The organism is Oceanococcus sp. HetDA_MAG_MS8 (assembly GCA_019192445.1).
GTDB lineage: Bacteria > Pseudomonadota > Gammaproteobacteria > Nevskiales > Oceanococcaceae > MS8.
Window position 1 is genome coordinate 575,741 of the sequence record JAHCMK010000002.1, and the last position, 88,532, is coordinate 664,272.

Annotated in this window: 77 protein-coding genes and 1 pseudogene (1 of these 78 cut by a window edge); 46 read left to right on the forward strand and 32 right to left on the reverse strand. The window is 58.3% G+C overall.

What is annotated here, in order from left to right; translation table 11 throughout:
- On the forward strand, positions 1-610 hold the 3' portion of the coding sequence (locus KI787_05395; GenBank protein ID MBV6629375.1) for an MATE family efflux transporter. It extends 713 nt beyond the left edge of the window; only the last 610 of its 1,323 coding nucleotides appear in the window; the start codon falls outside the window, past its left edge; the stop codon is at positions 608-610.
- A 26-nt stretch (positions 611-636) separates the two neighbouring features.
- On the opposite strand, the gene KI787_05400 is transcribed toward KI787_05395, so the two are convergent.
- A complete protein-coding gene (locus KI787_05400; protein MBV6629376.1) occupies positions 637-945 on the reverse strand; it encodes a putative addiction module antidote protein in 309 nt (102 codons plus the stop codon).
- Between the two features lie 3 nt (positions 946-948).
- Positions 949-1,245, reverse strand: a complete 297-nt coding sequence (locus tag KI787_05405; protein ID MBV6629377.1) for a type II toxin-antitoxin system RelE/ParE family toxin — start codon at positions 1,243-1,245, stop codon at positions 949-951.
- Between the two features lie 270 nt (positions 1,246-1,515).
- Between KI787_05405 and KI787_05410 the strand changes: the two genes are divergently transcribed.
- A complete protein-coding gene (locus KI787_05410; protein MBV6629378.1) occupies positions 1,516-2,688 on the forward strand; it encodes an acyl-CoA desaturase in 1,173 nt (390 codons plus the stop codon).
- Here KI787_05410 and KI787_05415 read toward each other — a convergent pair.
- Entirely contained in the window at positions 2,676-3,545 is an 870-nt protein-coding gene (locus KI787_05415) for a pirin family protein (protein MBV6629379.1), read from the reverse strand. The genes KI787_05410 and KI787_05415 overlap by 13 nt on opposite strands.
- Complete coding sequence (locus tag KI787_05420) at positions 3,538-4,128, reverse strand: nitroreductase family protein (protein ID MBV6629380.1); 591 nt, start codon at positions 4,126-4,128, stop codon at positions 3,538-3,540. The genes KI787_05415 and KI787_05420 overlap by 8 nt, the downstream gene beginning before the upstream one ends.
- 97 nt (positions 4,129-4,225) lie before the next feature.
- Between KI787_05420 and KI787_05425 the strand changes: the two genes are divergently transcribed.
- Entirely contained in the window at positions 4,226-5,113 is an 888-nt protein-coding gene (locus tag KI787_05425; GenBank protein MBV6629381.1) for a LysR family transcriptional regulator, read from the forward strand.
- A 410-nt stretch (positions 5,114-5,523) separates the two neighbouring features.
- Here KI787_05425 and KI787_05430 read toward each other — a convergent pair whose 3' ends face one another.
- Both KI787_05430 and KI787_05435 read right to left on the reverse strand, forming a co-directional pair.
- Positions 5,524-7,098: a peptide chain release factor 3 gene (locus KI787_05430; protein MBV6629382.1), complete on the reverse strand. Its 1,575-nt coding sequence runs from the start codon at positions 7,096-7,098 to the stop codon at positions 5,524-5,526.
- Between the two features lie 96 nt (positions 7,099-7,194).
- Positions 7,195-7,833, reverse strand: a complete 639-nt coding sequence (locus KI787_05435; GenBank protein MBV6629383.1) for a hypothetical protein — start codon at positions 7,831-7,833, stop codon at positions 7,195-7,197.
- Positions 7,834-8,027: 194 nt separating this feature from the next.
- Between KI787_05435 and KI787_05440 the strand changes: the two genes are divergently transcribed.
- Positions 8,028-8,495 (forward strand): pilin, encoded by a 468-nt coding sequence (locus tag KI787_05440; GenBank protein MBV6629384.1) that lies wholly within the window; start codon positions 8,028-8,030, stop codon positions 8,493-8,495.
- An 18-nt stretch (positions 8,496-8,513) separates the two neighbouring features.
- Here the strand turns inward: KI787_05440 and ttcA are convergent, their stop codons facing one another.
- The 8 genes and pseudogenes from ttcA to KI787_05480 form a co-directional block, all read right to left on the reverse strand.
- Complete coding sequence (gene ttcA, locus KI787_05445; protein ID MBV6629385.1) at positions 8,514-9,416, reverse strand: tRNA 2-thiocytidine(32) synthetase TtcA; 903 nt, start codon at positions 9,414-9,416, stop codon at positions 8,514-8,516.
- A gap of 263 nt (positions 9,417-9,679) precedes the next feature.
- Positions 9,680-10,005: pseudogene (locus KI787_05450) on the reverse strand (type II toxin-antitoxin system PemK/MazF family toxin).
- The gene (locus KI787_05455) at positions 10,002-10,232 is read right to left on the reverse strand and encodes an antitoxin MazE family protein (GenBank protein ID MBV6629386.1); all 231 of its coding nucleotides are present in this window, start codon (positions 10,230-10,232) and stop codon (positions 10,002-10,004) included. Before KI787_05455 ends, KI787_05450 begins: the two are co-directional and overlap by 4 nt.
- A 161-nt stretch (positions 10,233-10,393) precedes the next feature.
- Positions 10,394-11,104, reverse strand: a complete 711-nt coding sequence (locus tag KI787_05460; GenBank protein MBV6629387.1) for a hypothetical protein — start codon at positions 11,102-11,104, stop codon at positions 10,394-10,396.
- 86 nt (positions 11,105-11,190) lie between these two features.
- Positions 11,191-12,039, reverse strand: a complete 849-nt coding sequence (locus KI787_05465; protein MBV6629388.1) for a hypothetical protein — start codon at positions 12,037-12,039, stop codon at positions 11,191-11,193.
- A gap of 155 nt (positions 12,040-12,194) precedes the next feature.
- Complete coding sequence (locus tag KI787_05470; GenBank protein MBV6629389.1) at positions 12,195-12,893, reverse strand: hypothetical protein; 699 nt, start codon at positions 12,891-12,893, stop codon at positions 12,195-12,197.
- Positions 12,894-13,397: 504 nt separating this feature from the next.
- On the reverse strand, positions 13,398-15,866 hold the full coding sequence (locus tag KI787_05475; GenBank protein ID MBV6629390.1) for an acyl-CoA dehydrogenase: 2,469 nt from the start codon (positions 15,864-15,866) through the stop codon (positions 13,398-13,400).
- A 39-nt stretch (positions 15,867-15,905) separates the two neighbouring features.
- Positions 15,906-16,499, reverse strand: coding sequence for a TetR/AcrR family transcriptional regulator (locus KI787_05480; protein MBV6629391.1), 594 nt, complete (start codon positions 16,497-16,499; stop codon positions 15,906-15,908).
- Between the two features lie 226 nt (positions 16,500-16,725).
- Here KI787_05480 and KI787_05485 point away from each other — a divergent pair, with 226 nt between their 5' ends.
- The 4 genes from KI787_05485 (at position 16,726) to KI787_05500 (ending at position 19,087) form a co-directional block, all read left to right on the forward strand.
- Positions 16,726-17,421 (forward strand): outer membrane beta-barrel protein, encoded by a 696-nt coding sequence (locus KI787_05485; GenBank protein MBV6629392.1) that lies wholly within the window; start codon positions 16,726-16,728, stop codon positions 17,419-17,421.
- A gap of 130 nt (positions 17,422-17,551) precedes the next feature.
- On the forward strand, positions 17,552-18,172 hold the full coding sequence (locus tag KI787_05490) for a LysE family translocator (protein MBV6629393.1): 621 nt from the start codon (positions 17,552-17,554) through the stop codon (positions 18,170-18,172).
- A gap of 118 nt (positions 18,173-18,290) precedes the next feature.
- A complete protein-coding gene (locus tag KI787_05495) occupies positions 18,291-18,860 on the forward strand; it encodes a hypothetical protein (GenBank protein MBV6629394.1) in 570 nt (189 codons plus the stop codon).
- On the forward strand, positions 18,860-19,087 hold the full coding sequence (locus KI787_05500; GenBank protein ID MBV6629395.1) for a hypothetical protein: 228 nt from the start codon (positions 18,860-18,862) through the stop codon (positions 19,085-19,087). The genes KI787_05495 and KI787_05500 overlap by 1 nt, the downstream gene beginning before the upstream one ends.
- Before the next feature lie 15 nt (positions 19,088-19,102).
- Here KI787_05500 and KI787_05505 read toward each other — a convergent pair whose 3' ends face one another.
- The 4 genes from KI787_05505 to plsB form a co-directional block, all read right to left on the reverse strand.
- Entirely contained in the window at positions 19,103-19,786 is a 684-nt protein-coding gene (locus tag KI787_05505; protein MBV6629396.1) for a DUF3429 domain-containing protein, read from the reverse strand.
- A 14-nt stretch (positions 19,787-19,800) separates the two neighbouring features.
- Positions 19,801-20,784, reverse strand: a complete 984-nt coding sequence (locus KI787_05510; GenBank protein MBV6629397.1) for a DUF3080 family protein — start codon at positions 20,782-20,784, stop codon at positions 19,801-19,803.
- Between the two features lie 118 nt (positions 20,785-20,902).
- The gene (locus tag KI787_05515) at positions 20,903-21,631 is read right to left on the reverse strand and encodes an FKBP-type peptidyl-prolyl cis-trans isomerase (GenBank protein MBV6629398.1); all 729 of its coding nucleotides are present in this window, start codon (positions 21,629-21,631) and stop codon (positions 20,903-20,905) included.
- 165 nt (positions 21,632-21,796) lie between these two features.
- The gene (plsB, locus tag KI787_05520) at positions 21,797-24,262 is read right to left on the reverse strand and encodes a glycerol-3-phosphate 1-O-acyltransferase PlsB (protein MBV6629399.1); all 2,466 of its coding nucleotides are present in this window, start codon (positions 24,260-24,262) and stop codon (positions 21,797-21,799) included.
- 50 nt (positions 24,263-24,312) lie between these two features.
- Between plsB and KI787_05525 the strand changes: the two genes are divergently transcribed.
- The 7 genes from KI787_05525 (at position 24,313) to KI787_05555 (ending at position 31,495) form a co-directional block, all read left to right on the forward strand.
- Positions 24,313-24,789 carry a DUF4112 domain-containing protein gene (locus KI787_05525; protein MBV6629400.1) on the forward strand — a complete coding sequence of 159 codons (477 nt, stop codon included), beginning with the start codon at positions 24,313-24,315 and terminating at the stop codon, positions 24,787-24,789.
- A 98-nt stretch (positions 24,790-24,887) separates the two neighbouring features.
- The gene (locus tag KI787_05530) at positions 24,888-25,634 is read left to right on the forward strand and encodes a hypothetical protein (GenBank protein ID MBV6629401.1); all 747 of its coding nucleotides are present in this window, start codon (positions 24,888-24,890) and stop codon (positions 25,632-25,634) included.
- The gene (gene dctP / locus KI787_05535; GenBank protein ID MBV6629402.1) at positions 25,621-26,643 is read left to right on the forward strand and encodes a TRAP transporter substrate-binding protein DctP; all 1,023 of its coding nucleotides are present in this window, start codon (positions 25,621-25,623) and stop codon (positions 26,641-26,643) included. Before KI787_05530 ends, dctP begins: the two co-directional genes overlap by 14 nt.
- 9 nt (positions 26,644-26,652) lie before the next feature.
- Positions 26,653-27,141 carry a TRAP transporter small permease gene (locus KI787_05540; GenBank protein MBV6629403.1) on the forward strand — a complete coding sequence of 163 codons (489 nt, stop codon included), beginning with the start codon at positions 26,653-26,655 and terminating at the stop codon, positions 27,139-27,141.
- The gene (locus KI787_05545; protein ID MBV6629404.1) at positions 27,138-28,406 is read left to right on the forward strand and encodes a TRAP transporter large permease subunit; all 1,269 of its coding nucleotides are present in this window, start codon (positions 27,138-27,140) and stop codon (positions 28,404-28,406) included. The genes KI787_05540 and KI787_05545 overlap by 4 nt, the downstream gene beginning before the upstream one ends.
- A 249-nt stretch (positions 28,407-28,655) precedes the next feature.
- Positions 28,656-30,638, forward strand: coding sequence for a hypothetical protein (locus KI787_05550; protein MBV6629405.1), 1,983 nt, complete (start codon positions 28,656-28,658; stop codon positions 30,636-30,638).
- The gene (locus KI787_05555; GenBank protein MBV6629406.1) at positions 30,629-31,495 is read left to right on the forward strand and encodes a hypothetical protein; all 867 of its coding nucleotides are present in this window, start codon (positions 30,629-30,631) and stop codon (positions 31,493-31,495) included. The genes KI787_05550 and KI787_05555 overlap by 10 nt, the downstream gene beginning before the upstream one ends.
- A gap of 31 nt (positions 31,496-31,526) precedes the next feature.
- Here the strand turns inward: KI787_05555 and KI787_05560 are convergent, their stop codons facing one another.
- Positions 31,527-31,994 (reverse strand): hypothetical protein, encoded by a 468-nt coding sequence (locus KI787_05560; GenBank protein MBV6629407.1) that lies wholly within the window; start codon positions 31,992-31,994, stop codon positions 31,527-31,529.
- 89 nt (positions 31,995-32,083) lie between these two features.
- Here KI787_05560 and KI787_05565 point away from each other — a divergent pair, with 89 nt between their 5' ends.
- On the forward strand, positions 32,084-32,293 hold the full coding sequence (locus tag KI787_05565) for a hypothetical protein (GenBank protein ID MBV6629408.1): 210 nt from the start codon (positions 32,084-32,086) through the stop codon (positions 32,291-32,293).
- Positions 32,293-33,297, forward strand: coding sequence for a hypothetical protein (locus KI787_05570; protein ID MBV6629409.1), 1,005 nt, complete (start codon positions 32,293-32,295; stop codon positions 33,295-33,297). The genes KI787_05565 and KI787_05570 overlap by 1 nt, the downstream gene beginning before the upstream one ends.
- Here the strand turns inward: KI787_05570 and KI787_05575 are convergent.
- Both KI787_05575 and KI787_05580 read right to left on the reverse strand, forming a co-directional pair.
- Positions 33,245-34,015, reverse strand: coding sequence for a mechanosensitive ion channel (locus tag KI787_05575; GenBank protein ID MBV6629410.1), 771 nt, complete (start codon positions 34,013-34,015; stop codon positions 33,245-33,247). The two genes, KI787_05570 and KI787_05575, sit on opposite strands and share 53 nt — an antisense overlap.
- A 180-nt stretch (positions 34,016-34,195) precedes the next feature.
- Complete coding sequence (locus KI787_05580) at positions 34,196-35,938, reverse strand: type II/IV secretion system protein (GenBank protein ID MBV6629411.1); 1,743 nt, start codon at positions 35,936-35,938, stop codon at positions 34,196-34,198.
- Positions 35,939-36,006: 68 nt separating this feature from the next.
- Here KI787_05580 and KI787_05585 point away from each other — a divergent pair, with 68 nt between their 5' ends.
- The 3 genes from KI787_05585 to KI787_05595 all read left to right on the forward strand — a co-directional run bounded on the left by KI787_05585 (position 36,007) and on the right by KI787_05595 (position 38,253).
- A complete protein-coding gene (locus KI787_05585; protein MBV6629412.1) occupies positions 36,007-36,537 on the forward strand; it encodes a protease complex subunit PrcB family protein in 531 nt (176 codons plus the stop codon).
- Between the two features lie 74 nt (positions 36,538-36,611).
- Positions 36,612-37,166 (forward strand): redoxin domain-containing protein, encoded by a 555-nt coding sequence (locus tag KI787_05590; GenBank protein MBV6629413.1) that lies wholly within the window; start codon positions 36,612-36,614, stop codon positions 37,164-37,166.
- 178 nt (positions 37,167-37,344) lie between these two features.
- On the forward strand, positions 37,345-38,253 hold the full coding sequence (locus KI787_05595) for an acyltransferase (GenBank protein MBV6629414.1): 909 nt from the start codon (positions 37,345-37,347) through the stop codon (positions 38,251-38,253).
- 274 nt (positions 38,254-38,527) lie between these two features.
- Here KI787_05595 and KI787_05600 read toward each other — a convergent pair whose 3' ends face one another.
- Positions 38,528-39,718, reverse strand: coding sequence for a hypothetical protein (locus KI787_05600; protein ID MBV6629415.1), 1,191 nt, complete (start codon positions 39,716-39,718; stop codon positions 38,528-38,530).
- A 365-nt stretch (positions 39,719-40,083) separates the two neighbouring features.
- Entirely contained in the window at positions 40,084-42,675 is a 2,592-nt protein-coding gene (locus KI787_05605; protein ID MBV6629416.1) for a penicillin acylase family protein, read from the reverse strand.
- Positions 42,676-42,795: 120 nt separating this feature from the next.
- Here KI787_05605 and yeiP point away from each other — a divergent pair, with 120 nt between their 5' ends.
- The gene (gene yeiP, locus KI787_05610; GenBank protein MBV6629417.1) at positions 42,796-43,362 is read left to right on the forward strand and encodes an elongation factor P-like protein YeiP; all 567 of its coding nucleotides are present in this window, start codon (positions 42,796-42,798) and stop codon (positions 43,360-43,362) included.
- Positions 43,363-43,424: 62 nt separating this feature from the next.
- On the opposite strand, the gene KI787_05615 is transcribed toward yeiP, so the two are convergent.
- Positions 43,425-44,510, reverse strand: coding sequence for an OmpA family protein (locus KI787_05615; protein MBV6629418.1), 1,086 nt, complete (start codon positions 44,508-44,510; stop codon positions 43,425-43,427).
- A gap of 110 nt (positions 44,511-44,620) precedes the next feature.
- Between KI787_05615 and KI787_05620 the strand changes: the two genes are divergently transcribed.
- Positions 44,621-46,135, forward strand: coding sequence for a YifB family Mg chelatase-like AAA ATPase (locus KI787_05620; GenBank protein MBV6629419.1), 1,515 nt, complete (start codon positions 44,621-44,623; stop codon positions 46,133-46,135).
- Positions 46,136-46,211: 76 nt separating this feature from the next.
- Here KI787_05620 and KI787_05625 read toward each other — a convergent pair whose 3' ends face one another.
- Positions 46,212-48,506, reverse strand: a complete 2,295-nt coding sequence (locus KI787_05625) for a DUF1302 family protein (protein MBV6629420.1) — start codon at positions 48,504-48,506, stop codon at positions 46,212-46,214.
- Positions 48,507-48,791: 285 nt separating this feature from the next.
- Here KI787_05625 and KI787_05630 point away from each other — a divergent pair, with 285 nt between their 5' ends.
- From KI787_05630 to KI787_05640, 3 genes are all read left to right on the forward strand, one after another.
- Complete coding sequence (locus tag KI787_05630) at positions 48,792-50,210, forward strand: DUF1329 domain-containing protein (protein MBV6629421.1); 1,419 nt, start codon at positions 48,792-48,794, stop codon at positions 50,208-50,210.
- A gap of 215 nt (positions 50,211-50,425) precedes the next feature.
- Complete coding sequence (locus tag KI787_05635) at positions 50,426-51,457, forward strand: hypothetical protein (GenBank protein ID MBV6629422.1); 1,032 nt, start codon at positions 50,426-50,428, stop codon at positions 51,455-51,457.
- Between the two features lie 23 nt (positions 51,458-51,480).
- Complete coding sequence (locus KI787_05640) at positions 51,481-54,054, forward strand: MMPL family transporter (GenBank protein MBV6629423.1); 2,574 nt, start codon at positions 51,481-51,483, stop codon at positions 54,052-54,054.
- An 871-nt stretch (positions 54,055-54,925) separates the two neighbouring features.
- Here the strand turns inward: KI787_05640 and KI787_05645 are convergent.
- The 4 genes from KI787_05645 to speE all read right to left on the reverse strand — a co-directional run bounded on the left by KI787_05645 (position 54,926) and on the right by speE (position 60,053).
- Entirely contained in the window at positions 54,926-56,290 is a 1,365-nt protein-coding gene (locus KI787_05645) for a 3-oxoacyl-ACP reductase (protein MBV6629424.1), read from the reverse strand.
- Positions 56,291-56,462: 172 nt separating this feature from the next.
- Complete coding sequence (locus KI787_05650; GenBank protein ID MBV6629425.1) at positions 56,463-57,671, reverse strand: acyl-CoA dehydrogenase family protein; 1,209 nt, start codon at positions 57,669-57,671, stop codon at positions 56,463-56,465.
- Entirely contained in the window at positions 57,668-58,981 is a 1,314-nt protein-coding gene (locus tag KI787_05655) for an acyl-CoA dehydrogenase family protein (protein MBV6629426.1), read from the reverse strand. The genes KI787_05650 and KI787_05655 overlap by 4 nt, the downstream gene beginning before the upstream one ends.
- A gap of 214 nt (positions 58,982-59,195) precedes the next feature.
- The gene (speE, locus tag KI787_05660) at positions 59,196-60,053 is read right to left on the reverse strand and encodes a polyamine aminopropyltransferase (GenBank protein MBV6629427.1); all 858 of its coding nucleotides are present in this window, start codon (positions 60,051-60,053) and stop codon (positions 59,196-59,198) included.
- 68 nt (positions 60,054-60,121) lie between these two features.
- Here speE and speA point away from each other — a divergent pair, with 68 nt between their 5' ends.
- The 5 genes from speA to KI787_05685 all read left to right on the forward strand — a co-directional run bounded on the left by speA (position 60,122) and on the right by KI787_05685 (position 68,776).
- The gene (gene speA / locus KI787_05665; GenBank protein ID MBV6629428.1) at positions 60,122-61,990 is read left to right on the forward strand and encodes a biosynthetic arginine decarboxylase; all 1,869 of its coding nucleotides are present in this window, start codon (positions 60,122-60,124) and stop codon (positions 61,988-61,990) included.
- A gap of 23 nt (positions 61,991-62,013) precedes the next feature.
- Entirely contained in the window at positions 62,014-63,084 is a 1,071-nt protein-coding gene (gene mnmH, locus KI787_05670) for a tRNA 2-selenouridine(34) synthase MnmH (GenBank protein MBV6629429.1), read from the forward strand.
- Complete coding sequence (gene selD, locus KI787_05675) at positions 63,081-65,270, forward strand: selenide, water dikinase SelD (GenBank protein MBV6629430.1); 2,190 nt, start codon at positions 63,081-63,083, stop codon at positions 65,268-65,270. Before mnmH ends, selD begins: the two co-directional genes overlap by 4 nt.
- A gap of 72 nt (positions 65,271-65,342) precedes the next feature.
- Entirely contained in the window at positions 65,343-66,407 is a 1,065-nt protein-coding gene (locus KI787_05680) for a VacJ family lipoprotein (protein MBV6629431.1), read from the forward strand.
- Positions 66,404-68,776 carry an MMPL family transporter gene (locus KI787_05685; GenBank protein ID MBV6629432.1) on the forward strand — a complete coding sequence of 791 codons (2,373 nt, stop codon included), beginning with the start codon at positions 66,404-66,406 and terminating at the stop codon, positions 68,774-68,776. Before KI787_05680 ends, KI787_05685 begins: the two co-directional genes overlap by 4 nt.
- 121 nt (positions 68,777-68,897) lie before the next feature.
- Here KI787_05685 and typA read toward each other — a convergent pair whose 3' ends face one another.
- Positions 68,898-70,742 (reverse strand): translational GTPase TypA, encoded by a 1,845-nt coding sequence (typA, locus tag KI787_05690; protein MBV6629433.1) that lies wholly within the window; start codon positions 70,740-70,742, stop codon positions 68,898-68,900.
- A gap of 332 nt (positions 70,743-71,074) precedes the next feature.
- On the opposite strand from typA, the gene traF reads away from it, so the two are divergent.
- Positions 71,075-72,427, forward strand: a complete 1,353-nt coding sequence (gene traF / locus KI787_05695; GenBank protein MBV6629434.1) for a conjugal transfer protein TraF — start codon at positions 71,075-71,077, stop codon at positions 72,425-72,427.
- 292 nt (positions 72,428-72,719) lie between these two features.
- Here the strand turns inward: traF and purT are convergent, their stop codons facing one another.
- Both purT and argH read right to left on the reverse strand, forming a co-directional pair.
- Positions 72,720-73,910, reverse strand: a complete 1,191-nt coding sequence (gene purT / locus KI787_05700; protein MBV6629435.1) for a formate-dependent phosphoribosylglycinamide formyltransferase — start codon at positions 73,908-73,910, stop codon at positions 72,720-72,722.
- A complete protein-coding gene (argH, locus tag KI787_05705; protein MBV6629436.1) occupies positions 73,907-75,304 on the reverse strand; it encodes an argininosuccinate lyase in 1,398 nt (465 codons plus the stop codon). The genes purT and argH overlap by 4 nt, the downstream gene beginning before the upstream one ends.
- A gap of 40 nt (positions 75,305-75,344) precedes the next feature.
- On the opposite strand from argH, the gene KI787_05710 reads away from it, so the two are divergent.
- The 15 genes from KI787_05710 (at position 75,345) to KI787_05780 (ending at position 88,173) form a co-directional block, all read left to right on the forward strand.
- A complete protein-coding gene (locus KI787_05710; protein MBV6629437.1) occupies positions 75,345-76,394 on the forward strand; it encodes a histidine kinase in 1,050 nt (349 codons plus the stop codon).
- Entirely contained in the window at positions 76,391-77,152 is a 762-nt protein-coding gene (locus tag KI787_05715; GenBank protein MBV6629438.1) for a response regulator transcription factor, read from the forward strand. Before KI787_05710 ends, KI787_05715 begins: the two co-directional genes overlap by 4 nt.
- Before the next feature lie 50 nt (positions 77,153-77,202).
- Positions 77,203-78,138 (forward strand): hydroxymethylbilane synthase, encoded by a 936-nt coding sequence (gene hemC, locus KI787_05720; GenBank protein ID MBV6629439.1) that lies wholly within the window; start codon positions 77,203-77,205, stop codon positions 78,136-78,138.
- 35 nt (positions 78,139-78,173) lie between these two features.
- Positions 78,174-78,896 (forward strand): uroporphyrinogen-III synthase, encoded by a 723-nt coding sequence (locus tag KI787_05725; GenBank protein ID MBV6629440.1) that lies wholly within the window; start codon positions 78,174-78,176, stop codon positions 78,894-78,896.
- The gene (locus KI787_05730) at positions 78,897-80,264 is read left to right on the forward strand and encodes a uroporphyrinogen-III C-methyltransferase (protein ID MBV6629441.1); all 1,368 of its coding nucleotides are present in this window, start codon (positions 78,897-78,899) and stop codon (positions 80,262-80,264) included.
- Positions 80,265-81,488, forward strand: a complete 1,224-nt coding sequence (locus KI787_05735) for a hypothetical protein (GenBank protein MBV6629442.1) — start codon at positions 80,265-80,267, stop codon at positions 81,486-81,488.
- A gap of 8 nt (positions 81,489-81,496) precedes the next feature.
- The gene (locus tag KI787_05740) at positions 81,497-82,345 is read left to right on the forward strand and encodes an NAD-dependent epimerase/dehydratase family protein (protein MBV6629443.1); all 849 of its coding nucleotides are present in this window, start codon (positions 81,497-81,499) and stop codon (positions 82,343-82,345) included.
- 64 nt (positions 82,346-82,409) lie between these two features.
- The gene (locus KI787_05745) at positions 82,410-82,715 is read left to right on the forward strand and encodes a DUF962 domain-containing protein (protein MBV6629444.1); all 306 of its coding nucleotides are present in this window, start codon (positions 82,410-82,412) and stop codon (positions 82,713-82,715) included.
- 103 nt (positions 82,716-82,818) lie between these two features.
- Positions 82,819-83,556, forward strand: coding sequence for a hypothetical protein (locus KI787_05750; GenBank protein ID MBV6629445.1), 738 nt, complete (start codon positions 82,819-82,821; stop codon positions 83,554-83,556).
- 94 nt (positions 83,557-83,650) lie between these two features.
- Positions 83,651-85,534: a tRNA uridine-5-carboxymethylaminomethyl(34) synthesis enzyme MnmG gene (gene mnmG, locus KI787_05755; protein ID MBV6629446.1), complete on the forward strand. Its 1,884-nt coding sequence runs from the start codon at positions 83,651-83,653 to the stop codon at positions 85,532-85,534.
- 243 nt (positions 85,535-85,777) lie between these two features.
- Complete coding sequence (locus KI787_05760; GenBank protein MBV6629447.1) at positions 85,778-86,092, forward strand: DUF2834 domain-containing protein; 315 nt, start codon at positions 85,778-85,780, stop codon at positions 86,090-86,092.
- 103 nt (positions 86,093-86,195) lie between these two features.
- Entirely contained in the window at positions 86,196-86,669 is a 474-nt protein-coding gene (locus KI787_05765; GenBank protein MBV6629448.1) for a DUF2505 domain-containing protein, read from the forward strand.
- 57 nt (positions 86,670-86,726) lie between these two features.
- On the forward strand, positions 86,727-86,981 hold the full coding sequence (locus KI787_05770; protein ID MBV6629449.1) for a hypothetical protein: 255 nt from the start codon (positions 86,727-86,729) through the stop codon (positions 86,979-86,981).
- A gap of 272 nt (positions 86,982-87,253) precedes the next feature.
- Complete coding sequence (locus KI787_05775; protein MBV6629450.1) at positions 87,254-87,868, forward strand: hypothetical protein; 615 nt, start codon at positions 87,254-87,256, stop codon at positions 87,866-87,868.
- Between the two features lie 11 nt (positions 87,869-87,879).
- Positions 87,880-88,173: a hypothetical protein gene (locus KI787_05780; protein ID MBV6629451.1), complete on the forward strand. Its 294-nt coding sequence runs from the start codon at positions 87,880-87,882 to the stop codon at positions 88,171-88,173.
- The last annotated feature ends 359 nt before the right edge of the window (positions 88,174-88,532 follow it).

An 88,532-nucleotide genomic window follows, 5' to 3' on the forward strand; every position in this document is an offset into this window, starting at 1 on the left:
ATCCTGCATCCAACAAATTTTCTTTGCCGGCGGTTTTGTCGCGCTGTTTTGGATCATTGGCCAGGTTGGCACTCGCGAGTTGGCGGTAGCGAATGTGTTGATCAACCTCAGCTTGGTCGCCATTTTGCCGGGTATGGCCTTTGGTATCGCCGCGGCTAGTTTGGTGGGCCAAGCTTTGGGGGCCCAGCAGCCGGAATCGGCGCATGCTTGGGCCTGGGATGTCATTCGCTTATCTGCGCGCATCTTTGGAGTCATGGGCATTGTGTGTGTGTTGCTGCCCCGGCCTTTGCTCTCTTTATTCCTCCACGAGCCTGCTTTGGTCGATATGGGCACTATTCCCCTGCAGCTCATCGGCCTTGGCATGGTGGTGGACGGGGGTGGTCTCATATTGATGCAAGCCTTGTTAGGCGCAGGGGCGGCTCGCACCGTGATGTTAGTCAGCGTGGGCTTTCAATGGTTGTTGTTCCTGCCGGCTGCTTATCTGGTGGGGCCTTGGTTGGGTGGGGGCCTGCTCGCCATTTGGTTAGCCATGACCGTATACAGGGGGGTTCAGGCGCTGGTGCTGTTATGGATATGGCAGCGCCGGGCTTGGCAGAGCATCCGGATTTAGGGCGCATTGGGCCTTAGGCCATGTGTTCAGGCTTGAGCATCTGAGCGTTGATCACTCAGTTGAATCGTGATCCGCAAACCCAGAGCCTTTGCAACCTTGGAAACTGTAGCGAAGCTAGGGTTGCCATTGGGAGACAAGGCCTTATACAAACCTGCGCGCGTCATTCCTGCGTCTTTGGCTAAGTGAGTCATGTTTCGGGCTTTTGCGATGTTACCTAAGGCAGCCGCAATCAAAGAGGGGTCACCATCTTCCTGGCACGCTTCCAGGTAAAGGCGAATGTCCTCTTCGGTTTCGAGGTAATCAGCCGTCTCGTACCGGCTAAACTTTTCAGCCATTGGTTAGTCCATCCATTCGTCAGCGATGGTCTTAGCTCTTTCAATGTCTTTCCGCTGGGTGCGCTTGTCGCCACCACAAAGCAGGACAATCAATAGTTCACCACGCCGCATGTAGTAGACCCGGTAACCGGGGCCATAGTCGATTCTTAACTCACTTAGGCCTTCCCCAATAGGTTGAACGTCACCAGGATTGCCCAGAGCGAGTCGGTCAATACGCATCTGAATACGCGCCTTCGCGCGACCATCTTTCAGCTTGCGAAGCCAGCGGTCAAAAGTAGCGCTTTTGACAATCTCGACCATGCTGAAACTGTAGTAAACAGCAAGCCATGCGTCAACCACAGTAAACACATTGCGAGTGAACGCTTCGCTACCAAGACCCTTTTTACACCTTGTCAGACCCAAGGCGGGGCCGCTGTTGCTTTCATGAAGCTAAAGTGCTGCCTATGTTGAAGCTAGTGTGTGAGAAGTCTTCACCGATTCTTCGCCAGAAATCCGTATAATGCGCTGTGAACAAATGTTTACTTAGGCCGCGTAAGGATGCGTGGCAACTGGATAGATTTGAGAGAGTCCATGACTGATTCCCCGCGTTACTCCCGCTCGCTGAGCCCAAGCAGCCTGCCCATGTTCACCTTTTTTGTGCTGCTGCACCTGGCCTGCTTGGGCTTGTTCTGGGTGGATGCCGGTGCCACTGAGTGGGCCGTGTGCTTTGGCCTATTTGTCTTGCGCATTTTTGGAGTGACTGCTGGCTACCACCGCTACTTCGCTCACCGCGCCTACAAAACCAGCCGGGTTTTTCAGTTTGTGCTGGGCGCACTGGCGCAGAGCTCGCTGCAAAGTGGCCTGATCTGGTGGGCCAGCAAGCATCGCGACCACCACAAATACGTGGACACGCCGCGCGACTCCCATAGCCCCCGCGAATACGGCTTTTGGTTCTCCCATTTGGGCTGGATCTTCAATGAACGCGCCCAGCATCCCAACCTGGACAATGTGCCCGACATCATTCGCTACCCCGAGCTGGTCTGGTTAGATCGCTACCACTGGGTGCCAGGTGCTGCGCTGGGCGTCGGGCTATGGCTATGGGGCGGTTGGTCGATGCTGGTGGTCGGCTTTTGCCTCTCCACGGTGATTACCTGGCATTCCACCTTCTTCATCAATTCCTTGGCCCATGTCTTCGGCAAGCAGCGATACCTCACCGGAGACGATTCACGGAACAATTTTTGGCTGGCTTTGCTCACCCTGGGTGAGGGCTGGCACAACAACCACCACTACTACATGTCTAGCGTGCGCCAGGGCTTTTTCTGGTGGGAGATCGACATCACTTACTACCTGCTCAAAATGTTGAGCTGGGTAGGATTGGTGTGGGATCTCAAAGAGCCACCAGCCCATGTGCGTGCCGGCGAACGCAAGATTTCGGCTGAGGTAATTGATCGCGTGGCCAAGCAGTTGGCCGATACCTTCTCGGCCGAGCACATCACCTCCAGCGTGCAAGCGCGTTGGGAATCCTCAGAGGTAGCCCGGGCGTGGGCTGAGTTTCGCCTGCAGGCCGAAGAACGTTTGGCAAAGAGCCGTCAGGCCATGGCCGACTGGCATCTACCCGAGCTGCCCAGCGTAGAAGAGTTCGAGCGGCGGGCGCGCAAAATGTTCGCCCGCTCCCCCTCTATGGATGACGTGGTCCTGCGTGCTCGCCAGATGCTGGCCGAGACGGTCACCTTAAGGCTGCCGGAGCCGGTTCAGGCCGGCTGAACCTCGCCGGTGAGCACCCCGTCGCGGTAATCCTGCATGGCTTGCTCTAGCTCGGCGTGGGTATTCATCACAAAGGGCCCGTATTGGGCGACGGGCTCTTTGAGTGGTTTTCCGGCCAAAACCAGCGCGCGTAACTCATCGCTGCCTGGGTTGTGCAGGCGAATTTCGTCGCCGTCGTTGAGCAAGGCGGCCTGCTGGGCACTCACCGCCTTGTCGCCGATATGGGCCTCGCCGGCCCAGACGTAGACCAAGGCTTGTAGTTCCTGGGCGAGGGGCAGCATCAGCTGAGCGCCAGCCGGCAGCCGCACATCGGCGAACACTGCCTGGGTGGTGCCGGATTGCACGGGGCCTTGCAGCGTATGCCCCTCGACATCGATCTGCCCGGCCACTAGTTTGAGGGTGCTTCCACCTGCGAGTTCATGCACTGGGATGTCGCTGGCTGCAATGTCCCGGTATCGTGCCGGCTGCATTTTGTCGGCCGCTGCTAGGTTCAGCCAGAGCTGAAAACCGTGCATCAAACCGTCCTCTTGCTGCGGCATTTCCGAATGAATGATGCCGCGCCCTGCGGTCATCCATTGCACATCGCCGGGACCCAAATCGCCCTGGTTGCCCATGTGGTCTTCATGCCGCATATGGCCGGCGAGCATGTAGGTCACCGTTTCGAAGCCGCGATGCGGATGGGGTGGAAACCCGCCCTGGTAGTCCGCAGGGTCAGCGGAGCCAAACTCGTCCAGCATCAAAAAGGGGTCGGCGCGGCTAATGGGGTTTTGGCCCAAGCTGCGGCGAATGCGCACGCCGGCGCCGTCTGAGGCTTCCAAGGCCGGAATAATGCGTTGAACCTGTCGGGACCTAGTCATCCCAACCACCCGCCAGAATGATTTCCGACAAGGGCTTGCGCTGACGAGGCTTTTGGTCGCGTTGAGCAATGTCTTCGGGCAAGGCACTGCCGTCGCCCGCGTAGCCAATCGCTAAACCGGTGAGGGCCTTGAATGGCTGTTCCAAGCCGAAGAGGTCAGCGGCAACATCCGGAAGAATGCCGCCCATTTGGTGCACCACCAAACCGCGCGCGGTCGCCTCCAGCGTGAGGCTGGCCGAGGCGGCGCCCAGATCATGTTCGGCGGTGCCGTTGGGCTTGTCGTTATGTTCATAGGCGCTGCGAACGATGCCCAAAGCTAATACCGGCGCATGTGCAGTCCAGGCCTGGTTGCCTTCCACCAGCACCTGATCATGGATGCGTTCCCACACTTCATCATTGCGGCCTTTCACGCCCACGATGTAACGCCAGGGTTGAGCGTTGTAGGCCGAGGCGGCCCAGCGGGCGGCTTCGAAGATGGCGGCGAGGTCCTCAGATGCAACGCTGCGGCTGGAGTCAAACGCGTAGGGGCTCCAGCGATTCTGCATCAGGCCGTGGATGGGTTGGTCTACAGGATTTTTCGCCATGGGGAACTCGCAACAATGAATTTAGAGGCAGAGTACCTATTGGCTCAATGAAGAAAAAGAGGGATTATTCGTACATTCCCTTCGACTCAGTAGATAAATGAAAGGGCTTGCACGCATTTCCTTGGAGCAGTGGCGGGCTTTGCTTGCCGTAGTCGACGCCGGAGGCTACGCCCAAGCCGCGGAGCTCATGCACAAGAGCCAGTCCAGCATTAGCTATGCCATCCACAAAATGGAAGATCTGCTGGGCCTCAAGGTGTTTGAGGTGCGTGGCCGCAAGGCAGAGCTGACACCCACCGGCCAGATGTTGGTGCGCAGGGCCAGACTGCTCTTACAAGAAGCCGTAGAGCTAGAGACGGCGGCCAAGCGTTTGAGTGATGGCTGGGAAGCCGAGGTCAAACTCGCCGTGGATCAGCTCTACCCGGTGGACATTTTGTTTCAGGTGTTGGAGAGCTTTTCCGCAGAAGCACCACTCACCCGCATAGATTTGCTGGAGACCGTTCTGGGCGGCGGCGACGAAGCCTTACTTGGGGGAGAGGTCGACCTAGCCTTGCTGCCGGTGGTGCCCCCGGGTTTCTTGGGCGAGCCGGTTTATTCCATGCGCTTTGTGGCGGTTGCTCAGCTTGAGCATCCCTTGCATCACCTAGGGCGGGCTGTGGATATTCAGGATTTACGCCAACATCGCCAACTGGTGGTTCGTGACTCGGGCTCACGGCGCTCTAAAGACGCCGGATGGCTGGGGGCAGAGCAGCGCTGGACTGTGAGTCACGTCGATACTTCCATCCGCTCGGTATGTGCGGGTTTGGGCTTTGCCTGGCTGCCTGAGCATCGAATTCGTGCCCAGCTGGACAGCGGCGAACTCAAACCCCTGCCCTTACGCGAAGGCGGCCAACGTGAGCAATGGCTGCACCTGATTTTTCGCGATCGGGATTATGCGGGCTTGGCGGTGAAGAGGCTGGCACAGCTCTTTAGAGATCAACCGCAATAGGCAGTCTCCGTTTCGGCCTGGATGGGCCTGCCTGCCGCGGATTGGTCGCTACGGCTTATCCGCCGCAAACCGGGGCCGCCAGACAGGACTCCTGTCCTGGCTGGCGGGAGCGGGCGTCCTTCCCGCTCCCCTGCGGGCCTTATCCGGTTCGCGTCGGGCCTACGCGAATATCCGCTTTAGGCAGGCCCACCCAGGCTTACGTCACGCAAGCGCCTCGGCGTCATAACTAAATGCTGGCGCCGTCGCACGTCCTATAGATCTGGCTTCGCAAGCAGAACGCGTCGTAACTCCTCATCCCACGAAGACCAAGCTTGTCGCATACAGCTGTGGTGAATCGCAGTGAATGGCCTATAAAGAATGCAACTGGGCGACGCGGGAAAAAGCCGACCGCACACGCTTAGCCGGAGCCGTTAAAACGACTGCTCCCGCGTGGCCGTAAAGCGCAGGTCTGGCCAACGCTCAATGGTCATCTCCAGATTCACCCGGGAATTGGCCAAATACACCAGCGCACCGGAATGATCGCGAGCGAGGCGCTCGGGCATTTTGTCGATGAGCTTTTGCATTTCCCGCTCGGGGCCATCGATCCAACGCACGGTATGAATGCTGGCCCCCTCGAACTTGCAGTTCACGCGGTACTCGTCCCGCAGGCGAGCCTGTACCACGTCAAACTGCAGTACGCCCACTGCGCCCAAAATCACTTCATTACCAATCAGCGGCCGGAAGACCTGCGTCGCCCCCTCTTCGCAGAGCTGGTCCAATCCCTTGTGCAGTGCCTTGGCTTTGAGCGGGTCGGCCAGAATCACGCGCCGGAACAGTTCGGGCGCAAAATTGGGAATGCCGGTGAAATGCAGCTCTTCACCTTCGGAGAAGGAGTCCCCAATGGCGATGGTGCCGTGGTTATGCAAACCAATAATGTCGCCGGGGTAAGCTTGGGCTGCGGCTTCGCGTTCGCTGGCCAGGAACGTGACGGCATCGGAAATACGCACGCCCTTGCCTAATCGCACGCTGTGCAGGGTCATGCCCTTTTTGTACTGTCCTGAACACACCCGCATGAAGGCAATACGGTCGCGGTGGTTGGGGTCCATGTTGGCCTGAATCTTAAAGACGAAGCCGCTGAGCTTGTCCTCCTCGGTGGCCACGGGGCGCTGGCGGGTGTCGCGTGGCAGGGGCGGCGGGGCCCATTCCACAAAGCCGTTGAGCAATTCGCGAATGCCAAAATTACTAATGGCCGAGCCAAAGAACACCGGCGTAAGTTCGCCGGCCCGGTAAGCCTCCAAATCGAAGGGGGTGCCGGCTTCTTGGATCAGTTCTACCTCATCCAACAAGTTTTGGTACACATCGCCAAGCTTATCCTCATGGCCATGCAGGCCTTCTAGCGTTTCAATGTCGCTGAGCTTGTCGCCTTTGCCGGTGTAGAGATAAATGCGGTCTTCGAGGAAGTGATACACCCCCTTGAAGGCCCGGCCCATGCCGATGGGCCAGGTGATCGGCGTGCAGCGGATTTTGAGCACGTCCTCCACCTCGTCTAGAAGCTCCATGGGTTCGCGGCCTTCACGATCCAGCTTATTGACGAAGGTGACGATGGGAGTGGTACGCAGACGACAAACTTCCATCAGCTTGATGGTGCGTTCCTCAACGCCCTTAGCGGCATCAATCACCATCAAGGCCGAGTCCACCGCGGTGAGCGTACGGTAGGTGTCTTCGGAGAAGTCTTCGTGCCCCGGCGTATCCAGCAGGTTCACGATGCGGTCTTTATAGGGAAACTGCATCACCGAGGTGGTCACCGAGATCCCCCGCTCCTGTTCCATAGCCATCCAGTCGGAGGTGGCATGCCGGGCCGCTTTACGCCCTTTCACCGTGCCCGCGAGCTGAATCGCGCCCCCAAACAGCAAGAGCTTCTCGGTGACCGTGGTTTTACCGGCGTCGGGGTGCGAAATGATGGCGAAGGTGCGCCGGATGGCCGCTTCTTCGGCAATGGAGGACATGGCTGAAACCGTGCAAGCAATAACCCACCATTGTAACGCGGAGCAGCAGCCAGTTAGGCGGACGTCTGATTGAAGCAGAGCTACAGGAAACGGCCACTAGAACCTGATGGTAGCGGCAATGGAAGCTTCGCGAATATCGATGCGGTATTCAAAAAATTCCGCTGTCACGTCTACGTCGAGCATGCGATAACCGACGGCGACGCCGAAAACTTCGTTGAATGGAACAAAGAAGGACGCAGAGCTATCCACGCCGTGACCATTGTCCAGTTCGATATAGCCTGACTCCAGCCGAAACTCAATCGCAGCAATGGGAATCTCGAGACCTGCGCGTGCACCGTAGCCCGAGTCTGTCCGCTTACGTGAAGTGCTCTCCTCGGCCGACCAGCGCTCATGGGCAACCCCAAGCCAAAAGTGAACTGGTGTAGGAGCTTGAGTAAGGTAATAGCCGAGTCCAAGGCGTTGATTGGTTGCCCCAAAGGAGCCAAACCCATCGTAGGAACGATCCGCATATTCGCCGAGGAAGAACACTCTGTTGAAAACACCAATACTGGTTTGAACAGATCCCCCTCGGCCATCTAAGCGGTCCCTTCCGAAGTTGAAGGTTGTTCCTTCGCTATTAAATATGTAACCAACCCGAATCTCGGAGTCATTAGCGGCAGCAGTAGACCACCAACATGCACAGAAAAAGCTGGTGAGGATGGTTTGCGCGACCCGACCTGAAAATACTGGCTTCACTGTGTGTGCCCTTTAAATTTCGGAAGAAGCATAGACCCAAAGAACACAGAAGTAACCTTGGGTGAGAAGTAATTGCTCACGACCATCATTGAAAAGACGCGCTGACCGTTGCGTTGCGCCGATGTCAGCTTATGCGCTGCATTTGCGTAGTAGGGGGAACAACCACGAGGGACCGCACCTTTAGGAGGTCATAGATGCTTCTACACCAGCCCAAACAAAAGGGTTTTACTTTGATCGAGTTGTTGATGGTGCTGGCCATAGTCGCCATTCTCTGTGCCGTATCTGTTCCAAACTACGGGCGTCTGGTGACCAGAGCCAAAGTGGCCGAAGGCCTAGCTTTGGTGGGGCCAGTGAAAGCCGCGGTTGTGGAGTATTACGCTGTCAATGGCGAGCTGCCTCAGGCCAGCAATTGGTTGTCCCTGTTGAAAGAGTTGGGCTTGCCCCTGAGCACCAATTCCGGTGCAGCGGCAGGGAGTTATGTGCAGCGCCTATGGTGGAACAAGGCCGAACAGGAAATCCGCATCCGCTATGGTGTGCCGCCCGTCGATGGGGGCGTTTTGGCGCTACAGGCCTCGCTTGAGGCGGGGCGGACAAGCTGGCGTTGCTATTCCCCCCAGCAAAGTATCCCGGCGAAATATCTGCCAACGCTGTGCCAGGGGTAGTCGGCAGCAGTGGCCGCCTTACTCCACCGTAACTGCAATGCTTTGCAGGCCGGAGGTCATGTTTGCATTCGGAGTCTCTTCGGCATCCAACCAGGGGTCGGCATCTCCGCTTTGGCCATCGACGCGTAGATTGGCGAAATCAAACAAATTCATATCGGCCAGTTGCGACGGCGCCACATGCTGCATAGCGCGAAAGATCTTGTAGACTCGGTCGGGAGCTTGCTTGTCCCATTCGGCCAACATGCGCCGAATCGTTACCCGCTGCAGATTGGGCTGGCTGCCACACAGGGTGCAGGGGATGATGGGAAAGCCCGCCGCATCGGAATAAGCCTGAATATCGTGTGCCCGGCAATAGGCCAGCGGTCGAATGACCACATTGCGCCCGTTATTGGATTTCAGCTTAGGCGGCATGGCTGCCATGCGGCCGCCGTGGAAGAGGTTCAAGAACAGGGTCTCGACCATGTCATCCATGTGGTGACCCAGGGCAATCTTGTTGTAGCCATGCTCTTCGGCAAAGCTGTACAAGGCCCCGCGGCGCAGTCGTGAACACAGCCCACATTGGGTTTTTCCTTCGGGCACCACACGCTGCACCACGCTATAGGTGTCCTGCTCCAGAATATGGAACGGTACGCCCTTGGCTTGCAGGTACTCGGGCAGGATGTGTTCGGGGAAACCGGGCTGCTTCTGATCCAGGTTTACGGCCAAAATGTCGAAATGCACCGGCGCCGCTTCCCGCAGCGCCAGCAGCATATCCAGCATGGTGTAGCTGTCCTTACCGCCCGACAGGCAGACCATCACCCGGTCGCCATCCTCAATCATGTTGTAGTCGGCAATGGCTTGCCCAACTTGCCGCCGCAAGCGCTTCACGCGCTTGTTGGCTTCCAGTTCGGCTTTGCGGGGGTCGGTGGAGGTCTGGCTCATCGTGGCATTTTACCGCGTGAGGTAAAAGCAGCGAGCGCGGTTTAGCACTCCGCTAGGGCAAGTGAATCGCCGGCGAGAGAGGAACGTGGCTGAGGGGGCAGGCTATTACCCTAGGCGCGGACACAGGGGCCTTGCTTGCTGAAAGCGCTCAAACAGATGGACAAGAGCCCCGCGAAGCTCCGCGGAACCCGATACAGTCAGCAACTACGGCATAGAGCGTTGTGTTTGGAGACCTAATTAACCCATGTGGGCCTGAAGCGCGCCTACGAAGCGATTCCAAGAAACAGAGCCAGTGACCTATAGACCGGGATCAACTCTGTGGCATCCAGGGCCCCAATGATTGAGCCGACCTTTTCGCGCTTGATTGTCATCGGTTTATCCACCATAACTTGCCAGGGCTTCCGCAGTCCGTTGCCTTCGCTTGGGGGGAGGCTGACCCGCAGCAGAGGCGCGTTCGCCAACTCCCCTGTGATCGGCAGAATAGATACAGATGTCGTTTCTGAAAAATATCCGCCTGGGTCACCAATGCTGGGCGAGGCTTGCCATGGTCGCCCTGTATGGCAACGGTGACTAAGTCGCCTCGTCTCATTCGTTCCAACCCTCAATATCGTTCAGAGCGTCTTTCGACAGATGGTCCATTTCAACCCCATCTGCCTCCGCTTGAGCAACGAGCACAGATTGCCTACGACATTCCTCAAGGAAGCCTTCGCGTCGCGTATCGGGAAGCCAAATCTGAACGGGACGGAAGCCGGCGGCCCGAAGGGCATTGCGGTGCTTCTGCACGCGTTGATTGACGTGAGTTTGAGACATGACCATCGGCGGAAAACGTTAGATGGAACACACTACAGTTCGTTACATGCAACGCCAAGCGACCGCCTCCTAAAGGAGAATGGGGGACGTACCCTGGTACCTCATTGGCAATAAATGTTGTGGCCAGAAAAGGTGGTACGTCCCCAAGTTTCCGCAAATTTCTAAACTTACTGCATACACGCCGTCGCGGATAAATTGACGCTATCACCCGAGATGCCCATTTCAGGGTGTAGGACTGACGACTCATTAGTGACGCAACCTGGGCGAGTCGCAGGAGTGGGAACGACCGTAACAGGGAGTCCCGCCAATGCTAGAAAGGACCCCTCGTCATTCTTACACGCAGTCGAAACAAGAAGTGCTGGTAAATCAGTAGAGGTGAAGCAAACACCGACGGCGACGGGCAAGGCTTCGTCTCGAACATCGACACCTGCGATCAAAGCAGTCGCGTAAGCACATGAAGAATACAACTCTGGTTCTGCAAGGTACGTAGTACAGTCCGGGTCCACGGCTGTCTCGTAGGCAAACTTAATTTGTGATCTGCCACTACTGCCCCCTGGGGCCTCATTGATTTGCGACTCAACAATGCTTCCTGCAAGAAAAGCTGCAGTAAGAAGCGTTGAGTTGATGGCGCTTCCGGTAGGAATGAGAGGTTGTATGGAGCTTGAGCCTGACATGAGTCGCGTTTGTACGCATGCGCTGATGACCTCAGCGGGCATGCCGAAATATTCAATGAGGCAGTCCTCAACAGTCTCCCGCGTTGCATCAGGAATGGTCCTTTTGACATCTTGCCAGTCCATCATCAAATCATCAGCACTAGATGCGTTATTGTAAAAAGTGAAAAAAAGACACAAAAATATCGACAAAATAGTTTTATTCATTGTGGTCCTCCGCATAAGATGGCCTTCTATGTAGGCCGGTTATATTGGTGCAATACATATGGTCTGATGACCGCCGCTGATTACTTTCAACGAAATAACGTTTGGCCTAGGAACCCTGAGCTGATATCAATCGTTGGATCGATTCCGGATATAGATAGCGTCAGTCGATCGAGGGGACCGCTCACGCGGTTGAGCTCAATACTATAGTTTCCAGAGGTGCTCTCGAAAGCCTCGAAGTCCCCTCCAAGTGGGGTTGGTATATAAGACTGCTCTCCCTCGGGTGTAACGATGTTAATCAACGCTAACTGATAAGAAGGTATTGCCTGAATAAATACTAGGCCACGAGGAGACTGGATTGATGCCGAAACTTCACCTGAAATGACTCCACCTCCAATGCCTACGAAACTGGCTCCCACAACTGTTCCGTCAACATCACTATAATCATAAATAAAAGCCTCGTTTCCACTGCCAGCCGAAACTAAATCATAGGCGGTGTCGCAAGTAAAAGACCAACCAAAGCTGATGTCAGGTTGACTTGCAAAAGGAAGTGGCTTTTGTCCTTCTGATACCAAGGTGACGATAAATAGATTGCCAGAGCCTTCGACTGCTCGTGAACCTGTTACCCAATACGAGCGCCCGCTCGGAGACGTTCGGGTAGTTTCAAAATCACCGACACTGGTATAGACGGGTTGGTCCTGACCAAATGAGGATGACCCGAAGGACCGGCCGTTTTGGAAGTAAATCATATATGACGGGCCAACCGTATTAATCTCTCCTGAAAGATAATGCGAAAAGTTACAACTTGCACTCTGTGGAAGGTCGAAGACAAATTCGTAAGCTCTCTTATTAAAAGACTCAACGGTCGCCCAATGCAACTCAGTAACCTGAGTTAAATATGCAGAGGTAGCTTGTGTTCGACCTACGGCATTAGTCATGTCTCTATGCGAAGTGTCTTCTGCACAACCAAAGAATAAAGAACACAATATGATAAAAAAGGTCCTGGTGGGGAAGAACATAGTATTGGCGCCTCTTTCCATTGGTGCTAAGTAAAGGTGGCAAGGTGTAAGTACACACTTGCCACCGTGATCTCTCAATCAAAGCAAACTTCAGCGACGACGCTAAAACTTCCACCTGATAAACCAAGCCCCGGATGTAGGGCGGAAGACTCATTGGTCAAACAATTGGGACGACCTACCACCACGGGAACAAACGTGGCCGGGTTACCGGCACCGGCAACAAACACGCCTCCGCCCGCCCTGCAAATCGTAGAAACAAGAACTACGGGCTGATCACTAGCTGAATAACATACTCCCACAGCAAGTGGAGCGGCCAATGCGCCAACATCTTGTGTGACGCCTACTGCCACCGCAAACATGCAAGAAGAGTAAAGTTCTGGTTCGGCAAGATAACTCGTACAGTCGGACTCTGCTCTAGCGTCTATGTTAAGTTTCGGTTGACCGGTGCCGGTGTCGGGCGCATTTTGGTACTGCGCATTGATGACGCTGCCTGCCAGATATATCGCCGTCGAGGTAAGCGACGTAATCGTATCGCCGGTAGGTACTAGCCTAGGCGCGGACGAGCTGCGCATGGGCATTGGGATTTGGCTCTGAGCGCACTGCATAGCCTTGTTGGGGTCATCGGCGTGCACCGCGACGCACTGATCAATGATGAAGGCTGAGGTGGGGTCGACAAGGGCCTTTGCCTCCTCCCAAGTCATGTCCACTGGGTCGGCGAGCGCGGCGGTGCTCGCGAAAATTAAGCCCAAAGTAAGGCGAGTAAAACGAAACATTAAAAATCTCCAGTCAAAAGCTGGGCTTTTCAACCACGCGAGCCCTCCACAGTCGCGCAAGCTGGAGATCGAAGACGCCAAGCATTATTGCTTGCTTTTAGGCAGGCTCCGTAGGGTGGCACTCATGCTGTTGTGAGGCCCTTATATTGTTCTCCAGCCTTAGGTTTCCCTAGGTCTGGCATCTACGCTGCTTTAACTAAAACTAGAAGTCAAGGGCGTAACAAAAGATTCACGCCTTCCCTTGCCTTCTTAATTCATTGCTCAAAGCTTTAAGCGTCGGAGTAGAAAGGTGACCTAAGCCACGCTGTAATGGGAGTTTTTTTAGCGTGTTGCTAAGAAGGCCGGGTGCCGACCAGCCTAAGCTTGAGGCGGGATGACAACGCTCGACAGCTTATTTGCATATTTGGGCTAGGGGCGTTTACTACGCGCACAAAAAAGCCCGGTAAAAACCGGGCCTTGTATCTTTTGCGGTAACCCAGAGGTCACCCTGAGATTGCGCTCGGCTTAGGCCGCTTCGCGGCTGGACTCCACGGCTTGCGGGGTCCACACCGGCATCACTTTGCTCCAATCTTTGTTGAAGGCGTCGGTGATGATGGCGTCGCGACGCAGCTTGTCGTATTCGGCCACCTTCTCGCCTTCTTCGGCGCTGATGATGCCCTTTTCGACGCAGGCTTTGATCTGCTCTTCCACGGTGAAGCACAGCGGCGCAGCACCCTTGGCCACAGCCTTGTAGAACTTCAGGTACACCGGCTCAATTTCGATGAGGGTGTTGAAGGCGTGCTCCATGCGGCCGGTGGCGTCGTTGGGATCGCTGTTGATGTAGCACTCTTGCGTCAGCCGGTCGCGCAGGGCGCTGGGCTGCAGCATGTGCGTGGCGATCTTGCCGCCGATGCGGTCGGAGACTGGCTTGTAGGACCGACCCAGCGGGAAGGCCATGAAGCGCAGGAAGCTGCCAATGGCTTTGGCCGGGAAGTTGGAGTAGAACTCGTCGAAGGCCTTGTTGATTTCGAAGAGAGCGTCATCCATGACCCACTGCACATAGGGCAGGTCTTCGGCTACGGCACCGTTGTCGTGGTAGTACTTCAGCGTGGCAGAGGCCATGTACAACTGGCTGAGTACATCGCCCAGACGCGCCGACAAACGCTCTTTACGCTTGAGTTCGCCACCGAGCACACCCATGGTGACATCGGAGGTGAAGGCCAGCGCCGAGCTCATGCGCTCCAGCTGTTTGAAGTACTTGGCCGTGGGGCCTTTGACCGGGCTGGTGCCCAGAGCGCCGCCGGTAAGGCCCAGCGTCAGTGCACGTACACCGCGGTTGACGGAGAAGCCGACGTGGCCCCAAAGCAGTTGGTCGAATTCCACCAGGTCATCGTTACGTGCGGCTTCCATTTCTGGGAACACGTAAGGATGGCAGCGGATAGCGCCCTGACCAAAGATCATCAGGTTCCGGGTCAGGATGTTGGCCCCTTCCACGGTGATGGCAATAGGGATGGAGCGGTAGCCGGCACCCAGGTAGTTGCGCGGGCCATCCATCACACCCCGGCCGCCGTGGACGTCCATGGCGTCGGTCATGATGGTGCGCATCATTTGGGTCATGTGGTACTTGGCCATGGCCGTAACCACCGAGGGGCTGCAGTTATCGACTGCAGAGGCGGTGAGACCCCGCATAGCTTCCAGCTTGTAGGTCAAGCCGGCAATCCGTGCGGTGGCTTCTTGCACACCTTCAAACTGGCCCACCGAAGTCTTGAACTGACGACGGATGCGGCCAAAGGTACCGGTGTAGCGGTAGGCCATTTTGCCCGCAGCAGCCGACAGGGCTGGCAGCGAGATACCGCGACCCGCGGAGAGGCACTCCACCAGCATGCGCCAGCCTTTACCGGCTTTCTCACGACCACCAATGATGTAGTCCAGCGGCACGAACACGTCTTTGCCGTTGATGGGGCCGTTCATGAATGGTGTTTCAGCTGGACGGTGGCGGCGGCCAATTTCGATACCCGGATGGGTGGCGGGTAGCAGCAAGCAGGTGATGCCGTATTCCACCTTGTCTTTGTCGCCCAGCAGACCATCGGGGTCGTACATTTTCACGGCCAGTCCAATCACGTCTGCGATGGGGGCCAAGGTGATCCAACGTTTGGAGAAGTTCAGCTTCAGGCCTAGCACTTCTTCACCGTTATGTTCGCCTTTGCACACCACGGCGGTGTCTGGGATGGCACCAGCGTCCGAACCCGCTTCCGGGCCGGTGAGGCCGAAGCAAGGGATGAATTCACCGCTGGCCAGCTTGGGCAGGATGTCTTTCTTCTGCTGCTCGGTGCCGTAGTGCATCAGCAGCTCGCCGGGGCCGAGAGAGTTCGGCACCATCACGGTTACCGCACCCACAATGGAGCGGGTAGCCAGTTTGGTGACAACAACGCTTTGCGCATAGGCAGAGAAGCCCAGACCGCCCCATTCCTTGGAAATGAGCATGGCGAAGAAGCGTTTCTCGCGCATGTAATCCCAGACTTCCTTGGGCAGGTCTTTGTCTTCCATGACCTTCCACTCGTCCATCATCTTGCAGAGTTCTTCGCACTCGTTATCGATGAAGGATTGTTCTTCGGCAGTGAGCTCGGTGAGCTTGAAGCTCATGAGCTTGTTCCAGTCGGGCTTGCCGCGGAACATCTCGCCTTCCCACCACACATCACCCGCTTCCAGCGCTTCGCGCTCGGTGGAGGTCATGTCGGGGAGTACGGCCTTGAAGCCCTTGAAGATGGGCTTGGTGACCACAGCACGACGCACGGCCGTGATGTTGAACAGGGCGGCCAGCGGCAGGAAAATGGCCAGGGCCACGGTCAAGCCTGTGCTGCCCATGGCTCCGACCTGGTTTAGGCCCACAAAATAGGCCAGGAAGGCCGCTGTCCAAATCCACAGCTTGGCGCCTTTGTAAGCCAAGGCCCAGAACAGGGCGAGGCCGGCGAGCAGAGAGAGTGTTGTCGTCATGGAAATGACTCCTGTGTGTTTTCTCGGGGGAGAAAGGGATCAGCCCGCTTTGCGAACCGGTTCTAAAACCGGTTGCCGCGGAACCAAAGTGTTGATGCACAGCCGCAGGTATTCCTGCATATCCGAACCCTGTGGCAATGCATCGGGGTTATCACGCGCTAGCTGCAGGCCGCCCACAAATGTGGAATAGGCGAAGGTGGCCCAGCGTCGCGCTTCTTCTGGAGCTTGCCCGAGCGCGATATAGCAATCTCGGACAAATTCCAGCCGACGTTTGGTGACACGACGGATGAATTCACCAATGACGGGGTCGTCACTGGCCGCTGCCAACGCCAACATTAAACGGCCGGTGCGTGAGGACGTCGTGGCCTCGCGGAACACGGCGTTCAGGCGCTTACGAGGATCGTCGATCGTTTGTGCTAACGCGAAGATGTCATCGGTTTCGCTTTTTTCCCAGAGCGCCAAGGCAGCCTGAATGAGGGCCTGACGGCTGCGGAAGTGCCAGTAGAAGCTGCCTTTGGTCACATTCAGCTCACGCGCCAACGACTCCACGGACACAGCAGCCAATCCTCCACGCGCAATGGCGTCGAGTGCGGCGGCGGCCCAGTCGTCAGCGGTGAGGTTGGCTTGCTTCATTCATCCATACGCTTGCGTATTGTGCGAGGCAACATACCACTGCGTATGGAGGGCCGTCAAGCCGGAATTTGTGTTGCGCAGCCGGCCAATCCCCAGCGTCAAAAAGGTCGTCAACGAATTTGCTACCAAGGTCTGACGATCTTTTGACTCAGGTCAATTTGACCTTCGCGCTTGGGCTCTAGCCTGTAGCTGCACTTGAACAACAAACACTGGGAAGGACCCAAACATGAACATGCGCAATCGCTCCACTCTGACCGCTGCTGTGCTCGGCCTCAGCAGTTTGACTGCCCCCGCATGGGCCTATGAGGCTGGTGACTGGATTGTGCGTGGCGGCTTAGCAGGAGTCTTTCCTCAGGACTCCAGCAGTGAGGTGGGCCCATTTCCCGACAGTGGCGTCAGTGTTGATAACGGCTACGGTGTTGGCATTTCCTTGAGCTACATGATGAGCTCTTCCTTCGCCGTGGAATTACTCGGCGCTCTGCCATTCAGTCACGACATTCAGGCCGAAGGCAGTTTGTCGGACTTCGGCCAAATTGGTGAAACCAAGCACCTGCCGCCAACTCTGCTCGCCAACTATTACCTGCCTAAGTTGGCAAACGGCACGATTCAGCCTTATGCCGGTGTGGGCTTTAACTACACCTTGTTCTTCGATGAAGACACTACCGATTCTTTGAACCCAGCTATTGGTGAATACGATCTGGAGTTGGAAGACTCCACCGGTATCGCCCTGCAACTCGGCGCCGACTTTGATGTGGGTAACGATATTCAGTTCAACATTGGTATGTGGTGGATCGATATTGATACCACCGGCACGGTGAGCTTCGAGGGTGATCCGGCTGATCCCAGCGACGATGGCACGGCCACCGTCGACGTGGATATCGACCCCATCGTTCTCATGATTGGCTTCGCCAAGCGCTTTTAACACCCCTTTCTCCCCAAGATGGGCTGATCTCCTCGCAGCCCTCCCCTCCAGAGCTGGCTGAGGCCAGCTCTTTTTTTGTCCGCAGATGTAGCATGCTCTGGGTACGCGGCAACAGGGAGGGGCATAAGGGATGGCGATGGAACTGGCAGACTGGGTCGGACTACTCAGTACGCTATTTATATTGGCGGTTGTGCCCGGATCTACCGATGCGGTGATAGTGGCGCGCAGTTTGCAGTCCGGCTCCAAGGCTGGGCTGGCCATGGTTTTGGGCGTAGTCGTAGCCGATTTGGTGTTCGTACTCATTGCCGTATTCAGCCTGCAGTTGTTGCTGAATACCCTCGGGCCCCTCTTCCTGCTCGTACGGCTGGGCATGGCGGTGTGGTTGGCGCACATGGGTTGGCTTATCTGGCGCAGCCGAGGCCAGCCCCCCAGTGTTCAGCTCCAGGCCAATGCGCGCAATGACTTTTTCCGCGGTTTTTTTCTCACTCTGGCTGACCCTAAGGCCATTGTGTTTTACATGGGGCTGTTGCCGGCCTTTATGTCTTTATCGCCACTGTATCTGCCCGACTTGGTGGGGTTGTTGCTGGCGGTCACCGTGGGTGTGGGCACCGTGAAGGCTCTGTATGTGCTGTTGGCGACACAGGCGCGCCATTGGTTGGGGCATGGTCAGGGGCTGAGCCTGATGCAAAGTGTGAGCGCCATCGTAGTTTGGGCCTGCGCCGTGTTGTTGCTGCTGCGTCCGGCTTTGTGAGCAGCCAGCTTTACAGATTAACGGCGAACTTCGGAGCCTCCATCGTGCGCGGCGTGGGCTGAGATGACTGCCTGAGTTGGACATGATGTCGCTGTTACAAGCTGCTACATTCCCTACCATGAATCGGCAAGTTCCCCTGCGCTGGGCTCTACTCGCAGCCCTCATAATGGTCGCGGGCGTTGTTGCGGCTGAAGACACCCCTGCTGGTGCTCCAACGCCACAGCCCCTACCTTGTAGCCAAGACGAATACCGCCAATTCGATTTTTGGCTGGGCCGCTGGGAGGTTCGTAACCCTCAAGGAAAGGTGGTGGGTTACAACCGCGTGGCTAAGGACTATGACGATTGCGTCATTCGGGAAGCGTACCGTGGCAAGAGTGGGTACAGAGGTGAAAGCCTGAATACCTATGACCTCGGTCGCAATTTATGGACTCAAACCTGGGTGGACAACCAAGGAACGCTATTGCGCTTGCAGGGGCAGTGGGAAGCGAATGCGATGCGCTTAGCGGGGCAGGTCGTGAACGAGTCTGGCGTCCAAGACCATCGCATCCGTTGGACCCCGCTGCCCGACGGTGGTGTGCGCCAGCTCTGGGAGCGGCGTCCGGCAGATCAACCCCAAGGTGAGTGGACGATCGTTTTTGACGGCTGGTACCGCAAGGTTTCCGCCATGCCCAGCGGGCAGTCCTTCTAATGCAGTTGGACACCTGGGTTCCCGTCGTTGAGGGACGCTATCTGGGGCATTGGTGCCGGGTGGAGGCTGATCCCGAGGGTGATGGGTTTTGTGTGATGGTGCGGCGCCAGCCCAACGAGACAGCAGAGCTGCGGTTTTCCGACTGGTTGCCAAGTTTCGAGGCCCTGCATACCGCTCTGCGTGACTATGACTGGGACGTTGATTGGCAGGCGGCAATCAAACCCTAAGCCGACGTCGATGGGCTAAGGCAGCAGCCATGCTCCCAGCAGCAAACTCAATGTGGCGCCGGCTGTGGCAATCAGACGAAGCTGCCAGTAACGCCGATTGATTCTCCCCATGCGCAGGCTTTGGCGGTCCAGTGCCAGCAGGCTGACTAAGGCGAAAGCGATGACCACAGCGTACTGCGCTGCGGGGAGTAGGCTGGCCGGAAGCAGAATCAACACCGGCAGCGTGGTGAGCAGCAAAACGCCGCCGGCTGCTGGGTTGCGAACCCGGTCCATCCAATGCGTACCACTCATAAACGCGAGAATGAGTCCTGCGTAGAGTAGCCACACAGGCTGTGCCCATGTTGCGGCAGGCGTCATGCTCAACGCCAGGCCCAGAAAGAACGGCGCGATACCCGCCAAGGTCCAGATGACGGCGCCCTGACCAGGCCAGGAGGGCATGGCCGCCTGCGCTGCAGGCTGTTGCTGCAGCCAGCTTTGTAACTCCTGTTCTCCACCCAAGAATGTGTCGCCTACAAAGACCATAGGCAATGTGGTCCAGCGATGCTGATCTTGCATGTCATGAAAAGCACTGCGATTGGCAGCCGAGCCCATACTCAAAGTGATGCGCTCCACGGGTAGCTCATGTTGCTTTGCCAACTCTTCAATGCCCCGAATATCGGTGAGCTTGCTGGTGTACACACGGATAGGCGATTGGCTCATCGTCGGGCTGATCCTTACTGTGTCTGGGGCGGATTCGGTCTGGCTGCTGTCGCGGCAGGCTGTGCTTGCCCTGGCAGCATGCCACATTGCCGCAGGGCGGTTTGCCATAGCTTGACATGCTCGCCAGCCACATCATCGAGGCGCTCATCCCAATCATTGCCAGGCTGCCAATACCCTCGGTAGTAGTCCATGGCCGTTACAGCTAACACTGGCTCCAGAGCTTGGAATAGGCTCTGAAACACTGTATTCATGGCAGCTTTTGTACGGCTGAGCTCGCTCCACAGCGGTTGGACCTGACCCAAATAAAATTTCCGGAAAATGGTTTGCATTACCTCGGCGCGTTTGGGCTGCAGGCCTTGGATGCATAAAGGCTGCACTTCCAAGAACGCACGCAGCGCTTGGTTGCTGCGCTGTAGTCCAAGACCTAACTGTGCTTGCTGCGCCAAAATGGCGCCGCCAGCTTGGGACTCAGACAAACTATGGAGTACCGTCTCCAGCTGGCGAGCCGGTGGCGGCTGCCCCTCAAGAGACTTTTGCACCATTTCGCTCAGTTGCTCTAGAGCCTGACGTCCGGCCTGAGGAAAACTCCGGCGTAGCTGCTGCAGGCTAAGAAAATCTCGCATTTCTTCGCTGCCCAGGCTGGCCTGGAAGACATAACGTGGCCAATTGGCTTGTTTGCGTTGGAGCAGCGTGGCGACCTCATCAGTCTCGGACTCCTCCACTTTCTGGACGCAATCTGCAAGCTCCTGAATGCCGGCCCATTCAGGCCTGAGTCGCTGCGAGGCCGCCTGCACCCGCGCCAAGGTGGAGTTGCGTTCCGCCAGCCGGTTGGTCATGCCGCAGTCCAGCAAGGTCAGGGTTTGGGCACTGCTCAAGCGGATATCTTCTGGCTGTTCACCCAGTTCGCGGGGTCGTGGCCAGGCCGGAAGTTCTAGTGAGCCGGTACGTGCTTGGGGTTGTTCCAGAGTGCGCTCTAGACGCTGAGCGTAATCGTCCAAAACCTGCGCCGGCCCTGAGGGTGTACAGCCAAGCAAAGCTACAGACCCCAGCCACACAAAAAAAAGGGCCGCGCTGTGGCGGCCCTCCCAATACTGTTGGTTTCCCCTGAACAGCATCTTATTCGCTAGCTTCGGCTTCCTCACCTTCTACTTCAAGCAATTCCACTTCGAAGATCAAGGTTTCGTTGGGGCCAATCATTGCACCAGCCCCGCGTTCACCGTAGGCCAGCTCTGGCGGAATGAATAATTTGGCTTTGCCGCCGGGCTTCATCAGCTGTAGGCCTTCCGTCCAGCCTTTGATGACGCCATTCAAGCGGAACTTGGCCGGCTGACCACGCTTATAAGAGCTGTCGAATTCAGTGCCGTCCAGCAGCATGCCTTTGTAATGCACGACCACGGTATCGGTGGGCTTAGGAGCGGTTCCTTCTCCCTCGGTGGTGATCATGTATTGCAGACCGGAGTCGGTGACCATCACGCCTTCTTTGCTTTTGTTCTCTTCCAAGAACTCAGCGCCTTCGGTCGAGGCGGCTTCGGCCTTTTGCTCACGCTCGGCATTACGTTCTTCGGCAGCGGCCTTGTACACGCGTGACTTCACTGCGTTCATGTCTTCGGCGCTTAACCGCGGCTCGGCTTCAGCCAAAGCATCTTCCAAACCGGCCATCATGGCAGCAGGTTCGACATCGATGCCGCCCATACCGTTCAGACGTTGGCCAATTTCAAAGCCCGCAGAATAGGAAAACTGGGCTGCATCGCCTTCCAGGTCAACCTCGGCAGGTTGCGCTGGCCCGCCAGGTTGGCAGGCTACTAAACCCAGAGCCAAGGGGAGGAAAAGCAAAGGTGCTTTCATAGAATTGTGTGTCCAATGTTGATGAATTAAGACGCGCCACCTTAACGAAGCGCTTGCAAGCCTGCAACGCAAGGCCGTTGACGCAGATGCGTGCAACCGGGTGGGCGCAATTGCGCCAAAGCCATCTGGACCGCAGTGCGGCGCCAGAGTTCGCTGATGGCTTGCTTAGGCTTCGGCTGCAGACTCCATATGTTGAGGATGCCTGACCAACTGCACAATCACCTGGCTGATATCTGGCCCCAATAAGGCTAAGGCGCCCCGCGCCAGGTCACCCACACCAGGCTGCACACGAATTTGGCTGGGCTCGCCATTGGCGGCATCGCTGATGTCGGCTAGGCCCACCTTAACCAAGGTGTCGAAAAACCCGGCAAGCAGGGCCTTGTCGAAGAACTCTGGAGCATCGCGTCCCGTCAGAATGGCCATTCTTTCAATCATCAGACGACTGGTTTGCTCGAAACGGCTCCGATCTAGGGCTTGGTCCGCTGGCGCTTCGGCCAATAATAATGCGGTCAGTGCGTAGCGCTCCAAAGCCTCGCGGACAATATTTGCCAGGCGAATCAGGCGTGCGTAGGCCGGCTGGTCCGCAGGTGGAGGCGTCAAAGTGCCGTTGGCGTCTTCGCTCAGCAAACCGCAGCTCATCAAAGCATCTACCTGTTTGTGCAGAACAGGCTGCAGCTGTGTTCCGAAATCTTGCAGGTGGAGTTCAGTTTGCAAAAAGGGGTAATAGTCGGCGGCAGCGGTGACCAGCTGCTGACGGTCGCGAGCACGCGGCACCCTAAAGAAGTTGGCTAACAGGGCGGGTATGGCAAATAGGTGCATGACGCTGTTGCGGGTGTAGGTCATCAGCACACCCGCGCGGCCCTGGGCCAGTAATAGATCGCCCCAGGCATGCTCGGCGCGCTCTAGCGGAGCAATGGGCTCATATTGCGCGATGACCGAATCGGCCGGGCTATCCACCATCACCATGGTGTCGCTGTAGGGGGCCGTGCGTTGCAAAGCGCGAAAAGCATCAATTTGTTCTGCGAGGTCCTGCCGGCCAATGGCGCGTTGCGGAGTGGTCAGCAAGCTCAGGGCACAAAGACCGCCACTGGTCAGCACCCCCGCATTGTTGATGTTTTGCATGATGGTGCTGGCCAGGTCCGATACCCCGGCTGCGAAATCTGGCCGTTGCCCCTCAGCCTGTCGGCGCCATTGCGGTTGCTGGCTGTCAATCCATTCACCCAGCTCTACAGGCTCGCCAAAAGACACATGCGCTTGACCATATTTGCGCGAGAGGATGCGACTGGCCTTGGCCAACTCCCATACCGACTCCTTAGCCTTGGCGCCGCCACCACGTAGCTCTTTAAAGTACGAGTTCACCTCCATGACTTTGTCATAGCCGAGGTAGACCGGGATGATGGTGAGAGGCTTATCAGGGCTGCGCAGCCAACTTTCGCTGAGCATGGCCAGCATCCCTGTTTTGGCGCTGAGCAAACGGCCGGTGCGGGAACGTCCGCCTTCGGGATAAAAGGAAATCGGATAGCCCCGGCTCACCAGAACATCTAAATAGGCTCGGAATACCGCCGAATAGAGTTTGTTGCCTTTGAAGCTGCGGCGGAGGAAGAAGGCTCCACCACGACGCAAAATGGGGCCCATAGGCCAGAAGTTGAGATTGATGCCAGCTGCAATATGCGGCGGCACTAATCCTTCTTTATAAAGCACATAGGACAGCAGCAAGTAGTCCATATGGCTACGGTGCGAAGCCATGTACAGCACCCCACCGCGGCTGGCAGCCTCGCGCGCTCTTTGAATGCGGTGTACTTCAACCCCATCGTAAACACGGTTCCACACCCAGCCCAAGATGATTTCCAATACGCGCAAAGTGGTGGTGGAATAGTCGGCGGCTAGCTCCAGCACCATTCGCCGGGCGCGCCCACGCATGTCTGCAAGAGGTTTGCCTTCGGCTTGCGCCAACTCCGCCATGGTTCGCCGCACTTCTTCGTTGGCTAAAACCGCGCGAATGGTTTGACTGCTGGTGGATAAGCTGGGGCCTAAGGTGGCGATGCGGGCGCGACGGAAGTGCACGCGGAAAATGCGCACCATCTTGCGGGCGACGCGGGTGTACTCCTCTTGTTCTGGCACCAATTCCCGGAGTCGGGCGGGCTGCCCGAAGTAGGTGACGATGTTGCGCCCATTGGCCAGGATGATCAGCCCTTTGCGCAGGTAGCCTGGGGCCTCGGCATGGCTAAACAGCAGCCTAAACAGCGAGGTTTCTGCACCCGGATCACGGCCCCAGAACACCGATACAGGTACCAGTTGTAGGTCTTGGTCTGGGTTGGCAATTAGCTCTTTGAAGAGCGCCATCAAGGTAGGGTCGCGGTCCATTACCGCCGGCAAATACAGCACCGCGGCTTCCCCCGGCGCGGGCAGGTCCTTGGCCCGCCTGACTTGGGGTAATCCCGCCAGCCGCAGAGCTTTCTGCAATACCCAATTGTCTACAAAGGACCGGCTGGGCAGCACGTAGACCACGGGTAAGGCGGGATCTAATTGCAAGGACTGCGCAGTATCCGAAGGAGCCAGATTAATCCGCACCCACCAGCTCAGGGGCGTCTTCAGCCAGAATGTCAGCAGCCAGATCAAACGTCTGAGCATTTTGCCCCTACCTCCATACGTCGTAGCCCATCAGTTTATCGTGTCTGCTTATGTCTACTGAGTCTGTACCTGCACCGGGCACTCCGGCTGCCCAACGCGCCCAGCTTCGGGCCCAACTAGACCGCCTTGCCTACGTGCTGGATGAGCTGGTTCATATTCCTGGAACACCGGTACGCGTTGGCTTAGATGCGGTCATTGGCCTGGTCCCTGTCGTGGGTGATTTATTGGGCATGGCCTTGGGTTTGTGGCTGGTCGGCCAGGCTCGCTCCGGCGGCGTTCCTAACGATATTCAGCGGAAGATGTTGCGCAATTTGGTGCTGGAGACCTTGGTCGGCTTCGTGCCCGTGGTGGGCGATGTGTTTGACGTGGCTTACCGCGCGAACAGTCGCAATCGTGATTTGGTCGCCACGTGGCTGGAGCAACAAGAGCCGATGCCCCCGCGCCGCCGTCCTTGGCGGGTTTGGGCGCTGTTAATCGTCATCCTTGCATTGGCGGCGTATTCGTTCCGTCATTTATTCGCCGGATAATGCGCACCATGCTGCAAAAAATGACACACGCCGCCATCCCTATTTGTATAGCCATGGCGGTTTCCAGCTGTTCAATTACAGGCGGCCTGGCTCGTGACATGGAGCGCTCGCTACTGTCGCAGTCGGATCCTCAGCTCGTCGCTGAGGCTATGCCGATGCTCCTGGTGACCTTGGACGCACTGGCCCAGGACAATCCGACGATGCAGCGTCGCTCGGGTGAGCTCCGAAGCACCTATGCCAGCCAGTTCATCAGCGATGCTCAGCGCCAAAAACTGCATGCAGAGCAGGCTTTTGCGGATGTACGTGCAGGTTTATGTGCCAAACAGGCCAGATTGTGCGCAGCCTTAGCGCAACCACCGGCGGAGTTTGAAGCCGTGGTGGCCGAGTCCAAACAGATTGATTGGTTATTCGCTTTAGCCTCGGTCTGGGCGACGCGGATTCAAGTGGACGCTGGGAATTGGCAACGCTTAGCGGAGTTGCCCAAGGTGCGGGCCCTAATGCAGCGGGTGATTGCATTGCAGCCGGATTATGCTGACGGCCAAGCCCTGGCCACCCTGGGAGTGATGGCCGCGCTACTACCACCGAGCCTGGGCGGACAGCCGCAGCAGGCGCGGGACTATTTTGCGCAGGCCTATGCGGCCAGCGACGAGCACAATCTGTTGTACAAGGTCTTCGACGCGGAGTACGTGGCTTGGCCACAACTGGACCAACAGAGCTTTGACGCCACCATCGACACTGTGCTGAATGCAGATGCCGCGCAATGGCCGGCACAGTGGCGATTGACTAACAGCCTGGCCCAGCAGAGGGCGCAAGAACTCAAGGACAAAGCAAATGATTGGTTTTAAGCAAGGCTTTGCCAAGGGCTTACTCGGTGTCGCATTAGCATTCGGAAGCGGGTCCGGCTTGGCGCAATCGACAACGCTGAAGATTGCGACTCTGGCACCGGATGGGACAGCCTGGATGCAGACCATGCGCAAGGCTGCGGATACGGTGGCCGAACGCACCCAGGATCGTGTCAAGGTGCGCTTCTATCCTGGCGGTGTGATGGGCAATGACCGCACGGTCTTGCGCAAAATCCGTATTGGGCAGCTCCACGGTGCCGCCTTCACCGGCGGGGAACTCGGCATGGAGGTGCTGGAGTTCAACGTGTATTCCGTGCCGTTTTTGTTCCGCGACCAAGATGAGGTCGATGCGGTCCGCGCCGAGTTCGATAGGCGTATGGAAGAGGCTGCGGCGCGCCAAGGCTGGATGACCATGGGAGTGGCAGAGGGCGGCTTTGCGTATTTAATGTCCAGCGCACCCGTGACCGGTGTGGATGACCTCAAGAACCGTAAGGTATGGATTCCGCAGGGTGACCGGGTTGCAGCCAAGGCCTTTGAAGTGGCGGGGGTTCCGACCATCGCCCTGACCATTGCAGAGGTCTATGCCGGGCTACAGACACAGTTGGTGGATACGGTGATCAACACGCCGCAGGGCGCCATTGCACTGCAATGGCATAGCCGGCTAAGCAGCGTGACAGACACTCCCATGAGCTATGTATTCGGCACGATTGCGCTCAGCGAGCGTGCTTTACGCCGGGTGGATGCGGCCGATCGGCAAATACTAGAGGCGGAGTTTCGCAAAGCTATGGCTGCCATTGATGCCGTGAGCCGGGAAGATAACGCCGGCGCGCGCGCCGCTTTGCAATCCCAGGGTATGCAGTTTTTGCCACCGCAGCCCGCTGAATTACAGCGTTGGGAAGCGATTGCCGCGCAAACTGTGGACGAGCTAGACGGGCAAAAAGCGTATGCAGAGGACTTTTTCCGCCAAGTCCAAAGCTTTTTGGACGATTACCGCAGCGCTGCTGCGCCTTAACCGGCCAACATGAAGCCTGCAAAACCCTGGTGGCAGCACCTGGAGGATGGGGTGCTCGGAGCCTTGCTTCTGGCCCTACTGAGCCTGGGGCTGGCCAAGATTGGGATGCGTTGGGCTGGGGCTGGCGGCGCGAATTGGATTGATCCTCTGGCACGAATGATATTGCTTTGGCTAGCTTTATTCGGTGCACTAAGTACCGTCGGTGGTGATCGCCACCTCAACATTCGGTTGCTGCCAGATGCTTTACCAGCGGCCGCAGCTAGAGCGCTCAAGGCCTTGTTGCGCGCAACCAGCATGGGCTTTTGCGCCTTTCTGGCTTGGGTGAGCTGGCGTTTCGTGCGCGATGAATGGGAGTACGGTGGCGATTGGATTGGCGGGCTGCCGCTGGCGGCTCCGTTGGCCGTGATGCCCGTGGTGTTTGCCCTGATGGCTGCCCGATACGCCGCTTTGCTGACGCAGAGCTGGGCCGACGAAGAATCAAGGGAGACGCCACTATGAGCCCGGTTGGCTTCCTGTTGCTGGCTGCCGCTTTGGCTGGCCTCCCCTTATTTGTGGTCATCGGGGCCAGCGCGGCGCTGGGTTATCACAGTGCCGGAATCGATAGTCAGGCCTTAATTATTGAGTTCCAGCGCCTGGCACAAATGCCAGTGCTGCAGGCCATTCCACTGTTTACGGCGGCTGGTTATATTTTGGGTGAGTCCCAAGCACCGCAGCGCCTCGTTCGCTTAACCCAAGCCTTTTTGGGCTGGCTACCGGGTGGCCTGGCCGTGGTTTGCATCGCAGCTTGTGCCTTTTTTACCGCGCTTACCGGTGCCAGTGGCGTCACCATCATCGCCTTAGGCGCACTGTTGTATCCGGCATTACGCAGCGCCGACTACCCTTCAGGCTATGGCTTGGGTTTGCTCACCAGTGCCGGCTCTCTAGGCTTGCTCTTCGCGCCTTCATTGCCTTTGATCCTGTATGGCGTGGTCGCGCAACAGCTGCAGGTGGGACCCGCCTTTTCCATCCAGGACTTGTTCTTGGCCGGAGTCATCCCCGGTCTGTTGATGGTTTTGGTCCTGGGACTACATGCCATGTGGGTGTGCCGCAATCACCCACGGCCCCAGTTTGTGCGGTCTGAGGCATGGGCGGCCTTATGGGCTAGCCGCTGGGACCTGCCATTACCCTTATTGCTTGTGGGGGGAATCTACAGCGGTGCGATTGCGGTATCCGAGGCGGCCTGTTTGGCTTTGTTCTGGGTGCTTCTGACCGAGGTCGTCATCTTGCGCGAGCTGCGCTGGCACCGACTTCCCGCAGTTTTGGCGGAGTCTATGCAACTGGTAGGCGGTATTTTGCTCATCTTGGGCATGTCTTTAGCGTCGACGAATGTGTTGATTGACGCTGGCGTGCCCGAGCAGCTGTTCCGCTGGGTTCAACAACGGGTGGACTCCCCCTGGACCTTCCTGTTGCTGCTCAACGTATTTTTGCTGCTGCTGGGCATGCTCCTCGACATTTTCTCGGCCATCGTTCTCATGGTGCCCTTGCTCTTGCCCATGGCTGTGGCTTATGACATCCACCCGGTCCATTTGGGCATCGTGTTTCTTGCGAACTTGCAGCTGGGTTACTTCACGCCGCCCGTGGGTATGAACTTGTTCATCGCCGCTTGGCGCTTCAATGAGCCGGTGCTGACGGTGGTGAGGGCGTCTTTGCCCTTTTTTGCCTTGCTCGCCTTGTGCGTACTGCTGCTGACATGGTGGCCGCAGTTGAGCCTGATTTTGCTGTAAGTCCCCCAGCTGCGAGTCCTCAGCCCAGCCTCTTGTCAGGCTCGGATTACACAGCGCGTCGGCTTTGCGGCCTTGTTGCCGAGCCGCGCACTAGGGATGATGTCATTGGCCGGTTTCAGCAACGCCTCCCGCTGTGTCGGCTCCCCGGTCGCGCCATGGATGGCGCGGCCGGTTTTGTTTGAAGGCGCCGCAAATGCTGGTGCCTGTACACTGGTGCCGCGTGATGCGCCCAGCGCTGGAGAAATACAGATGATGATTGTCCGTACAGCTGCCCTGCTCGGACTCTGCCTGCTCACGGCCTGCGGCCAGGGCGGACGGCTGCCTGCTGCCGAAGGGCGAGCGGCGAACGAAACGCAGCCGCAGCCCGCAGAGCCGGGCGCGACCAATATCATCATTGATCCCGTTGCCGCTTTGGTCCAGCCAGTGGGTTTGGCATATAAGGTGGAGACCATCCTGGGCACAGGGCCAGACGCCATCCGCCGTGTTGCCTTCGGTATTGATGGCATTCCCGTGCGCGTGGACGTGGATGGGGATAGCAGCACTGGGGGCCCGCTCGGTGGTGATATCCAGGTGCACTTTTTCACCCTGTTGCTGTATGCGCGACTGCAGGTAGATCGCGTAGATGGAGCGGCTGCTGAGCTGCCACTGCAGGTGGATGTGAGCGTTCTTGATCCGCGTAACTTACTGGGTTTGCCTGGTCTACTTGGGCTCGTCGACCCGCGCTTACGCGTCGCTCTGGGCGTGGATGCACGCGCCAGTACACTGCCTCAGCGTTTTTCCAGCGAACTGAGCATCTTCGATTCTTTACTCAGTTTCCTGCCACGCTTTACCTCGGCGCAATTGGATATTCGCAGTTCAGCGGATGTGGATGAGGTGGCCGCCCTGCTTGCCACCTTTACCGAACAAGGCGAAGGAGTGCGCGCCGATACCTTAGAGCTGCGTACCGGGTTCAGTCCTGCCGTTGCTGAGGCACTCATTGACGTGGAGCTGGCCCCAGACGCCGAAAACTCCAGTTTGGGCTTGGAGTCGAGCACTCCCACCGATCTGGACGTTGCTGTTCGAACCACAGATGGGCTGAGCGAGGACCCTACGGGTGAGCGTACGGTTGGGGTGCGCTTGCCGCAGTTGCAAGGGCGCTTGGATGTCTTGCTGGAGGGGGTTGACGGCCTGGACAGCCTGGATGATGTCGACACTGTGTATGACATTCAGACTCAAGAGCCACTGGCTTCGCTACAAGTCGATATTGGCGACCGTTCAGATGCGGACTTTGGCCGCAGCGTGGTCATCGTTAAGCCACTGCCCACACAGCTGAAAATTACCCGCACGGCTGAGGAGGCATTTGTGGTCGATACCAGTGCTCCTGTGGAGGATTTGGCCTATGCGCAGACCCGCAATACGGGTTTGGTGTGGAGCCCAGATACCGACCCGGCGCAGCCCTTTACAGAACATGTGTTGCGGCAGACTCAGCGCGCAGACGGAACCGAGCAACTATTGGCTCGCCTTGCGGGTTTGAGTAGTGTGAGCCTGCAGTTTGAACCGGATTTGCAGCTACGCGGTAGCTTGTCCACCGCGCCACTGCAGTATCGTGAAGAAACCTCCTTCGGCTTCACGGAAGCACGCATCGAGTTACTGCCCGGTGAGTTCTCCATACAGTTCCCGCAAGCAGACGGCAATTTGCTCTTCGCCTACAAGGCGGATGCCGCTGGCCCCGGACTGCGCTACCAATCCCAGGATGCGGAGCAGACCACCCAAGCCAATATTCGGCCGCTACCTGCACAGTTTTCCTTGTGCACGGCCAGTGATGATCGCTGCGCGTCCCATGGTCGCTCTACCGATGCTTCTATTGCCTTTAGCGCTAGCGAATCCATGGTGGTCAACTACCAACAACGCAGCCAGGACGGGCAGCAAGAGATCGCGGTGAACGACCTGCGTGTGGAGAACTTGGTGGTCGATGCAGGTACCCGCTCTGGCTCCAGTCGTGGCTACGTGTACTTCGACACCCAAGGGGACGCATTTGGCGGCACCGTGCTGCAACGCAATGGCGACTCCGGCATTTACCTCAGTTTTTCCGAAGGCACCTTCGCTCGCGAGCGCGTGGTGCGCTACAAGAACTTCATTGAAATTGATGAGCGCAGTGGCAAAATGCAATGCCCGGGTCGTGAGGAGCTTGAAATCCGCAGCGGCGGTTTGTGGTTTGATTTTGGATTCTTGCTGGACCAGCTATGTCAATGATTCGAGTTGCCGCGCTAGCGATCGTCGTACTCAGTGGCTGCGATGCCAGCTTCTTCGGTGAGGCCTCACCCGATTTCGATAACCCCTTTACCCTCGGTGAGGTGACGGTGCTGCAGCCGGCTGAGCTCGCTGGCATTAGTGCCTTGGCCGCAAGCCAGCGGCACCCAGGCGCGCTCTATGGCTTGGAGCAGGGCTCTGGTCAAGCCCAGATTGTGTCTTTTAATGACGATGGCGACGGTCAGGGCCGAATTCTGCTGCAGGATGAGCAGCGCGGACTGTGGCAAGACCTTGCCATGCGCGACGAGGCATTGTTGATTTTGACTAGCGATGGGGACTTAGGACGCATTTTGCGCATACCCGAGCCGCGTGATCCGCCACCTTTTGCGGCTGAACTCACCGTTGAACAGGAGCTGCAGTTTACGCTGCCGGATGCGGCGCCCAGCAGCTGTTTTGGTTTGGCGTCGGCCGCCGAGGGCGGCCCTCTGTGGTTGCTCTGCGCGAATAACAGTTTGTATCGTCTCAACGCCGAGTTCGAGGCGCCGGAGCCTCTTCAAGCTGTTGCTGAAGGTGTGTTTGCACCGCGCGTAGATATTGGTAGTCAGCGCGATTTTTCCTTGTCCCCCGGTGGCGAATTTGGCCTGCTCACAGGCAGCATTGCGGCTTTGGTGGTGCAACGCCGTAGTGAGGCAGACCCCCAGTGGGCGCGCGAGGTGAATGGCCAGCCTGAGGAGATTCGCTGGCAAGGCGCCGATTTCGCAAACCCTCGCAGCGGTCACTTTGCCTTCAACAGCGTGTTGGTTTATTTGGCCGCGCCCGATCAGCCGCAGGGCCGGCTGTTCGCTATTTTCACCCCCTAGTGTGGGTGCGCTCCTGCAGCGCAGGCTGGCTCTAAAACACCCCGGCCGCGAGTCCTGCAGCGAGGCCCGCGCCGATATCTGCCGCGGCCTTCAGGTCGTCTGCTTGCAGAGGGTTATGACAAATCAAAGCCGGAGTGACTCGTTGTAAGCGCCAGCCGGTGCAGATTCGGTCCAGGTCGCGCACTGCACCTCGCCCATCGTTGCCACAACCGGTAATGCTTGCGTAAGGGCGGCCTTGTAAAGCCTCTTCCAGTGCGTAGAAGTGCTTTTCAAACATGATCCTCAGGCCGCCGCAGAGTTGGCCGAAGTTTTCCGGAGCAATGAAGATGTAGCCTTGAGCCTGGGCGAGATCGGCCTCAGTGGTGGCTTGGGCACGGCGCTTACGCACTCGTACGCCCTCTTGGCGGCGGGCTGCCCGAGCGGCGGCTTGTGCGAGCCGGGCGTTGGTGCCCGTGGCCGAGAACCAGCTAATGAGCAGTAGGGGAAGATCTGCACGCATGCGCCCACGCTACCCCAGAGCGCGGGGCATGGCCAGTCGTGGCATGCAACTGGCAAACTATAGGGATAAGCCCGTGCGGAGACATCCTAATGCAACCCGATTGGTCACAGATCCTGAAACAGCACGCTAGTCACCTGCCCCACTTAGGAGACTTGCATCCAGAGCACCATGCGCACCTGCATGAACTTGTTGGCGACACCGTCGCGCGGGAACTGAAAGCCTTGGATGAAGCTTTGGAAGCCGCCTTGGAGTTCGTGCCACGTATGCTGCGCGGCACCGTGAAGAAGGTGTTGGGTTAATGCTGGATCTGGCCGCTTTAGAGCTAGATGCAGAACGGCGAAAACTGGCGAGGCTGCTCGCCGTGGAGGCAGAGTCGCTGCACTATGTCGACGCCCTAGCAGCGGCCGATATCCGTCAGCTGCGGCATACCGTTGAGGCCCATATATTCGACCGCGGTGCAAAACGATTCCGTGGTCTGGCCAAGTCCACCAAGTTGCTACCGAACAAAGTCAATGCGCTCATTGCCCAGCGTGCTCTGGGCCCGCGACTGGCTGCGCAGGTGGCAGGGCTGCTGGAGCCAAAGACGGCTGTTGCTTTGGCCGATCAAGTGAGCCTGGAGTTCCGGGCCGACTTGTGCGGGTATTTAGATCCACGTCGCGCCGGTGATGTACTGCGGGCAATGCCACTGGAGATTGTGCTGCAAACCTCTGCCGAGTTGGTGCGGCGTGGGGACCATATGACCATGGCCCGTTTCGTCGACGACCTCAAACCTGAGCAAATTGCAGCCGTTGCCGCTGAAATTGATGCGGTCTCTATGTTGTGGACAGGGTTTTATGTGGAGTCTGCTCAGAGCTTGGCGCAGCTCATTGGCATGCTCGACGATCAGCAAATCATCGGCACCATTCATGCCGCAGCCAACGAAGAGCTATGGCCTCAGTCCTTGGCTTTAATGCTGCGTGTCGATGAAACCACCACGGCTCGTATGGTGGCCTTGCTGGCGCAGCAACCGCCAGCGGTGAGTGCCAGCCTTCTGCGTTATGCAGATGCGGTGGATGGCTGGTCGGTGCTGGCCCAACTCCTACAACGTGCGGACCCCGCCGACCAACAGCGGCTGCGCGATATGCACGCTGAGGCATCCCCAGACTGGGTGCGGCACATCGACGAAGCTGCTTATACTCTGCAGCACTGCTATCCGCTTCGGGCTCAGGCTGATCTCGCCAACGGGGTTGACGAGATCAGCGTGCCATCACTCAAGCGGAGTCTTTATGCAGATGCACATCCATCTGTGGGAAGGGAATGGTGATTCCGGCCGCGTCATAGCGGTTTTTGATGTCTTCTAGCATGTCGCAGCGGGTCTGCCACCAGTCGGCGGTTTTGGTCCAAGGTCGCACCGTAATGATGACAGCGCTATCGGCCAAATCGGTGACCCCAATCCAAGGTTTGGGGTCTTGCAGTACACGCTCATCGCTGCTCACCATATCGGTGGCGATGTCTTTGGCGAGTTTGATATCCGAGTCGTAGCTGATACCAATTTTCAAGTCGATACGGCGGGTGTCTCGGGTCGAGAAATTGGTGATCACACGCCCCCAAATTTCGGCGTTAGGAACCGTGACTTCCTGGTTGTCCAGAGTTCGCATGACGGTGGCGATGATGCGGATTTCTTCGACGACTCCGGTGACCCCACCGGCGTCCACGAAGTCGCCGGTTTTAAAGGGCCTGAAGGTAATCAACATGACCCCGGCTGCGAAGGAAGACAGCTGGTCTTTGAGGGACAAACCAATTGCTACGCCGGCACCACCCAGTAAGGCGGCGGCTGATGTCGTCGAAATCCCCAACTGGCCGAGTGCAGTGACGACCACAACAGCCAGTAATACTCCATAGGCGACATTGGCCAAAAAGGCCGCCAACATGACGTCGACCTTGGCTTTGCCCAAGGTGGTGCGCAGGGCGCCGATCAGCAGTTTGGCGACCCAGCGGCCAATCACAAAGGTGGCCAGCGCGAGCACCAATTTCAGGCCCATGCTCTGCAGGGTCGAGAGAATGAGCGCGGTGTCCAGGCGGCTCAGTAGTGCATCCATAAATGTGTCCTTAAAACGGAATGAGTAGCCAATAGGGTGAATGGGGTGCAGAGTTCACCCTTGAGGCCATCTAACATCGCATATGTCGTTGGTGCTGTGCGCGGAAGAGCTTGGGCGCGACGCTCAAAACAGAAGATGATGGAGAATTTCGTCCAAGCTGGTCTTTCCAGCGGCCACGGCTTCGGCTCCGGCATCACGCAATGTGCGCAGCCCTTGCGCCTCCACAGCGGCGCTCAGCTCGCCCAGCTCGGTGTCGTCAGTGATGTGCTTACGAATCTGGTGGTCGGTGCGCAGAATTTCATACAAGCCCATACGCCCTCGGTAGCCTGTCTCTCGACATTCTAAGCAGCCCGGCGCTTGTGCCACGCGGGCCGGCAAGGGCTCTTTGGTTTGCAGCAGGGTCCATGCCTCACGGATGTCTTCGCCTGCTAGGTCGCGCTTGCAGTGGGTGCACAGCCGCCTGACTAAGCGCTGAGCCAGCACGCCTAATAATGTGGCGCGAAGCAGATAGGCGGGTGCGCCCAACTCCAGCAGCCGCACAATAGCACCGGCTGCGGTGTTGGTATGCAAGGTTGCCAGGACCAAGTGCCCCGTGAGCGCGGCCTGTAGCGCCACCTCTGTGGTGGCTCGGTCGCGAATCTCGCCGACCATAATCACATCGGGGTCTTGGCGGAGTAGTGCGCGCAGGCCTTGAGCAAAACCCAGATCCATTTGCGGGTTGACCTGAGTTTGATTGATGCGAGGCTCAATGAGCTCAATGGGATCCTCAACCGTGCAAATATTCCGGCGCGGGTTGGCCAGGGCCCGCAAGGTGGCATACAGGGTTGTAGTTTTTCCCGACCCCGTAGGTCCGGTGACGAGTATGAGCCCGTGTGGTGCGGTGCACATCTCGTTCCAGGTCTTGAGCTGGTCGGCGCCAAGGCCGATTTCGCCCAGGCCCTGTACCACCAGCTCCGGATCGAAGATCCGCAACACCAGCTTTTCCCCAAAAGCTGTGGGTAATGTGGATAAGCGCAGCTCCACCTCCCGCCCTTCTGGCGACACAGACTTGATCCGCCCATCCTGCGGGCGCCGGCGCTCGACGAGATTACAGCCTGCGAGGATCTTCAGACGGCTGCACACAGCCGCGAAGACATTCTCTGGTAGCTGATAGATATCGTGCAGAACCCCATCAATACGCAGCCGCAGTCGGCCGACCCCGCGACGCGGCTCCATATGAATGTCGCTGGCGCGGTTCTCAAAGGCATATTGCAGCAACCAATCAACCACGCCGACGATATGTTGGTCGTCCTCGTTCAGGCTTTCGCGGTTACCAATGCGGACCAGGTTTTCCAAAACCTGGGCCCCGCCCCGCCGTTGGTTGCTGTCCTTACTGGCGCGCAGCAAGCTATGAAACTCCAGCAAATACCTTTGGATATCCGCAGGGTTCGCCAGGACGGGCTGGATCTTTCGCTCCAGCGTACGTTCCAGTTCTTGCACCCAGCCCAGGTCAAAGGGATCGGCGCAGGCAATGGTCGCCAAGTCTTTCCCGAGCCGGATCACTAACAGCTGTGCCCGACGTGCGTAGCCATAGGCCAGTGCTTGTGCGGTGGCTTGAGGGTCTAGCTTTAAGGGGTCTATACGCAGGTAGCGCATCCCAGCCTGCTCGGCCAGCCAGGCACTGAGCTTTTCTGTGGTCCAGCTCTGCCCTGTTTGATCCGCGCGTGATAAACCGATTTGCCCTATGGCAACCAAGGGCTGCTCCTTGGAGGCAGCGAGTTGTTGGGCAGCTTGCGCGCGTTGTTTGGCGCTGATCCCCCCCTGAGAGTGCAGGGTGTCCAGCAACCACTGCGTTGTCAGCCGGGCGGGAGGGTTAGGAACAGCCATGTGCAGCGCTTCATTCGGAGCCAAGATTGGTACCATGGGACAGATACATGGTGACTGTCGAGACTTGCATGCGAGTTTTTCTGCGTAGTGGTTTATTTGGACTCATTTTGAGCTTAGCCGGTTGTGCATCCATGTCGATGCCAAACCTGAAGTTTTGGGAGCCAGACTACGAATTTTTACCCGGCCCCGTGGCGGTAGAAGAGTTACGCCGAGCGTTAGTCTGCGACACCCCCAGTGCCGACTCCCGCGTGCAAGTCTTCGACTCCGCTGAGGCTTTGCGTGCAAGTAGCGTGGGTCAGAAACTCCAAGCACCATCGCTTGATTTGGGGCCGGAGCCAGCGAGCTATGCGGTTGTGGAACAAGGCGAGCGACGTACCGGAGGCTACAGCCTAGAATTGCGACCACAGGCCAGCTTGAATGAAGAAGGGGTCGTGACCCTCCAGGCTGATTACTTAGAGCCCCTGCCAGATCGGATGCGCATCCAGATTGTGACCAGCTTGTGTGTTTTGGTGGAACTGCCAAATCAGCCCTACACCGGGGTTGTGTTGGTGGATGGAGATGGCCAAACACGGGCAACTTGGACTCGCAACCCGGAATAATGCGATCCGATTGGTGATCACCGAGGAATAGCGAAGGCCGCGAAACCTCTATGCAATGCGCCGGTCTGAGGGGCATGTTTTATCTGCGAACCACTTTGAGAAAAGCCGCGCGAGGGCTCTGGGCCGCGGTGGTAGTCGGGGTTTTTGGATTAGGCAGTGCAGCTGCGGGGCCGCCTCCGGCACCATTGGCGCCGGACTTTCCCCAAGTCGGACAAACCCATTGGCTGAATTCACCGCCACTGAGCTTGGCACAGTTGCGGGGTAAGCCCGTATTAGTGGAGTTTTGGAGTATTGGCTGTCAGAACAGCCGTAAAACCCTGCCCTGGTTGTCATCGGTGCAGCGGCAGTTTGGCGAGCAACTGCAGATTATCGGTGTGCACACGCCCGAGTTTTCCCGCGAACGGGACCCGCAGGTGGTCAAGCGCAAATTGCGTGATTTCGAAATTGATCACCCCGTGCTGCTCGATAACCAATTTCGTTACTGGAACGCTATGGGCAACCGGCATTGGCCGGCCCTGTACTTGATTGATGATCAGGGCCGCATTCAGGGAGCTTGGGCTGGGCAGGTTACCGACGGTAGCCCGCGTGCTGCCCGCATTGAGTCCGCTATCCGCGCACTGGTTCCTTAGGCAGGCCCAGGCTGCAACAGGCAGCGCCCCACCCTAGTTTGACTATGGGTAGTGGGCAGAATCGAGCCAGAGCCAGGGCTGTGCGCGAGACTCTAACGAAGCCCCAGGTGGTGTTGCCGCTGACACTTGATACCGGGATGCATACACTTCCAGTGTTTTGTTCACTGGTTTGGGGATCATGTTGGCTTTTCTTCCGGCGCCCCTGCGCGGCGTTATTGTGTCCACGGTCTTTGTGGCCAATTTGTTGTTTTGGGCGGTGCCGGTATATGCGGTGATCGTTCTGAAGTTGCTCCCAGTGCGGCCCTGGCAGAACCTGTGTACCGATGTTCTGCATGTATTGTGCAAATGCTGGCAGTCGCTGAATGTGGTGTTCGCCGAGAGCTTGGGAGATACCCGCTGGCACATCCACCAACATGTGGACCTCGGGCTCGATAAGCGCTACGTGGTGGTGAGCAATCACCAGAGCTGGAACGATATTTATGTGCTCATGAAAGTCATGGGTCACCAGGTGCCTTTTTTCAAATTTTTCCTCAAGCAGCAACTGATCTGGGTGCCCATTCTCGGTCCTGTGTGGTGGGCTTTAGATTATCCCTTCATGCGTCGCTACAGCCGGGAGCAAATCCGTCAGCGCCCAGAGCTGGCTGGAAAAGATTTGCAGACGGCCCGTGCCGCTTGCGAAAAGTACCGCCGTTTGCCGGTGACAGTATTGAACTACGTAGAGGGAACTCGCTTTACCCCAGCCAAACAAAAGGCCCAAAACAGCCCCTATCAACACTTGTTGCGGCCAAAAACTGGCGGGCTAGCCTTGGCGGTTGCGGCCCTGGGCGAACAAACCGACAAAATGCTCGATGTGACCATTGCCTATCACGGCGGAGCCACTGGCTTTTGGGGCTTCATGAAGGGCGAAATGCGCGAAGTCTCTGTGGATATTCGCGAAATCCCCATCCCGGCCGAGTGGCGAGAGGCTGACTACAGCAGCGACCGTGAGTTTCGGGCCCGCGCCCAAAGCTACATGGCGGAGCTTTGGCAAGCCAAGGATGAGCGCATCAGCTCAATGTTAAGCAGCCCCGGCAAACGCCCAGCGTAAACCTTGGGTGGCTTTGTGGTCGCGGGCCAGTCCCGCACCATTGACGCAGAGTGTTCCCGCATGGACCTCGCCTCTCACAAGAAAGAAGGCGACAGCCCTAGGGACTGCCGCCTTTGGAGAGGCTGCCATAAGACAGCCAGGTGCCTGCCCTAGAGCAGATGGAAAAGCACTTTATTCATGGTGAAGTTGCTCACTCCTTAACTAGAGAAGGCGACTCAGGCAAACCGGAGTTGGGGTTAAGCAACTCCGGCCATGTTGCCTTTGTCTGGACTGCTCAGAGAATCCCAAACAGACCCGTAAGCAAGCCGTCATCGAACAGACTGTCCAGCAGGCTGCCAAGTGTCGGATTCAGGATGTTGTTGCGAGTGACGACATCACCCAACACACCATCTAAGCCGAGGATCTGGGATTGCAGGTCACCCAGTGCTTCCAAGGGGCTATCACTGAGTGAGGCACTGCCACCAGAGACGGAGGTCAAAGCTTGCAATGGGGAACCGTCCAGCGCTGCCATGAGCGCACCCAACAGTAGGTCTGCATCGGTACCGAAGCCATCACCCGCAAAGTCGGCAAGAGGACCATCGAGAGGGTTGCCATCGGCAAGGATTTGAACGATCAACCCTTCGATCTCGTCTAGGTCAGTGCTCTTCGCCGTTGATTCCGTGACAGGAACATTCGTGAGGTAGGCAGTGAGGACATCAAGACCTTCGTTGAACAATCCGGTCACCACGGCGCCAACCGAACCACCCAATGCATCAGATGCTTCGGTCACAGCCGATGCAATAGTTGCAGCCAGTGTAGGGTCGATTTCCGCAACTGGAATGCTCTCTAGCAAAACGCCGCGAAGCACGTTGTCAATGAGAGTTTGAGCAGCGGCAGCGGTGCCATCACCATCGTAACCAGCGAACTCTTCCAGCATGGTGGAGATATCGGCCACCGCTTGCGCTGCCGTTTCTAGAACGCCACCTAATACAGGTGCAGAAGCTAGCTCGGATGGCATGCTGTCGAGGGCCGTTGCCAAGGTTGCTAAGGCGGGTACGATCGCATTCTCAATGTCTGAAAGCGTCAGCTCTTCATCATCTTCAGGCAGAACGCTGACCAGGTCGAAGAACGCTACGCCAATCGGTGCGAGCGGGGTGCCCGCAAGAGGGTTGCCGCTGGCAATGGCTGGATCCGCATTGGGATCGCAATCACCACGGTCAACAATCTCTACCAGAGTGGCCTGCATGCTGCCGATGAACCGCTCCAGCGCGCCCTCTGCGCCCGTCACTGCAGCGTTAAAGGCATCAAAGGGGTCTTGGCCTTGTGTCAGCCCTTCGGTTTCAACAAGAACAGCGTCCGCAACGTCAACAAGGTAGTTCACAGAGCCAGCAGCGCAGGCAGTGATGTTGTTGAAAGGTGCAGGGAGCTGAGCGGCGAGTTGATTGACGACAATCTCTTCAACCACATCTTCTTGGACTGGGTCCAATGGACCTTCGACCTTGGAAACGGTCGGACCAGGGGTTGGCGTAGGCGTTGGCGTCGCAGTAGGTGCGGGCGTTGGCGTTGCCGTTGGGGCAGGTGTTGGGGTAGCCGTCGGTGCCGGGGTGGCAGTCGGCTCAGGGGGGGCGCTGCGTGACGTAGAATCAGAACCGCCACAGGCGGTCAGCAGCACAGCGGAGCTAGCAAGACCTGCTAGCAGTAGCTTGTGGGTAGGCATCCGTTTACTCCAAAAAACATGAAACGTAGACGCGGTTTCGGGGGGATTTCCGAAAACCGTGGGAGCTGTTTTACGGGGGCCTATGTCAACGAACCGTCATGCCTTTGGGAAAAGTTGGCAAAGCACTGACAGCGTCAAGGTTTTGCCGGTATGTAGCCGATGACATGAATCCAGGTTCCGCGATCCTGATGCGGCATATCTAGGCTTGGGCCGATCAGTCCGGTGAGATTATTGATGGGGGAGCGAGCATGAATGCGCCGCCACTGGTCGATATCTTCGCCGTATTCGGCCACTAATTCGGTGATAGCGCTTGCTAGTACAGCAGCCAAAAACTCGCTCTGGCTGCGGCCTTGAAGCCAATCAAAACGAGGTGTGATGGAGCTGGTGTCTGGGCTGAAAATCCTCACGAACAGACGGTCAAAGGTGCCGGCGTCGTAGGGATGGGTGCCGCGGATGTTGTGCCGGCGTTGGAAATCTGGCCCCAAAATATCTTGCGTCAATTCTTTGCGGGTCGCCTGTACCAAGGCATCAAAGATGGTCTCCCCAGGCCGATCCAAGGCTGCTGGATCGTCCACATCAATGGCCGGGTTGTAATGGTCTTGGTCCCATGCCGCTAGTCGCGCCAGTGCTTGCTGGGCGAGGTCGGTCAGTTCCGCTTGGCCCTGTAGACGAAGGTAAATGGGCACCAGCGCGCGCGCGCGAGGGTCTTTGCGTCCGATCAAACGGTCGAACTCCAACAATTGATCGAAGCTGAGCTGGTCATTATTCCGAAGCAGGTCATCCCAGTTCGTAATCCTGCCTTCACTTCCGGCCGGAAGCTGAGAGGCATCACCCCCGGTGCCATCCCCCCAACCGATGGCGGGCTTGTTGTTCCAATTCGCGAGCCAGCCACGCGCAGGATTGCGTACCTGAGGCAGCTCGGAAAAGCTTAGTAGTCCGTCGTGGTCGAACTCGCCCGTACCAGGAATCGGCAGCCGTTGGTCGGTGCCTGGGTGCCGCCGCGGGTGTAGACCGGGATGATAGTAGGCAATGTTGCCGTCGGCATCGGCATACATCAGGTTTTCATTCCAGGTGGCCTTGGGCATGGTGGCGTCGAACTCTGCGAAGGTATTCGCACGCGACCACTCCAGGATGGCTTCAGCGGTTTCGACTTCGCGCATCCACATCCCATACTGCACGCTGCGCGCAAACCGGCCATCCGCGCTTCGCGCCACGACAGGGCCGTGTACGGTGCGACAGGCCTGGATTTCCACACTGGCCAATGCCGGTCCAGCCGGCAGTGGACCCAGCGATTGTCGATACCGAACGGTCTCGCTCCGGCAGTCCATCGCTTTTATCTCGCCCTGATGACGATACTCATTGGGATTATCGGCAAGTTCCTCAATGAAACTGTCGATGGTTTTGGACTCGCCAGTTGTGAGTGCCCAGGCGGTACGTTCCGTGTAGCCAATGCCAATGACCGGCAAGCCTGGAACTGTAGTGCCGCGCGCATCAAAGCCGGCGCCGTGGACTTCAAGTTCGGCTAAAAGACTTGGATAGGAGTACCCCAGCTGAGGTCCTGAGATGAGCAGCGTAGAACCGTCCACGGTACGGCTTGAATCCAATACAACCTGGTAAGAGGCGGAAATTCGCTCGGGCAACACCCTGAGGTCCGGTAAGTGTGGGATAAGAGATTTCACCGGCAGTAGAGGCTCTGGCTGGGGAAAGTCCCCTGTTCCGGGGCCTTGGGCTAGGTCCAGCGGAATGTCCAGGGCGAAGGCCGCCATATTCTCCAGGACGGCTCGGCGCTGCTCCGGTGGCGTGCTGATGTTGCTGAACTCCAGCTCCGGGGGCACCGTAACCGTGGCTTTTTTGTCGTCCTGCCACAGCACATCCGTAAAAATGTCCAGGGCGGTTGCAGCGTCAAACTCTGTGCTTAGTCGCTGTAACTCGGCCACATTGGCCATCTCATCACCACCATTGGAGGCGACCTGGCGCGTGATAAGCACTCCAATGGCCAGAACATCGGAAGGAGTTAAGGGGGCAGGTTGATATTGCAGGGCGACAAATTCGGCAGGAAGTTGGCTGAGTTGTCCTCCGGTCACTTCGGCGATGCGGGCGTTGCTGCCAGCGCAATAGGCTTCGATGGTTCTCTGAATATCCTCACCCAAGGCTGCAAACATGGCCTGGTACTCGGCCTCGGTATAGGTGAGGATGCGCGCTTGAACATCGTCCGGGACGGCGCTTGGGCCAGCCACCTCTGCCAAGGTACCGCGCGCCTGGCGACGTGCAGCATCGAGAAGAAACAATCGATCCTGGGCCAATGCATAGCCAGCGCCAAACCACACATCCTCCAGGGTGTCGCCATAAACCACCGGCACACCGAAGTCATCGCGATAAATACTGACGCCTGCCCGTGGCTGCGCACTGGGTTGGCGGTCGGTGATGTCGAGAAACTTTCCGTCTTTGAACTGTTGGAGCCAATACAGCGGCCGCTGATCATCGACATGGGGGCCGTACACACTGGGGTCGGTTCCGATCAGTGGTCCCAGGGCCTGATCCTGAACGAACTCAGTGAGGCCAAAGTCGCCCGATTGCCCTGGCGCCAAAACGTTCACCGCTCGCCATTCAAACGCATCTTGAGTTGATGGAGCTTGCTCCGAGGGCTGGTCGGCACTTGGACGGCCTCCGGAATTGCAGGCACTCAGCAGCACGCTGGCAAGGATGGCCAGAACAAAAGTTGGCATAAATGGTTGTCTCCTATGGGCTGCGAAGGTGGGCGATTCGCTAGCGTCAGTCTACCCAAGCTTTACAGGAAGCGGGGTTGCGGGCATGCTGCCCGCCGTTTTCCAACATAGACCGGATTGATGGCCAAGGCATCAGAGCTGAAAAGCGGCATGGTAGTCGAGTACAAAGGTGCACCCTACATCGTGCGCCAGGTTCAGGCGCACAACCCCACCGCGCGTGGCGCCGCAACCTTGTACAAGGCAAGACTCAATCATGCTGTGAGTGGCCAGAAGCTAGACGCTAGTTTTAAGGGCGACGATCAGCTGGTTGATGTGGACTTCCAGCGCCGTGCGGTGCAGTTTCTGTATCGGGATGCTGAGGGTTGCACCTTTATGGATAAGGAGGATTACACCCAGCATGTGCTCAGCGAAGAGCAGCTGGCCAATGTGACCCCTTATCTCAGCGAAGACCTCGATGGCATGTATGCAGTCATCATAGAAGAGGTGTGCGTGGCTGTGAGCTTGCCCGCGGCGGTGGAGCTAAGCATCACGGAAACCGCACCCGCCATGAAATCTGCTTCGGCGACCTCACGCACCAAGCCCGCCAAGCTGAGCACCGGCTTGGAAATCCAGGTACCTGAATATCTCGGCGAAGGCGAGGTTATTCGTGTGTCTACCGAAGATGGCAGCTTCCTCGGGCGAGCATAGACGCGGCAATAAAAAGGCGGCTCAGGGTCAAACCTGAGCCGCCCGCAAATGGTCTAGGTCGTCTATTTGGGGTCTAAAACTGCGTCGAGCTTGAGTTCCACGCGCCGGTTGCTTGCGCGGCCCGAACTGGTGGCGTTGCTGGCAATGGGTTGGGATTCCCCATATCCCACAACTTTCATTCGTTTGGCCGCGACGCCTCGCTGGGTCAGGTAGCGCTTGACGCTATTGGCACGGGCAAGGGACAAGACGAGGTTGTCGTTTTCCGGGCCCTGACTATCGGTATGGCCGGCCACAAGCACATCACGTCCATCTAGGTCGCGCAGTGCTTCTGCGACCTCGTCCAAAACGGCCTGTGCACTAGCAGTCAACTCGTGGGAATTGGGATAGAAGCTAACCCCACGCAGACTCAAGTCCTCTGCTTGAACCGAAACCTGACAGCCGCTGGCATCAACCAGGGCGCCATTGACGGTGCCGGGGCAGCGATCAAAGTTATCTAATACCCCATCACGATCCATATCCACGGGGCGCGGCGGGTAGTTTGGTGTCGTTGTGGGCGGGGCTTCGCTTAGGGAGGTTGCCACAGGTACGGGCACTTCTTGGATGACCACCTCGGTAGGATCTATAGGGATTTCAAATCCTAATCCGGTGCGGAAATCTGTTACTCCCCCAAGAAAGTCTTCATAACGCGCTCTCGCCTCTAAACGCAGTCGAATATTGGCACTCGTGAGACTGCGGCTCAAAAAGCCCAAGCCCACCGAACCAAAAACGCCGTTGTCGTCTGCATCATTTCCAGGAACGTCGTTAAAGCCGTAACCAAAACCTGCAATCGCATATGTTGCAAGTTCACCTCTCTGGCCTAAAAGAAAGTGCACATCTGAGCTTACGGCGGCGCGGTAGTTATCTGCAGATGATCTATTCGCGGTTCTATGAAGTTCGCCGGTACCGCGGGCCTCCCAAAATAGCCAGGGTCTGAGTTCACGGCCAAAAATTAGGTCAAAGCCAATTCCGGTTTCGTCAGTACCCCTCTCGCTATCTGGATCAACGAAAGACCCCATCACGGCGAAGTACTTTTCAGGCAGCTGTTCCTGCGCATATACCGAGAACGAGAGCCCCAGCATCATCACACACAGCGATAGACGCACACTCATACCACAACCTTTGTGTCAATAAACGCCCCAAACACGGGCAGCATACCGTAAACGTCCGATCTAGCTCAGCATTTTCGTAGCCTGAGTTGGATTTGCAGTGAAGACGGATTATGAGCCGACTGGCAACGGTGTACTGTCGGGCCCTGGCTGGACTGGACTCACCTTTGGTTCGCGTTGAGGTCCATATTGCCGGTGGCTTGCCTGGAATCACCATTGTGGGCTTGCCGGAAACAGCCGTACGTGAAGCCCGAGACCGGGTGCGCGCAGCATTGCAAAGCAGCGGCTTTCGCCTGCCACCGGCGCGTATCACCATTAATTTGGCACCTGCAGATCTGCCGAAATCTGGGTCCCGCTTCGATTTGGCCATTGCCCTGGGTATTTTGCTGGCCAGTGAAGCCGTTGACTTAGATCTTGGCGATGTAGAGTGCGTGGCCGAACTCGGGCTCAACGGCGCCTTGCATCCGGTTCCGGGAATATTGGCTACCGCATTGGCCAGTCGCAGAGCCGGTCGGCGGCTGGTAACGGCGCCTGCCTCGTCGCAGCTTCTAAATCGGGTTCCGGATCTGCGCCTGGGCCTGGCGCCTACCTTATTGCAGTGCATCGCGGCCCTACAGGGCCAGCAGGATTGGCATAAGGAGGTGGAAGCGGCCGCCGACTTCGCTCAGGAGATCGTGGGCTCACCACTCGCGGACGTGCGCGGCCAGCATCAAGCTAAGCGAGCCTTGGAAATTGCTGCCGCAGGTGGGCACAGCTTGTTGCTATTTGGCCCACCAGGCTGTGGCAAAACGATGTTGGCGGAACGATTGCCGCAGTTACGCCCGGCCCTCAATATCCAAGCGACCTTAGAGATTGCCGCTGTGGAGTCCTTGCTGAGTCCGGCCCCGCAGTGGAGTAACCGGGTGCGCATGCGTAGTCCCCACCACAGCGCGTCGGCGGCGGCCATACTGGGTGGTGGGCGTTATCCAACACCGGGAGAAATCAGTCGCGCCCACCACGGTGTTTTGTTGCTCGACGAGCTCACGGAATTCGCCCGGCCGGTGCTGGAAGGCCTGCGGGAACCACTAGAGTCTGGCTCGGTTTGCATAGCGCGGGCGGCCGAGCAATGGACCTTCCCGGCACGTTTTCAGTTGGTAGCCACTACAAACCCTTGTCCTTGTGGTTTCAGTGGTGACTCAGACCGAAGCTGCCGCTGCTCCTTGGAGCAGGTTCAGCGCTACCGCCAGCGGTTATCCGGCCCCTTACTGGACCGGTTGGATTTACAGATTCAGCTGCAAAGGCCGGATGCCAACGCGCTGTTTGCGCAGCCGTCTCAGGATGTCGATGACCCCCGTGAGCGTATTCACAAGGCGCTAGTAAGGGCTAATCAGCGTCAGGGCGAATGCAATGCGGCCTTGTCCGCCTCTGAGCTAGACACCCATGCGGCTTGGTCTGATGCCGACCGCCAGTGGTTTCAACACGCTGGAATGCAGTTGAGTTTTTCGGCAAGAGCCTTGCACCGCTGCCTGCGCGTAGCGCGCACCATTGCCGACCTGCGACAGGCGGAGACTGTTGAGCGCAGCGACCTGTTGGAGGCCTTGAGTTACCGCCAATGGGAACGCGCAGCAGCGAGTTTGGCTAGTGCATAACAAAAAATGGCAACGCAACCTTGGGGCTGCGTCGCCGCGTGATGCACCGCTGCCCCCACCGGAGCAGCCATGGTGTTTAGAAGGTGTAGCTCAGCTCTAACAGGACGTTGTCGCGATCACGGCGAATGTTGTGGCGATTGCCGTCATGACCGTTGTACTGCACCTTGGCCGACCAGTTTTGGCCATAAAACACCTCGGTACCCACCAGCCATTCCTTGCGTCCTTCCAAGAAGTTTTGCATGGGGCCTGGAGCATAGCCCTGCACATCGTGGAACCAGGACAGGAAGGGCTTGAAGTTCAAGCCAAACACAACATCGTTGTATTCCAAGAAGGTGAGGATCCGGTAACCCCAGGCAAAGTCATCCACGAAGGCTTCGGTTTGCTGGGTGGGGTTCAAGGAGCGTGGATCGGGTTCGCCGTCCACCTGGCCGGTACCGTCAGCACCTGGCGAAGCATGCGTACGGTTAGGGCTATTTCCGTCGAATTGCACCAGATCCATGGAGGGCATATCCACAATATGGGTGAAGCCCACCTCGACCAGGGTGATGATCTGCTCGGACAGGAGGAAGGAGGAGATCGGGTGGGAGTTGCCCAGAATCCGAATGCCGGTCATGGCAAATTGGCCGACTTTCTGCCGTTCAAAACCGGGGATGTAGTAGTTCTCGCCGCGTTCGGCAATAGCGGCGTCAATATCTGTGGTGCCACGTAATACGGTTTCTACGAAATCCGGCGTGGCGGCGCGTGCTCCAGGCACCACGATGGGAAGGTCAATTTGGCCATTGGTCACAGCGCCCGTGAGGGTGCCTACCAGCTGATCAATGGGGTCGAGCACACCACTCAAGGTGCCGCCCAGGCCGCCAATCAAGTCGCTGATGACCGGTACAGGAATCTCTCCACCCAGAGCGACAAAATCACCCAGCGACTGCAAGCCTACGGCGATGTCCTCCTCGGGAAGAGCGGGCTGCAGCGCAGCAAAGAACACATCGGGAACAGATACCTGAACCGGCACATTCGGACGGAAGGAGTATTCCCCGGCCACCGACCAGCTACCCACATTGGTATTGAAGCTGATGCCGTACATCTGAATATCTTCAGGGTAGTCCAGCAAAGCGGTGGCGGTATCAATGGGTAGGCAATCGTTGCCGGCCAAAGTACAGCTGGTCAGCACGTCAATGCCGGTGCCCGTGCCATCCCGCAACGGTGTTTTGTCGGCCGCCAGGAAGGACAGATACGGCAGCCGGCTGTGGTAGTTCATGTAGTAGAAGCCGAACTCGGTACCGCCATTGAAATTATCGGCGAACCAGTTCAAGCGCACCCCATACTGGCCTTCATCACGCGGTTCGAATTCGGTTTGGAGGAAGGGCGCGGAAAAGGAGGTGTCCGTGAGTAATCCCGCCAGAGGGTTCTGCAAACGGTGCTCTCCGCGCACACGGTCGCCGTCGTCGAAGTCGAGAGGGTCTTCAGGGAAGTAACCCAGGTTAATGGCGGCGTATTGGTATTCGTCTTGTCGATACAAGGCATCAATTTCACCAAAGAAACTGCCGCCTACATCTGCTGTCACCCGCTTCCATTCAAGCTGATAGAACAGCTCGCCGGTAATCCCCTGCTCGGGGAACAGGTCGCCCGAGAGCGTTGCCATCAAAACAGGCTGGAAAACTTCATTAATTTGGCCGCCAGGCATGCGCAAGAAGCGCGCGTCTGGTGGGTTGATTTCATTGATGGAGTTCAAGGCGATGAGGTTGGCTTCACCCCAGCGTAGCTTTTGATAGCCCACTCCGGCACTGACACCGCGGTCACCTAGGAAGAAGAAGCCGGACAGCACCAAATCTTGGAGCAGCGCTTCCTCCCCAACAAGGTTGGTTGCGCCTGGCCCGCGTTCCGTAAAGGCGGGCTGATAACCCCCGGCTCCCGTGGGCGCGGTGTCGACGTTATTGGGATGGAACTCATCAAAGTTCGCATTCACCTGGTCGTAGAAGAAGATTCCGCGGGCTTTGAGACTGAAATCGCGCCAGCTCACCGAGAAGTCGGAGGTAAGCTTTGCCAGGCCAGCGACGATGTCACCCTTGTCGTAGTTCAGGTTACCGTCGTCGACCTTGTCGCCAAAGAAAGCACCTGGGGCATCGACCAGACGCTGAATGGGTTCGGGATTTCCCGTAAAGGAAATACAGTCATCGCCGGCACAGAGGTCGGGGTCGAGGTTGAGCTTGGCGATCAGATTCGGGTCACGATCTTCAATCCGCCACATGGCTCCTAAAGAAACGCGGTTGTTGAAGCTAATGCCGAACTCACCTACATCGAACTCCAATGCGTGGCTCATCGGTGCGGCTAATGCAAGGGCAGCAAGTGCCCCAAAACGCACATTTGCAGTCATGCGTATGTCTCCTGCTTCAACAATCGTTAAGTACTGCGGTAAAGGCCGGCGCCATCTGCAATCCCTGCAGACTCCCTGACACCGGCCCGACAGTATACAAGCGCCACGCCCGCCGTCTGCCAGAAATGTCTGACATCAGGTCGCGTGCGCTTTATGGCACACTCTGTGCCCTAGCGACGGTCTCAGCCATCGCTGGGATGAGGGGAGACCACTAAGAGGACCGTTGTGCGTCTCGCCAAACTGTATTCCAAGGTTTTGCCTAAGCAAGATATGACGAGGTGCACTATGCGATTGAGGAGCTTCACCCTGGGTTTGCTGCTAGCTGGAACAGCTGGCACGGCATCCGCAGGCGTTTCCGCCGACGAGGCTGCAAAGCTGGGTAAGGAACTCACACCCATTGGTGCAATTCGGGCGGCCAACGCCGATGGCAGCATTCCGCAGTGGCGTGGCGAGGAGCTGTTCACTGCCGAGCAGAAAAACCTCACCCGCGACCAATTAGAAGAGTGGCGCAAGAACGACCCGGCGAAGATTCGCAACATGGTCTACTCCGAGTTGGAAAAGCGCTCGGACACCATCGGCGACGTCACCAGCCGCCAGTTCGTCATCACGGCGGACAACTACAAGGACTACGCGGACAAGCTCACCGTTGGCCATAAGGCCATGTTTGAGAAGTACCCTGACTACCAAATGCCGGTGTTCAAATCGGTGCGTACAGGTTTCTTCCCTGAAGAAATCTACGAGGCCACCAAAAAGAATGCGACCCGCGCATCACTCACCGGCACCGATGACGTCAATGGCGCTGAGCTTGGCTTTCCCTTCCCCATCCCTAAAAGCGGGGCGGAGGCCATCTGGAACCATAAGCTGAAGTTCCGCGGTAGCGCCGTTAAGCGTTACAACAACCAAGCTATCGTGAAACCGGATGGCGACTTCAAGATCTCCAAGCTGATTGAAGATGTGAAGTTCAAGTACGCCAACATTGAGGAGCCAGGTGGCACATCATTGCTCGCTTACTACCTCTCTGAAGTGATCGAGCCTGCGCGCGTCGCTGGCCAGCTCACCTTGGTACATGAAACTGCTGACGAAGGTGAGGGTGGCCGTTTGGCCTGGCTCTACAACCCTGGCCTAGGTCGGGTGAATCGGGCTCCAGATGTGGGTTATGACAACCCCTATATCGGTACCGATGGTGAACAATTTAACGACCAAGTCGACGTCTTCAACGGCTCCTTGAACCGTTACGACTGGAAGCTGGTAGGCCGCAAGGAAATGTACATTCCTTATCACTCCTATGAAATCAACTCCCCAGAGCACAAGTACACCGACCTCATTCGCGCCGGTCATTTGAACCAAGAGCTCACCCGCTACGAGCTACACCGTGTATGGGTCGTTGATGCCACCCTGCGTGATGGCACTCGGCACCAGTTCAAGCGCCGTACCTTCTACTTGGATGAGGACAGCTGGTCCATCGCCGTGGTGGATTGCTACGACAACCGTGATGAATTGTGGAAGGTGCAGGAAGCCCACCTCATTACCCTGCCCTTCGTGCCCACCGTAACCGGTGCGCCTGAAGCGATTTACGACCTGCAAACCAACCGCTACTTCTTAACGGCTCTGACCAACGAGGACGAAACCTCCGACTTCGAAGCCGAGTATCGGGATAACTACTTCACGCAGGCGAACATGAAACGCTTGGCGCGCCGCCGCTAACTCGGGCTGAGCAGCGCGCCATTCGCAGCACATGCGCTTTGGTACGGCACCCCACTGCAACCGTCAGTGGGGTGCCGATGATGGTTGCGATAGGCCTTGTTGCGCGCGCCTCGGGCTTAGGTCGTTCAGACCAACCACTATGAACCTTGCCCGTCACCCTGACAGTGTGATGGGTATCGCCAGCCCGCATTGAGGCGGGCAGACAGGGGGAACACATGATTCGCACCGCACTCAGGGCTTTGGCCATGACGGCTGTTGTTCTGCTGGGGCCAAGTTTGGCTCTGGCCGATACCTCGTTGGCACCGCGCCCGGCGCCGTTACGCGACTATGCTGTAAACGCCAACCTCATCGACATTAGCCAAACCGATGAAGCGATTTTCGCCATTGGCGACTGGGGCGTCATCCTACGCAGTCGTGATTCGGGAAAAAGCTGGCAGCAGCAGCCCTCGCCTGTGTCTGCCATGCTCAACCGGGCCTATTTTCTAGACGCCCAGAACGGGTGGATTGTGGGGCACGATGCCAACATCTTAGTCACCCGGGATGGCGGCAGTAGTTGGGATGTGCAGTACCGTGACCCGGAATGGGGTAAGCCCATGTATGGCTTGGTCATGTTGGATGCCGATCGTGGCTTTGCCGTTGGCGCCAACAGCCGCATGCTGCAGACTCAGGATGGTGGAGCAAGCTGGGAGCTCATCGAGCCAGACTTCACCTTTAATGGCGTGAACCTGTACGGCATTTTACAACTGGCCGATGGCTCCCTACTCATCCATGGCGAGAAGGGCATGCTCGCTCGCTCGTTAGATGAGGGCGCTTCCTGGGAGCAGTTGGTATCACCCTATTCCGCCAGCTTTTTCGGGGCTCAGGCCTTTGGCGACAGCGGGGCCTACTTGTTCGGCCTACGCGGCACTGTCTACGCCATTGGCGAAGTCCCTCAGGTCGAATCCCAGGACCCTTTTGAGTGGGATGAGTTCAACCTAGAAACCATCACTGAGCCCGAGCGTTTGGCGCAGATGGGCTTTCGGTATTACGACAACCCGCTGAAGGAAAGCCTTTTTGGCTCCGACAGCTTAGGTGGCAACGATATTTTGATGGTTGGGGTGAATGGCGCGGTGGTGCGCAATGAAGGTGACCGTATCCAGCCCATTGCTACGGGCTTGGAGTTGTCCCTCAGCGATGCCTTGGTGACGAACCAAGGCCTCATCACCGTAGGCCTGGGCGGCATTAGCCGCATTCCCTTCCAGCGTTAAGCAGCGGCTAAGGATAATCACCCATGAGTGAACTTCTCGATCACCCGCCAGTGCAAGGCAGCGACTGGACGGCAAAAATTCTGCGCTTTGTCGAGCCGCCAATCTTCAAGACGCGCTTCCTCACCTTAGGCATTTTGATTGCCATTACCTTGGTGCTGGGCTTCCAGGCCGCGCGGATCAACCCCGATGCTGGTTGGCTTAAGTCGATTCCCCTCGACCACCCTTACATGCAAACCTTCCAGAAGTACTACCGCGACTTCGGCGGGGCGAACTCGGTCTTATTCGCGCTCATTAAAGAGGAAGGAAGTGGCGACATCTATGAGCCTGGCTTCATGGATAAGCTGGAAAAGGCGACCAACGACATCTTCTTCATGCCTGGCGTGGACCGCGCTCGGGTGATGTCCTTGTTCACGCCCAATGTGACCTATGTAGAAAACATTGAAGGCGGGCTGGCGGGCTCTAATGTGATCCCAGCCGACTATTCGCCCACCCCTGAGATGCTGGACAAAGTACGTTCCAACGTGGGTAAGGCGCAGGTCATAGGGCGGCTGGTGACCGAAGATCAGCGCGGTGCCCTCATCGTGTCTGAGCTGCTGGAATACGACCCCGACACCGGCGAAAAGTTGGACTATTTCGCTGTCGGCGACTACTTAGAAGAACTGCGCGCCAAGTACGAAAAAGATGGTGTGAAGGTGCACATCATTGGCTTTGCCAAAATCGTGCATGACATGACCAATGCCGCCTTGCAGGTGGTGCTGTTCTTCTTGCTGGCCTTGGTCATGACCGGCGCCCTGCTGTGGCTGTACTCCGGTAACTTCAAACTGGCCATGCTGCCCTTGGTTTGTTCCATTGTGGCGGTGATCTGGGAATTTGGTCTGCTATCCAGCATCGGCTACGGCCTTGATCCATTCTCCATTCTGGTGCCCTTCCTGGTGCTGGCGGTGTCGGTCTCGCACGGGGTGCAGTACGTCAACGCCTGGGTGGCAGAGGTCGATCACGGGCACAACCGCTACCGGGCCTCCTTGGAAACTTTCCGCCGCTTGGCCATCCCCGGCACGGTGGCATTGATTACTGATGTGGCTGGCTTTGCCACGATTTATCTCATCAATATTCAGATCATTCGGGAAATGTCGGTGAATGCGGCCTTTGGTGTGGCTGCGATCATTATTACCAACAAAATCCTGATGCCGATCTGGCTGACCTTTATCGAAATTAAGGATCTGGAGGGCTTCAAGCGCGGACAGCAAATGCGCGAGCGCCTGCTGGATCCCATGTGGAACTTCCTGGCGCGTGCCACCGATCGCGGCCCGGCCATTGTGATTTTGCTGATCTCGGCCATGTGCTTGGGTTGGGGGCTGTGGAAGTACCCGGCGCTCAAGATTGGTGATGCTATCGAAGGCGTGCCGGAATTGCGCCCAGATTCGCGCTTCAACCAGGATTTCCGCGAAATCATCGGCAACTTTGAAATTGGTGTGGACCAGCTCAAGGTCATTGCCGAAACCCGGCCCAATGGCTGCGTGGATTATGAGCTGATGGCGCAGATCGACCGCTTTGAATGGCGGATGCAGGCCGAAGAGCGAGTGCACTCCACCATGAGTCTGCTCACCTACGCCAAGCTGGTCTATCAGGGCTTATCGGAAGGGCGGCTGAATGCGCTAGTGCTGCCGCGCAACCGCTATGCCTTAGCACAGGCCACAGCCTTGGTGCCCACCACCACCGGCATTCTCAACGATGATTGCGATGCCATGGCGGTGCTGATCTTCACCAAAGATCACAAGGCCGAAACCATCACCCACCTGGTGGATGTGATTAAGCAGTTCAACGCCACCAATAAAAACGAGTTCTATGCGGCCTCGGACGTATCGCCCGAGTACTGCGCCGAGAAGCGCGGGTTGTTTGCCGAGTTCCGCGAGCTCGAAGGTGAGGTCTTCGATTTGGCCAAAGGCGGAGCGGATGGAGATGCCATTGCCGCCGCCAAAGAGCGCCGCAACGAAGTGCGTGAACGCTATGACGCCATGGATCAGAACTGTCCGGTTGAGTTCGCCCTCGCTTCGGGTAACGTCGGGGTGATGGCTGCCACCAATGAGGTGGTCGAAGAACAAGAGCTCATGGTGGTGTTCTGGGTGTATGTAGTGGTGGTGACCTTTATGTGGCTGTCCTTCCGCAGCGTCGCCGGAGTGCTCTGCGTAGTGCTGCCCTTGTCCTTGGTGTCCACCATGGCTTACGGCGTGATGGCCGTGCTCGATATTGGCCTCAAAGTGGCCACGCTACCGGTGGTGGCCTTGGCAGTCGGCATCGGCGTGGACTACGGCATCTATGTGTACTCAGAGACGGCGGCCGCCCTCAACGAGGGGCGAAGTCTGAAGGACGCCTTCCGCTTCACCCTGGGACGCACCGGCAAGGCCGTGGTCTTCATCGGCATCTCACTGGGGCTTTCCGTTGCCACCTGGCTCATGAGCGAGCTGCAGTTCCAGATCGACATGGGGATCATGTTGATCTTCATGTTCACCGCCAACATGTTTGGCGCCATCATGATCCTGCCGGCACTGGCCCGCTTCCTCCTCAAGCCCAAGAACGGGCTGGAAGCGCAAAGCTAAGACGCCAAACGGAAGGAAAAAACGCCCGGCCTCGACCGGGCGTTTTTATTGGAAGTCTGAGGCGAATAGGGAGGGCGAATTTAGCCGCAGATTAGTGGAGTTTGTTTTTTCCACAGATGGGCACAGATGTCGCAGATATGGGGACGCTGCCGGGAGTAGTAGAGCAAGGCTCGAGGCTAGCTGAGGTTGCTACGTGGCGGCGGTTTAGTCCGCCAGCCTCACTCACATTTCTCCACACAATCTGTGCTCATCGGTGCCCATCTGTGGAAAGGTTTTCCCTGCTACACGCTGATCAGTGCGTTGAAGCCTCCTGTCGCACCCACCATTACCAACCCAGCAACAAAATCTACGGATAATCTGCGCCAATCTGCGGCCGGTTTTATTCCACAGATGAACACAGATGTCGCAGATGTGGGGCGCCGCCGGGAGTAGTAGAGCAAGGCTCGAGGGTAGCTGAGGTTGCTACGTGGCGGCGGTTTAGTCCGCCAGTCTCACTCACATTTCTCCACACAATCGGTGCCCATCTGTGGAAAGGTTTTCCCTGCTAGACGTTGCTCAGTGCGTTAAGGCCGGCATTCGCACCCACGTGAAACCAGTCCACCGAAAAAATCTGCGGATAATCTGCGCCAATCTGCGGCCGGTTTTTTTCCACAGATGGGCACAGATGTCGCAGATATGGGGACGCCAGCAGGAGTGGCGGAGTAAGGCTCGAGGCTATTTGTGCCTGCTGCGTTGTGGCGAATGAGTTCGATAGCGTCATGTCCATCACTTCAAGAACATCTGTGTTTATCGGTGCCCATCTGTGGAAACGATTTCTCTGCGGCCAAAAAAAAACCCCGCCGCAGCGGGGTTTCCTGTCGTCGAGTATGGCTTAAGCGCCAACCAAGCTTTGGCCGCAAACGCGGATCACTTGGCCACTGATGCCGGCAGCACCAGGAGTGGACAAGAAGGTGATCAGCTCGGCCACATCCTTGGGATCTCCGCCTTGCGATAGCGAGCACAGGCGACGGCCGGCTTCGCGGATGGCGAAAGGCATAGCAGCGGTCATGCGGGTTTCGATGAAGCCGGGGGCTACCGCGTTGATGCAGATACCCTTGCTGGCCACTTCGGTGGAGCGACCGGCGACGTACCCAATGAGGCCGGCTTTGGTCGCGCCGTAGTTGGTCTGGCCCATGTTGCCGGCGATGCCGCCGATGGAGCTCAGGCACACGATACGACCATGGGTTTTGATGGCGTCTGCAGCTAGCAGGGCTTCATCCACGGCCAAGATGGCGGCCAAGTTGATGTTCTGAACCATGTCCCAGAACTGCGGCTTCATGTTGGCAATGGTCTTGTCGCGGGTGACGCCAGCGTTGTGCACCACGATGTCTACACCGCCATGGTTGGACTTGAAGTAGTCCACCAGTTTGCCGGGGGTCGCCGGGTCGGTGATGTCCATGGCCAAAGCCGTGCCATTGATCTTCTGCGCGGTGGCGTTCAGGGTTTCGGCGTCTTGGGGAATGTCCAGAACCACAACATGAGCGCCTTCAGCGGCTAAGCGTTGGGCCGTGGCGGCGCCAATACCGCGTGCACCGCCGGTCACTAAGGCTACTTTGCCTTCAAGTACGGCGCTGGTTGGTACCTTGGTCGGGGCTTTTGCGACGGTGCTCACGCGCACAGCTTGGCCATCCACATAGGTGGAATGGTCGGACAAGAAGAAGCGTAGTGGGCCTTTGAGGCGTTTTTCGGCGCCTTTTTCTACGTACAGCAGGTTCACCGTGCTGCCTTTCTTGCCAATTTCTTTGGCTAAGGAGCGGCTAAAGCCCTCAACGGCGCGTGCGACGGTACGTCCCGCCACCGTGTCCTGCGCTTCTGGCAGCGCAGCCATCAACACGACGCGGCCATTGTTCTTCAGCCGGCGGATCACCGGATGGAAGAAGTCGTACAAGGCGCGGATGTCTGCGGCCTCGGCAAAGCCAGTCGCGTCAAATACTAAGCGGTCAAAGCTTTGGCCTTCGGTCAGGGTGGCGGGGGTGGATTGATCCACAGTGGCGCCCATCGCCTTGATTAACGGCAAGGCCGACTTGGCAGCGTAGCCCTTGGCCGCACTACCCATCAGCACGGTTTTGCCACTGAGCGGCTCGTCGGCGTAGGCGCTGTTGGCTCTAGCCAGCTTGGGCGGGGTGGGCAGGCCCACGTTCTTGAACAGCGTGCGAACCGTAGGGTTTTCAGCCAGTTTGACCAGATAATCGCTCATAAGATGCAGTGTCTCCGCAGTGGGTGACGCGCAGCATCCCCGCTGCGCTGTTTATTGAAAAATAGTCTATTGCCAGCAGCTTGGCGATGACGCCGGCAAAACTCGCCGGAGCATACTGCCCATGCTGCAGTGCGTCAAATTCGGCGCCGCACGGGCGCCCACGCGCAGGAACCTAAGTCAGCTGAGCTGAACTCAGCTCTAGGACCCGCCGAGCCACGATGAGCAGCTGAATTTGCTGGGTGCCTTCGAAAATATCCAAAATTTTCGCGTCCCGCGCCCATTTCTCTAAGAGCTCGTCTTCGGCATACCCCAGGCTGCTGGCAATCTCGGCACATTTTTGTGTGACCTCGGTGACCATCCGCCCGGCTTTGGCCTTACTCATGGAGGCCTCCAAGGAGTTGGGCTGGCTGTTATCCGCCATCCAGGCGGCGCGCAGGGTGAGTAGCCGCGCGGCATCCCACTCGGCCTCCAGCCGTTGTAACTCGGCAGTGGCCGCGGCTTGCCGCCAACGATGCTGGCGGTAATCGCAATTAAAGCCAGCGGCCTCTAGCAATTCTCGCGTGCGCTCCAGCGCGGCACGACCTAAGCCTACCGCCATGCCGGCGACCACCGGACGGGTGTTATCAAAGGTCTGCATCACGCCGCCAAAGCCTTTTTTGGTGTCGATATCGGCAGTGCCGAGCAGGTTCTCTGCGGGCACCCGGCAGTCGGTAAAGCGGAGGGTGGCCGTGTCTGATGCACGAATTCCTAGCTTGTGATCCAGACGCACCAGTTCCATCCCAGGCGTGTCTTTGGGCACTACGAAAGATTTAATGGCAGCGCGGCCTTTGCTCGGGTCTAAAGACGCCCACACCACCACATGATCACAGCGGCCACCGGCGGTGACGTAAATTTTTTCACCATTGATGACATAGTCGTCACCGTCTTTGACGGCGGTGGTGCGAATAGCGGCGGAATCAGAGCCCGCGCCTGGCTCGGTGATGGCCATCGCCGCCCAGCAGCCCGCCAAACGTTTTTTCTGCTCCGGGCTGGCCACGGCGGCAATGGCGGCGTTGCCGAGGCCTTGGCGTGGTAAGGACAAGGCGAGGCCAACATCGCCCCAGCACAGCTCAATAAGGCCCAGTACCGTGTTCATATTGGCGCCGTTGCGCACCTCGCCATCGCTGGGTGAGCTTTGGGCCAAGCCGGCAGCGCCCGCGCCGCCATCACTGGCGCTATCGTTCATGCCATCGAGCAACGCTGCCAGCATGTTCAGCTCTTTGGGGTAACTGTGTTCAGCGCGGTCGTATTTGCGCGAGATCGGTCTAAAAACCTCTTGTGCAACCTGATGGGCCTGGTTGACCAGCGCGCGAAATTTGCGCGGTTGTTCGAGTTGAATCATGCCAACAGTCCTCCTTCCATCACGCCCACGGCGCGTAGGTCGCGATACCAACGCTCTACCGGATATTCCTTCACAAAGCCATGTCCACCGAGCAGCTGCACACCATCACTACCGATCTGCATGGCTTTCTCGGCGCAGAAGCGGTGCGCCAGAGCGGCTTCGCGGGTGATCGGTAGGCCTTGGTCAAAGCGTGACAAGGCGCGCCACACCATCAAACGCATGGCATCCACTTCGATGGCAATGTTCGCCACCATGAAAGCCACGGCTTGGCGGTGCGCGATCGGACTCCCGAAGGCCTTGCGCTCCAAGGTGTAGGGCTTCACCAGGTCGAGTACCGCTTGGGCGCAGCCTACCGCTAAGCTGCACCAGGCCAAGCGCCCCAGCTGCACCACATTCAGATAGGTGTGCTCATCGCCAATCATTGCGGCTTGGTTGACGCGCACTTGCTCAAAGCGCAGGCGGCCCAAACTGGCAGCGTGCAGACCCATACCCGGATGCGCCTGGCGGCTAATGCCCGGTTGGTGGGCTTCCACCAGCAATAATCTGGGGCCTAAATCTTGGCAATGCGCCCCTACTATCAACAAGTCGGCGAATCTGCCCAAAGGCACTAAGGATTTTTCACCGTTGATGATCCAGCTATCGCCTTGCCGGGTGGCTTTGCAGCGCAGGTCTAGTGGGTCGAAGGCCGCTTGCGGCTCCAAAATCGCTATGGCTGCATCTGGCGCATCGTCTTGGGCAAAGGTATGAAGGTAGCGCCCTTGCTGTTCGGCAGTGCCCCAGCTGGCCAGCACATTGGCCACGCCAACCGGAGCCAAGAGAGCAGCCGCTTGGCCCATATCCCCCCAGCCTAATGCCTCAGCAACTAGGCCGCTGGTCACAGCGCTGCGTTCGGCGCCAGCCCCACCCAGCTCCTCGGGAACAGCCATCAGCGTCAGCCCGAGGTCGCTGGCCGCAGCCCAGACCTCGGCACTGGGTTCACAGTGCTGCTCGGCATCACTGGCTTCAGGACGTAAGCGTTCTTCTGCGAAGCGCCTGGCGGCCTCTTGCATCATGGCCTGCTCATCACTGGGTCGCAGATCGAACAAATCCCCACTGCTTTGGGGTTGCATGCGGCTGGGCGACACCAGCTTGCTCACATTTCGGAACTGACGGTTGGCCATGCTGGCCGCCTTAAATCCGGCGCGAGAGGCTTGGTAAAGAGCCTGCTCTGCGGGTTTACGCAAGCCCAGAGAGTCCATGGCCTTTGAGCCGGCGACCCGGTTCAGTACAGAAAGGCCTAGCCCCTGTATGTCTCGTTTATGGCTATCCATATCTCCTCCGCCGCAATGCGGCCGCCAATGTCACAGTATTGGCTGACAGTGTGCCTGTGATCGGCTGTACACCCAAGCCCCTCTGGGCAATTTTCCTCATACGCTTGTGCATTGCCGGGGCCAACTGCTGACCGGCGCTGCGGCCAGGTCGTCAAGCAGCACAAGCCCATTGCACGCCGGCTACCCCGTAGCGCCGGCGCACAATGAACAGCTGTTAACTCGAGGCAAGCGCTCGCTGCACAAAGTTCGGCATTGCCAGCGCGCCGGCCAGAGTTTGGGCATTGAAGTACTGGGTCTGTTGCGCCAGCGTCTCTACGCGAGCGTCCTGAATGGCAGACCAAGAGCTGGCCTTAGTCGCCAGCGTTGCACTCCACCAGCCCGAGGGATACACCGGTTGCGGGAAGTGCAATAGGCGGGTTTGAGCGAAGCCCTCAGCGCGTAAGGATTCGTGCACCGAGCGGATGAGATCCATATGCAGTAATGGGGATTCGGTCTGTTGAACCAGCATTCCCTCAGGGCCCAGAGCGCGTACGCAGTCCGCGTAAAAAGCGCGGTTGAATAAGCCCTCAGCGGGGCCGACGGGGTCGGTGGAGTCGATGATGATCAGGTCCAAGGACTCGCTGGGCGCGTTCTTCACATGCGCAATCCCATCATCAAACTTCAGCGTCGCCCGTGGGTCGTCATTGCTTTCGCATAGCACTGGGAAGTACTGCTCGGCCAGGCGCGTGACGCGCTCATCAATTTCCACCTGGGTGACTTCCGCCACATCCGTGTGCCGCAATACTTCGCGCAGAGTGCCGCAATCGCCGCCACCAATAATCAATACCCGTTTGGGGTTGGGGTGCAGGCACAGGGCCGGGTGAGTGAGCATTTCGTGATACAGAAAGTTGTCACGATCTGTCAGCATCACTGCGCCATCAATCACCATCAGCTTGCCGAAGGTGTCGGTTTGGTAGATTTCGATGGACTGAAAGTCGCTGCGCTCCGCGTGCAATTTCTCACCCAAACGCAGGCCAAATGCGGTGCCGGCGGATTCAAATTTTTCGAGGAACCATTGCGGCTCGTTTACCATCGCGTTTTCTCCAAAATATGCGGCCAGTCACTCTGGCGGCGTGGATTATAAGAAGGCTAGTCGTTGCCATGCGTGGAACACCCTACAGTGCCGAAGATACGGCCCGTCTGTACAACCTGCCAGCTTGGTCGCAGGGCTATTTTGGGGTGAACGATGCCGGTGAGCTGGCGGTAATGGCCCCGGATGGAACGCCGGTAGCGCTGCGCCGCATCGTCGAGCATGCGCGCGACGCAGGCCTGCAAACACCGGTATTACTGCGCTTTGGACATATCTTGCGCGACCGGGCCGAAGCCTTAACACAGGCATTTGATGCCGCAACGCAATCGGCAAACTATGCCGGGCGGTACACGCCGGTTTATCCCATTAAGGTGAATCAGCAAGGCAGTGTGGTGCGCGAATTGGTGGCGCATCCGCGGCTGGGCCTAGAGGCGGGGAGCAAGCCAGAGCTGCTTGCGGTTCTAGGTTTGCTGCCTACGGGGCGGCCCATCATTTGTAACGGCTACAAGGATGCGGCCTATATTCGGCTGGCATTGGCGGGTGAGCAGCTGGGTCATCCCACGACCTTGGTGATCGAAAAAATGTCGGAAATCCCACGGATTGCCGAACAGGTGGCTAAAACCGGTATCCGTCCGCGGCTGGGGATTCGTGTGCGCTTGGCCTCTGTATCCAAGGGGCATTGGCAAAACACGGGGGGTGATAAATCCAAGTTTGGTTTGAGCGCCCCGCAGGTGCTGCAGGCGCTGATGCTTCTGCGCGAGCATGCACTGCTGGACTGCCTGGAGCTCATTCATTTCCATTTGGGCTCTCAGGTTGCCAATCTTCGGGATATTCGTAACGGCTTACGTGAGGCGGCTCGTTTTTATGTGGAGCTGCGCGAATCTGGGGCCCCCATTACGACCGTGGATGTGGGCGGTGGTCTGAGTGTGGACTACGATGGCACGCGCTCCCGCGGCGCCTTTTCCATGAACTACCGCATGGAAGACTATGCCCAGGCTGTGGTGCAGGCCCTGCAGCACGCCGCTCAGGCTAGCGATCAGCCAGAGCCCCACATCATCAGTGAATCCGGCCGTGCCTTGACCGCGCATCACGCGGTGCTCATTAGCGATGTGGTTGACAGCGAAACCCAGCAGTTGCCGCCCAGTCTGCCCTTGCCCGCGAATGCGCCGCCCTTACTCCGCGAGCTGGCGGCATTGCGCGCTGCGGACACCATGCATCCCTTGGAAAAGCTGGAAGAGGGCCGCTTACTTCTGAGCCAAGTGCATACGGGCTTTGCGCGCGGTGAATACACTCTGAGCTCGCGCGCTTTGGCGGAAAATCTCTGGCAACACATGTTGTTCCAGTTACGCGACCAGCTTGATGCCGACAGCCGCAGCCAACGTGCCGCCTTGGATGAGCTGCGCGAAAAACTGGCGGATAAGTTGTTTTGCAACTTTTCCTTATTCCAGTCCTTGCCTGATGTGTGGGCCATTGAGCAGGTTTTTCCAGTCATGCCATTGCAGCGCTTGGCCGAGCCGCCGGCGCGGATGGGCCTGATTCGTGACTTGACCTGCGACTCTGATGGACGCATCGACGCCTATGTGGACCGCGACGGGCTAGAAACCACGCTGCCCATCCACGCCATTGCTGACGGTGAAGATTACTTGCTCGGTTTTTTCCTGGTCGGTGCCTACCAGGAGATCCTGGGCGATATGCACAATTTGTTTGGCGACACCGACGCCGCCAACGTCGAACTCGGGCCTCAAGGGCGGTTTGAGTTGAGCGCCGTAGAACATGGAGACCAGGCCGAGGAGCTCTTGGAATATGTCCACGTCGGCGCAGATTCGCTGCGTGCGGCCTACGCCAAAAAGGCAGCCCAGGCCAAGATGAAGGCTGAGCAGGCGGAAGAGCTTCGGCTGCTCCTCGATGCCGGGCTGCGCAGTACCACCTATCTCGGGTGAGCTCTTCTACGCTAGCGCCGCAGATTTCGGACTACCGCAGCTTGTTCTTAGAGCAAGTGGCCTTGTTGGATTTACGAGCGCCGGTGGAATTTTCCCGTGGGGCCTTTCCTCACGCCCATAACCTGCCTCTGATGACCGACGCGGAGCGGGCTGCTGTGGGTACGGCTTACAAACAGCAGGGGCAGGCAGCTGCGGTCAGGTTGGGCCATGAGTTGGTGGGGGGCGCAATCCGCGAACAGCGGATTCAAGCCTGGTTGCAGTTTGCCAAAGCCCACCCCAATGCGGTGCTGTACTGCTTTCGTGGCGGCATGCGGTCACAGATCGTGCAGCAGTGGTTGGCCGAGGCGGGCGTGGTGATGCCCCGCGTGGTGGGCGGTTATAAGGCCTTACGTAGCTATTTGCTCACGCAGTTGGACCGCATTGCCGATACGTTGTCTTGGTACGTGTTGGCAGGACGCACAGGAAGCGGGAAAACCGATTTGTTGACGGCGCAGTCCCGTCATCTGGATTTGGAGGGCCATGCCCGGCACCGCGGTTCGGCCTTTGGTCGATTGCCGCAAGAGCAGCCCACACCGATCAATTTTGACAATGCACTGGCGATCTCTTTGCTGCAGTTACAAGCGCAGTCCCATGCACCGGTGCTGATTGAAGACGAAAGTCATCTGGTTGGCCGTCTACGCGTCCCTCCAGCACTATTTGCGCGCATGCAGCAGGCCCCTATAGTGGAGTTACGCTTGCCCTTGGAGCAGCGAGTGGAGCAGGTCTTGCAGGATTATGTGGTGGGGCTGCGCCACCAATATGTGCAGGCCCTGGGGACGGTCGGTGTGCAAGCCCATGCTGACTATCTCAAAGCTGCCATGAGCCGTATTCGGCGCCGCCTGGGCGGTTTGCGTTACACCCAGCTTGCTGGGCGTTTGGAGCAGGCACTGCGCGAGGGGCAGGATGATGCTCACCGCGACTGGATTGCACCGTTGCTGCAGGAGTATTACGACCCCATGTATGACCACCACATGCGTACGCGCCGACACCGCGTGCTGTTCCAGGGAGATGCGCAGCAGGTGCAAGGCTGGCTGAGCACCCAGGACTGGGCATGATGCAGGATCTGGTGCGTCCTCAGCGGGATCTCATATTGGTCGGCGGCGGACATACCCACGCCTTGGTGATCCGGCAATTAGGGATGCAGGGCTGGCCGGCTGATGTTCGCATTACCTTGGTCAGTGAAAGTATCGAAAGCCCCTACTCGGGCATGCTCCCCGGCCTGGTTGCCGGCCACTACAGCCACGCACAAACCCATGTGGATTTGGCCCGCCTGTGTGAGTGGGCAGGTGTGCGCTTCGTGCAGGATCGCGCTGTCGGCCTGGACCCGCAGCTAAAGCGTCTGCATCTCGCCCAGCGCCCAGCCTTGAGTTACGAGGCGATGAGCCTTAACACCGGCGCTTGCTCCCGCTTGCATCAGGTGCCGGGTGCGGCAGAACACGCGGTGCCAGTAAAGCCGGTCGCGAGTTTTTGGCGGCGTTGGAGCGATTGTCGAGGTCAGCGTCAGCGGGGGCGCGTGGTCGTTGTGGGCGGCGGCGCTGGCGGCGTGGAGCTGGTTCTTGCAATGGCACAGTCACGCCCACGCCTAGACCTCATGCTCTTAGCTGGCGATGCGGGGGTCTTGCCGGGTTACCAACCACGCCTACGCCAAAAGGTGTTAGCAGCGCTGCGAGCCCAAGGTGTGGAGCTGGGGCCCATGCAGCGGGTCATGGCGGTCGAGGAGGCGGGCCTGCGCTTGGCAGATGGAGAGTCAGTCGCGGCCAGAACCGTGTTCTGGTGTACGGGTTCCGCCGCGCCCGAATGGCTAAAGAAAACCGGCCTTCCCTTAGACAAGGCCGGCTTTGTGCGTGTTGACTCACAACTGGAAGTCTTGGGGCATGCCGCCCATTTCGTCTGTGGTGATAGCGCAAGCTTGCCCGGCCCGGGTGTGGCTAAGGCCGGGGTGTATGCCGTCCGCCAGGCCCCCATACTCGCGCAGAACCTCCAGGCCTGGATGTCTCGTCCGCAGGCTCCAAAATACAAGCCATATCGACCGCAGCGGCGTTACCTCACCATGGTGTCTTTGGGCAGAACTGAAGCTGTGGCTCAGCGTGGGATCCTCGCCGCAAGCGGCGCTTGGGTTTGGCGCTGGAAGGACCGGATTGATCGGCAGTTTATGCAGCGTTTTTCGGAGTTGCCGCCGATGCGGGCAGCGCCGCGTCCGCCGGCGATGCCCGACGAGGTGCTGCCTCCATGTGGAGGCTGTGGTTCTAAACTCGCGCCCAGCGCATTGCGTAGCTGCCTCCAGGAGCTCAGCCAGGCTTATCCAGATAATGTGGCAGCGCAGCTAGACCAGGCCGCAGATGCTGTGCCCTTGGTTGGCAAAGGCCCTTGGCTACAAAGCGTGGACAGCTTGCGCGCGCTCTTGGATGACCCTTGGCTGATGGCGAGAATCGCCACGGAGCACGCACTTTCCGATGTCTTTGCTGCTGGTGCCCAGCCCGTTTCGGTATTGCTCAATCTGGTGCTGCCCTACGCGGCGAGTCAACTGCAGGAGCGGGACCTTCACCAAGCCATCTCTGGCAGCTTGGACGTTCTGAAACGCCATACTGCCGTGCTGGCTGGTGGTCACAGCATGCAGGGCCCCGAATGGCTCTACGGTGTGGTCGTCAACGCGCGTCAGGGGGCGGCCATGCCAGGCAAAACGGGGGCCCAACCTGGCGACAAATTGGTGCTCACCAAGCGCTTGGGTACTGGGGTGTTGTTTGCTGCTGCCATGCAGGGGCGCCTGGAAGCCCCCACGCGGGAACAGCTCATCGCGCAAATGCTGAGCTCTAATGCCGTTGCCGCGCAGCTCGCACTGGATCATGGCGTGCGGGCGATGACCGATGTGACTGGATTTGGTTTGCTGGGCCACCTGCAAGAAATGTTGCGCCCCGACTTAGCTGCGGTGGTAGATGCGTCGCAAGTTCCAGTGTTGCCTCAAGTGGCCGAACTTTCGCTAGCCAGCATTCGCAGCAGTCTGTGGGCTGACAACGTCAAAGGCGTGGAGGCGCATCTGGACAGGCCTGCTTGCCTGCAAGACTACCCTTGGCTGGTTGACCCGCAAACTAGCGGTGGTCTCTTGATGGCTATGCCCCCAGAACGCGCTGAGGCCTTTTTACACTCTCTGCGGCAGGTGGGTGTGTTCGCGAGCGCAGTCGGTACCATGCGCGCTGCGCAGGGCTATCCCATGCAGATTCAGTTGCAGCTCAGCCAAGCCTAACAATAATCTCGCCCTGAGCTAAGCTCCACAGCACGACCCCGACCCAGAGCTATGGTTGCTTGGGAGTGTGATGTGTTGAGTCGAGCGCGAAGCTTGCTAGACGATGAGCAGGAGCAACGCAGTCTCCTTTGGCCCCGCGTATGGACGCTGGCGCTGATGGCTGTGGTTGCACTGTGCATGGGATGCGCGGCAAGCGAGGTCATGCCTTCCGGCGTAGCGCATCACATGTCTCCAGAGGCATCTCAGCCGAGCGCGACTTCCGGGTCTGAACCTACGGCTGAGCAGGGCGCTAACATCGGCGACGAGGAATCTGCGGCAAATTACCAGTTTGAAGGCTGGGACCAGCAAAAGGCCTCAGCATCGGATCAACCCCAGACGAAGTCTGCGCAGCAGGGGGCTACAGCTGCGAGCTCGGAGCAGGGCTTTGAGCCGCCCTCACCGACCGTCGTCTCTTATCCCGTGCGCGACCCCTTAGTGCGCATGAATCGTGCCGTATTCTGGTTCAATCATCGGGCCTACAGCTACGCCCTGGCGCCCGCTGCGCGGCTCTACTCGCAGCTTATTCCTCAGCCAGCGCGCAATGGCATCGGCAGATTCTTTGACAACCTCAAAGTGCCAATGTCCTTGCTGAACAACCTGCTTCAAGGGCGGTTTCAAAGGGCGGCGACGAATTTAGCCAGAGTCAGCATTAACTCGACGCTAGGGCTGGTTGGCCTATTCGATCCGGCTCAGAGCTGGTTTGGTATGCCGCCGGCTCCAGCGGGTTTTTCCGGAACTTTGGCGCGTTGGAATGTGGGTGCGGGCCCTTACTTGGTGCTGCCTCTACTGGGTCCTGCGGACCTGCGAGGTGCGAGTGGAATGGTGGGCGATGCGCTGCTCAATCCCATTCCCTACTTGCTGGACCAACCGGAGTCCACCGTCGTGGTTGTCGCGGACAGCTTTCAGGATGCTGCGCCCCTGCTTCCCACATATGAGCAAATCTATGCGCAAGCCGAGGATCCCTACGTGTTTTTTCGTAACTTCTATGTACAGGGGCGCAAGCGCAACATGGAGTACGGGCCTGGCTTTATCAGTGGCGCTGCCTTCGGTGTAGGCGCTGATGCCGAGGCGGCTACGGCATCTGAGACTGGCTTATGAGCCGCCGTCTGGCAGTGGCGGTGTTGCTTGGCTTTGCCGCGCTCGCTTTGAGTCTGGGTTGGGTCGCCCGCGACTTCGAAATCAACGCCTCGGCTCAAACTCTGCTGACTGAGGGCAACGCCAAGTACATCCAGGCTCGGCAAACGGCTGAGCAGTTCTCCCCCCAAGAGTTCTTGTTGCTGGCTTATGTTCCCAAAAACACCCCAGTATTTTCGGAACAAAGCTTTGCGCAACTGCAGCAGCTCAGCCGCCAGATTAGCGAGCTTGAGCGGGTGGAATCGGTGCGCAGCGTACTCAATGTGCCTTTGTTGGTACTTGCTGCAGACGAGCTTGGCAGTGATTTTCGTCCCGCTGACTGGACCTACTCAGCGCTGGGCGATGTGCCAATGGATGTGATGCGGCGGGTATTTGCACAGCATCCCATCTATCAAGATGTGCTGGTTAGCGCCGACCTGTCGGCGACCGCCGTACAGATCCTGTTTCGTGCCAACCCAGAGCTAGAGCGCCTGAATCGTGAACTGACCAACTTGCAGGCCAGACGGCAGGCCGCCAATGGCAAGCTTCCACCGGGTGAGCAGCAGAGACTGCGCGATATTCAGGCGCAGATCGAACCGCTGGATGCGGCGTTGCGCCGGCAGCGCTCCGAGGAAATCCAGCAGCTCCGGATTTTGATGCGTGAATATTCAGCTGATGCTGAGTTGTATCTGGGCGGCGGAACCGCAATTGGCGAGGCATTAATTGCCATTGTCCGCAGCGATCTGCGCGTGTTTGGCCTCGCCATCACAATCATGATTGCCGTGGTGCTCATGGTGCTGTTTCGAGGTGTGCGCTGGGTGGTCTTGCCTCTGCTGTGCTGCGCAGGAGCGGCGGCCATCACGGTTGGGCTGTTCACATTATTGGGCCTTAAGGCCACTGTGATTTCGAGCAATTTCATCGCCATTCAGCTGATACTGACCTTGGCCATTGTTGTGCACCTGATCACTGAATACCGGCAGGCCGCCGCCTGCGATCAAACCGCCAGCCAGCAGGCTTTGCTTCGTCATACCTTGCGGCAAAAATTCGCGCCCTGTCTGTATGCAGGTCTCACCACCTCCATTGGATTTGCCTCCTTACTCTTGGCCGATATTCAGCCAGTCATCGACTTTGGCTGGATGATGGTGGTCGCCACTGCCATATCCCTGCTCACCGCCCTGGTCTTATTCCCTGCCGTGCTGAGCTTACTGGCGCCATCGAGGAGCTCAGCGTTGATCAATGCACCGGGCTTGGAGGCGCTTGGCCGTGCCTGTGCTTCGCAGGGTCATTGGTTTGTCGCCGCCGGAGTATTGGGGCTCATTGTCGCTGGGTTAGGGCTTGCACGACTGTCGGTGGAGAACAGCTTCATCGAGTACTTCGATAAAGACACCCGCGTGTATCAGGAGCTGGTTTTCATCGATCAGAAGTTTGGCGGGTCCACTCCTTTGGATATTGTGTATCAGCTTCCCGCTGACCAAGCTGATGATGATTTGTTGATTTCCGCGTCTACCGCGCAGACCTTGCAGGAGGTGGATGCGCGGGTGAATGCCCATGCGTCTGTGGGTAAGGTGCTTTCCATTGTCGACTTCACGGAAGTCGCTCAGAAAATCAACAATGACAAGCCACTCAGTGAATATGAGCTGACCGCGTTGTATTGGTTAGTGGACGCAGAGCTGCGCGATGAACTCTTGGGCAGTTTTTATGATGCACAAACTCGGGAGCTGCGCTTGAGTCTGCGCATTCAGGACTCCACACCCAACCTGAACCGTGCCGAGCTGATCGACGCGTTGCATGCCGACATGGCTGCTGCGGGGCTGGCTGAACAAGACTATCGCTTCACCGGCTTGTTCGTGCTTTATCAAGACTTGCTGCAGCGCCTCTTTCGTTCTCAGCTGCTCACGCTTTTGGCCGTGTATGCCGCACTGAGCGTGGCTTTCTTGCTGATCTTTGGTTCGCTGCGGGTGGCGTGCATTGCTCTGGTGCCCAATCTCATCACCACGGTGGGCGTACTCGGCTTGATGGGTTGGTTGGGTATTCCGCTGGACTTCATGACCATGACCATTGCCGCTATTGCAGTAGGGATTGCCGTAGATGACACCATCCACTATCTGCATCGCTACTTGGCTGAGCTCAAGCAAAAGCCTGCTGCTCAAGCGGCGATAGAGGCTCACCGTAGCGTGGGCTCAGCCTTGCTCTCGTCAACGCTGATCATCGCGCTGGGCTTTGGTTTGCTGATGTTCTCAGACTTTGTGCCCAGTGTGATGTTCGGCTTACTGACGGCGCTGGCTGTCAGTCTGGCGCTACTAACGGACCTAACGGTGCTGCCGGCCCTGCTCATTCGGCTGGTGAAAAAATAGGCGGACAGGTTGTTGCCGCCATTGACTGACTATTGAATTCCGGACTGCTGAACCCCTCATGGCCCGCGCTGAGCTTCCAGCGCGGGCCCATGCAAGGGACTTCGTCAGTGCGAAAGCAGATTCAGCCCGAGTTTTTGCTGCTGTTGGCCCGCTTGCGCTCGTGCTCTTTGAGGAAGCGCTTACGGATGCGGATGGACTCGGGTGTGACCTCCACCAGCTCATCATCATTAATGAATTCCAGAGCGCGCTCCAGGTTCATGTCGATGGGCGGGGTGAGGATGATGTTTTCGTCCGTGCCCGAGGCCCGCATATTGGTGAGCTTTTTGCCCTTGAGCGGGTTCACCACCAGGTCGTTATCCCGGCTATGGATGCCGATGATCATGCCTTCGTAGACTTCTTCGCCATGGCCAATAAACAGCCGCCCGCGCTCTTGCAGGTTGAATAGCGAAAAGCCCAGGGCCTTGCCGGTATCCATGGATACCAACACACCCTTGGGGCGTTGGCCCACATTGGACTCCACCCGTTTCCCGTAATGGTCGAAGGTGTGCACCATGATGCCGGTGCCGGAGGTTTGGCTGAGGAAGTCGGTTTGGTAACCAATGAGTCCACGGGAAGGAATCATGTAATCCAAACGAATCCGGCCCTGGCCATCGGGCACCATGTCGGCCAATTGGCCACCACGGTTGGATACATCTTCAATCACCTTGCCTTGGTGGTCACTCTCGATGTCGAGGACCAGGCGCTCCCAAGGCTCGCAGAGCTCACCGTCGATTTCTTTCACGATGACTTCGGGGCGCGACACGGCCAGCTCGTAGCCTTCGCGGCGCATGTTCTCGATGAGCACGCCCAAGTGCAGCTGGCCACGGCCGCTGACTTTGAAGCGATCGGGGTTGCCGGTGGACTCCACCCGCAGGGCAACGTTGTGCTTGAGCTCCTGTTGTAGGCGATCGCTGATCTGGCGGCTGGTGATGTACTTGCCTTCCTTGCCCGCAAAAGGAGACTTGTTGACCTCGAAGGTCATGCTCATCGTGGGCTCATCCACGGTCAGCGCTGGCAGGGCTTCCACCGCATCCGGGGCACAGATGGTGTCGGAGATATCCAGCGGATCAAAGCCGGTTAAAGCAACAATGTCGCCGGCCTCGGCTTTGTCGACTTCTACGCGCTCTAAGCCCAAGAAGCCAAAAACCTGATTGAGGCGGCCGTTACGGGTTTTGCCCTCGCGGCTGACCACGGTCATGTTGCTGCCGGGTTTCAAAGTGCCACGCTGAATACGGCCAATCCCAATCACGCCCAAGAAGCTGGAATAGTCCAGCTGGGAGATCTGGATACGAGCCGGGCCGTCAGCATCCACCGGCGGTGGGGGTACCCGGTCAACGATGAGCTGGAACAGCGCGGTCATGTCGCCGTCGCGCACATCTTCTTCCAGGCTGGCATAACCATTCAGCGCCGAGGCGTAGACCACGGGGAAGTCCAGCTGCTCATCGGTAGCGCCCAGCGCATCGAAGAGATCGAAGATCTGGTCCATCACCCAATCCGGGCGGGCACCGGGGCGGTCGATTTTGTTGATGACCACAATGGGCTTCAAGCCCAGGTCGAAGGCCTTGCGGGTGACGAAGCGGGTCTGCGGCATGGGGCCGTCGACAGCATCGACCAGCAGTAGAACTGAATCCACCATCGATAGCACCCGTTCCACTTCGCCGCCAAAGTCGGCGTGTCCGGGGGTGTCGACGATGTTGATGCGGAAGTCGGCTGCGTCCCCGTCCTTGCGCGGATCGGTCCAGCGCAGCGCCGTGTTTTTGGCCAGGATGGTAATGCCGCGCTCTTTCTCCAAGTCGTTGGAGTCCATGACGCGCTCGCCGTGGTCGCGGCGGGCATCCAAGGTGCCGGATTGATGCAGGAGCTTGTCGACCAATGTGGTTTTGCCATGGTCAACGTGAGCAATGATGGCGATATTTCGAAGATTCATAAGACTTGGCCGTGGGCAAAGACGGCGTTCAGGCAGGGCAGCGTCGCACCCCGCAAGTCAGGGCCGCTAGGCAGCAAAAAAGGGAATTCGCGGCGGCTTAACGACGGCTTCGTCGTTGGCAGTTGTTTTTGCCGCAGTGCCGCATTTTATAGAAGCTGAAGGTTTACGGCGAGTTCCTGGCAGTATTTGCCACGCTGCATAGGCGTGGGCTGCGTCCTATAGGGCGGTGTGGCCTGCTCCGCAGAGGCACTATTTGTGGCTAAACTGGGCCGATCAGATCCGCCTGGGGACATCCATTGAGAACTCATACTGGCCGTGTCGCGGCCCTGGTCATGCTTTCCTGTGCTGCTGGAGTGGCCGACGCCAACCCCGGCCCCTTAGATCCGGGACGCAGTTCGACATTGGGGGCTGGGAGCGGGGGCGCTATACCCGGTTTGCGGCATAACCCTGCGGCTGCGGTGATGACGTTACAGCCTGATGAGCGTTTCAAGAGCAGCGTGCTCAATATTCTGAACTTCGGTGTGGAAGCAGGGGATGTAGATGACTTTGTGGAACGCATTGAGGTCCTCGGCAACTGCTTGGAAGAGCAGGTCACCGACGATTGCACAGATTCTCAAGGGAACGTGATTCGTCCTATCGGCGACGATGACATCAGTATCCAGGAAGGGCTGGCCCTGGAGCAGGAGTTCAACGGGGCTCTAGAATCCATTGGCCGGGACGGATACGTCCTACTCGATACGCAAATTCAGTTGCCCAGCATGCCGCTGGTATTTAGGGCGGGTCCGGGCGTTATCGGCTTGGATATCCATGGAGCAGGACTGGCTCAAGCCAGCGTGCTTGATGACAGTCTTCGCTTTAACCCCATCACGGAAAGCATCGAAACCGACACGGCCGCCTACATTCGTACGGCGCGTTTTGTGAATCTAGGTCTGAGCTATGCCCAAGACCTTGCCCCGCAACTCTCCAGCATGCTCGAGGGCTCGGAGCTTTTAGGCCAATGGGCCTTCGGTGCCAGGCTCACGCTGATGCAAGGCACGATGGCCAGAGTGGTCGCGGCTGTGGATAGCGAGGATGACAATGGACAGGATGCTTTTGACCGTGCCGAAGATGCCTACGATCAGGCTGAGCGCGAAACCACCACCATTGCCTTGGACTTAGGCTTCATGTGGAACTATGAGCGCTATGCCGCTGGGCTTACGCTGCGTAACCTCAATTCGCCCAGCTTTGATTACAACCCACTTGGTGAAGACTGCGGCAGCATTCTGAACCCTGGAGAGCAGGCGGACTGTTTGGTGGCTGCCACTTTCGCGGACCGCCTGGACGGGCAAGATGTGTATGAGGCCGAGCCACAGGTCATGTTGGAGGGCCGTTTGGGCTTCCTGGATAACCAACTCCGCCTCAGTACCCAGTTAGAGCTCAACAGCGTGGAGTCACCCGTAGGATTGGATTACCAATGGTGGAACTTGGGCTTGGAATACGCTCCTAGCCTGCAATGGATTCCCAGCCTGCGTGCGGGTTATCGCAACAACCTGGCTAGCGGCGGCGTCGACGCCCTGGCCCTAGGCTTGACCCTGTTCGGCGTAATCAACCTCGATGTGGCCCGCTCCACCGATAGCGTGGTGGTGGATGGCAGCGAGCTGCCGCGTTATGCCGCGGTTAGCCTGGGTTTTGAGATGCCGCTGTGAGCTGGGTTAGCAAGTCTTAACAGAGAGCTACTTGGGTGCGGACGAGCCTGGCAGGGCTGTAGCGGAAGGCCGGGTTGTTGGAGGATTAGGCCGCGTAGCGGTGCCGAAGAGGACCTTCGGCACTTGCAAAGCCCCCGTGATGGGGGCGTTTTGCAAGCCCCGGAAACGACCCGATCAGCCTGGAGCGTGCCCTGCCAGGCTCGTCCGCGCCTCGTCCTTCATCGTGTTGCCCTGCTGCCCGGCCAGCAGGGCAAACAGCCAAACAGTTGGGATGACTTCGCAGGGCGTTGGCTTAGGAGGGTTTGAGGCGCACTCCTGCCGTGACCGCTCTGGCCTTGGCTCTGGCCTCTTCCACATCGGCCCCTCGCGCCAAGCCCACGCCCAGGCGACGACTACCCTGCAGCTCCGGCTTACCAAAGAGGCGCAGGCTGGTATCTGGCGCGCGTAGCGCCTCGGGGTCGACGGCAAAGGCCGGCGCATTGGTACTGCCTTCCAGCACCAAGGCACAAGAAGCGCTGGCGCCATGCTGGGCGATGTTGGGTATAGGCAGGCCGAGAATCGCCCGGGCATGCAGGGCAAATTCGGACAGATCCTGCGATATCAGCGTGACCAGCCCGGTGTCATGGGGGCGTGGTGACACTTCGCTAAACCAGACCTCGTCACCCTTCACAAAGAGTTCTACTCCGAACAGCCCGCGGCCACCCAAGGCCTCGGTGATTTTGTGGGCCACGTCTTCTGCCGCCAAACGCGCGGAGGGGCTCATGGCTTGCGGTTGCCACGATTCGCGGTAGTCGCCGTCCACCTGGATATGGCCCACCGGCTCACAAAAACTGGTGCCATCTACATGCCGCACGGTGAGCAAGGTGATTTCGTAATCGAAGTCCACGAAGCCTTCAACGATCACCCGGCCGGCACCGGCGCGGCCACCCTCTTGGGCGTAGTCCCAGGCGGGTGCGATGTGTTCGGCGCTGCGAATGGTGGACTGGCCTTTGCCCGAAGAGGACATGACCGGCTTCACCACACAGGGCATTCCAATCTCAGCCACGGCGGCTTCGAAGTCTGCGCGGCTATCCACAAAGCGGTAGGGCGATGTCGGCAGCTGTAATTCTTCGGCGGCCAAGCGCCGAATGCCTTCGCGGTCCATGGTTAGCCGGGCGGCGCGTGCGGTGGGAATCACGTTCAGCCCTTGTTCTTCCAACTCCACCAGAGTAGGCGTGTGGATGGCCTCGATTTCCGGCACCACATAATCGGGTTGCTCTTGGGCAATGACGGCGCGCAGCTGCTCAGCATCCAGCATGTTGATCACATGGGCGCGATGAGCCACCTGCATGCCCGGGGCATTGGCATAACGGTCGACGGCAATCACTTCCACGCCCAGGCGTTGGAATTCGATGACGACTTCTTTGCCGAGCTCGCCGGCGCCTAAAAACAGCACCTTGGTGGCCGAGCTTGTGAGGGCGGTACCAAACTCTAGTTCGCTCATGCGCGGGTGTCCTCCAGCCGGGCACGTGCCCGATCCGCAGCCGCACGTACCTGTTTGGGAGCACAGCCGCCAATATGGTCGCGCGCAGCTACCGCGCCTTCGAGGGTCAGTACCTCAAACACATCGGCTTCAGCCAGTGGAGCATGTTGTTGAATCTGCTCCAGGCTCAGTTCGGCCAGATCGCAGTTTTGCTTAATGGCCAAGGCTACGGTTTGCCCCACCTGCTCATGCGCATCGCGGAAGGGCAAGCCTTTGCGGACCAAGTAGTCGGCCAGCTCGGTGGCCGTGGGGTAGCCCTGACTGGCTGCTTTACGGCAGGCCTCGGGCACAAATTTCAACTCGGCCAGCATCGCGCCCATAATTTGGGTGGTTGCCATGGCGGTGTCCAGAGCATCAAACAGGGGCTCTTTGTCTTCCTGGTTGTCGCGGTTGTAGGCCAAGGGCTGGCTCTTCATTAGCGTCAGCAAAGCCATCAGCGAGCCATATACTCGCCCAGTTTTGCCGCGTGCCAGCTCGGCCACATCCGGGTTTTTCTTCTGCGGCATGATCGAGGAACCGGTGCAGAAAGCATCGGGCAGGCTGACCATGCCGAACTGGGGGTTGGCCCAGAGCACCAGCTCCTCGCTCATACGCGAGAAGTGCATCATCAAAATGCTCGCGGCTGAGCAGAATTCGATGGCGAAATCACGGTCGCTGACGGCATCTAAAGAGTTGTCGATGACCCCATCAAAGCCTAGCTCCAAAGCGGTGGCCGCGCGGTTGACCGGATAGCTGGTGCCGGCCAAAGCGGCTGCGCCTAGGGGGCTGCGATTTACCCGCTTGCGCAGGTCCGCCAAGCGCTCGCTATCTCGGCTGAGCATGGCTTCCCAAGCCAGTAAGTGGTGGCCTGCGGTGACCGGTTGCGCCGATTGCAAATGGGTGTAGCCGGGGAAGATGGTGTCGGCTTCGCGTTCCGCCAAGTCGATCAAGGTGCTGCGCAGCTGGCCGAGTAGGGCTTGCAGATCATCAATGGCATCGCGCATGTACAGGCGGATATCGGTGGCCACCTGATCGTTGCGGCTGCGACCAGTGTGTAGCCGCTTGCCAGCATCACCAATTTTGCTGGTGAGGCGGGCCTCGATGTTCATGTGCACATCTTCCAGCGCGGGGCTCCAGGGAAACTCTCCGGCTTCAATTTCCTGCTGAACCTCGTCCAGCCCCGCGCAGATGGCCTGCACATCTGCGCTGCTGAGTACACCTTGGCGTTCCAGCATGCGCGCATGGGCCTTGCTGCCGCGAATGTCCTGGGCATACAAACGCCGGTCGAAGTGCTCAGAGGCCGAGTAGGCTTCTAATAAGGAATCTGTAGCTTGGGCGAAACGACCGCCCCAGAGCTTGCCGCCGGGGGTACTCATAGGCTTATATGGCTGGATAAATGCCGCCGCAGAATAGCAGATGACCCCAGCGCTCCCGGCGCCACAATGGATTCCAGACCTATGCCGAGCACCGGCTGTGGTGCGGGTGCTGCTGGTCAGTCAGATGTTGGCCGTACTGCTGGTGGTCGCTCGCAATCGTCCTCTAGAGCAGCTTGCTGATGACCTGCTGATGGTGTCTTTATTTATCCATTGGGTGAGTTTGAGCAGCTGCGCTTTGCTCTGCGCGATTCGCCGTTATCTGCATAGGCTGACGCTGTTTGAGTCTGTGTGCTTGGCCTTGGGCAGTTTGTGGCTTCTCAGCTTGGCGCTGGCGGAAGCCGCATGGCGATTGCAGTTATGGATGGACCCCCAACAGCCGGCAAACGCGGCCGTGCACTGGCTGTTTCTAGGGCGCATTCAGATCATTGCCCTGCTGGCCTGGGTGGTGTTGCTGCGTTACTTCTATTTGCAGCAGCAAAACGAGCGCCAACAACAAGCCATGTTGGAGGGACGGCTTCAGGCCCTGCAAGACCGCATGCGCCCGCATTTTCTGTTCAATAGTTTGAATAGCTTGCTGGCTTTGATTCCAACGCAGCCAGACGCTGCCGAGGATTTGGTGGATAACCTGTCTAGCTTGTTGCGCGCCGCGCTGGAACACAGCGATGGGCAACACAGCCTGGAGGATGAAACCCAGCTCACTCGTGCCTATTTGGACATTGAAGCCTTGCGCTTGGGCCCGCGGCTGCAGGTGCACTGGGACCTAGATCCCTCACTGCAAGGACAGATGGTGCCGGTATTCAGCGTGCAGCCTTTGGCTGAGAATGCGGTGCTGCATGGTATTGAAGCGCGCATTGAAGGCGGCGCTATTCGCATTCGCAGCCTGCGTCTGGATGCGCGCCGCTGGATGCTGGAAGTGCGTAACCCGGTGCCACGCGACGCCCGCAGCCCGACCCGGCATGGCATTGGCCAAGACAACTTACGCCACCGCATGGCCATGCTGCACGGCAGCGGCGGTCAACTGCAGACCGGAATGGAAGACGGTGAATATGTTGCAAGGCTGGTGTTGCCTTTGCCGGAGTCTGCGCCATGAAAGTGCTGCTGGTTGACGATGAACCTCTGGCCCGCCAACGCCTACGGCGCCTGCTCAGCGATTGCCCCGGTTGGGAGGTGTGCGCTGAGGCCGGCGATGGGCAGTCGGCATGGGAGGCTTTGGAGTCCCATCAGCCTCATGTGTTGTTGCTGGATATACGGATGCCAGGCATGGATGGGGTGGAGCTGAGCCGGCGCCTGCTCAATCTTCCTACGCCGCCCGCGGTTATTTTTTGCACAGCGCATGCGGAGCATGCTCTGCAGGCCTTTCAAACCGTGGCTACGGCCTATCTGCTCAAGCCCGTGAACAAACATAAGCTGCGCGCCGCCCTGGACAAAGTCCAGCTGACTACACGGGCGCAGACCATACGGGCGCCGGCTCCAGGGCCACAGCTGGAGCTGCGTCGCGGTATGCAGCAATGGCGTGTGCCTTTACAGCGTGTCTACCTACTCCAAGCCGAGGATAAGCTCACCACGGTGTATCACAGCGAAGGCAGTGATCACCTCAATGCCTCTTTGAATCAGCTGGAGCAGCAGTACCCTCAGTTGCTTCGGGTACACCGTCAGGCTTTGGTGAATCCGGATCATGTGCAGGCGCTCCTCCCCTGTGGCCGTGGGCGCTACCAAATACAGCTGGCCGTGGATCTTCCTCCGGTGGCGGTGAGTCGGCGTCTTCTGGCCCAGGTTCGTCGCCGACTCGCGCAAAGTGCAAGCGCCTACAGTCCTGGGGCGGATATCGCAGGCAAGCATGGCGAATAAATCCGGACTTCCCTAAGGTGTGGGCCTGAGACCCCGCCTACAATGCGAACATGACAACTCTGCGCATCGCCACCCGCAACAGCCCGCTCGCGCTCTGGCAGGCGCGTTTCGTCGCCGAGCAATTGCAGCAGGCCGACCCGGCTTGTGAGTGCGAGCTTGTCCCCATGACCACCACAGGGGACCGCTGGTTGGAAGGGCGTTTGTCCAGTCAGGGCGGTAAGGGTCTGTTCGTCAAAGAACTGGAGGCGGCGCTGCTGGAGTCGCGGGCTGACTTGGCCGTGCACTCTTTGAAAGATGTACCCATGCAGCTGCCGCCTGGACTAGTTCTGGGAGCTTTTCTCAGCCGGCATAATCCGGCCGATGCCTTAATTGGTGCCTCTGGCCTGGAGGAGTTGCCTCAAGGAGCTGTGGTGGGAACCGCCAGCCAGCGGCGCAGCATGCTGCTATTGCAGCAGCGGCCCGACCTGCAGCTGAAGCTGTTACGCGGCAACGTGAACACCCGCCTCGCCAAGTTGGATGCAGGTGAGTACCAAGCCATTATTCTTGCGGCCTCCGGCATGGAACGCTTGGGCTTTAGCGACCGTATTGGTAGCTGCATGCCTACCGAGCAGATGATTCCGGCACCGGGTCAAGGCATTTTGGCCATTGAAACGCGCGCTGAAGATCAGGCCCTGCTCCAGCGGCTGCAAAGCTTAAACGATGCTCAAGCCGAGTCTGCCGCGCGCGCCGAGCGCGCCTTGTCCAGAGCGCTGGGCGGGTCCTGTGCCTTGCCTTTGGCCGGCTATTGCACAGTGCATGCCGATCATCTCCAGCTGCATGCCGCACTGGGCATGCCCGATGGCTCTGAGGTCGTCAGCGCCAGTCAGCAGGCATCCGTACAAGATCGGCCTGAGGCGCTAGGCGAGTCTGTGGCGGAGCAACTGCGTGCGGATGGCGGCGCCTCAATTTTGGAGCGCTTGGCGCAGCCCACGTCAGACCCTGTGTGAGCGCATCTGCGCCGCAGGCTGAGTGCCTTAAGCCAATGCCTCGCCTCTGGTTAACGCGCACCCGGCCCCAGCGTTCCACTGCCTGGGAAGCGGAGCTGCAAGCCGCTGGCTGGGATGTACAACGCCTGGAAGTTTTAGCCACTACACCACGCCAGTTCAGTGCACAGGACGAGGACTGGCTGGCGCAACAGGCGGCCGAGGCCAAGGCTTGGTTATGGACTTCGGCTGCTGCGGTTGCCGCCGTTGCTCAGCGGCTTGCCCCCTTCGCTAATCGGGCCGAGCAGCATGCGGTAGGGCGGAGCACGGCCACTGCCGTGGAGCAGGCTCTGCATCAGCCCTGTGCGGCCCCGCAGCGCGGGCATGGGGGTAACGCCTGGGTGGCCGAGTACGGTGGGCGGCTACGACCTGGCGATCAACTCCTGTTAATCACCGGGTACGACCCGCGCCAAGAGTGGTTAGAGCCGCTGCGTGCTTTGGGAGTAATGGTGGTGATCGCCTCGGTGTACCAGCGTAAGCCCATCGCCTGTGATCTCCCTGCGGAGCTGCCTGACGCCGTTATCGCCACCTCCGCAGCAGCCCTGGAATCGCTCAGCCACAGCCTGCTCAAGGCCAGCCATACGCAGGTTTTTCGCAGGCCCTTGCTGCTCTCTGCGCCTAGGCTGAAGACGGCTGCACGTCGACTGGGCTGGTCGGGTACGATGGCTGTCCTCCCTGCACTGACTGCTGACGGCCTGCAGGCCGCTCTGAAGGACCTTTGAATGAGCTCGAACACGCCTCCGTCTGATTCGACCAAAAGCAAAGGCGCTAAAGCTGCGCCGCAGACAGCATCATCCCCGGCAGAGACACAGGCCAAGCCCAGTACGCCCTTCACAGCGAGTGGCGAGAAGCCTGCCGAGAAACCGGCTGCAGCCCAGTCCGCAGCTAGCAGCGCTAAACCCCAGGCTGCTCAAGCTCAAGCTTCGGAGCAGCCACGGGCCGCATCTCCCAAAGCAGCGCCAGCTGTGTCGGCCACAGCTGGATCGACTCCGGGCGCGGCTGCCGCTCAGACGGGCCGCAGTGCTCAGACGGCCGCGGCATCGGCACCGTCCAAACCGCACCCCTGGCTGGGCCTGTTCCTGCTGCTTTTCTTGATCTTGCTGTTGGGAAATGCCGCCGTGAACTACTGGCAATGGCAGGAGGACAAAACCCAGGATCAAACGCTGGCCACGCTGAGCGCAGGACAAGACAAGGTTGCCGCACTGGCCGAAGAGTTGGATCAAGTGCGGGCGCAGCGGGTTGAGCTGGAACAACGCAGCCGGGCCACTGAGCAGGAGCTGCGCCGGCAGTTAGACCAAATCCAACGGCGCATGGCCCCACTGCCCGAGCAAATGCAGGTGCTGATGACCGCGCAATCGGAGCTGCGGGAAAAAGTGACGGGTGGCAACAACGCCTGGCGCTTAGATGCCGTAGAACAGCTACTACTCACCGCGAATGAGCGAGCCCAACTCGCGCAAGACTTGCGTGGGGCGCGCCAAGCCTTGGAACTTGCCGACCTGCGCTTACAAAGTTTGGCGGATCCGGCATGGGTGCCTCTGCGCCAACAAATTGCAGCGGATATTGCCGCGCTGCGGGCTGTGCCGCAGCCCGATATCACAGCGCTGAGCCTCAAGCTGCAGGCGCTGAGCGATCGAGTGCCAGGCTTGCCCTTGGCCGGCCATGCCATCCGCAGTCGCGACACTCAAGCAGGCTCTGGGTCGTCGCCCGAGCAAGCCGCTGCGGATATGCTTTGGTATGAGCGAGTCTTGTCCAAAGTCCAAGCCGCCGTGAGCTCTTTGGTGACCATTCGCCAAAACACCACGCCAACCACGCCTTTGCTGCCACCAGATTTGCATGGACTACTGGTGCAAAACCTGCGCTTACAACTGCAAGAGGCGCGCACAGCGCTACTGCTGCGCAATGCCGAGCAGTTTCAGGCTGCCTTGCGAGCGGCTCAGGCTTGGGTGGAAGACTACTTGGAGGTCACCGACCCGGCCGTCGCTGCGGCACTGGCCACCATGAGTGAACTACAGGCCACGACCATTGCTCCTCAAATCCCCGACCTCACCGGGTCTTTGAATCAGCTGCGTCAGCAGCGGCAGGAGTCCTAAATGCTGCGCCTATTCCTGTTTCTGGGCTTGGCCCTGGTTGCTGGGGGGGCGGCAGCCATCTTGCTCAAAGAGCATCAGGGTTATGTGCTCATTGAAGTGGCCGGTTACCAGCTCGAGACAACTCTGGCTGCGCTGGTGATGTTGCTGGTTGCGGCTTTGGTTGGTTTGGCTTTGTTGTGGCGTTTCCTAGCAGCCCTATTTGTGGTGCCTGGTCAGCTGCGCGAGGCCTTAGACCGGCGCCGTCTGCAGCGTGCTCAAAGCCAGTTTCAGCAAGGCATGTTGGCCCTGAAAATGGAGCGCTGGGCCAGTGCTGAGCGAGCCTTGCTCAAGCATGTCAGTGATGCACCCGTTCCTGCGCTGAATTATCTCGGAGCCGCCGAGGCGGCCCACCAGCAAGGTGCTGAAAGCCGCAGCGAAGAATATTTGAACCTGGCCGAACAGGATGGTGGCTCATCGCAGGCGGCGGTGGCCATGGCGCGGGCGCGCTGGGCACGTGATCGCGGGGATTGGGATGCAGCCCTACAAGCGCTCAAGACCGCTGAATCGGTAAAAGGGCATAGCCCTCAAGCCGTACAGGCCCTGCGTTTAGAGGTGCTGGAGCGTAGCGAGCAATGGGCAGCGCTGCGCAGTGTATTGCCGCAGTCTTTGGGCGCCTTGCCGCGCCCGCAGTTGGAAGCCTTGGGCACCCGCGCAGAGGCCGCCTTGCTGCAGCAAGCCGGCGATGCCGGCAACTTAGAAGCCCTACGCGATCGCTGGCTGAGTTTGCCCAAAGCCCAACGCCAAGACCCCGACCTGCTCTGTGTGTATGTGCGTTACTTGCACCGGCTGGGCGCCGATGCCGAAGCCTTAAGGCTGATTCCGCCAGCACTCAAGCAGCGCTGGCATCCGGAGCTGGCCCGACTGTATGGCCAATTACATGCCGAGGATGGCGTGGCTCAGTTGGCCGTGGTGGAGCAGTGGTTACAAAAACACGAAAACGACCCTGAGCTGCTCACCGTTGCCGGCCAGTTAGCCGCCCGCTGCCGCTTGTGGGGTAAAGCCCGAAGCTATTTGGAAAGTGCCCAGCGCATTCGCCCCAGTGCCGAAATTGCTTTGGCCCTGGGTCAGCTACAAGCGCAAAATCAGGATGAATCTGCGGCCTTGCAGACCTACCGCAAGGGCTTGCAGATGGCGGTGCAGCCTAGCCCAGCTAGTAGCGCACCAGCCTTGCCCAAACGCGACTGAGCCTTAGCATGGCTTTGGTGCTGGCGGGCTACGGGGATATTGGCGCGCGGATTGCCCGCCAGGCCCAAACACCATGTGTAGGCCTGAACCGCTCGGGGCGCTTCGTGCCAGGTTTGGATGTGCGGCTACTGCGTGGACCCTTAAGCGAGTTGCAACAAGGCGTGCAGGCCGCTGATGGTGTGATTTGGCTAGCGCCACCACCGCCTGAGGGCCAGACCGACAACCTCATCCGCCAGGCTCTAGCGGGGGTTACTGGCTTGCGAAAGCTGGTGTATGTATCCACCTCTGGGGTCTATGGCGATTGTCAGGGGCGCTGGGTAGATGAGGGCGCTCCATTAGCCGCGCAAACCCCGCGGGCGCAGCGGCGCATGGATGCCGAAGCCGCCGTGCAATCCTGGGCGGCGCAGCATGCCGTGGATTGGGCCATCGTACGGGTGCCAGGCATTTACGGCCCAGGACGCCTGCCGCAGCGGCGCTTAGAACAGGGTGCACCCATTTTGGCTGCTGCATTGGCTCCCTGGTCAAACCGCATCCATGCGGAGGACCTCGCCCGCTTTTTGTTGCTGGTGCTGGAGCAAGGCCAAGGTATTTACAACATTAGCGACGGCCAGCCCGGCACCATTACCCAGTACTACTTGGCGGCAGCTGAAGTGTTGGGAATAGCTCCGCCGCCTCAGGTGCGCGATGCTAAGGAGCTTGGCCCGGCTCTGGCCAGTTATATGGCTGAGTCGCGCCGCCTGGATATCACCAGGGCTCAGCAGGAGCTGGGTTTTGTGCCCCACTTCCCCGACTTTTATGCGGCTTTGCCCGGCTGTCTGCAGCCAGATTTGCAGTGGCAGCAACCGCCGCCGACCTAGTCCATGGTTTTCGAGCCGCAGCCGATGGCTCTAGAATGCCGGTGAACCACAGAGGAGATCACCAATGGCTCAGCAATTCGCCAGCTTTGCGGATTTTTACCCTTATTACTTGGCCGAACACTCCAACCGTACCTGCCGACGGCTGCATTTTGTGGGCAGCACCATTGGCTTGGCCATGATGGTTTTTGCGCTCATCAGCGGGCAGTTGTGGCTGATTTTGCTTGCGCTGGTTCAAGGCTACGCATGGGCCTGGGTGGGCCATTTCTTCTTTGAACACAACAAGCCGGCCACCTTTAAATACCCCTGGATGAGCTTCAAAGGCGACTGGGTAATGTGGAAGGACATCCTCACCGGGAAAATTCCCTTTTAAACCTTTTACTGAGGGTGAGCCACGCATCCTTGTGATTGCTGTTGTTGGCGAGTCTGCGTAGCCTGTAAGCCGCCCCCACCCTAAGGCTGCGCTGGCGGCCAAAATGCTCATGGTTGACTCGTTGCTCCGTCCCTGCCGCATTGCTGTCGTATTGCTCGGCGGCATCATTTTGAGCGCCTGCGGTGGTCTCGACACCGTCGCTGAACCCACCGCGCGCCGCTTCCAGTTTCAAACAGAACCCGGGGACGACATTCGTTTCGGCTTCGCCGAGTACCCGCCAGGCCAGGAAGAAGATTTCAACCTGGAGGCGGGTTGGGAGCGCGTTCCGGGGGCAGCTAATACCGGTACCAACGGCATCTTTTTGAATGGGAACAATCGCAGCGACGACCTGTTCATGTTCTTCAGCACCCGCATCACGGGCCTGGCCTCCAACGCGCGCTACACCGTGAGCTTTTCGGTGCAGCTTTATACCCGCGAGGGTGAGGGCTGTGTGGGCATTGGTGGGGCACCGGGCGAAAGTGTGTTCGTCAAAGCGGGTTTAACCCGGTTTCGGCCAGAGGTGGTTAACGACGGCAGCGGCCAAGTACGCGTGAATGTGGATAAAGGTAATCAGGCTGAGTCTGGGAGTGAGGCCATTGTGATTGGCGACCTCGCAGGCAGCCGGCAAAACTGTACTCGTGGAAGTTACGAGGTCAAAAACCTCAGTAGCGCCCCCCAAACTTTCAACTTCACCACTGATGTGGACGGCGATGCCTGGTTGATTGTAGGAACCGACTCCGGTTTTGAGGGGGAAACACGGGTGTACTACACCGAAGTGTTGGTGGACTTCCAGCCGCGCTAGCCCAGGCTCCTACCACCCCCTCTCGTCAGGGCGGGCTGGTCAAACTATAATCAAGAGCTTGCCCGCATTTACGGCGCGTTGGCGCCACGTCCCCATGGATACCTCCCAAGTCTTTGATGTGATTGTGATTGGCGGTGGCCACGCCGGAGCCGAAGCCGCCTTGGCGGCAGCGCGCACGGGTGCGAACACCTTGCTGCTCACCCATAGCATCGAAACCTTGGGCCAGATGAGCTGTAACCCGGCCATTGGCGGCATTGGCAAAGGCCACCTGGTGAAAGAGATTGATGCCTTGGGCGGCTTGATGGGCCGCGCGGCAGATGCAGCCGGTATTCAATGGCGCCGACTCAACGCCAGCAAAGGCCCGGCTGTGCGTGCGACTCGCTGCCAGGCCGACCGCGCCCTGTATCGCAGCTTTGTGCGCGACGCCTTGGAAAATGCGCCCAATCTCAAAATCTTCCAGCAGGCCGTGAATGACCTGCTGGTTGAACATGGCCAGGTGCGCGGCGTGGTCACCGCCATGGGTTTGAGCATTCGCGCCCATGCCGTAGTGCTGTGTACCGGCACCTTCTTGGGCGGGAAAATTCATATTGGCTTGCAGCAATCCTCGGGTGGTCGTGCGGGCGATCCACCGAGCATTGCTCTAGCAGATCGCTTGCGGGCTCTGCCGCTGCGGGTGGCGCGGCTCAAAACCGGCACCCCACCGCGTATTGATGGCCGCAGCATTAATTACAGTCAATGTGAAATTCAGCCTGGCGACGACCCCCGGCCGGTGTTCTCCTTCCTGGGTAGCCAGGACGACCACCCATCTCAGGTGCCCTGCCATATCACCTGGACGACTGCGGAAACACACGACATTATTCGCGGCGGCTTAGACCGCTCGCCCATGTATTCGGGGGTGATTGAAGGCGTAGGCCCGCGCTATTGCCCCAGCGTGGAAGACAAAGTGGTGCGCTTTGCCGACAAAGAGCGCCATCAAATTTTCATCGAGCCCGAGGGCCTGACCACCCACGAGATCTACCCCAACGGTATTTCCACCAGCCTGCCTTATGACGTGCAGCTGGCCCTGGTACGCAGCATCCCCGGCTTTGAGCAGGCGCATATCACCCGCCCTGGTTACGCCATTGAGTACGACTACTGCGACCCGCGCGACTTAGAGCCCTCGCTAGAGTCCAAAGTGCTACCCAATCTGTACTTGGCCGGGCAAATTAACGGGACCACGGGTTACGAAGAAGCAGCAGCCCAAGGTTTGCTGGCCGGCCTGAATGCCGCCCGTCGGGCGCGTAGCGAAGAGGCCTGGTACCCACGCCGCGACGAGGCTTACATAGGCGTGCTGGTGGACGACCTCACCACCCGCGGGGTGGCCGAGCCCTACCGCATGTTTACCAGCCGCGCCGAGTACCGCCTACGCCTGCGCGAAGACAATGCCGACCTGCGCATGACCCCAGTCGGGCGTGATCTCGGCCTAGTGGATGATCACCGCTGGGAGCGTTTCTGCGCCAAACGCGACGGTGTCGACGCCGAACTGGCCCGCCTGCGGAAAACGGTAGTGCGCCCCCAGGACGTACCCGAAGCCCTGGCCGTAGAAGTATTCGGCGAGCCCTTACGCAAAGAGTTTCATGCCTTCGATCTCTTACGCCGGCCCAATGTGAGCTATGCCGCCTTGCACAAGGTGGCAGCCCTGGGTGGTGGCCATAGCGACCCGGCAGTGGCCGAGCAGGTGGAGATTCAAGCCCAGTACACGGGGTACATCGAGCGCCAAGAAGCCGAAATTGCCAAGCTCAAAAACTTAGAAGGCGTGGCCCTGCCCACCGACTTTGATTACAGCCAGGTGCGCGGCCTCTCCACCGAAGTGCAGACCAAGCTTAGCCAGGCCAAACCGACCACGCTGGGCCAAGCCAGCCGCTTGGAAGGCCTCACGCCGGCGGCCATTTCGCTGCTCAGCGTGCATATCAAGCGCAAGAAAGCTCAAGCTGCCTAGCAGCCCCTGCTTGCATAGCCCAGCCCGCGACTTGAACTGCAGGCTTAGCTACCCACGCAATAACCACCTGCTTCAGCTGCGCTGCTGATGCGGCGGCTTCTGGCCCCGAGCCGCGAACCAAACCAGCATCGCTGAAGTGCCGGCTTGCTCAGGCTTAGAGCAGCGCGGCTTGGGGAACCGCGCTTGAAATTTTGCGGTGGCATGGGCACTGTGCGCAGCATTCATTTCTGAGGAGATTCACCCATGGCACGCTTGTACTTGCTGCTCACCATTATCGGTACGGTTTTACCTCTGGCCGTCTTTTTCGGCCTCATTGGAGACTTCCCGGCAGTACAAGGCAGCCTGCTGGCCGGCTTTTTCCCGAACGTAGCCGCCGCAGCCGCCACTACGGATGTGCTCTGGGCAAGTGTGGTGTTTCTCATTTGGATGGGCGCCGACAGCCGCAGAATGGGTTTCGGCTTTCCCTGGTGGATCATTCCCATCAATGCCATCGTGGGTTTATGTGCGGCTTTGCCCTTGTATTTGTGGCTACGCGAAACCCGCCAGGCCGCGGAATAAGCCAGCACGGCATGCGGCCTAGGGCCTGCCGAACTGCTAATCTAAGCAGCACGTACCGAGCCGCCTGCGTCACACCATTATGCAAAGTTTCCAGCATTCCACTGTGCTGCCAGCACCCGCCCGCGTTGTGATTGAACAGGTCACCAGCGAGCCTTACTTGCTGTACCGCTACAAAGAGCCCAACCAACTGGACTTCAGCTTGGATGTGCTGCGCGACGATGACGACCACCACGAAGTGCGCATTGTGCGGGTGTACAGCACCGAGCAAGTGCCTCGCATGGCGCGCAAGCTACTCGGCCAACAGCTCGAGCTGGTGCAAACGCAGCGCTGGTCCCGCACCGGCCCGGCCTTTGACGGCGGTTTACGCATGGAAGTGTCCGGAGTGCCCGGCTTTATCGACGGCCAAATGTCCTTGGCCGACCACGACGACCAGCAAAGCCGCATGCAGGCCCAAGGCAACGTCAAAGTGAAGGTCCCCATCATTGGCGGCCAGATCGAAAAACTACTGCTCGACCGCGCCGAAGAAGGCTTCTCCAAAAGCATGGGCTCCATCGCCGAGTGGCTACAAAAGGTGTAGCCACAGCCACACGAGTTTCTGTGGCTACCGCCGCAGATTGAATAGGGGAGCGGAAATATGAGCTACAGCATCAATCTCGACGCCCTGCGTATGTTTCTGGTGTGGAGCGCCGTACTCGGCCTCGGCCTGCTCACCTACTGGTTTGTCATGCTGCGCCTAGCCGGGAACTGGGTTTACCGCCTGCACAGCCGCTATTTTCAAATCACCCGCCAGGACTTCGACCGCATCCAATACACCGGCATGCTGGTGCTCAAGCTGGCTATTTTCTTGTTCTTCATCATCCCAGCTTTGGCCCTAGTCATACTGCGCTAGGCTAAAAACTCTGCCCATGAGTTGCGGCCGCCTCCCCACCACAGTATAAAAACAGCACACCAAGGGCGAAGCGGGAGGGCAAGCCGGTGCAAAAAACCCCAGCATGTCTGTTTTCGTGGCGCCTCATGCAGGTCGCTAAACAGGTAGCGCCAATAAATCAGGGGTTTGAGGCAGATTTGCGTTCCTGTTCTTGGCTATCAGACGGCTTTATCGCCCTCAGATGCGGTGTTACACCCCGCTTGTGGCGTCGAATTGGGCGTTAGAAGTCACAGATGCCAATTGATCTGACCACGATACAAGTGCCCATTGAACGAGGGTACGCAACATTTCTGGCTGCATGCATTGCCGCATTGGTATCACTCGTAGGTCTTGCCGTTACAGTTTGGTCTGTAAGGGCAAAGGCCAAAGCCGAGGCGTCCTTTACCGATCAAGTCAATAGAAAGAAAGAAGAGCGAGATTACTTGCTCAAGCAGCTAACCAACTTCTATGACCCCGTGTACTGCCTTCTCGAAGCAAACCGACATATTTTTGAAAGGATAGGCCCAAAGTCAGACGCCCGGAGCTCTGGTGATTTCGATGATGCAGAAACAGCCAAGGTTTGGAGTGAATTGTCTTCCAACGTTGTGCAAAAGAACAATATTCGATTGTGCCGGATAATTGAGGAAAATTTGCATTTCATCTCCAAAGACGACGATGAGGCGGTTTACCTCGAATTCCTAACGCATGCTCACGCATATAACGTTTTCGGAAAAGAGCCGTTCGAGGCGTATCGGTTGTTTACGTTCCCCAGTCAACTCAATTCCGCCGTGCGTACTGCCAGAGGTCAAGTTAAGGCCCGTCTAATGGCGACCTATGCCGGTAAAAAGGCAGGTATAAAATGTCCCTAGTTCATACACTTATGCGCTTCAAGGATGAGGGGCGCGTTAGCCGCTTTGAGATGCTTGATCAGCAAAAGGCTAAGATCACCTTGCGTGGCGGTCGTGAAATTACGGTGTACATGTCAAAGGACTACATCATCGGCAGCTCAGAGGTCGAAGAGGCTTTGGAACACCCCGCTGCCGAGTTTCTGATTTACAATAATTGGGACAAGTTGACCCCGTCAGCTTCGGCGGAGGGCTGTCGTCGCGGCCTGGAGATCGCTAGTTTTGGTGCGTTTGGGTACAGGCTAGATGAGCTTTCCGCAGAGAACTAAGCTGGCCTCGTCATGGCTTGACGCCTTTTTATGCAGGCAAGTATTTCATGAGGTATGGCTTTTTGGTTCGTTCACCACCGCGCGAAGATATCCTCGTGATGCCGATGTTCTTGGGGTTTATGGGCAGGGCCAAATGGAAACTGCTCGAAGGGTTGGTGCGTGCGCTAGGGCTCAGTTTCAGAGAGAGTTTGGGTTGCCACTTCACCTTGTCCTTCTTAGCGTTTCCGAGGTGCATCAAGTGAAGCAGCACGTTGAAAATATGTTGGTTTCTGGTCTTAAGGTGCGCTAGGTGACTTCTAACAACACGTATATGGACTCCCCCAGCAAGGCCTTGAGTTGAAGTCGTGACTAGACAGGGG

What these genes read in the sequence shown, in the direction of transcription:
- KI787_05770 (MBV6629449.1), top strand. Translation starts at nt 86,727, where the DNA reads ATGAGCTACAGCATCAATCTCGACGCCCTGCGTATGTTTCTGGTGTGG.
- typA (MBV6629433.1), bottom strand. Translation starts at nt 70,742, where the DNA reads ATGAATCTTCGAAATATCGCCATCATTGCTCACGTTGACCATGGCAAA.
- KI787_05480 (MBV6629391.1), bottom strand. Translation starts at nt 16,499, where the DNA reads ATGAAGCAAGCCAACCTCACCGCTGACGACTGGGCCGCCGCCGCACTC.
- yeiP (MBV6629417.1), top strand. Translation starts at nt 42,796, where the DNA reads ATGGCCAAGGCATCAGAGCTGAAAAGCGGCATGGTAGTCGAGTACAAA.
- KI787_05460 (MBV6629387.1), bottom strand. Translation starts at nt 11,104, where the DNA reads ATGAATAAAACTATTTTGTCGATATTTTTGTGTCTTTTTTTCACTTTT.
- KI787_05725 (MBV6629440.1), top strand. Translation starts at nt 78,174, where the DNA reads ATGCCTCGCCTCTGGTTAACGCGCACCCGGCCCCAGCGTTCCACTGCC.
- dctP (MBV6629402.1), top strand. Translation starts at nt 25,621, where the DNA reads ATGATTGGTTTTAAGCAAGGCTTTGCCAAGGGCTTACTCGGTGTCGCA.
- KI787_05490 (MBV6629393.1), top strand. Translation starts at nt 17,552, where the DNA reads ATGGCGATGGAACTGGCAGACTGGGTCGGACTACTCAGTACGCTATTT.
- KI787_05465 (MBV6629388.1), bottom strand. Translation starts at nt 12,039, where the DNA reads ATGACTAATGCCGTAGGTCGAACACAAGCTACCTCTGCATATTTAACT.
- KI787_05545 (MBV6629404.1), top strand. Translation starts at nt 27,138, where the DNA reads ATGAGCCCGGTTGGCTTCCTGTTGCTGGCTGCCGCTTTGGCTGGCCTC.
- KI787_05640 (MBV6629423.1), top strand. Translation starts at nt 51,481, where the DNA reads ATGAGTGAACTTCTCGATCACCCGCCAGTGCAAGGCAGCGACTGGACG.
- KI787_05525 (MBV6629400.1), top strand. Translation starts at nt 24,313, where the DNA reads ATGTCTACTGAGTCTGTACCTGCACCGGGCACTCCGGCTGCCCAACGC.
- KI787_05485 (MBV6629392.1), top strand. Translation starts at nt 16,726, where the DNA reads ATGAACATGCGCAATCGCTCCACTCTGACCGCTGCTGTGCTCGGCCTC.
- KI787_05775 (MBV6629450.1), top strand. Translation starts at nt 87,254, where the DNA reads ATGCCAATTGATCTGACCACGATACAAGTGCCCATTGAACGAGGGTAC.
- KI787_05685 (MBV6629432.1), top strand. Translation starts at nt 66,404, where the DNA reads ATGAGCCGCCGTCTGGCAGTGGCGGTGTTGCTTGGCTTTGCCGCGCTC.
- KI787_05730 (MBV6629441.1), top strand. Translation starts at nt 78,897, where the DNA reads ATGAGCTCGAACACGCCTCCGTCTGATTCGACCAAAAGCAAAGGCGCT.
- KI787_05570 (MBV6629409.1), top strand. Translation starts at nt 32,293, where the DNA reads ATGCTGGATCTGGCCGCTTTAGAGCTAGATGCAGAACGGCGAAAACTG.
- purT (MBV6629435.1), bottom strand. Translation starts at nt 73,910, where the DNA reads ATGAGCGAACTAGAGTTTGGTACCGCCCTCACAAGCTCGGCCACCAAG.
- KI787_05655 (MBV6629426.1), bottom strand. Translation starts at nt 58,981, where the DNA reads ATGGATAGCCATAAACGAGACATACAGGGGCTAGGCCTTTCTGTACTG.
- KI787_05780 (MBV6629451.1), top strand. Translation starts at nt 87,880, where the DNA reads ATGCGCTTCAAGGATGAGGGGCGCGTTAGCCGCTTTGAGATGCTTGAT.
- KI787_05760 (MBV6629447.1), top strand. Translation starts at nt 85,778, where the DNA reads ATGGCACGCTTGTACTTGCTGCTCACCATTATCGGTACGGTTTTACCT.
- KI787_05540 (MBV6629403.1), top strand. Translation starts at nt 26,653, where the DNA reads ATGAAGCCTGCAAAACCCTGGTGGCAGCACCTGGAGGATGGGGTGCTC.
- KI787_05560 (MBV6629407.1), bottom strand. Translation starts at nt 31,994, where the DNA reads ATGCGTGCAGATCTTCCCCTACTGCTCATTAGCTGGTTCTCGGCCACG.
- KI787_05615 (MBV6629418.1), bottom strand. Translation starts at nt 44,510, where the DNA reads ATGAGTGTGCGTCTATCGCTGTGTGTGATGATGCTGGGGCTCTCGTTC.
- plsB (MBV6629399.1), bottom strand. Translation starts at nt 24,262, where the DNA reads ATGCTCAGACGTTTGATCTGGCTGCTGACATTCTGGCTGAAGACGCCC.
- KI787_05645 (MBV6629424.1), bottom strand. Translation starts at nt 56,290, where the DNA reads ATGAGCGATTATCTGGTCAAACTGGCTGAAAACCCTACGGTTCGCACG.
- KI787_05635 (MBV6629422.1), top strand. Translation starts at nt 50,426, where the DNA reads ATGATTCGCACCGCACTCAGGGCTTTGGCCATGACGGCTGTTGTTCTG.
- KI787_05495 (MBV6629394.1), top strand. Translation starts at nt 18,291, where the DNA reads ATGAATCGGCAAGTTCCCCTGCGCTGGGCTCTACTCGCAGCCCTCATA.
- KI787_05625 (MBV6629420.1), bottom strand. Translation starts at nt 48,506, where the DNA reads ATGACTGCAAATGTGCGTTTTGGGGCACTTGCTGCCCTTGCATTAGCC.
- KI787_05500 (MBV6629395.1), top strand. Translation starts at nt 18,860, where the DNA reads ATGCAGTTGGACACCTGGGTTCCCGTCGTTGAGGGACGCTATCTGGGG.
- KI787_05430 (MBV6629382.1), bottom strand. Translation starts at nt 7,098, where the DNA reads ATGTCCTCCATTGCCGAAGAAGCGGCCATCCGGCGCACCTTCGCCATC.
- KI787_05470 (MBV6629389.1), bottom strand. Translation starts at nt 12,893, where the DNA reads ATGTTTCGTTTTACTCGCCTTACTTTGGGCTTAATTTTCGCGAGCACC.
- speE (MBV6629427.1), bottom strand. Translation starts at nt 60,053, where the DNA reads ATGGTAAACGAGCCGCAATGGTTCCTCGAAAAATTTGAATCCGCCGGC.
- KI787_05400 (MBV6629376.1), bottom strand. Translation starts at nt 945, where the DNA reads ATGGCTGAAAAGTTTAGCCGGTACGAGACGGCTGATTACCTCGAAACC.
- KI787_05515 (MBV6629398.1), bottom strand. Translation starts at nt 21,631, where the DNA reads ATGAAAGCACCTTTGCTTTTCCTCCCCTTGGCTCTGGGTTTAGTAGCC.
- KI787_05630 (MBV6629421.1), top strand. Translation starts at nt 48,792, where the DNA reads ATGCGATTGAGGAGCTTCACCCTGGGTTTGCTGCTAGCTGGAACAGCT.
- KI787_05710 (MBV6629437.1), top strand. Translation starts at nt 75,345, where the DNA reads ATGACCCCAGCGCTCCCGGCGCCACAATGGATTCCAGACCTATGCCGA.
- argH (MBV6629436.1), bottom strand. Translation starts at nt 75,304, where the DNA reads ATGAGTACCCCCGGCGGCAAGCTCTGGGGCGGTCGTTTCGCCCAAGCT.
- selD (MBV6629430.1), top strand. Translation starts at nt 63,081, where the DNA reads ATGATGCAGGATCTGGTGCGTCCTCAGCGGGATCTCATATTGGTCGGC.
- KI787_05750 (MBV6629445.1), top strand. Translation starts at nt 82,819, where the DNA reads ATGCTCATGGTTGACTCGTTGCTCCGTCCCTGCCGCATTGCTGTCGTA.
- hemC (MBV6629439.1), top strand. Translation starts at nt 77,203, where the DNA reads ATGACAACTCTGCGCATCGCCACCCGCAACAGCCCGCTCGCGCTCTGG.
- KI787_05410 (MBV6629378.1), top strand. Translation starts at nt 1,516, where the DNA reads ATGACTGATTCCCCGCGTTACTCCCGCTCGCTGAGCCCAAGCAGCCTG.
- KI787_05530 (MBV6629401.1), top strand. Translation starts at nt 24,888, where the DNA reads ATGGAGCGCTCGCTACTGTCGCAGTCGGATCCTCAGCTCGTCGCTGAG.
- KI787_05550 (MBV6629405.1), top strand. Translation starts at nt 28,656, where the DNA reads ATGATGATTGTCCGTACAGCTGCCCTGCTCGGACTCTGCCTGCTCACG.
- KI787_05590 (MBV6629413.1), top strand. Translation starts at nt 36,612, where the DNA reads ATGTTTTATCTGCGAACCACTTTGAGAAAAGCCGCGCGAGGGCTCTGG.
- mnmG (MBV6629446.1), top strand. Translation starts at nt 83,651, where the DNA reads ATGGATACCTCCCAAGTCTTTGATGTGATTGTGATTGGCGGTGGCCAC.
- KI787_05440 (MBV6629384.1), top strand. Translation starts at nt 8,028, where the DNA reads ATGCTTCTACACCAGCCCAAACAAAAGGGTTTTACTTTGATCGAGTTG.
- KI787_05425 (MBV6629381.1), top strand. Translation starts at nt 4,226, where the DNA reads ATGAAAGGGCTTGCACGCATTTCCTTGGAGCAGTGGCGGGCTTTGCTT.
- KI787_05405 (MBV6629377.1), bottom strand. Translation starts at nt 1,245, where the DNA reads ATGGTCGAGATTGTCAAAAGCGCTACTTTTGACCGCTGGCTTCGCAAG.
- KI787_05580 (MBV6629411.1), bottom strand. Translation starts at nt 35,938, where the DNA reads ATGGCTGTTCCTAACCCTCCCGCCCGGCTGACAACGCAGTGGTTGCTG.
- KI787_05505 (MBV6629396.1), bottom strand. Translation starts at nt 19,786, where the DNA reads ATGAGCCAATCGCCTATCCGTGTGTACACCAGCAAGCTCACCGATATT.
- traF (MBV6629434.1), top strand. Translation starts at nt 71,075, where the DNA reads ATGCTTTCCTGTGCTGCTGGAGTGGCCGACGCCAACCCCGGCCCCTTA.
- KI787_05455 (MBV6629386.1), bottom strand. Translation starts at nt 10,232, where the DNA reads ATGGTCATGTCTCAAACTCACGTCAATCAACGCGTGCAGAAGCACCGC.
- KI787_05740 (MBV6629443.1), top strand. Translation starts at nt 81,497, where the DNA reads ATGGCTTTGGTGCTGGCGGGCTACGGGGATATTGGCGCGCGGATTGCC.
- KI787_05555 (MBV6629406.1), top strand. Translation starts at nt 30,629, where the DNA reads ATGTCAATGATTCGAGTTGCCGCGCTAGCGATCGTCGTACTCAGTGGC.
- ttcA (MBV6629385.1), bottom strand. Translation starts at nt 9,416, where the DNA reads ATGAGCCAGACCTCCACCGACCCCCGCAAAGCCGAACTGGAAGCCAAC.
- KI787_05595 (MBV6629414.1), top strand. Translation starts at nt 37,345, where the DNA reads ATGTTGGCTTTTCTTCCGGCGCCCCTGCGCGGCGTTATTGTGTCCACG.
- KI787_05475 (MBV6629390.1), bottom strand. Translation starts at nt 15,866, where the DNA reads ATGACGACAACACTCTCTCTGCTCGCCGGCCTCGCCCTGTTCTGGGCC.
- KI787_05715 (MBV6629438.1), top strand. Translation starts at nt 76,391, where the DNA reads ATGAAAGTGCTGCTGGTTGACGATGAACCTCTGGCCCGCCAACGCCTA.
- KI787_05650 (MBV6629425.1), bottom strand. Translation starts at nt 57,671, where the DNA reads ATGATTCAACTCGAACAACCGCGCAAATTTCGCGCGCTGGTCAACCAG.
- KI787_05575 (MBV6629410.1), bottom strand. Translation starts at nt 34,015, where the DNA reads ATGGGCCTGAAATTGGTGCTCGCGCTGGCCACCTTTGTGATTGGCCGC.
- KI787_05585 (MBV6629412.1), top strand. Translation starts at nt 36,007, where the DNA reads ATGCGAGTTTTTCTGCGTAGTGGTTTATTTGGACTCATTTTGAGCTTA.
- KI787_05620 (MBV6629419.1), top strand. Translation starts at nt 44,621, where the DNA reads ATGAGCCGACTGGCAACGGTGTACTGTCGGGCCCTGGCTGGACTGGAC.
- KI787_05415 (MBV6629379.1), bottom strand. Translation starts at nt 3,545, where the DNA reads ATGACTAGGTCCCGACAGGTTCAACGCATTATTCCGGCCTTGGAAGCC.
- KI787_05565 (MBV6629408.1), top strand. Translation starts at nt 32,084, where the DNA reads ATGCAACCCGATTGGTCACAGATCCTGAAACAGCACGCTAGTCACCTG.
- speA (MBV6629428.1), top strand. Translation starts at nt 60,122, where the DNA reads ATGCGTGGAACACCCTACAGTGCCGAAGATACGGCCCGTCTGTACAAC.
- KI787_05420 (MBV6629380.1), bottom strand. Translation starts at nt 4,128, where the DNA reads ATGGCGAAAAATCCTGTAGACCAACCCATCCACGGCCTGATGCAGAAT.
- KI787_05735 (MBV6629442.1), top strand. Translation starts at nt 80,265, where the DNA reads ATGCTGCGCCTATTCCTGTTTCTGGGCTTGGCCCTGGTTGCTGGGGGG.
- KI787_05745 (MBV6629444.1), top strand. Translation starts at nt 82,410, where the DNA reads ATGGCTCAGCAATTCGCCAGCTTTGCGGATTTTTACCCTTATTACTTG.
- KI787_05605 (MBV6629416.1), bottom strand. Translation starts at nt 42,675, where the DNA reads ATGCCAACTTTTGTTCTGGCCATCCTTGCCAGCGTGCTGCTGAGTGCC.